This window comes from Enterobacter sp. TCD1-1, from assembly GCF_020567405.1.
Lineage (GTDB): Bacteria > Pseudomonadota > Gammaproteobacteria > Enterobacterales > Enterobacteriaceae > Enterobacter > Enterobacter quasiroggenkampii.
In genome coordinates this window covers 460,116-575,163 of sequence record NZ_JAJCXF010000001.1, presented here as the reverse complement: position 1 = coordinate 575,163, position 115,048 = coordinate 460,116, and the positions used below count along the sequence as shown (strand labels likewise).

The following is a 115,048-nucleotide window of genomic DNA, read 5'->3' as shown; positions in this document are numbered from 1 at the left end:
GTCGTCGCCCCCGGGCCGGAGACAAAGCTGGCGATAACCAGATCGTCGAGCGACAGGGTAAACGCCAGCAGCCAGCCGGAGATCACCGCCGGCATAATCATCGGCAGGGTGATGATGAAAAAGACCTTCAGCGGCGTCGCGCCGAGATCCATCGCCGCCTCTTCAATGGACCGATCCAGCTCGCGCAGGCGCGAGGCGATCACCACCGCGACATAGGCGGTACAGAAGGTGACGTGCGCCAGCCAGATGGTGAGCATCCCGCGGTCCGCCGGCCAGCCGATGGCGTGCGCCAGGGCCACGAACAGCAGCAGCAGCGCGAGACCGGTGATCACGTCTGGCATAACCAGCGGAGCGGTGATCATAAAGGCGAAGCCGTTTGAACCGCGAAAACGCCCGAAGCGTACCATCACCAGCGCGGCGATCGTGCCCAGCACGGACGCCATGGTCGCCGCCAGCGCCGCAATGGTCAGGCTCAGCCCCACCGCGCTCATCATCGCATCATCGTGGAACAGCTCGCTGTACCAGCGCGTCGACCAGCCTGCCCAGACCGTCACCAGTTTGGAACTGTTAAACGAGTAGATCACCAGCATCAGCATCGGCGCATACAGGAAGGTAAAGCCGATGACCAGGATCGCAATTCGCCACGGGGAGCGCACTACCGGTAAGTTGTTCATCCGTGATCTCCCATCTGTTTCTGCTGATGCTTGTGGAACCACATGATCGGCACGATCAGCAGCAGTAACATCACGATCGCCACCGCCGAGGCCACCGGCCAGTCGCGGTTATTGAAGAACTCCTGCCACAGCACGCGGCCAATCATGATGCTGTCAGGCCCGCCGAGCAGTTCCGGGATCACAAACTCCCCCACCGCCGGGATAAAGACCAGCATCGACCCGGCGATAATGCCGCCCTTGGTCAGGGGGACAATGACGCTGAAGAAGGTTTTTAACGGACGGGCACCGAGATCGAGCGACGCTTCTACCAGCGAGTAGTCGATACGGGTCAGCGCCGTGTAGATCGGCAGCACCATAAACGGCAGATAGGCGTACACAATGCCGATATAGACCGCGAGATTGGTGTGCAGAATCGTCAGCGGCTGATCGATAACCCCGAGCCACATCAGGAAGTTGTTCAGCACGCCGTTGTTTTTCAGGATCCCCATCCACGCGTAAACGCGGATCAGGAATGAGGTCCACGACGGTAAAATCACCAGCAGCAGCAGGATATTTCGCGTCGACGGCTTGCTGTGCGCCACCGCCCACGCCAGCGGGTAGCCCATCACCAGACAGCAGAGCGTCGAGATCGCCGCCACCTGCAGCGACTGCAGATAGGCTTCGAAATAGAGCGGATCGTCGGTGAGCTGCAGGAAGTTACCCAGGTTTAAGGTCAGCGTCAGCTGGCCGTCGGCCCAGTCCAGCAGGTTGGTGTAAGGCGGGATCGCCCGCGCCATTTCCGCCAGGCTTATCTTGAAAACAATCAGGAACGGCAGCAGGAACAGCAGGATCAGCCACACGTACGGCATGGCGATCACCAGCTTGCGGCCGTGCTTCATCTGCATGCGCGTCAGCCAGTGGGCAAAGCCGCCCGGCTTTTCGACGCGGGCTGGAGGTTCAAGTGTACTCATTGGCCGCTCCTTATACCGTCAGCACAACGCAACTGTCTGCATCCCAACACAGGCGCACTTCGTCGCCCCAGGTCGGCTGTCCCTTGCGATAGCGATGTTCGTTCTGTAACTGCGCGCTGAGCATCTGCCCGCTTTTCAGGCGCACGTGATAGATAGAGAGATCGCCCAGATAGGCAATGTGCACCACTTCCCCGACGGCAAAGTTATAGCCATCAGCAGGCGGATCCTCACAGAGCATGATCTTCTCCGGACGCAGCGCGACGTAGACCGGCACGTTATCCACCACCGAGTTATCCGGATCAACCTTAAGCGGATGCTGCAGCCCCGGCGATTCGATGACCAGACCGTCTTCCTGACGATCTTTCAGCAGCCCTTCGAAGACGTTAACCGAGCCGATGAACTCCGCGCTGTAGCGGGTGGTTGGATGCTCATAAATCTCTTCCGGCTCGCCGATCTGCACGAACTTCCCGCGGTTCATGATGGCGATACGTCCGGCCATGGTCATGGCCTCTTCCTGGTCGTGGGTCACCATCACGCAGGTCACCCCCACGCGCTCGAGGATATCGACCACTTCGAGCTGCATACGGTCGCGCAGCTTTTTATCCAGCGCGCCCATCGGTTCGTCGAGCAGCAGCAGTTTCGGGCGTTTTGCCAGGCTGCGGGCCAGGGCCACGCGCTGGCGCTGGCCGCCGGAGAGCTGGTGCGGCTTACGCTTCGCGAACTCCTGCATGTGCACCAGGCTCAGCATCTCGGCCACGCGCGCGGTAATTTCGGCCTTCGGCAGCTTGTCCTGCTTCAGGCCGAAGGCGATGTTCTGCTCCACCGTCATGTGCGGAAACAGCGCGTAGGACTGGAACATCATGTTGATCGGACGCTGATACGGCGGCACGCTGGAGAGATCCACGCCGTCGAGCACGATCTGCCCGGCGGTGGGCTGTTCAAAACCGGCCAGCATGCGCAGCAGGGTCGATTTACCGCAGCCAGAGGCCCCCAGAAGGGCAAAAATTTCGCCTTTATAGATCGTCAGGCTGACGTCGTCCACGGCATGCTGGCCATCAAAAGATTTGGTGAGGTTACGAATTTCAAGCAGCGGGGTCAGCGCTTTACGGACTTTCGCCTGCGGGCGGGGGATCGCGTCATTCACGGGGTGTTCTCCGGTAGAGATCAAAACTGGTGCAAACGCACCGTCAGGGTGCGCATCGCCGGGCGGCGCTAACGCTTGCCCGGCCTACGGGTTGTAGAGGCCCGGTAAGCGATAGCGCCACCGGGCAGCAATACCAAACGCCGTTATTTACCGCTTTTCACTTTGGTCCACGCGCGGGTACGCACGCGGTCAATTTTTGGATCCTGAACTTTCAGGGTGAAGAGCTTGGCGAACACATCCGCTGGCGGATAGATAGCCGGGTTATTACGGATTTCTTCGCTCACCAGCGGCACGGAGGCCTTGTTACCGTTCGCATAGTAAACGTGGTCGCTGATGTGGGCGATAACCTCAGGACGCATCAGGTAGTTGAGGAACTGATACGCTTCGTCTTTGTTTTTCGCGTCAGCCGGCATCGCGAAGACGTCAAAGAAGGCCAGCGCCCCCTCCTTCGGAATGAAGTAAGAGACGTTCACGCCGTTTTTCGCCTCTTTCGCGCGGTTAGCCGCCTGCCATACGTCCCCTGCCCAGCCAATCGCGACGCAGATGTCGCCGTTTGCCAGGTCGTTAATGTACTGAGACGAGTGGAAGTAACGAATGTTTGGACGCAGCTTCAGCAGCAGATCGGTCGCCGGGCCGGTGTAATCATCCGCCTTATTGCTGTTCGGGTCTTTACCCAGGTAGTTCAGCACGGTCGCGAAAATCTCTTCCGGCGCATCGAGGAAGGAGACGCCGCAGCTTTTCAGCTTCTCAAGGTTTTCCGGCTTCAGCACCACGTCCCAGCTGTCCAGCTTCACGTCCGGGCCCAGCGCCGCCTTCACTTTATCGACGTTAAAGCCGATACCGGTGGTCGCCCAGAGATACGGCATCGCGTATTTGTTGTCCGGGTCGTGTTTGGCCACCAGCTTCAGCACTTCCGGATCGAGATTTTTCCAGTTCGGTAACTTGTTCTTATCCAGCGGCTGGAAGACGCCTGCCGTCAGCTGGCGCTCGAGGAAGCTTGCGGAAGGCACCACGAGGTCAAACCCGGTGCTGCCCGCCATCAGTTTTCCTTCCAGCACTTCGTTGGAATCGAACACGTCGTAGACCACTTTAATGCCGGTCTCTTTTTCGAAATTTGCGACCGTGTCCGGCGCAATATAGTCAGACCAGTTATAAACGTGCAGCGTTTTTTGTTCCGCAGCGAGCGTGCCGGCAGAGACGGCCATCAGAGCACCCGCAACCAGACCCGATAACCATTTTTTATTCAAGGCGATCATAGTGTTATTCCTTCTGAAAGCTCGTTAACAAACGAACTAAAACTGTGCAATCTGGATATATGCAAAAATCATGCATAGTTTGTCGCTCTGCTCAAAATAAAAAGAAACCTCTTTACCCGGCAGCTTCCGCTCGCTTTTTGAAGCATCGCAAGAATAACTGTAGCCCGTGTCTCCGGCTATAGCCCAGACGAAAAAACGCCTTTTATCAATTTTTTATGCAGGTTAAGTCTACGTGATAAGCCGAAACGGCCTTCAGGGAGGTGAATAATTCTTTAAAGGAAGGTTAAAAGCAGCAGAAAAAATGGCCTTCTGCAGCCGCCATGGCAGCGACTGCGCAAAAGTCAGACAGGCTTAGTGAAGAAAATTGGGAGATGCATCATTATTCTCTGCATCATCTTCCGCGCTATACAGCAGATGATGTGCATTGGCTTCCATCATGACCATCGAAATTTGCTCTTCGCTCAGGCGCATAAACCAGGCGAACTGCTTGAACGATAGCCCTGCCCCGGAGAATAAAGACTGGCAAACGACCAGTTTTGGCAGATTATCATCCTGTATGTCGAGAAATGCCTTCACCGTCAAAGAACTGGCATTGATGGCCGACAGGTCGGAGGCCAGCGCCAGCAGCGCGGACGGCTTCACTTCGGCCAGCGCGGAGAAAAGGATCACATCGTTAATCAGATCGATTTTGGCATCGAAAATGCCGTCGAAATTCTGCATATGAGGCAGATGCAGCGCCTGGCAGGAATCGCATTCGAAGAACGTAATTCCGGCATCATCAAGCCATTGACGTAACGTATCCAGTGTAGGTACGACCTGTAAATCCATCGCGATGCAGCCTCTTTAATAAAAACTTCGCATAGGGTACTCAAAAAGCGCGCGGTAATCCATTTAACCACCCGTTTTCAGACAGTAGCCCGGCGTCGCATGACGCTCGATCCATATGATCATTTTACCCGCAATATCGACCCCTGTGGTTTTTTCCACGCCTTCCAGTCCGGGCGAGGCGTTCACCTCCATGACCAGCGGCCCGCGCGTCGCCCGCAGCAGGTCTACACCCGCCACGTCCAGCCCCAGGGTTTGCGCGGCTTTCACCGCAATCTCCCGCTCGCGGTCGCTGATATCGGCTACACGCGCGACGCCGCCGCGGTGAAGGTTAGAGCGGAAATCGCCCTCTTTGGCCTGACGCTCAATGGCTGCCACCACCTCGTTACCCACCACAAAGCAGCGGATGTCGCGCCCTTTGGCCTCTTCGATATATTCCTGCACCAGAATGTGGGCATTCAGCCCGCGGAAGGCGTCAATCACGCTCTCCGCTGCCTGACGCGTCTCCGCCAGCACCACGCCAATGCCCTGGGTGCCTTCCACCAGCTTGATCACCAAAGGGGCGCCGCCCACCATGTCGATCAGATCGCTGGTGTCGTCCGGTGAATGGGCAATCCCCGTGACGGGGAGATCGATCCCCTGACGGGCAAGGAGCTGCAGCGAGCGCAGCTTGTCGCGGGCGCGGGAAATGGCGACGGATTCGTTGAGCGGATAGCTGCCCAGCATCTCGAACTGGCGCAGCGCGGCGGTGCCGTAGTAGGTAATCTGGGAGCCGATTCGGGGGATGACCGCATCAAAATGCGGCAGCTTGCGGCCTTTGTAGTGAATCGACGAGGCGGCCGGGTCGATATTCATATAACAGGACATCGGGTCGAGGATCTCAACCTGATGCCCGCGTTTCGCCGCCGCTTCTCTCAGGCGCTTACATGAATAGAGCGTTCCATCCCGGGACAATATGGCAATTTTCACCCTGCACCTCTCTGAAGACATGGAAAAAGCCTGCGTATCATATACGCAGGCAGGCGCAGGATAAATGGACTATCGCGTCGCCCAGCCCTGTTTGTGCAGATAATCAAGAATAAACGGGCGATTTTCTTTAATGATGGTGCGACGAATATGGTCAGTCCAGGTATCGCGACGGTTATTGCTACCGCGCGTCAGGTAGTAGTTTGCCAGCTCTTCATCGTATTGATTCAGGACATCCTGATCGACCGGCTGATAGTGGTTTTCATGCACCAGCATCGCCGCAGGAATGCGCGGCTTCAGATCCGGGTTATCCGCAGGCCAGCCGAGGCACAGGCCAAACAGCGGCAGCACGTGTTTTGGCAGCTTCAGCAGCTCGGTCACGCTTTCGATGTTGTTACGCAGGCCGCCGATGTAGACACCGCCTAACCCCAGCGACTCCGCCGCCGTGAAGGCGTTTTGCGCCATCAGCGCGGTATCCACCACGCCCAGCAGCAACTGTTCGGCCAGCCCGAGCTCGGCCTCAGGGCAGATCTGCAGATGACGGTTGAAGTCGGCGCAGAACACCCAGAACTCCGCCGCCTGAGCCACATGCTTCTGCCCGCCGGTCAGCGTCACCAGCTGCTCGCGCATGGCCGGGTCGGTGATGCGGATAATGGAGCTGCACTGCAGGAAGCTGGAGCTGGAGGTCGCCCTGGCGCTGTCAATAATCGCGGCACGCTGCGCCTCGGTAATCGGCTCATCGGTGAAGTGGCGAATGGAACGGTGGGAACGGAGCAGGTCAATCGTGGGTGTCATCTTGTCTCTCTTTGTCTTGCTTAATACGTATTGGAGCCAGTATAGGCAATGATTTGCGCGATGTAATTGGCGAAACATAGCCTGACTGTATCAAAGCGACAGGCGAAACCTTCTTTAATGGCGGCAGGTTATCGGGCACTATATGTCTTATTCGCCGTCAGGCTTGTTTTTTGAGGAGAGAGAAATGTTTGCAGTAATTTTTGGTCGTCCAGGGTGCCCATACTGTGTACGCGCGAAAGAGCTGGCTGAGAAACTGACCGAAGAGCGCGATGACTTCAACTTCCGCTACGTGGATATCCACGCGGAAGGCATCACGAAGGCGGATCTCGAAAAAACCGTCGGCAAGCCGGTTGAAACCGTACCGCAGATCTTCCTCGATCAGAAACACATCGGCGGCTGCACTGACTTTGAAGCCTACGCCAAAGAGCATTTGGGCCTGTTTGCCGCCCAGTAATGTGAAGACGCCCTCACCGAGAGGGCGTTTTTATTTGTGGTGCCGTCGGTTATGAAGCAGACTGCGCACAAATAAGTAGCAGAGCGCGCCAAGGGCGCACCAGAATACAGCGCTCATCAACCATGCCAGCTCCTGCCAGAAACTCCGCGTTGAGATATAGAGCAAGCGCATCAGCAGCAAACAGAGCGGCGCGGCCAGCATGGCACCCAGCAGCGGCTTCACCACCTCCCCTTTACGGGAGAGAAAACTGGCAGCAGCCCCCGGCAGCGTAAAAAAGAGCAGCCCCAGCTCCGGATGACCCGATGCCCTGAATGCCCCTTTCACGTTAAAAGCAAGCGACATGCATACGACCGTGAACAGCAAAAAGCAGCTGATCACCCCCGCCCAGTTTCGTTTAATGTTCAAACTATCCTCCTGACTTATCTCTATCAAATACACTTTCGTCGGGTAGACGCCCAGTCAGATAAAGCAATGCGGCAATCCTTGCCAAAGTACGCACAGGGTGATGCGATAATCAGTAGCTGTCAGTAGCTAATACGATTAAACTACACGCCAGCTAATGTTTTAGGGAATAAAGCAGGAAACAGGGAGCGTTAACGCCTTTCCCTGACCCAGAAAACAGTAGCCCAAAAAGTCCTTTCATTCAACAACTTACTGGTAAACAAGAAGTTAGCCTCCGTGAATATAAACGTCGCAGACTTGTTAAATGGGAATTACATCCTGTTATTATTTGTGGTACTGGCGCTGGGCCTTTGCCTGGGTAAATTGCGCCTGGGTTCAGTTCAACTTGGTAATTCCATTGGCGTTTTAGTCGTCTCCTTATTATTAGGCCAGCAGCACTTCAGCATTAACACGGACGCGCTGAACTTAGGTTTTATGCTGTTTATTTTTTGTGTTGGCGTGGAAGCAGGACCGAACTTTTTTTCAATTTTCTTCCGCGACGGCAAAAATTATCTGATGCTGGCGCTGGTAATGGTCGGCAGCGCGCTGCTGATCGCCTTAGGGCTGGGTAAACTGTTTGGCTGGGATATCGGGTTAACGGCCGGTATGCTGGCGGGCTCCATGACGTCCACCCCCGTGCTCGTGGGTGCCGGTGATACCCTGCGCCATTCCGGCATGGCCGGCGCGCAGCTTTCTACCGCACTCGACCACCTGAGCCTCGGCTATGCCCTGACCTATCTGATTGGTCTGGTGAGCCTGATTGTCGGCGCACGCTACCTGCCAAAACTGCAGCACCAGGATCTGCAGACCAGCGCCCAGCAAATCGCCCGCGAGCGCGGTCTGGATACCGACTCCAAACGTAAAGTCTATCTCCCGGTGATCCGCGCCTATCGCGTCGGGCCAGAGCTGGTTGCCTGGGCTGACGGCAAAAATCTGCGTGAGCTGGGGATTTATCGCCAGACGGGCTGCTACATCGAACGCATCCGCCGCAACGGCATTCTGGCGAACCCGGACGGCGACGCGGTGCTGCAGATGGGCGATGACATCGCGCTGGTGGGTTACCCGGACGCCCACGCTCGTCTCGATCCGAGCTTCCGTAACGGCAAAGAGGTGTTCGACCGCGACCTGCTCGACATGCGCATCGTCACCGAAGAGATCGTGGTGAAAAACCATAACGCCGTGGGCCGCCGCCTGGCGCAGCTGAAGCTGACCGACCACGGCTGCTTCCTCAACCGCGTGATCCGCAGCCAGATTGAGATGCCTATCGACGACAACGTGGTGCTCAACAAAGGCGACGTGCTGCAGGTCAGCGGCGACGCGCGTCGCGTGAAAACCGTGGCCGACCGCATCGGCTTTATCTCCATTCACAGCCAGGTCACCGACCTGCTGGCCTTCTGCGCCTTCTTTATCGTTGGCTTGATGATCGGGATGATCACCTTCCAGTTCAGCAACTTCAGCTTCGGCATCGGTAATGCCGCCGGTCTGCTTTTCGCCGGGATCATGCTGGGCTTCCTGCGAGCGAACCACCCGACCTTCGGCTACATTCCGCAGGGCGCGCTGAACATGGTGAAAGAGTTCGGTCTGATGGTCTTTATGGCGGGCGTGGGCTTAAGCGCGGGCAGCGGGATTGGTCACAGCCTCGGCGCCGTCGGCTGGCAGATGTTGGTTTCCGGACTTATCGTCAGCCTGGTGCCGGTGGTGATCTGCTTCCTGTTCGGTGCCTACGTGCTGCGCATGAACCGCGCCCTGCTCTTCGGGGCGATGATGGGGGCGCGTACCTGTGCACCTGCTATGGAAATCATCAGCGACACCGCGCGCAGCAACATCCCGGCGCTGGGCTATGCGGGCACGTATGCTATCGCTAACGTGCTGCTGACGCTGGCGGGTACGCTGATTATCATCATCTGGCCGGGACTCGGATAACTCCTAAGAATGCGCGTGGCGGAAAATATTTTTGTTACGCGCAGAACTTTTTTATAAGGGGGCAGTCATAACTAGTGCCACTGCTTTTCTTTGATGTCCCCAATTTGTGGAGCCCATCAACCCCGCCGTTTTGGTTCAAGGTTGATGGGTTTTTTGTTGTCTGAAAACTACCACTCTGTAAATTAATGCTTTATGCCTCCAGGTTCCCCTGCATAGCGACATCGTCGCGGCAGAACTTTTATATAGCTGTAACAGATAATAAAAAACCAGCCAGCGGCGGGTCTGTATCAGTCAGCTAATTGTTCCTGCAATTCTTCCGGATTTTGGAACGCGCCACTCAGTATTGAACTCATCGATTCGCACTTAAAGCTCCCGATAAATCGTATTTTGATTAAAAAAAATCAGGTCATTATCCTAAAAATCCCGTGCTTTTCATAAACATGATCTGCTTTGAACTTCCATATTAGTTACAGGCATACGCTGGAGCGGATAGAAACACTATGGAGGGGACAGGAATGCAGTTTTCAAGTTCAGTAATAGCAATACCGGTCTTAGGGAATGCAGCAAAAGATCGCACAATTGAACTGAAGTGCGAGGTCAGTAAGCATGTACCATTCTGAAGAGATCATCCGCCAGCTTCAGAGCCAAAAGATACTGGCCATGAAGCTGGACCAGGCGGTACGCGCGGTAGGTGAAGAAGTAAAGAGCCAGTTGAATAATATAGGTGCCGGTGCCCAACGCCTGCTGTACTACACCTCCTGCTTTACTGATGAATATTACGATGTATGCACCCGACAAAACCTGGAGGACGCTCGCTTCCGAAAGGGCATATTCCATCTCGTTTCTCGCTGGAACATCGTCTTTGACCTAATCAACACATACGTTGAGGAGCTGGTTAAGAATTATTCCCCGGCAGAATTATCAGCGATACAGCATGCTCTAATGCGCGCTAACGTTTATATATCCACCAGCACGCTAACCTCATATTCATTCTCTGCAGGTGTCACATCGACTGTTTGCCTTTATGTAACCCTTCCACCTTCAGGGTTAAAGGTCGTTTCAGGATTAACGGGCGCGGCTATTGGCGGGCTGGGGATATATGGGATTGTGCAACAGGCCGCTGACAGCGCTCATCGCTTGCAAGTGATGCATCCTGCCTACTATCAAGCGTTGTACCTGCGAGAACTGGAAATGATGTATTTCCTGGTGGAACCTGCTTTTATGCGCGCGGGCGTGCTAACGCAGCAATGGACTGACAGTCAAAGCCCTTATGATGCTGCTGACACTATCCTGAAGCTCATGGGCAGGCACTAATGGGCTTTCTAAGACGCTGGCTCAAATCTCAGGCCCAGTTTTTCTTCTGGACTTATATACCCATCATCCTCGCGTTCATTTTTGGCTATGTCCTTGACGTTTACTTCCCTGAGGTTAGCCAGGGATTCATCCTCCTGTTTTACCTGGTCACACTGGGGCTGGTTTACTGGATATGGCATTGAGGACCATAAAAGCTTCACGTTTGCTAATAAGGAAATGACATGTCTACACCCGCACATCTCTGGCTTGAGGACGAGAACGGCTCGCCAATTGTTGGTAGCTGCATGATGCCCACCCGTCATGGTTCCATAGAACTGAAATCGTTCTCACATGGCGTAACCATTCCGGTTGACCCAAGTTGGGGCAAGCTCACCGGCACGCGCGTCCATCGCCCTATTACGATAATCAAAGAATTTGATCAGACTACCCCACTTCTTTACCGAGCCGTGTGCGAAGGGCGAGTGATGAAGAAGGGGATTATTAAGATGTACCGTATTCTGGAGTCTGGTATCGAGGCCGAATATTTCAATATCGTGATGGAAAACGTTAAGTTCACGACAGTGGCACCCTTCCTGACCCCTAACGGGATGAGCAGCACCCATCTTGAAACGCTCGAATTGCGTTATGAAGCCATCTCGTGGAAGTACACGGAGGGGAATATCATTTACCGTGACACCTGGAACGATCGCTGTTGCGCCTGAGCGCAGAAGAGTGTTGAAAGTGAGCAGATAAAAAGAGACCGTTCCAGGGGACGGTTTCTTTCTCATGACTGTCAGGATTGCTCCGGGCAAGCCATAAAGACTTTTTTGACCTTCTACAAGCCCTCCCTGAGTTTTTCTATCCTTGCTGCTTTTTCCTCTTCTCTCGCCAGCTATAAACATATATGATTTAATGAATATGACAAAAGACATTCAGGATGACCGAATGCTCCACCCACTCCACCTCTTCAAAACCCTCTCCGACGAAACGCGGCTCGCCATCGTCATGCTGCTCCGTGAGGCAGGAGAACTGTGCGTCTGCGATCTCTGCGCCGCGACCGCCGAATCTCAGCCGAAGGTCTCACGCCACATGGCCCTGCTCCGCGAGTCCGGGCTGGTGATCGACCGTCGCGAGGGTAAGTGGGTCCATTACCGTCTCTCTCCCAACATGCCTGCATGGGCGGCAGCCGTTATCGACACCAGCTGGAACTGCCTGCGGGAAGAGACGCGCATGAAGCTGAAAAACCGGCTTCCGGGTTCGTGCTAATCAAACACATTCACAAAAACAGATATAACGGAGTAAACAATGTTTCTGGCTGGGGCTATTTTTCTGTTTACGCTGGTATTGGTCATCTGGCAGCCCAAAGGACTGAGTATTGGCTGGAGCGCGACCATCGGCGCCGTGCTGGCGCTGGCCAGCGGCGTGATTCACATTAACGATATACCGGTAGTCTGGAATATCGTCTGGAACGCTACGGCAACGTTCATCGCCGTCATCATCATCAGCCTGCTGCTGGATGAGTCCGGCTTTTTCGAGTGGGCGGCGCTGCACGTCGCCCGCTGGGGGAACGGTCGCGGGCGATTGCTGTTTACCTGGATTATCCTTCTGGGCGCAGCCGTCGCGGCGCTGTTTGCCAATGACGGCGCAGCGCTGATCCTGACGCCTATCGTTATCGCCATGCTGCTGGCACTGGGGTTCAGCAAGCAGGCCACGCTGGCGTTTGTGATGGCGGCAGGTTTTATCGCCGATACCGCCAGCCTGCCGCTGATTGTGTCGAACCTGGTCAACATCGTCTCGGCAGACTTCTTCACGCTGGGGTTCAGTGAATATGCCTCGGTGATGATTCCCGTTGATGTCGCCGCGATTGCCGCAACGCTGGTCATGCTCCATCTGTTCTTCCGCAACGAAATCCCGCCGGAATATGACCTGGCGAAACTGCGTGAGCCTGCACGCGCGATAAACGATCTTCCAACGTTCAGAACCGGCTGGATCGTGCTGCTCCTTCTTCTCGTCGGTTTCTTTGTGCTGGAGCCGCTGGGTATTCCGGTCAGCGCCATTGCGACTGCGGGCGCGCTGGTTTTGTTTGCCGTTGCAAAACGCGGACATGCGATAAATACCGGAAAAGTGCTGCGCGGCGCACCGTGGCAGATCGTGATCTTCTCGTTGGGGATGTATCTGGTGGTGTATGGCCTGCGCAATGCCGGGCTGACGGACTCTCTCACAGGCGTACTGAATAGCCTGGCCGGGCACGGATTGTGGGCCACCACGCTGGGTACCGGGTTCATCACCGCGTTTCTGTCATCCATAATGAACAATATGCCCACGGTGCTGATTGGCGCGCTCTCAATTGAGGGCAGCACAGCAACGGGATTGATTAAGGAGGCGATGATTTACGCCAACGTGATTGGCTGCGATCTGGGCCCGAAAATCACGCCTATCGGCAGCCTCGCCACCCTGCTCTGGCTCCACGTGCTGGCGCAGAAAAACATGACGATCACCTGGGGTTACTATTTCCGGACGGGCATCATCATGACGCTGCCGGTCCTGTTTGTGACGCTCGCCGCGCTGGCGCTACGTCTCTCCTTCACACTGTAATGAGCCACTGATATGAGCCACATCACCATTTACCACAACCCCGCCTGCGGCACCTCGCGCAACACGCTGGAGATGATCCGCAACAGCGGCACGGAGCCAGAGATTATCCTCTATCTGGAAACCCCGCCGTCGCGCGATGCGCTGACCACCCTGATTGCCGATATGGGCATTTCGGTGCGGGATCTGCTGCGTAAAAACGTGGAGCCCTATGAACAGCTCGGCCTTGCCGACGATAGCTTCACCGACGACCAGCTAATCGAGTTTATGTTGCAATACCCGATTCTGATTAACCGTCCGATCGTGGTCACACCGCTGGGCACCCGCCTGTGCCGCCCGTCTGAAGTCGTCCTCGACATTCTGCCGGATGCGCAGAAAGGGGCATTTACGAAAGAAGATGGCGAAGCGGTGGTGGACGCCAGCGGGAAAAAAATCTCACAAAAGTAACCCATTGATAATGGCACGGTAAGATCTGCCAACCGCATACCCCGCCCAACGGCTGAGTTGCATCCGCCGAAACCCGGCACATACTGTTGAGGGTTAAGTCTGGTGAGGGTATGCAGGCATGGGTCTTAAAAACAAAACCGCCGTCATCTTCGGCGGCAGCGGCGCCATCGGCAGCGCTGCGGCACACGCTCTTGCGCGTGAAGGCGCGGAGGTGTATCTCGCCGCACGCACCCACGCCAGGCTGGAGCAGGCCGCCAGCAGCATTCGCGCCGCTGGCGGTTCTGCCAGCACGTTTGTTTTCGATGCGCTTGAGGAGTCCTCGCCGCTCCCCGACCTTGCCCGCATTGATATCGTCGTCAACGCCACGGGCTTTATGCACGATCAGGGCAAACGTCTTGAGGCATTAACGCTCGGCGAATTCCGTCAGGGCTTCGACCCTTTCCTGGCCGCGTACTTTAACATTGCGAAAGCCGTGTCATCCCGCATGGGCGGCGAGCATGGCGGGACCATAATTACCGTCGTCGCCCCCGCCGCAAACATGGCGATGGCGGGCCACCTCGGACATATCGTCGGCTGCGCGGGAACGGAAGCCTTTACCCGGGCGCTTGCGGCTGAGCTGGGGACTCAAAATATTCGTGTGCTGTGTCTGCGCTCGCACGCAATAGCCGACGCGGTGCAGGCGGGTTCGTATGTGGGGGCCATTTTCGCCGCCAAGGCGCAGGCGATGGGGATAACGGTCGGGCAGTTTCTCGGCGGCGCCGCGCAAAGCACCCTGACGCATCGCCTGCCGACGCTAGCGCAGGTAGCAGACACGATTGCGTTTCTGGCTTCAGATGCGGCCAGCGCCATCACGGGAACCACAGTCAATATGACCGCCGGTGCAACCTAGCTCTCGCCCGCAATCCTGCCCACCATGGCCCGGATCTCTTGGCGGGTTAAGGGCGTCCGGTCAGTGACGTAGTGCAGCGTCATCCCTTCGATAAACGCATCCAGCGCGCGGGTGGTAACCGGGTCGAACCACTGCTCCAGCGTGGTCTGGCTCATCTTCATCCAGTCCTGCATCACCGTTTTGAGCGCCGCGCTGCGGTGCATAAAGGCGTAAAGCTGATACATCAGCGCCATGTTGTGCGGCGTGGTCACCTGTGAGCTGTGGATCAGGGTAGTGATGGATTCGCACGCCATTTCCGGCCCGGTGACGCCCGCAAAGAAATCCCGGTACTGCTGCGACATCTGGCGGGTAAACCACGTGAAGGCCTCCTCCAGCAGCGGCTCCATACCGTCGAAATAGTAGGTCATCGACCCCAGCGGCACGCCCGCGCAGGTGGCGATTTTACGGTGCGTGACGGCGTGAATACCGTGTTCAGCAATGGTGTCGAGCGTCGCCTGCAGGATTTTCTCCCGGCGATGCGGATCGTTGGGTGGTCTGCTCATCAATTCCTCACCTGTGTTTGTGTACAAATGTACACAAACTTGCTAGTGTTGTCGCTATTGTTGTACTTCTGGTGCTACCCCAATGACGCTGACCTCTCCCCGTAAAGCCCTGCAGCTCCGCATGTGGGCGCTGTTTATGTTCTTCTTTATTCCCGGTCTGCTGATGGCCTCCTGGGCCACGCGCACCCCCGCCATTCGCGACATTTTGTCCGTTTCTACCGCGGAAATGGGCATCGTGCTGTTCGGCCTGTCGATAGGCTCCATGAGCGGCATCCTCTGCTCCGCATGGCTGGTGAAGCGCTTCGGTACGCGGGCGGTGATCCGCACCACCATGTGCTTCGCGGTGTTCGGGATGATGGTGCTGAGCGTGGCGCTGTGGTTTGCCTCACCGGTGCTGTTTGCGCTGGGGTTGACGGTGTTTGGCGGCAGCTTCGGCTCGGCGGAAGTGGCGATAAACGTTGAAGGGGCGGCGGTCGAGCGCGAGATGAACAAAACCGTGCTGCCGATGATGCACGGCTTTTATAGCCTCGGCACGCTGGCCGGTGCGGGCGTGGGGATGGCGCTGACGGCCTTCGGCATGACCGCGAATCTGCATATCCTGCTGGCGGCGCTGGTGTGCATTATTCCGATTCTGACCGGCATCCGGGCGATCCCGGACGGCACCGGCAAGAACGCCTCAGATGAACAGCATTCGGCCGAAAAAGGGCTGCCCTTCTACCGCGATTATCAGCTGATGCTGATTGGCGTGGTGGTGCTGGCGATGGCGTTCGCGGAAGGGTCCGCCAACGACTGGCTGCCGCTGCTGATGGTGGACGGTCACGGCTTTAGCCCGACCTCCGGCTCGCTGATCTACGCCGGGTTTACGCTGGGGATGACCGTCGGGCGCTTCACCGGCGGCTGGTTTATCGACCGCTACAGCCGCGTGGCGGTGGTGCGCGCCAGCGCCCTGCTCGGCGGGCTGGGTATCGCGATGATTATCTTTGTGGATGTGGACTGGATTGCCGGCGTCTCAGTGATCCTCTGGGGGCTGGGCGCGTCCCTCGGCTTCCCGCTGACCATCTCCGCCGCCAGCGACACCGGCCCGGATGCCCCGACGCGCGTCAGCGTGGTGGCGACTACCGGCTATCTCGCCTTCCTGGTCGGGCCGCCGCTGCTCGGCTTCCTCGGGGAGCACTACGGGCTGCGCAGCGCCATGCTGGTGGTATTAGGGTTGGTGATCGTCGCGGCGCTGGTGGCGCGCGCGGTGGCAAAGCCGGAAACGAAACACACGACACTGGAGAAGGGATATGAGCGTTAAACTGATCGCCGTCGACATGGATGGCACATTCCTGAGTGATGCCAAGACCTACAATCGCCCGCGCTTTCTGGCGCAGTACGCGCGCATGAAGGCGCAAGGCATTCGCTTCGTGGTCGCCAGCGGCAACCAGTACTACCAGCTGATCTCCTTTTTCCCGGAGATTGCGCATGAAATTTCATTCGTCGCCGAAAACGGCGGCTGGGTCGTGAGTGAGGGTGAAGACGTCTTCAACGGTGAACTGTCGAAAGCCCATTTCGACACGGTCGCGAACGTGTTAAACGACGTGCCAGGCATTGAGATCATCGCCTGCGGGAAGAGCAGCGCCTACACGCTCAAGTGCTATGACGAGGGCTTTAAGGCCATCGCGGCAAAGTACTATCACCGTCTGGAAATGGTCAGCGATTTCGACAACCTGAACGATATTTTCTTCAAGTTTGGGCTTAACGTGTCTGATGATGAAATTCCGCGTATTCAGGCGCTGCTGCATGAAAAACTCAGCGACATCATGGTGCCCGTCACCACCGGTCACGGCAGTATCGACCTGATTATCCCCGGCGTGCATAAAGCCAACGGCCTGCGGATCCTGCAACAGCGCTGGGGGATAGAGAACAGCGACGTGGTGGCCTTCGGCGATAGCGGCAACGACGTGGAGATGCTGCGCCAGTCCGGGTTCAGCTTTGCGATGGCGAATGCCAGACCGCATATCAAAGCGGCGGCGCGTTTTGAAGCGCCGCATAATAACGAGGAAGGCGTGCTGGATGTGATTGAGAAGGTGTTGAACGGGGAGGCACCGTTTAATTAACACCGTGCGGTCTGGTGCCCTCACCCTTTCCCTCGAGGGAGAGGGCTGGGGTGAGGGGGAACATACGGCTGTGGTGGTCATTCCGTTCACTTTACGTTCCTTGGTACTTTGTCACGACAACACCTGTGAACGTGCCAGGGTGGCTCAGTCGCCACCACCCTGGCGACCCGGGCTCCCGGCGGTAAATCGCCGCTTCGCGGTACCCTCAGCTTATTCCTTCAGGCTATCGGGTCGGGCATGAGCCTGCATCCCTGCAGGCCACGCCCTCTCGGCGCATCCCTGCGCCTCGCCCCGGCCTTACGGAAACGCTTCGGCGATTTACAGCCGGACCAGGGCGTCGCTGTAAGTCATTCATTTTCCTGAAACAACATTCGTCGCTTCATGTAAATAAATTACTGAGCCCCCAGAGAGAGAGGGAATAAACAGTTAAGGTTGCAGGGCGTTTCCGACGCGCTTGTCTTTCAGGAACACCACCATCAGGCCAACCCACAACACGCCGTTGGCGAGGTTAAACAGACTGAACAGCCCGTTACCGCCCATCGCGTAGGCATGCTTGCTCACCTCGATACCGACGGTAAAAATCAGCATCTGCAGCATCCCCATCGCCGCGGAGACCGTGCCTTTACTCATCTCGCTGGCAAACAGCGTCAGGCGCACCAGCCCGGCGTTCGCCACGCCAATCCCGAAGGCGTAAATGCTGAGTCCTGCCGTCATCCACAGATAAGCGTGTGATGACGCAACGGTCGCCACCGCCGCCAGAATCAGCCCGGCTGCAATCGGCCAGCCGCCCATGATAATCAGTGAACGCACGGTGCGGCGTGAGGTCAGACGCGCCAGCACCAGGTTACCGATAATCAGCGCGCCAAAGATCGGTACCTGCAACAGGCCATACTCGTAGCTGCTCAGCTTTTCACCGCTGATGATAATGACCGGTGACTGGGCAATCCACGCCAGCAGCGGCAGGCTAACGAACCCGGTCGCCAGCGCGCCCGCCACAAAGCGGCCATTCTTCAGCACTTCTTTGTAATCCCGCCCCAGCTCTTTCAGCGAGAGTTTCTCGCCGATGCGGGTGGCGGTTTCAGGCATTGCCCGGTGCAGACCAAAGAACGCGATGGCGGCGAGAACCGCAAAGAGCACAAACATCCCTTCCCACGGTGCCATATGCACCCATGCGGCGCCTACCAGCGGCCCGAGCAAGGGAGCGATCAGCGCCACGTTCGCCATCAGCGCGGTAATTTTGATACACACCGCCTCTTCAAACGACTCCTGAATGGCGGCATACCCCACGGCGCCGATAAAGCACAGGCTCACCCCCTGCAGGAAACGCAGCAGGGTAAATTGTTCAATGTTTTGCGCCAGCAGCGTGGCAAGGCAGGTGACGATAAACCACACCACGCCCGTCAGCATCACCGGACGACGGCCAATACGATCCGACAGCGGGCCTAACAGCCACTGCAAAAACATGCCGCCGGCCAGATAGGCGGTCATGGAGGTCGGTACCCACTCGATTCCGGCGTTGTACTGCGCCACCACGGCCAGCATCCCGGGCTGGATCATATCGTTACCGATATAGGTAGAAAATTCGTAGAGCACCAGACACAGAGGGAAAAGCAACGCCTGACGACCCAGACGTGAACCTGAAGAAGAACGGTTTAACATGCAATCTCTTTATAATGACAAAATCGCGACGAGTGTAATGAAATGCCGCAGCCCGAGATAGTGATTTATCGAGGATAAACAGAAATAAAGCACATATCGTCTTCGTTTAAGGTTTCCTTAATTTGACAGATTTATGATAGCCCCATTACTCGTCAACGACCCCAAATTATGGCACTCACCTCCAGCCGTTCAGAATTGTCTAAGTTACAGACAAATAAGACAAAACGCCTTTACCGCTTACCGGCCCGCTTTTATGGTTATCAGCTTTTCATACTGATAGCCCTTGCCGTGGTGTTTACGTGGCTATCGCGCAATGAAGCGCTCGACAGATGGGTAACCGGCTTCTGGTATGACGCGGCGACGCAGAGCTTCCCGCTGCAGAAAGACCACCTGCTGGATCTGCTCAACCATCGTCTGGCGAAGTACATCGCCATCGCCTTAGGCGCCGTGGCGCTGTTTTACGGCGCTTACAAGCGTAACGCAAGGCTGGTGACGGCGGCGCTGCTGATGGGCGTTGGCGCGCTGGTGGTGGGCCTGCTGAAAAGCATGAGCCATCACAGCTGCCCGTGGGACCTGGTGGAATATGGCGGTAAGGCTGTCTCTTATCCCCTGTTCAGCGCCGTTCCTGCTGACAGCGGTCCGGGGCGCTGTTTCCCCGGCGGTCATGCCTCCAGCGGCTTTATGGTGATGGGGCTGTTTTTTGCCTTCTGGCGCGAGCGTCCGCGTCTCGCCTGGAGCTTCGTTGCGCTGGGCGTGGTGTTAGGTCTGGTGATGGGTTATGGCCAGATCATGCGCGGGGCACATTTTTTCTCTCACAACCTGTGGGCTGGGTGGTGGGTCTGGTTTTCTCAGGTGGTGGTCTACGGCCTTGTTTCCACCCGGTTTGCTAAAGAGTGATAACGCTATGCTAGAGAATCTGAATTATCAGCTGTTCTATCTGATCAATGCCACCCCGGCCTCGCCCGAGTGGATGATCGACTTTGCCACCTTTCTGGCAAAAGATCTGATCAGCATCGTGCCCGCGCTGGCCGCCATCCTCTGGCTGTGGGGACCTCGTAGCCAGGTGAAAGCGCAGCGCCAGCTGGTGATCAAAGTGGCGATGGCGCTGGGCGTGAGCGTTCTGGTGAGCTTCGTACTGGGTCATGTGTTCCCGCACGCCCGCCCTTTTGTTGCCCACGTGGGCTATACCTTTCTGCACCATGCGCCGGATGACTCTTTCCCGAGCGATCACGGGACGGTGATCTTCACCTTTGCGCTGGCCTTCCTGTTCTGGCATCGCCTGTGGTCAGGTGCGGTGCTGATGGTGGTCGCGGTAGCCATCGCCTGGTCTCGCGTTTATCTGGGCGTCCACTGGCCGCTGGATATGGTGGGTGGCTTCCTGGTGGGGCTGATTGGCTGCGTGAGCGCGGCTATCCTGTGGAGCCTTATCGGTGAGGCGCTCTATAGCGGGCTCTCTACCCTCTATCGCGCCATTTTCGCTATCCCGATCCGCAAAGGCTGGATACGTGACTAACCCCGACCTGACAGGTTACACTTGAACCCCCGCCCTGCGGGGGTTCACTTTTTTATCCCGAGGAACTATGGAAACACGTCGCGATGACCGCATTGCTCAGCTGCTTCAGGCGCTGAAGCGCAGCGATAAGCTGCATCTTAAGGAAGCCGCCAACCTCCTCGGCGTCTCAGAGATGACCATTCGTCGGGATCTGAACAGCGAGAGCGCGCCCGTCGTGCTGCTGGGCGGATACATTGTGCTTGAGCCGCGCAGCGCCAGCCATTATCTGATCAGCGACCAGAAGACACGCCTGGTGGAGGAGAAACGCAAAGCCGCGCGGCTTGCGGCCTCACTGGTACAGCCGCACCAGACGCTGTTTTTTGACTGCGGTACCACCACGCCGTGGATTATCGAAGCCATCGACAGCAGCATCCCTTTCACTGCCGTGTGCTACTCCCTGAACACCTTTCTGGCGCTTCAGGAGAAACCCGAGTGCCGGGTGATCCTCTGCGGCGGTGAGTTTCACGCCAGCAACGCGATCTTTAAGCCGCTCAACCTGCAGGACACGCTCAGCAATCTCTGCCCGGATATCGCGTTTTATTCCGCCGCCGGCGTTAATGTGCGCCAGGGCGCGACCTGCTTTAATCTGGAAGAGCTTCCAGTAAAACACTGGGCATTAAGCGCCGCACAGTACCATGTGCTGGTGGTCGATCACAGTAAGTTTGGTAAGGTGCGTCCGGCAAGAATGGGCGAGCTGGCGCAGTTCGATGCCATTGTCAGCGATTGCCGCCCGGACGACGAGATTGTGACCCACGCGAAGGCGCAGCAGGTGAAGTTGATGTATTGAGGTTATGCCGGGTCGGCCTACAACGGCTCGAACGTAGGCCGGGTAAGCGCAGCGCCACCCGGCAAAAAACTTAGCTAAACCAGCTGCCAAACCACCCGTGGAATTTCATCATCACGAAATCCCACATCCGCCTGAAGAAGCCGCCCTCTTCCACCGCTTCCATCACAATCAGCGGACGCTGTTCAATCGATTTACCGTTAAGCTGGAAATCAATCGTCCCGACCACCTGGCCCTTTTTCAGCGGAGCCGTAAGCTGCGGGTCAGTCAGGGTGTAGCTGGCCTTCAGGTTTTTCAGCTGGCCGCGCGGAATGGTCACCGAGCCCGCCTCACCCGCGCCCAGGTTCACTTCGCTCTTGTCACCAAACCAGACGCGCTGGCTGACGAACGTGGCATCCGGCTTAATCGGCGTCACGGTTTCATAGAAGCGGAAGCCCCAGGTCAGCAGTTTTTCGGATTCATTAAAGCGAATGCGGTCGGTTTTGGTGCCTAGCACCACCGAAATCAGGCGCATGTCGCCCTGGGTCGCGGAAGCCACCAGGTTGTAGCCTGCCCCCGCCGTGGTGCCGGTTTTCATCCCGTCCACATTGACGTTGCTGCTCCACAGCAGGCGGTTGCGGTTCGGCTGGCGAATTTTGTTGAAGGTAAACTCTTTCTCTTTGTGGATGGCGTATTCATCCGGCACGTCGTGGATCAGCGCTTTCCCCAGCAGCGCCATGTCGCGCGCGGTACTGAACTGTCCCGGCGCATCCAGACCGTGAACCGTTTTAAAGGTCGTATTGGTCAGGCCCAGCTTTTGCGCGTAGCCATTCATCAAACCAATGAAAGAATCCTGGCTGCCGGCAACGTAATCGGCCAGCGCGATGCACGCATCATTTCCCGACTGAATAATCACCCCTTTATTCAGATCGGAAACGGAAACCTGATCCCCTGGCTTCAGGAACATCACGGAAGAACCCCGCAGCGCCGGGTTGCCGGTCGCCCACGCGTCCTTCCCGATGGTCACCATATCGTCCAGTTTGATCTTGCCCGCTTTCAGCGCCTGGCCCACCACATAGCTGGTCATGATTTTGGTCAGGCTTGCCGGATCGAGTTTCTCATCCGCATTCCCTTCCGCCAGCACTTTACCGCTGGCGTAGTCCATCAGGATCCAGGCGCGCGCATCCACTGGCGGCGCTTCGGGCGCAGCCTGTTCAGCTGCGTAGAGCGTTGGTGCAAACAGGAAAAGAAGCGCAGAGCCTGCCGCCAGGCTGCGCAGAGAAGTCATTTTACGCGTCATAAATGCCACCCGAGTGTCCATTCAAAAATTACGTCACATCACCGTGTCGCAAGAAGCGATGAGTAATAGCGCACTAAAACCGTTAAAGAAACCCAACGAGGGTAAAGTTATTAAAGTTTATGCAATAACATTCAGATACGCTTTGATTAAGACGATTTTTTTGTCTTCTGTTGCGTAATTGTTAGGTTTATCTCACCATGGCGAAAGGCTGACTCGGATTCACATCTCATCGGGAGTAAATATGATTACGCTGTGGGGCAGGAATAATTCGACCAACGTCAAGAAAGTGCTCTGGACGCTGGAAGAGCTGGATTTACCGTTCAATCAAATCATGGCTGGCATGGCGTTCGGCGTGAACAAAGAGGCCGACTATCTGGCCATGAACCCGAACGGCCTGGTGCCGCTGCTGCGCGATGATGAAACAGACGCGACGCTTTGGGAGTCCAACACCATTGTCCGTTACCTCGCCGCCCAGTACGGTCAGGGACGCCTGTGGGTTGAAAACCCGGCCCGGCGCGCCCAGGGCGAAAAGTGGATGGACTGGGCGAACCAGACGCTGTCCCCAACCCACCGCGTGATCCTGATGGGGCTTATCCGCACGCCGGAAGCCGAACGCGATTATCCCGCGATTCACGCCGCGCAGGATGCCTGCGAAAATCTGTTTGCGATGATGGATGACGAACTGGCGAAGCACGCCTGGTTCTCCGGCGAGGCGTTCGGCACAGGCGATATCGCCGTGGCACCCTTCGTCTGGAACCTGACCAATATGGGTCTGAAGTGGACGCCACGCCCTCACCTTGAGCGCTGGCTTAAACAGCTGAGCGATCGCCCTGCGTATCGTAACGTCGTGATGATCCCGGTCACCTGATTACGCGCCGGACGGGCTGACTTTCAACAGTTGCCCGTCCGTCTCGTCGGTCAGGACATACAGATACCCATCCGGCCCCACCCGCACGTCGCGAATACGCTGGTCCCGGTCGCCCAGAATGCGCCCGTCCTCCGTCACCTTGTTTCCCTCCACGCTCAGCACGATCACGTCCTTCTCCTTCAGCGCGCCGATAAACAGCTTGTTTTTCCACTGCGGGAAGACGTCGTTGTTGTAAAACGCCATGCCGCTCACCGCGGGTGAGACTTTCCAGACGAACAGCGGCTTCTCGGTGCCCTCAACATGCTCGCCTTTGGCTTCCGGGATTTTCAGGCCGCTGTAGTTAATGCCGTGCGTGGCCAGCGGCCAGCCGTAGTTCTTACCTTTCTCCGGAATGTTGATCTCATCCCCGCCGCGCGGGCCATGCTCGTTCAGCCACAGCGTGTCGCTCCAGGGGTTCATCGCCATCCCCTGCGGGTTGCGAATGCCGTAAGACCAGATTTCGGGTCGCGCACCGGGGGTATTCACAAAGGGGTTATCCGACGGGACTTTCCCGTCTTCGGTGAGGCGCACCACTTTGCCCTGCAATTTATCCAGATCCTGCGCCGTCGGACGCTGATTGTTTTCGCCGAGTCCAATAAAGAGAGAGCCTTTGCCGTCGAACACCAGCCGCCCGCCAAAATGGTTACCGGTTGAGAGTTTCGGCATCTGACGGAACGCAACCTGGAATCCCTCGATGCGGGAATAGTCGTCGCTCAGGCGGCCATAGCCCACCGCCGTTCCGGCTTTGCCGTCATGTCCGGCCTCGGCGTAGCTCAGCCAGACGCGGCGCGACTTCTCAAAATCCGGCGCCAATACCACATCCAGCAATCCTCCCTGACCGTTTGCCCAGACCTTCGGTACGCCGACAATCGGATCGGAGAGCCCTTTTCCGGCCTGCCAGCGTTTGAGCTGACCGCCCTTCAGGGTCACCAGCAGCCCGTCATTATCCGGCAGGAACGCCAGGGACCAGGGGTGATCGAGTCTGTTTTGCAGCACCTCGACCTTCACTGCCTCTGGCGCAGCAAGAAGTGAAAACGAAATAAATAACGCAGGCAGGGAAATCAGCGAGGATCGAGGCATAACGCGCTCCTTTATCGGCATATGGCATAAAGATTAGCCACTGCGTCCGGGCGCGTTATCACTTTTACAAAAGCTTAAGCTGAAGGGGGAGTTGCCTCCCCCGGGATCAGTGTTGTTCGAGCTGTTTGTGCTCGTTCAGACACATGATGCATAGAGAGAGCGTTGTCAGGCAGTTTTCAAGCTTCTCCGCGTTTACGGCGATAAAGTTCGGGCAGTCGTGGCGTCCGTTCATCAGACACACCCCTGCAATGGAGAGCACTTCGGCGGCACGGCGCAGCGCGATCTCTTCACTTTCGCCGCCGTTCGCCTTCAGGGTCGGTGCTTTTTCACGCATGAAATTACACAGTTCAAACAGGTTATCACGCAGATGTTCGCTTTCGCTGACTGACATATACCCTTTTGCCTTCCTCAACTGCAGGTACGCGGCCAGGTCGATTCGGGCGTTGATCAGCTTGTTCAGCAGATCGCGTTTTAGTCTGTCAACGGTCATGCTCTTTCCTCCTCTGTCAGCCATGGTGCATAGTCAGGATAAGTACATTTTTTGTACAGTTTAATGCCTGGGATCAATTTTTATTAACTGATTAACATTATTTACAATGTTACAACCTCGGCCCGACGCATCCGCCTTGCAAAGAGTGTATAAATCCCCCGCGATACGCTGTAAAATCCCGCCCTGATAACTCCATAATTGATGAATTTTTAACCTATGAGCAATGTTACGCACCAGCCGAAAATCGGCTTCGTCTCCCTGGGCTGCCCGAAAAACCTGGTGGATTCAGAACGCATCCTGACCGAACTGCGCACCGAGGGCTATGACGTGGTGCCAAGCTACGACAACGCCGATATGGTGATTGTTAACACCTGCGGGTTTATCGACAGCGCGGTCCAGGAGTCACTGGAAGCCATCGGTGAAGCGCTGACCGAAAACGGCAAAGTGATCGTGACCGGCTGTCTGGGCGCGAAAGAAGACCAGATCCGCGAAGTGCACCCGAAGGTGCTGGAGATCACCGGCCCGCACAGCTACGAGCAGGTGCTGCAACATGTTCATCACTACGTGCCAAAACCCAAACACAACCCGTTCCTGAGCCTGGTGCCAGAACAGGGCGTGAAGCTGACGCCGCGCCACTACGCATACCTGAAGATTTCCGAAGGCTGTAACCATCGCTGTACCTTCTGCATCATCCCGTCCATGCGTGGCGATCTGGTGAGCCGTCCAATCGGCGAAGTGCTGGCAGAAGCTAAGCGCTTGGCTGACGCGGGCGTGAAGGAGCTGCTGGTCATCTCCCAGGACACTTCAGCTTATGGCGTGGACGTTAAGCACCGCTCCGGTTTCCACAACGGCGAGCCGGTGAAAACCAGCATGGTCGGCCTGTGCGAGCAGCTGTCTAAACTCGGTATCTGGACGCGTCTGCACTACGTTTACCCATACCCGCACGTTGACGACGTCATCCCGCTGATGGCGGAAGGCAAGATTCTGCCTTACCTGGACATCCCGCTGCAGCACGCGAGCCCGCGTATCCTGAAGCTGATGAAGCGCCCTGGCTCCGTTGACCGCCAGCTGGCACGCATCAAGCAGTGGCGTGAGATCTGCCCGGACCTGACCCTGCGCTCCACCTTTATCGTCGGCTTCCCGGGTGAAACCGAAGAAGACTTCCAGATGCTGCTCGACTTCCTGAAAGAAGCGCGTCTGGACCGCGTAGGCTGCTTCAAGTACAGCCCGGTGGAAGGCGCAACCGCCAACGAGCTGGCGGACCAGGTGCCGGAAGAGGTGAAAGAGGAGCGCTGGAACCGCTTCATGCAGTTGCAGCAGCAGATCTCTGCCGAGCGTCTGCAGGAGAAAGTGGGTCGCGAGATCATGGTTATCATCGACGAGGTTGACGAAGAAGGCGCGATTGGCCGCAGCATGGCGGACGCCCCTGAAATCGACGGTGCGGTGTACCTGAATGGCGAAACCAACGTTAAGCCAGGTGATATTATTCGCGTGAAGGTTGAAAACGCCGACGAGTATGACCTGTGGGGTAGCCGGGTTTAATCGCCCCACTCCGCTTTTGTAGGCCGGGTAAGGCGTAGCCGCCCCCCGGCACATTTCACTGCACTACCCCTTTATCCTCGGATCCAGCGCGTCGCGCAGCCCATCACCTAACAGGTTAAACGCCAGCACGGTCAGGAAAATCGCCAGGCTCGGGAAAATCGCCACGTGCGGCGCAATCACCATATCGGCCCTCGCCTCGTTCAGCATCGCGCCCCACTCCGGCGTCGGAGGCTGTGCCCCTAGCCCCAGAAACGACAGGCTGGCCGCCGAGATAATCGACACGCCGATACGCATGGTGAAATAGACCACGATGGACGACACCGTCCCCGGCAGAATATGGCTGAAGAGGATGGTCGCATCGCTGGCCCCCATACTGCGGGCCGACTCGATAAAGGTCTGCTGTTTTAACACCAGCGTGTTGCCGCGCACCAGGCGGGCAAAGGCCGGAATCGAAAACACCGCGACCGCGATGATGACGTTGGCCATGCCGCTGCCCATGATCGCCACCACGGCAATCGCCAGCAGAATGCCGGGGAAGGCAAACAGCACGTCGCAGATGCGCATGATGATGCGGTCCCACCAGCCTTCGTAATACCCGGCAACCAGCCCCAGCACGATCCCGATGGCCGCGCCGATCAGCACCGCGAACACCCCGGCGGCGAGCGAGATCTGCGCCCCTACCAGTACCCGGCTAAAGATATCCCGCCCGAGGGAATCCACGCCGAACCAGTGGAGCATCGAGGGCCCGTCGTTCAGGCGGTCGTAGTCAAAATAATTTTCCGCATCAAACGGCGCCACCCACGGCGCCACGATCGCCACCACAATCAGCAGCAGCACGAACAGCCCCGCCGTCATCGCGACCGGCTGACGGCGGAAACGCCGCCAGAATTCAGACCACGGGGTGCGGATGTGGTCCGGTTTGAGCCCCGGCATGGCGTTTAAAACAGCCTGACGTCGCCAGTTCAACAATCGCATCTTACTTATACCTGATGGCCGGGTTAATGGCGGCGTAGAGCACGTCCACCACTAAGTTGATAAGAATAAACTCCAGCGAGAAAAGCAGCACTTCCGCCTGGATCACCGGGTAGTCGCGCATCTCGACGGAATCGACCAGCAGACGTCCCAGCCCCGGCCAGTTGAAGACCTTTTCCACCACGATAGAGCCGCCCAGCAGGAAGCCAAACTGAAGCCCCATCATCGTCACCACCGGGATCATCGCATTGCGGAACCCGTGCTTGAGGATGACCCACTTCTCGCTGACCCCTTTCGCCCGCGCGGTGCGAATATAATCTTCGCTCAGCACGTCAACGAACGAGGCGCGGGTAAAGCGGGCCATCACCGCCGACACGGCAGCTCCCAGCGTCATCGAGGGCAGAATGTAATGCTTCCAGGTATCGGCCCCGACGGTGGGCAGCCAGCCCAGCTCAACGGAGAAGATCTGCATCAGCAGCATCCCCAGCGCGAACGCCGGGAAGGAGATGCCGGTCACCGCCAGCGCCATGCCGAGCTTGTCCGGCCAGCGGTTACGCCAGACGGACGCCACAATCCCGGCGCCAAGTCCGAACACCACGGCCCAGCTCATGCTGGCTATCGTTAACCAGAACGTGGGCATAAAGCGGGTGGCGATCTCCTCCGACACCGGACGACGCGAGACCATCGAGATGCCAAAGTCACCCTGCAGAACGTTGCCAATATAGTGCAGAAACTGCATATAAAGCGGCTGGTCAAGACCCAGCTGTTTACGCACCAGCTCAATGACCGTTGCATCCGCTTCGGGCCCGGCAACCAGACGCGCCGGATCGCCCGGCAGCATATGGACAAACAAAAACACCAGCACTGCCACAATCAGCAGCGTCGGGATAAGCCCCAGCAGGCGTTTACAAACATAGTTCAGCATGGGCGTTATTTTAAATCCGCATCGTCAAAGCTAAAGCCCGTATCCGGCATGATGTAGAACCCGGTCAACGCTTTGTTATGGGCTGACACGAGTTTTTCCACCACCAGCGGCACCCACGGCGACTCTTTCCAGATGATGTCCTGCGCGTCCTTGTAGAGACGTGCTTTCTCCTCCGGTTTGGTGGTTTTCAGCGCGTCAGCAAGGTCTTTGTCCACCTGCGGGTTGCTGTAGAACGCGGTATTGAACAGGGTTGGCGGCCAGTTCTGCGAGGCAAACAGCGGCGACAGCGCCCAGTCGGCTTCACCGGTCGAGGCCGACCAGCCGGTGTAGAACATTCGCACGCCGCTCTCTTTCTGCCCTTTCCCCTCAACCTCGGCCGCACGCTGTCCGGCATCCATGGCGGTCACCTGCGCCTTGATACCCACCTGCGCCAGCTGCTGCTGGGTGAACTGCAGCACCTTCTGCGCGGTACTGTGGTTATGCGACGACCACAGCGTGGTGCTGAACCCGTTCGGGAAGCCCGCCTCTTTCAGCAGCTCGCGCGCTTTGGCCGGATCGTACGGCCACGGCTGATAGCTTTGCGCATACGCGATAGCCGGCGGCAGCACGCCGGTGGCCGGGGTGGCATAGCCCGCAAAAGCGACCTTCACCAGCGCCTGACGGTTAATGGCATAGTTAATGGCTTCGCGCACCTTCGGGTTATCGAACGGCTTTTGCGTGACGTTCATGCTGATGTAGCGCTGCATGATCGACGGGCTGGCGACCAGCTCCAGCTTGCTGTTTTTCTCCAGAATGGCGGCCTGCTCATACGGCACAGGGAAGGCAAACTGCGCCTCGCCGGTTTGCAGCATCGCCGCACGGGTGTTGTTGTCCACCACCGGGCGCCAGGTGATGGTGTCCAGCTTCGGCAGCCCTTTTTGCCAGTATCCCGCGTATTTCTTCACCTTCACGAAATCGGTCTGATTCCAGGTGACAAGCTCATACGGGCCGGTGCCGACCGGGTGGAAGCCGATCTCCTTGCCGTATTTCTTCAGCGCGGCAGGGGAAATCATCGCCGTCGCCGGATGCGCCAGAATATTGATAAACGCTGAGAACGGCTCTTTCAGGGTGATTTTTACCGTCGCCGGGTCGATCACCTCGGTTTTGGCGATGTTTTTATAGAGGTTATAACGCTTAAGGCTGTTTTCAGGATTGCTGGCGCGATCGAGGTTTACCTTCACCGCGTCCGCATTAAAGTCGGTGCCGTCCTGGAACTTCACCCCGGTTTTGAGCTTAATGGTGTACACCAGCCCGTCATCCGAAACGGTGTACCCCTCCGCCAGCACGTTTTTGAGCTTCATCTCTTTATCCAGGCCAAACAGGCCCTGGTAGAACGATTTCGCCACCGCCTGGGAGAGCGTGTCGTTAGCGTCATACGGATCCAGCGTGGTGAAGTTAGAGCCGACGGCGACCACCACATCTTTGGCAGCGAACGCGGGGGCAGCGGCCAGGGCTGCCGTCACGCTCGCGGCTAACAACCATCTACGCGCTACAAATGTAACCATTGTGTTCTCCTGCCTGTTGAAAGTTATAACCGCGAAAAAGCATTGTCCTGACGCGGGGGAGCCACGAAATGACCCGGCCCGACCTCACGCAACGCCACGCGCTCTACGGCCTCGCCGCGTTTACGAATATTGCTCGGCATTTCATCCTGCAGCAGCACGCGCTGGCCGTGACGATGCGCCGGGTCGGCGACCGGGACCGCCGCGATGAGCTTGCGGGTATACGGGTGCTGGGGGTTCTCGAACACCGCTCTTCGCGGACCGATTTCCACAATTTGCCCCATAAACATCACCGCCACGCGATGGCTGATGCGCTCAACCACCGCCATGTCGTGCGAGATAAACAGGAAGGCGATCCCCATATCCCGCTGTAAATCCAGCAGCAGATTGATGATTTGCGCCCGGATAGAGACATCCAGCGCCGAGACGGATTCATCCGCAATCACCACTTTCGGGTTCAGCGCCAGCGCGCGGGCGATGCAGATACGCTGCCGCTGCCCGCCGGAAAACTCGTGCGGATAACGCCAGGCGTGTTCCGGCTTCAGGCCAACGCGCTCCAGCAGCCAGGCCACGCGACGCTGCGCCGCCTCGCCGTCGAGCAGGTTATGCACCCGCAGCGGCTCCATGATCGAATACCCCACCGTATGGCGCGGATCGAGGGAGGCATACGGATCCTGGAAAATAAACTGAATATCCCGCCGCACCGCCTGCAGCCTGCTGTCCGGAAGGGTATCAATGCGCTCGCCGTTAAAGGTAATGCTGCCCTCCTGGGATGCCACCAGACGGAGCAACGCGCGCCCGGTCGTGGATTTACCGCAGCCGGACTCCCCCACCAGCGCCAGCGTTTCGCCCGGCCAGAGATCGAAGCTGACGTTTTCCACCGCGTGCACTTCGCGCTTCACCCGGTTCAGTACACCGCTGCGCAGCGGAAACCGGGTGACCAGATTGCGCACTTCCAGAATGGGCTTGCCCGGCACCACGGTGTCCTGCTCGCGTTCCTCCTCCTGCGGCTCAGACGCCGCCAGGGAAATCAGCGGAAAACGACGCGGCAGATCGCTGCCGTTCATCGCCCCAAGACGCGGGACCGCCGCCAGCAGCGCTTTGGTGTAGGGATGCGCGGGCGCGTGAAAAATCTGCTCGACCGTGCCGGTTTCGACCGCGCTGCCCTTGTGCATCACCAGTACCCGATCGGCGATATCGGCGACCACGCCCATATCGTGGGTGATAAAGATCACCCCCATCTCCATCTCCTGCTGCAGCACGTTGATGAGCTGCAGGATCTGCGCCTGAATCGTCACGTCCAGCGCCGTCGTCGGCTCATCGGCAATCAGCACCGCCGGACGGCACGAGAGCGCCATGGCGATCATCACCCGCTGGCGCATGCCGCCGGAAAGCTGATGCGGGTAGCGGCCCAGAATGGCCTGCGCCTCCGGAATGCGTACCAGCTCCAGCATGCGTCTCGCTTCCCTGAGCGCCTCATCGCCGCTCAGCCCCTGATGCAGGCGGATGGACTCGGCAATTTGTTCCCCGACCGGGAACACCGGGTTCAGGGAGGTCATCGGTTCCTGGAAGATCATCGCAATATCCGCCCCGCGCACGCCCTGCATCTGCGCGCCGCTCAGCTCGTTTAAATCAATGACCTGGCGGTTACGGCGGCGCAGCAGCATTTTCTCGCTGCTGATTTGACCGCCCGTCTGTTCCAGCAGGCGCATCAGCGCCAGCGCGGTGACCGATTTCCCGGAGCCGGACTCGCCAACAATCGCCAGCGTCTCGCCGCGCCTGAGCGTGAACGATAAATTCTGTACTGCGGGGATGAACTGCCGCTCTTCCTGAAACGCAATATTCAGCTGATGGACAGCCAGCACTTCGCGGTTGTCCAGCTCTTCACTGTGCGGCACGCGCTGCCCCCTTATTCACGATAAATCCCCGTGCTCGGCTCATCGCCGGCATAGCCCCAGGCGCGGTACATGCCTTCGCTGTTGAACGGCAGGGCCACGTTGCCCTCACGATCCACCGCAATGAGTCCGCCGATGCCGCCCAGGGCAGGTAATTTTTCCATCACCACACGCTCGCAGGCCTCGCTCAGGCTTAAGCCGCCGTAATCCATCAGCGCGGTAATGTCATAGGCCGCGAGAGCGCGGATAAACACTTCTCCGGTGCCGGTACACGACACCGCCGCCGTCGCGTTATTGGCATAGCAACCCGCGCCGGGCAGCGGGCTGTCGCCCACGCGTCCGGGCAGCTTGTTGGTCATCCCGCCCGTGGAGGTTGCCGCCGCGAGGTTGCCGGCTTTATCCAGCGCCACCGCGCCCACCGTGCCCATTTTGCTGCGCTCATCCAGCGGCGCAGTATGGTCAAGCTGTGTCATGCCCGCCGAACGGGCGTCCAGCAGCTGCTGATAGCGGGCTTCCGTGGAAAACAGGTCGGGCGATACCGGCTCCATTCCGTGTTCGAAGGCAAACCTCTCCGCCCCCGCGCCCGTCAGCAGCACGTGCGGGCTCTCTTCCATCACCAGACGCGCGGCCAGCACCGGGTTACGCAGGTGGCTGACGCCTGCCACGGCCCCCGCTTTCAGGGTAATACCGTCCATCACGCAGGCATCCAGCTCGTGCGTTTCATCCCGGGTAAAGACCGAACCGATCCCCGCATTAAATAACGGGCACTCTTCCAGCAGACGCACCGCCTCGGTGACCACATCCAGCGCGCTCTCGCCCGCTTCCAGCATTTTCTGGCCCGTTTCGACAATGGCGTACAGCGCGTCGATGTAGCGTTTTTCCTGCTCAGGAGTGAGCTGTGCACGGGTGATTGCCCCGGCCCCGCCATGAATTGCGATTACCGCCTTAACCATTCGCATCACCCGTTAGCCTGTTTTGCGGCTTTTTCTATAAATATCATTATCGTCGACGAAACTTCAGATGATTTTTGAATATAGAAAGACGTAACAGTGATGTAAAGCGTGCACCCTTCGGTCATACAGTTAGCCGCACTTTTCTGCCATAATGGACGCTTTCGTTGTTACTCCGCAGGAGCCCACCATGGATTTTACCGCCGGACTGATGCCGCTTGAGACGGCACTCACGCAGATGCTTGACCGAGTTTCCCCGCTGCATGACGTTGAGACGCTGCCCCTCGTGCGCTGTTTTGGCCGTATTGCCGCGCGCGATATCGTCTCTCCGCTTAACGTGCCGGGGTTTGATAACTCCGCGATGGACGGTTACGCGGTACGCCTGGCGGATCTCCAGACGGGTAACGCCCTGCCGGTGGCGGGTAAAGCCTTTGCGGGTCAGCCGTTTAGCGGCGAATGGCCTGCGGGCACCTGCGTGCGCATCATGACCGGCGCACCGGTTCCGCCAGGCTGCGACGCCGTGGTGATGCAAGAAGAGACCGAACAGACCGACGACGGCGTGCGTTTTACCGCAAGCGTCAAAGCGGGCCAGAACATCCGCCGTACCGGCGAGGACATTACCCTCGGCGCGACGGTCTTTGCCGCCGGGCAAAAGCTGACGGTGGCGGAGTTGCCGGTGCTGGCGTCGCTCGGCGTTGCTGAAATCGACGTAATCCGTAAAGTGCGCGTCGCCGTTTTCTCCACCGGCGACGAGCTGCAGCTTCCGGGCCAGCCGCTGCAGGACGGCCAGATTTACGACACCAACCGCCTGGCGGTACACCTGATGCTGGAGCAGCTGGGCTGCGAGGTGATTAACCTCGGCATCATTCCTGACGATCCGGAAAAACTGCGCGCGGCGTTTATCGAGGCGGATAAATCCGCCGACGTGGTCATCAGCTCCGGCGGCGTCTCCGTGGGCGAAGCGGATTACACCAAAACCCTTCTTGAAGAGCTGGGTGAAATCGCCTTCTGGAAGCTGGCGATCAAGCCGGGCAAGCCGTTCGCATTTGGCAAGCTTTCACACAGCTGGTTCTGCGGCCTGCCGGGTAACCCGGTCTCGGCGGCACTCACCTTCTACCAGCTGGCGATCCCGCTGCTGGCGAAGCTTTCCGGCAACAAGGCCAGCCCGCTGCCGGAACGCGTGCGCGTGCGTGCCGCCACGCGGCTGAAAAAATCACCGGGCCGTCTCGATTTCCAGCGCGGTATTCTGACCCGCAGCGCGGACGGCGAGCTCGAAGTACGCACCACCGGACATCAGGGCTCGCACATTTTCAGCTCCTTCAGTCTGGGCAACTGCTTCATCGTGCTGGAGCGCGAGCGCGGCAACGTGGAAGCCGGCGAATGGGTTGAGGTCGAGCGCTTTAACCACCTGTTCGGAGGCTGACATGACGGTGGAGCTGAGCGACCAGGAGATGATGCGCTACAATCGCCAGATTGTGCTGCGCGGGTTTGACTTCGAGGGTCAGGAAGCGCTCAAGGCGGCCAGCGTGCTGGTCGTCGGGCTGGGCGGGCTGGGCTGCGCCGCCGCGCAGTACCTTGCCGCGGCGGGCGTGGGAAGCATGACGCTGCTGGATTTCGATACCGTGTCGGTCTCCAACCTGCAGCGCCAGACGCTGCACAGCAACGCGACGGTGGGCCAGCCGAAAGTGGAATCCGCCAGGGCTGCGCTGGCGCGCATCAACCCCCACGTTCAGTTCACGCTGATTGACGCAATGCTGGATGACGACGCGCTCTCCGCGCAGATTGCCCGGCACGACCTGGTGCTGGACTGCACTGATAACGTCACCGTCCGTAATCAGCTCAACGCGGGCTGTTTTGCTCACAAAACCCCGCTGGTCTCCGGCGCGGCGATCCGTATGGAGGGGCAAATCAGCGTCTTCACGTACGCCGAGGGTGAACCCTGCTACCGCTGCCTGAGCCGTCTGTTTGGCGAGAATGCGCTGACCTGCGTTGAGGCGGGCGTGATGGCGCCGCTCGTCGGCGTGATTGGCTCATTGCAGGCAATGGAAGCGATCAAAGTGCTGGCGCATTACGGCACGCCCGCCGCGGGGAAAATCGTGATGTATGACGCGATGACCTGCCAGTTCCGCGAGATGAAGCTGATGCGTAACCCGGGGTGTGAGGTGTGTAGCCAGTAAAAAAGTCGGGTGGCGGCTTCGCCTTACCCGACCTACAACGGCGCGAACGCAGGCCGAATAAGCGTCAGCGCCACCCGGCAACCGCGATACGAACGTAGGCCGGGTAAGCGCCAGCGCCACCCGGCAACCGCGTCAGATGGACGTCCGTCCAAACGCCCCCTGCCAGTCCTGCTCAAACTTCACAATCGCTGCGTCTACCGCCGGAGAGGTAATAAACTGCTGCGCCACGTCCAGCGGCAGCGTGATGGACTCGCACCCTGCCAGCAGGCAGTCCAGCGCCTGACGCGGGGTTTTAAAGCTCGCGGCCAGCACTTTTGACTGCGGGGCATGCAGCGTCAGCAGCTGCTGTAATTCCACCACGGTCTGGATCCCGTCCCCGCCCTGCGCGTCCACGCGGTTAACGTAAGGCGCCACATACTCCGCCCCCGCCAGCGCGGACAGCATCCCCTGCGCGGCACCGTATACCGCCGTACCCAGCGTCGGGATCCCTTCCGCTTTGAGCATCTTGATCGCCGCCAGCCCTTCTGCGGTCACCGGCACTTTCACCACCAGATCGTTAATGATGGCGCGCAGCTTACGCGCGTCTTCCACCATCCCTTCGGCGGTGGTCGCCATCACCTGCGCAAACAGACGGCCTTTACCGCCCAGCGCGTCGTGCAGCGCGGGCAGCAGTTCGTCGAGCGGCGTTTTACCGGCCGCAACGATGCTTGGGTTGGTGGTCACGCCCGCCAGCGGGAAGATACGCGCCAGCTTTTTGACTGCCGCAACGTCAGATGTGTCGAGATAAAGTTCCATGATGTCACCCTCAAAATTAGCCTGCACTTACCCTATCACGACAAAACCTGCTCAAGAGTTGACCTGCATCAAGATAACTTTCATTCGAAAGTAATTTAATCTTCGTATGCAAGATGAGAGGCGAAAACATGATCTTCAATATTCAGCGTTACTCTACCCACGATGGCCCCGGTATCCGTACCGTGGTGTTCCTGAAAGGCTGCTCGCTGGGCTGTCGCTGGTGCCAGAACCCGGAAAGCCGCTCCCGCACGCGGGACGTACTGTTTGATGCGCGTCTGTGCCTGGACGGCTGCGACCTGTGTCAGCAGGCGGCACCGGGCTGTATCGAACGTGCGCTGAACGGGATGGTCATTCATCGTGAGAAATTAAGTGAAGAGACGCTCAGTGCCCTCACCGACTGCTGCCCGACGCAGGCGCTGACCGTCTGCGGTGAAGAACGGCAGGTCGAGGAGATCATGGCGACCGTACTGCGCGACAAAGCCTTCTACGACCGCAGCGGCGGCGGGATCACCCTCTCCGGCGGCGAACCGTTTATGAACCCGGAGCTGGCGCAGGCCCTGTTTCAAGCCAGCCATGACCAGGGGATCCACACCGCCGTCGAAACCTGCCTTCATGTGCCGTGGCACTATATCGAGCCGTCATTACCCTACGTCGATCTGTTCCTCGCCGACCTGAAGCACGTCGACGGTGACGTGTTCAAGCAGTGGACGGACGGTTCGGCTAAGCGCATCCTGGACAACCTGAAACGCCTGGCCGCCGCCGGGAAAACGATCACCATCCGCGTGCCGCTGATCCAGGGCTTTAACGCGGATGAAGCGTCCATCACCGCCATTACCAACTTCGCTGCCGACGAACTCGGCGTCGACGATATTCATTTTCTGCCGTATCACACGCTGGGCATGAACAAATACACCCTGCTCGGCCAACCCTACTCTGCCCCTGACAAACCGCTGGATAACCCTGCCCTGCTGGACTTCGCGCAGCAGTACGCCTGCCAGAAAGGGTTAACCGCGACCTTACGAGGATAAACTTATGACAACCCTGAATCTCAACACCCTCAGCGAGCGCATTAAGGCGCACAAAACGGCGCTGGTGCATATCGTTAAGCCGCCGGTCTGTACCGAGCGCGCCCAGCATTACACCGAAATGTACCAGCAGCACATGGACAAGCCGATCCCGGTCCGTCGCGCCCTGGCGCTGGCGCATCACCTTGCCGAGCGTACCATCTGGATCAAACACGACGAGCTGATTATCGGTAACCAGGCCAGCGAAGTGCGCGCCGCGCCGATCTTCCCGGAATACACCGTCTCCTGGATTGAGAAAGAGATTGACGACCTGGCGGATCGCCCGGGCGCGGGCTTTGCGGTGAGCGAAGAGAACAAGCGCGTGCTGCATGAGATCTGCCCGTGGTGGCGCGGCCAGACGGTGCAGGACCGCTGCTACGGCATGTTCACCGACGAGCAGAAAGGCCTGCTGGAAACCGGCATCATCAAAGCCGAAGGTAACATGACCTCCGGCGACGCGCACCTGGCGGTGAACTTCCCGCTGGTGCTGGAGAAAGGTCTCGACGGCCTGCGCGCCAAAGTGGCCGAGCGCCGCTCGCGCATCAACCTGACGGTGCTGGAAGACCTGCACGGCGATCAGTTCCTGAAGGCAATTGATATCGTGCTGGAAGCGGTGAGCCTGCACATCAAACGCTTCGCCGATCTGGCGCGCGAGATGGCCTCCACCGAAACCCGCGAAAGCCGCCGCGATGAGCTGCTGGCGATGGCAGAAAACTGCGACGTGATTGCTCACGAGCCGCCAAAAACCTTCTGGCAGGCGCTGCAGCTGTGCTACTTCATTCAGCTGATCCTGCAGATTGAGTCCAACGGCCACTCCGTCTCCTTCGCGCGTATGGACCAGTATCTCTATCCGTACTACCGCCGGGACGTGGAGCTGAACCAGAGCCTGGATCGCGAACACGCCATTGAGCTGCTGCACAGCTGCTGGCTGAAATTGCTTGAAGTTAATAAGATCCGCTCCGGCTCGCACTCCAAAGCCTCCGCCGGCAGCCCGCTGTACCAGAACGTCACCATCGGCGGCCAGAAGCTGGTCAACGGTGAGCCGATGGACGCGGTGAACCCGCTCTCCTACGCGATTCTGGAATCCTGCGGCCGTCTGCGCTCCACCCAGCCGAACCTGAGCGTGCGTTATCACGCGGGCATGAGCAACGACTTCCTCGACGCCTGCGTGCAGGTGATCCGCTGCGGCTTCGGGATGCCTGCCTTTAACAACGACGAAATCGTGATCCCGGAATTCATCAAGCTCGGCGTTGAACGAGACGACGCCTACGACTACGCGGCGATTGGCTGTATCGAAACCGCGGTGGGCGGCAAGTGGGGCTATCGCTGCACCGGCATGAGCTTTATCAACTTTGCCCGCGTGATGCTGGCCGCGCTGGAAGGTGGCCGCGATGCCACCAGCGGCAAGGTATTCCTGCCACAGGAGAAAGCGCTCTCTGCCGGTAACTTCGACAATTTCGACGAGGTGATGGCGGCCTGGGATAGCCAGATCCGCTACTACACCCGCAAATCCATCGAAATTGAGTACGTGGTGGACACCATGCTGGAAGAGAACGTCCACGATATTCTCTGCTCGGCGCTGGTGGACGACTGCATCGAGCGCGCGAAAAGCATCAAGCAGGGCGGCGCGAAGTATGACTGGGTGTCCGGCCTGCAGGTGGGGATCGCCAATCTCGGCAACAGCCTGGCGGCGGTGAAGAAGCTGGTGTTCGAACAGGGCGCCATCGGCCAGCAGCAGCTGGCGGCAGCGCTGGCGGATGACTTCGACGGGCTGACCCACGAGCAGCTGCGTCAGCGCCTGATCAACGGCGCACCGAAGTACGGCAACGACGACGACAGCGTGGATATGCTGCTGACCCGCGCCTATCAGACCTACATTGAAGAGCTGAAGCAGTACCACAACCCACGCCACGGCCGCGGCCCGATTGGCGGTAACTACTACGCGGGCACCTCTTCCATCTCCGCGAACGTGCCGTTTGGCGCGGCGACGATGGCGACACCGGACGGACGTAAGGCGCACACGCCGCTGGCGGAAGGGGCAAGCCCGGCTTCCGGTACCGACCACCTGGGTCCAACGGCGGTCATCGGTTCCGTGGGTAAACTGCCTACCGAGGCGATTCTCGGCGGCGTGCTGCTGAACCAGAAGCTGAACCCGTCAACGCTGGAAAACGACAGCGATCGCCAGAAGCTGATGGTGCTGCTGCGCACCTTCTTCGAGGTGCATAAGGGCTGGCATATTCAGTACAACATTGTCTCCCGCGACACGCTGCTGGAGGCGAAGAAACACCCTGACCAGTATCGTGACCTCGTGGTGCGCGTCGCAGGTTACTCGGCGTTCTTCACCGCCCTGTCGCCGGATGCGCAGGACGATATTATCGCCCGTACTGAACATACGCTGTAAGAAAAACGCCCGGTGGCGCTGCGCTTACCGGGCCTACAGAGTCTCCCCGTAGGCCGGGTAAGGCGAAGCCGCCACCCGGCTTTCTGACTTTCATTCGAAATTAAATTTGTGCTCCCCGTCACCTTGTTATTAGAATGTTTCAAAACGCAGTGACCCAGGAGCACAGTATGACCGTTAAAGTTATCGTCACCGATATGGACGGAACTTTTCTTGATGATGCCAAGCAGTACGATCGTGACCGCTTCCAGGCACAGTTTGAACAGCTTAAAGCCCGCGACATTGAATTCGTTGTCGCCAGCGGCAACCAGTATTACCAGCTCATCTCTTTCTTTCCGGAGCTCAAAGATCGGATCTCCTTCGTGGCGGAAAACGGCGCGCTGGTGTTCGATCGCGGGGAGCAGATTTTTCACGGCGAGCTGACCCGCCATGAATCGCAGATCGTGATTGGCGAACTGCTGAAAGATAAAGGGCTGAACTTCGTGGCCTGCGGGCTGGAGAGCGCATACGTCAGCGATAAAGCCCCGGATGCGTTCGTGGCGCTGATGTCAAAGCACTACCACCGCTTAAAGCGCATTAGCGATTACCGTGAAATTGACGACGTGCTGTTTAAGTTCTCCCTGAACCTGCCGGACAGCGATATCCCCAATCTGGTGGATAAGCTGCACGTCTCGCTGGACGGCATCATGAAGCCGGTCACCAGCGGCTTTGGCTTTGTCGATTTGATTATCCCCGGGCTGCACAAAGCTAACGGCATCAGCCGTCTGCTGAAGCGCTGGAAAATCTCCCCGCAGGCGTGCGTGGCCATTGGCGACAGCGGCAACGATGCCGAGATGCTGAAGCTGGTGAAATATTCCTTTGCGATGGGCAACGCGGCGGAAAGCATCAAAGAAATCAGCCGCTACAGTACTGACGACAACAACCATCAGGGCGCGCTGAACGTCATTCAGGCCGTGCTCGACAACCATTCCCCGTTCGACGCCTGATCCTTTCTTCGCCGGAGCCTGGCTCCGGCCTCTCACTCTTTTTCCGTCCTGTGGCGCACATCAAGTTTTTAAACTTGCATTAACTTAATTTTAACTTAAAGTATCACTTGTAGATATTTTTACTTTCGAATGAAAGATGCGAGGCAGTTATGACCTTTACCAGTGAAACCTTACCGGCGGATCACAAAGCGGCAATCCGTCAGTTGAAACGTGAGTTACGCGCGCAGATCGGTGACGTGCAGGCGGTGTTCAACAAGCTCAGCGACAGCATTGCCACCCGCGTGGCGGAAATTAACGCGCTTAAAAATAAAGGTGAATCCGTCTGGCCGGTGATCCCGTTTGCCGATGTGAAAAACGGCACGATTACCGACGCGCAGCGCGACGCCGTTAAACGCCGCGGCTGCGCGGTGATTAAAGGTCACTTCCCGCGCGAGCAGGCGCTGGCGTGGGATCAGTCGATGCTCGACTACCTCGATCTGAACAAGTTTGACGAGGTGTACAAAGGGCCAGGCGATAACTTCTTCGGCACCCTGACCGCTTCCCGTCCGGAAATTTACCCGATCTACTGGTCGCAGGCGCAGATGCAGGCGCGCCAGAGCGAAGAGATGGCGCAGGTGCAGTCGTTCCTGAACCGTTTATGGACGTTCGAGAGCAACGGCAAGCAGTGGTTTGACCCGGACGTGAGCGTGATTTATCCGGATCGTATCCGCCGCCGTCCGCCGGGAACCACCTCGAAAGGGCTCGGCGCGCATACCGACTCCGGTGCGCTGGAGCGCTGGCTGCTGCCGGCCTATCAGCAGGTCTTTGCCCGCGTGTTTGACGGCAACGTCGAGAAATACGATCCGTGGAACGCCGCGCACCGTACCGAAGTGGAAGAGTATACCGTCGATAACACCACCAAATGCTCGGTGTTCCGCACCTTCCAGGGCTGGACCGCGCTGTCGGACATGATCCCTGGCCAGGGGCTGCTGCACGTGGTGCCGATCCCGGAAGCGATGGCGTACATTCTGCTGCGTCCGCTGCTGGACGACGTGCCGGAAGACGAGCTGTGCGGCGTGGCGCCGGGGCGCGTGCTGCCGGTTTCCGAGAAGTGGCACCCGCTGCTCATCGAGGCGCTGACCAGCATTCCGGCGCTCGAAGCGGGCGATTCCGTGTGGTGGCATTGCGATGTGATCCACTCCGTCGCGCCGGTGGACAATCAGCAGGGCTGGGGCAACGTGATGTATATCCCCGCCGCACCGATGTGCGAGAAAAACCTCGCCTACGCGAAGAAGGTCAAGGAAGCGCTGGAGACCGGCGCATCGCCGGGGGATTTCCCACGCGAAGATTATGAAAAGAGCTGGCAGGACCGCTTTACCGTGAACGATCTCAACATCCACGGCAAGCGCGCGCTGGGCATGGTCTAACTGTCGTACAGCCCTTCCCGCTCGACGGCGGTGCGTCGTTTTCCCTGACGTATCCGCCGTACCGATTCTCGTACGGTCAGGGTGCCGTTAAGCAGTAACGTCCCCACCGGCGCGTCCGGGCGCATCAGCCGCTGCTGGAGTATGTGTACCGCTTCCGTCCCCAGCTCGTCGCGGGGAACATGCACGGCCGTCAGCGGCACATCCTGGATCGCCGCCAGGTTAAACCCGTCAATGCTCATCACCGAGACGTCCTGCGGCACGCGCAATCCGTGGTTTTGTAATGCGCTAATGGTGCCCGCCGCCATAAAGTCGCCGCCGACCAGAAACGCGGTTGGCAAATCCTTGCCCTGCATTTCGCTGAGCCAGGCGCTGACCACCTGTTCCGTTTCGCGCGCGCTGAAGCTGGGCACCACCAGCAGATCGCGCCTGTCGTTGAACGCCAGGTTGTGAGACTGCCACGCGTCACGGATCCCTGACAGACGCAGCTCCATGGTGTAGCGACGCAGGCACAGCACGTTCATCACCTCACGGTGCCCCATCTCGAACAGGTATTCCGCCGCCCGCTCGCCAATGGCGCGGTGATCCGGCGCAACGGCAGGCAGACGCATGTGCCGGTCGCGGCAGTTAATCAACATGCAGGGCTTACCCACGTCCACCGCCAGATCGTGGATATGCGGGTCGTCGATACCGAGAAGAATGGCGGCCTGGGTGTCCGACTCGTTCATCCGCGCCAGAAACAGCTGGGCGTCGCTGTCGTTCTCTTCCAGCGCGCAGTAGCGCAGGCGCACATCGTGGGATGCCAGGCCTTTACTCACGCTCTGGATCACGCGGTAGTAAAAGATGTCGGACCGCTCGTCGAAGGCGCGCTGAGGAGCAAAAACCACCAGGCTATTGAGCAGCAGCCGTCCCGCCGCCATGCCCTCCATCACGCCCAGCTCCCGCGCGCACGCCAGCACCTTTGCGCGCGCTTTTTCACTGGTATTCGCTTTCCCCGCCAGCACGCGCGACACGGTGCTGATCGAGAGCTGTGTGCGGGCAGCGATTTCGGTGATTTTTAGCCTTTTGTCCATTTTGTGATCTGGCTCCATTTGCGAAATGAAAAAATTTTCATAGCGTGTTTATCAGGCAATAACTGACATCAATACCATCTTGCCAGAGTGTTTACGTCAGTTATGAGAAATTTTGCACAAAATAGACTATTGCCCGCTCATTTTCTCCCTTAAGGTGAACCTGTCACACAACTTCCATACTAGTTGTATACCAACTTAAGCAGTTTAAACGGATAGAAATCAAAGGCATAAAAATTTGTGTGACACCTGAACCTCCGTCCCCTTACCGTCCGTCTTGTGGAGAGTAAAATGAGTCAGGACATCAATAACACCGTTGCGACAAGCAAAACCCGTCGCGTCATCAAGAACCTGCGCTGGTACGTGCTGGTACTGTTCTTACTTGGCGTCACCGTTAACTACATCACCCGAAACTCGCTCGGGATCCTCGCCCCGGAACTGAAAGAGAGCCTCGGGATCACCACCGAGCAATACTCCTGGATCGTCGGTGCGTTCCAGATCGCCTACACCATTTTCCAGCCCCTGTGCGGCTGGCTGATTGACGTCATTGGCCTGAAGATTGGTTTTATGGTCTGCGCCGGGATCTGGGCGCTGATGTGTATTTTCCACGCGGGCGCCGGAAGCTGGCTGCACCTGGCGATTCTGCGCTTCTTTATGGGAGCTTCCGAAGCCGCCGCTACCCCGGCGAACGCCAAAACCATTGGTGAATGGTTCCCGAAATCAGAGCGTCCCGTTGCTGCCGGCTGGGCGGGCGTAGGCTTCTCTATCGGCGCGATGCTGGCTCCGCCTATCATTTACTTCGCTCACGCCTCGTTCGGCTGGCAGGGGGCGTTCATGTTTACCGGCGTGCTGGCGCTGCTGTGGGTGATCCTGTGGTGGGCGTTCTACCATAACCCGGAGCAGCACCCGAACCTGAGCAAGGACGAGCTGGCGTTTATCAAGCAGGATAACGAACCGCCTGCCGTCAAACTGCCCTTCCTGACCGCGCTGAAAACCGTCTCGAAGAACAAACGCTTCTACGGTATCGCCATCCCGGCCTTTATGGCGGAACCGGCCTGGGCGGTGCTGAGCTTCTGGGTGCCGCTGTACCTTGCCAAAGAGCACGGCATGGATCTGAAGCAGATTGCGATGTTTGCCTGGCTGCCGTTCCTCGCCGCTGACCTCGGCAGCGTGGCGAGCGGTTACCTGACGCGTCTGTACACCCGTCTGTTCGGCTGCTCCCGCGTGAACTCTGTCGTCGCCAGCTCCGTGACGGGCGCGTTCCTGATGATCTCGCTGGCCATCGTGGCCATTACCCGCGACCCATACATCACCATCGTGCTGATCTCCATCGGCGGCTTCGGGCACCAGATCATCTCCTGCATGCTCAGCGCCCTGGTCGTGGAGTCGTTCGACAAAGGCCAGATGGCGACCGTCAACGGCATGCGCGGCTCGGCGGCGTGGATCGCCAGCTTCCTGTTCTCGCTGTTAATCGGTGTGACCGCCGACAAAATCGGCTTTAACCCGCTCTTTATCGCCATGGGCTTCTTTGACCTGATTGGCGCTCTCTTCCTGGTAGCATTTATTGCTGAACGTCGCGCCAAGCGCGCCTGATAGTGGATGTATTGCATATGAAAACCCTGAAAAACTGGACCGTTGATACGCAGTCGGCAAACCATCTGGAACTGCTGGTCGATAACCAGCACCGCCTGTGCCTGTATGTGCTGGAAGAGAATCTGTTCCGCGTGCTGATCAAACGCAAAGGCGAGCTGGCGCTGGACCGCACCTGGAGCATCGCCCCGGAACAAGACGTGCCGTGGGAAGGTCGCCGTCGTGACGATGTCAGCGGCTTCACCTGCCCGGCCTGGACGCTGACGCAGCAGGACGACACGTTAACCGTGGCAACCGAACAGCTGCGCGTCACCGTGCACCAGCCGCTGTGGCTGGAGTGGCACTACCGCAATGAGGCGGGCGAGTGGCAGCCGCTGGTCAATGACCGTCCCACCAGCGCCTACCTGCTGAACGCCCACGGCGACGGCGTGGCGCACTACCTGAGCCGCCGCAAGGACGAGCGTTTCTACGGCCTGGGTGAGAAAGCGGGCGATCTGCAGCGCAACGGTAAACGCTACGAGATGCGCAACCTCGACGCCATGGGCTACAACGCCGCCAGCACCGACCCGCTATACAAGCACATTCCGTTCACCCTTACCCGCCGCGACGACGTGAGCTACGGCCTGTTCTACGACAACCTGAGCAGCTGCTGGCTGGATCTGGGTAACGAAATCGACAACTACCACACCGCCTATCGCCGCTGGCAGGCGGAAGCGGGCGATATCGACTACTACATCTTTACCGGCAGGCGCGTGCTGGACGTCACCAAAGCCTTCGTGCGCCTCACAGGTAAGACGCTGTTCGGACCGAAATGGAGCCTGGGCTACAGCGGCTCGACCATGCACTACACCGACGCGCCGGACGCGCAGAATCAGCTGATGAACTTCATCCGCCTGTGCGAAGAACACGCCATTCCGTGCGACTCGTTCCAGCTTTCGTCTGGCTATACCTCCATCAACGGCAAGCGCTACGTCTTCAACTGGAACTATGACAAGGTGCCGCAGCCGAAGGTGATGAGCCAGGCATTCCACGACGCGGGATTGAAGTTGGCCGCAAACATCAAGCCGTGCCTGCTGCAGGATCATCCGCGCTACAGCGAAGTGGCGGAGAGCGGCCTGTTTATTCGCGATTCAGAAACCGATGCACCCGAACGCTCCAGCTTCTGGGATGACGAAGGCTCGCACCTCGACTTTACCAACCCGCAGACGGTGCAGTGGTGGCAGAACGGCGTCACCACGCAGCTGCTGGAGATGGGCATCGACTCCACCTGGAACGACAACAACGAATATGAAGTGTGGGACGGGGAAGCCCGCTGCTTTGGCTTCGGCAAGGAGATCGCCATCAAGCATATTCGCCCGGTCATGCCGCTGCTGATGATGCGCGCCTCGCTGGAAGCGCAGCAGCGCTTTGCGCCGGAAAAACGCCCGTATCTCATCTCCCGCTCCGGCTGCGCCGGGATGCAGCGCTACGTTCAGACCTGGAGCGGTGACAACCGCACCAACTGGGACACGCTGCGCTATAACATCCGCATGGGGCTGGGCATGAGCCTGTCCGGGCTGTTCAACGTCGGGCACGACGTCGGCGGGTTCTCCGGCGACAAGCCGGACGCCGAGCTGTTCGTGCGCTGGGTGCAGAACGGCGTGATGCACCCGCGCTTTACCATTCATTCGTGGAACGATGACCACACGGTGAACGAGCCGTGGATGTATCCGGGCGTCACGCCTGCCATTCGCGGCGCAATTGAGCTGCGCTACCGCCTGCTGCCGTATCTTTACACCCTGCTCTGGCAGGCGCACGCCGACGACGAGCCGATGCTGCGCCCGACCTTCCTCGACCACGAGCACGATGCGCAGACCTTCGAAGAGTGCGACGACTTCCTGCTGGGCCGCGATCTGCTGGTCGCCAGCGTCGTCGAAGCCGGGCAGCGCGAGCGCCGCGTCTGGCTGCCGGATAACGAAACGGGCTGGTATGATTTTTACACCCACGCGTGGTATGCAGGCGGGCAATCCATCGTCCTCGATGCGCCGCTGGAAAAACTGCCGCTGCTGGTGCGCGCCGGAGCCGGTCTGCCGCTGAGCGAGCGCATCACGCATGTGAGTGCCGAAAAAGATACGACCCGCGAGCTGAAGCTGTTCCCGGTGAAAGGCGTCGGCACGACTTCCGGGCTGCTGTTTGAAGACGACGGTGAAAGCTGGGGCTATCAGAACGGCAATGCGCTGTGGGTGGAATGGGAAATGGTGTGCGATGGCGCAACCATCAACCTGAAGGTGAACGCGCGGGGGGATTATCGTCCGGCGTGGAAAGCGCTGAAGGTGTCATTACCGGCGGGGGAAAAACGTACGCTGCGGGTGAACGGTGTTGAAGGGAGTGAGTGGGTGCTCTGAACATTGCCGGGTGGCGGCTTCGCCTTACCCGGCCTACAAAGTCACCCGTAGGCCCGGTAAGCGAAGCGCCACCGGGCTTTTTTTTAGCCGTCGATACCTTTGCTGCGCAGGTAATCTTCGTAGTTACCGGTGAAGTCCACCACGCGCTCTGGCGTAATTTCGATCACGCGGGTCGCCAGCGAGCTGACGAACTCACGGTCATGAGAGACGAAGATCAGGGTGCCCTGATACATCTCCAGCGCCATGTTCAGGGATTCGATCGATTCCATGTCCAGGTGGTTAGTCGGTTCGTCCATCACCAGGATATTTGGTTTTTCCATCATCAGCTTGCCGAACAGCATGCGGCCCTTCTCGCCACCGGAGAGCACTTTAGCAGGCTTTTTGATGTCGTCCTGGCTGAACAGCAGACGACCCAGAATACTGCGCACCGCCTGCTCGTCGTCGCCTTCCTGCTTCCACTGGCTCATCCAGTCAAAGACGGTCAGGTCATTTTCGAACTCGTACTCATGGTCCTGCGCGTAGTAACCAATTTGCGCGTTTTCGGACCATTTCACGGTGCCGTTGTCCGGCTGCAGTTCGCCGACCAGGGTTTTCAGCATGGTAGATTTACCCACGCCGTTGGCGCCCAGAATGGCAATCTTCTCGCCCACTTCCAGCAGCAGGTTGAAGTTTTTAAACAGCGGGCCTTCATCGAAGCCTTTGGTAAGGGCTTCCACTTCCAGCGCGTTACGGAACAGCTTCTTGTCCTGCTCGAAGCGGATGAACGGGTTCTGACGGCTGGAGGCTTTAACCTCTTCCAGCTTGATTTTATCAATCTGACGCGCACGCGAGGTTGCCTGACGGGATTTAGAGGCGTTAGCGCTGAAGCGGCTGACGAAGGACTGCAGGTCGGCAATCTGCGCTTTTTTCTTGGCGTTGTCCGCCAGCAGACGCTCGCGCGCCTGGGTGGCTGCCGTCATGTACTCGTCATAGTTGCCCGGATAGACGCGTAGCTCGCCGTAGTCCAGATCCGCCATGTGCGTACAGACCATGTTCAGGAAGTGACGGTCGTGCGAAATGATGATCATGGTGCTGTCGCGATCGTTAAGCGTCTGCTCCAGCCAGCGGATGGTGTCGATGTCCAGGTTGTTCGTCGGTTCGTCGAGCAGCAGGATGTCCGGGTTAGAGAACAGCGCCTGAGCCAGCAGCACACGCAGCTTCCAGCCTGGCGCAACTTCGCTCATCGGGCCGTAATGCTGTTCAACCGGAATACCCACGCCCAGCAGCAGCTCGCCCGCGCGCGCTTCCGCAGAGTAACCGTCCATCTCGCCGTACTGCGTTTCCAGCTCGGCCACTTTATAGCCGTCTTCTTCGCTCATCTCGGCCAGCGCATAGATGCGATCGCGCTCCTGCTTCACTTCCCACAGCTCCGCGTGCCCCATGATCACGGTGTCGAGCACGGTGAACTCTTCGAAGGCGAACTGATCCTGACGCAGCTTACCGATGCGTTCGTTCGGATCGAGCGACACGTTGCCGAGGGTCGGCTCCAGATCGCCGCCGAGGATCTTCATAAAGGTGGATTTACCGCTACCGTTGGCACCAATCAGGCCGTAACGGTTGCCGCCGCCAAATTTGACGGAAATGTTTTCGAACAGCGGCTTACTGCCAAACTGCATAGTGACGTTGCTGGTAACTAACACGGGGAGATTCCTGCGAAAAGTGTGATAAACACGGCATTATGCCACAATTCCGAATTGAGATCCCGCGTTGCAACCATCCACTAAACTTTAACAAAATCGAAAAAAATGTGATTTCGTACACATCTGAATTCCCAGTGAGCGGGAATGCACATATAATGCGCTCCCATCACAGATTCAGACTTATCAACTCATCGCCAGAATGGCTTAGATACCTCGCACAACATGAACATGAAATTAACAGCGCTTTTTGCGGCGGCGTTAGCCGTAGTAGGTTTTTGTAAGACCGCGTCTGCGGTGACGTATCCCCTGCCGACCGACGGAAGCCGTCTGGTGGGTCAAAACCAGGTGGTGACGGTTCCTGAAGGTAACTCTCAGCCGCTGGAGTATTTCGCGGCGCAGTACCAGCTGGGTCTGTCTAACATGCTGGAAGCGAACCCGGGCGTTGACCCGTACCTGCCGAAAGCAGGTACCGTGCTGAATATCCCTCAGCAGCTGATCCTGCCGGATACCGTTCATGAAGGTATCGTAATTAACAGCGCCGAAATGCGTCTGTATTACTACCCGAAAGGCACCAATACCGTGATCGTGCTGCCAATCGGTATCGGCCAGCTGGGTAAAGACACCCCGCTGAACTGGACCACCAAAGTTGAACGTAAGAAAGCGGGCCCAACCTGGACGCCAACCGCCAAAATGCACGCGGAATACATCGCTGCGGGCGAACCGCTGCCAGCCGTTGTGCCAGCAGGCCCGGATAACCCGATGGGTCTGTATGCCCTGTACATTGGCCGTCTGTATGCGATTCACGGCACCAACGCCAACTTCGGTATCGGCCTGCGCGTGAGCCACGGCTGCGTGCGTCTGCGTAATGACGACATCAAGTTCCTGTTCGAAAACGTGCCGGTCGGTACGCGCGTGCAGTTCATCAACGAACCGGTGAAAGCGACGTCTGAGCCAGACGGCAGCCGCTACATCGAAGTGCACAACCCGCTGTCCACCAGCGAAGACCAGATCAACAACAACGAAGTCGTTCCTGTTACGCTGAACAGCGCGGTACAGGCGGTAACGTCTCAGCCAGACGTTGAAACAGCGATTGTTGACCAGGCCGTTCAGAACCGTTCCGGTATGCCGGTACGTCTGAACTAATCACGTCACGCGCATTAAAAAAGCGGGCTTCGAGGCCCGCTTTTTTTTACCCGTTATTCACGATCACAATCCCGCCGTGGTCGTACCGATAGTGACAGTGGGCATACTCCAGCGGCGTGCCATCTTCCAGATAAATGACCTGCTCCACCTCCAGTACCGGATCGGTTTCCTCGCAGACCAGATGCTCTCTGTCCAGCGCGCTGGGCTTAAGCGCCCGCACCACCCGATACGAGCCCATAATTTTCAGCCCCAGGGTCTCCTGAACGTACTGAAACACCGAACCTTCAAGATGGTTTTTCGTCAGGCCCGGCACCAGATTCATCGGCATCACCGTGGAATCCAGCGACATCGGTTCGCCGTTCAGCAAACGCAGGCGAATGAAGTCGTAGATCGGCGCATCGGCGTTAATCATCAGCGACGCCTGCTCTTTTTCGTTCGGGAAGCGCAGTTCGAAATGCACCACCTGGCTCGTAACCTTACCCAGATGCGCCCAGGTTTTGGTCGCGCCAAAGTAGTCGCTGCCGGAGAGATCCCACTGCGAAAGCTGGAGGAAATTTTTGCGAATGAACGTCCCCTGGCCCTGGCGGGTGTAGACCAGCCCTTCGACGATCAGCTGACGCATCGCCTGCTGGATGGTCATCCGGCTGGTGCTGAACTCCGCCGCCAGCGCAAACTGGTCCGGGAGCGGTTCATGGGCGGCGTACTGCTGGCTGATAATGCGTTTCTTGATTTCCCGCGCTATGGTGATGTACTTCGCCGCCATCGTCCTTCCTTTCTGTTAGTTTTCTATCCCGCTGTTTTTCAAGGCCACTCGCTCGGCAATTTTGAGGAAAGGCAGGTAGAAGAATACACCAAATACGATGATTGCCAACTGCACCACCACCGCCCGCCAGTCTCCCGCCGTGGCCAGCCAGGCGCTGAGAATCGGCGGCGTGGTCCACGGGATCATCACCACGCAGCGCGACATGAATCCCAGCGTGGTACAGAGCCAGGCGAAGTAAATGCCTATCGCGGGCAGCAGCACGAATGGGATCATCAGCGGCAGGTTAAACACGATCGGCAGGCCAAAAATCACCGGCTCGTTGATATTAAACAGGCCCGGCGCCAGCGAGAGACGCGCCACCTGCTTCGCCGACTGTTGTCGGGAGAAGATAAAAATGGCGATCAGCAGCGAGATCGTGCTGCCGGTGCCGCCCACCATGCCGAACGTCGGCACGAAGATATTGTTGATGATGTGCGGAATGGGCTGACCGTTGGCGAAGGCCAGCATGTTTTCGTTGGTATTGATCAGCAGGAACGGCTCCAGCACCACGCTGTTGACCACCGACTGATGAATACCGAGCGTGAACAGGAAGTTGCCGAAGCTGTAGATGAAAATCGTCCCCGGCAGGCTGGTGTTGATCAGCCGCAGCGGCTGCTGGATGAAGGTCGTAATGAGATGGATCAGGTCCGTATGCAGCACGTTTGCCAGTATCGCCGCGAGCACTGCGAACAGGGAAAGCGTGAGAATGGTTGGGATCAGCGCGGTAAAGGATTTGCTCACCGCCGGGGGGACGTTTTCCCCGAGCGAAATGTGCAGCGCCTTCAACCGCGAGATGGCGATAAACACTTCCGTTGAGAGCAGCCCAATCAGCACCCCGGCGAAAATCCCGGTGGAGCCGATATTGGCGAAGGTCAGCACCTGCGTCACGCTGACCGCAGCGTCGCTGCCGACGGGCGTAATCTGTAAGCGCATCGGCATCATAATGATAAAACTGCTGACGGCGATAACCACTGCCGAGACCGGGTTGTCGAAATCTTTGTTGCGCGCCAGCGACCAGGCAATCATCGGGGCCAGCAGCAGCGCGGCGATGTTCAGCGTGCCGTTGATAATCGCCTCGCCCCACACCTGAAAATGCGCCAGCGTATCGCCCTTAAACATCCACGGAAACACCACGTTGTTCACCAGCACCGCCAGACCGGCGAGGATGAAAATGGGCATTACCGTAGCGAAGGCGTCGCGCAGGGAGCGCAGGTGCACCTGGTTTGCCAGGCGCGCCGAGAACTCGACAAACTTATCGACAAAGGACTGCATGTGCGGTGTGATTTTTGTTTCAGACATAGCGGCGTGTTCCCATCAATCAGTCACAAAAACGGCCCGGCAGCGTACGGCTTACATCTCGCGTCCGTTGGTATGGATAACCTGTTTTAACCACGCGTAGCTCTTCTTCGGCACGCGCCTGAGGTCTTTCAGGTCGTGGTTTTCCCGGTTGACATAGACCACGCCGTAGCGCTTACGCATGTCGCCCTGGGAGCTGAGAATGTCGATTAACCCCCAGCCGAGGTAGCCAATGACCTCTGCCCCGTCCTCGAACATCGCCGCTTTCATCGCCTCGATGTGCGCCCGGTGGTAGTCGATGCGGTAGGTGTCCTCAATCGGGTTCACCCCGTCCCAGGACTCAATTACCCCAATGCCGTTTTCAATCGGGAACACCGGCAGGCGCCAGTCGTTGTAATAGCGGGTAATGATGGTGCGAAAACCGAGCGGGTCGATCTGCCAGTTCCACTCGGTGGCTCTCAGGTAGGGGTTATTTTTCTCGCCGTGCAGCAGATAATAGTTGACCGGCGTGCCTTCCGGGATCGCATCGCTGTCCAGCGTTTTGCTGGCGTAGTAGCTGAAGGCCATATAGTCGTTTTGGGTGCGCGCCAGCAGCGCGAGATCGTCTGCGCGGTAGATATCGCCAAAGCCCTCCTGCTCCACCACCGCCATCACCGCCGGGCTGTAGCCCTGCCCGGCAAAGACGCGCAGCAAATTCTGGTTGAGGAATTCGTCATACTGCTGGGCGCAGAAGATATCGCGCGGTTTGCAGGTGGCCGGGTAGATCAGCTGGTGCGCCAGCATGCCGCCCATCAGCTGGCCCGGTTTCGTCTGGTGCAGGTATTCGGTCAGCGCCATGTGCGCCACCATCGTATGGTGCTGGAGCAGGTACAGCTCGCGCAGGGTTTTCTCGCCTTTCATATAGCCGGAAATGCGGAAGGCTTCCGGCATATGGAAAATATTCTGCTCGTTGAAGGTCAGCCAGTACTTCACGCGGTCGCCAAAGCAGTCGATCATCTTTTTGCCATAGCGGATAAAGGCGTCCATCACGCGGCGATCGATAAAGCCGTTGTACTCCTGCGCCAGCGCGAGCGGCATGTCGAAATGGTACAGGCAGATCATCGGCTCGATGCCGCGGGCGATCAGATCGTCAATAAAGCGGTCGTAAAATGCGATGCCTTCGTCGTTAAACGGGCCGTCGCCCTGCGGGCAGACGCGGCTCCAGGAGATCTGGAAGCGGTAGCAGTTCATGCCCAGATCCTGCATCAGGTCGAAATCTTCCCGGTAGCGGTGGTAGGAGTCGGTCGCCACTTTCCAGTCGGAGACGTTCTCCCCGGCTTCACGAATGTCATACACCGACATCCCCTTCCCGCCTTCGTTCCAGGCCCCTTCCGTCTGCATGCTGGAGACCGAGTTGCCCCATAAAAAGTTGGCCGGCAGCTGATTGTTCATGTTCTCTCCCTATATGACTAGTCATTTAAAATTTCATGACTAGTCATATAGGCGAAGATGTAAAAACGATCAAAGAGGAGGATCGTTTTTTGTGAGGCATGTTGGAAAGAAGAAGCCGGGCAGGAAAATGGATCGCGCAAATCCTTTTCCTGAGGCCGGAGCGTTAGCCTATGCAAAATCACATTTCCCAATCGTGCCACTGGCTGGCCTCATAAAATCATTATTAACTTAATGAGCATGAACCCAGGCCCTGGCCGGAAAATAAAAATCTCAACTTTATCAAATGGAAAATGACGCACATGAAGATATCTACTAGCCGTATCGCATTCGCTCTTAGCTTAGCGTTGTCATGCTCAATGACTCACGCGGCAACGGTGTATACGGGTGATAAGGTGCAGGGAGTACCTGTTATCTCGACTCTGGATGTAGCTGACCTGACAGCAGGACAACATCGCTTCATGTTCGAGGGGGTTGAGACAGGAACGGGACAGCGCTGGTATGTCCCCATCATGGTGGCAAAAGGAAAAACGGACGGGAAGAAAGTTCTGCTGCAGGCGGGCGTCCACGGGGATGAGCTAAATGGGGTTCGCATCGTCCAAAAAGTAATGGAACAACTGGACCCCGCCAAAATGAAAGGAAGCGTTATTGGTATTATTGGCCCAAACCGTTCTGGTCTTGAAAGGGTTTCCCGGACATGGTCTGTTTCAACCGATGGTGGTGAGACGATCGACTACAACCGCGTACATCCAGGAAAAGAAACGGGTAACTCTGCTGAGCGTCAGGCATGGATGATGTGGAATAAGGTTTACAAGGGAAATGTAGACCTGGCGATTGACTATCACACCCAGTCTACCGGAACGGCTTATCCGCTGTTCATTTATGCCGACTACCGCAATGCGGATGCCCGGACGATTGCAGAACTTTTTCCGGCCGATCAAATTAAGAAAGATCCCGGCGAAGCCGGCTCAATGGAGACAACCTTTATTCAAAATGGTATCCCGGCGATAACGGCCGAGACGGGAGAACCGAGGATTTACCAGCAGGATATGATTGCCCGGGGCTTAGAGGGTGCCCTCAATGTACTGATCCACTACAAGGTTATTGAAGGCAAAATCGGCGCAACCGCCAGCAGCAATAAAACGTATATTGGTAATGCTATCAGTTCAATACGTGCAACCACAGGTGGGTTTGCGGAAGTTTTCGTTAAACCCGGCGACACGGTAAAAGCAGGACAAGAGGTCGCCCTGCAGCGAAATGCGTTCGGTGATGTTGTCGCGAAGTATTCAGCAGAACGGGACGGCAAAGTACTGTCAATTGGAACAGATGTAGTTAGAGAACCCCGAGCCCTGCTGGTAAGAGTCCTTGAGCAAAATCCAGCGGCAACCTGCAAAGACGGTTGCTGATTGCCGCCACGGCCCATCGTTAAATCGGCAAAAGCATGCTTAATGAAATAAACAGCTTTTGCCGACTGCTGCAACGAGGGGCAAACAAATTAAAAAATTACCTGATGCGGAATGTTACTGCTGCGCGAGCTGATTACGGCGATACTCACCCTGCCGCTCCAGCATCCAGCCAGGATATTCCCGCGGCAGCGCGCTCACCGCATCCAGCTGTTTAAGCTCGTCTTCGCTGAGACGGATCCCGGTGGCGGCAATGTTGTCGTCCAGCTGTTCAACGCGTTTCGCGCCAATGATGACGCTGGTCACCGCTTTCTGGTGCAGCAACCACGCCAGCGCGATTTGCGCGACGGAGACACCCTTGCTTTCGGCGATAGTGCGCATCACGTCCACGCAGTCGAAGGCGCGATCTTTGTTCACCGGCGGGAAATCAAACTCCAGACGACGACCACCGGCTTCGCTCTGCCCGTCGCGGCCATATTTTCCGCTCAGCAGGCCGCCCGCCAGCGGGCTCCAGACCATCAGCCCGACGCCTTCGCTCTGCATCATCGGCACCAGCTCGCGCTCAAGATCGCGTCCGGCGATGGTGTAATACGCCTGGAGGGATGCGAAACGCGCCAGCCCGAGACGCTCGGAAATGCCCAGCGCTTTGGCAATCTGCCACGCCGCCCAGTTCGAGACGCCGATATAGCGCACGTGGCCGTGCTGCACCAGGTTATCCAGCGCATACAGCGTCTCTTCAATCGGCGTGGCCGGGTCGAAGCCGTGCAGCTGATAGAGATCGATATGATCGAGCTGCAGGCGGCGCAGGCTCTCCTTCACGCTGCTGATGATGTGATAGCGCGAGCTGCCGCGCGAGTTCACCCCTGCCGTTCCGGTTTCGCCGAACACTTTGGTCGCGACGACCACGTTCTCGCGGGGGATTTTCAGGTTTTTCAGCGCCTGGCCGGTGATCTCCTCCGAACGCCCTTCCGAGTAAACGTCCGCGGTATCGATAAAGTTGATCCCGGCATCCAGCGCGCGGCCCAGCAGCTGTTCTGCTTCGCTTTGCTGGAGCTGACCAATCTTGCCCCACATGCCGCCTTCACCGCCGAAGGTCATGGTGCCGAGGCACAGTTCAGAAACGAACAGACCGGTGTTGCCCAGTTTTTGATAACGCATAAGATAATCCTCGCATGTCGTTTAAGGGGTACCCGATAGTTATACCCGCCCCTCAGCCATCGCGAATGTGGCGTTCCTGTCCGTTTCTTGCCCAATCCTCTGAAAATTTATCCGCGCGGGGCGTCGCCAAAGACGCTGTAGTCCGGTAATTGCACCTGCTGATACGGCTCCCAGCCGCCGCCGAGCGCCTTGTAGAGCGCCACCAGATCGAGCGCGCTTTGCACCTGCGCCTGCGCGCGCTGCTGCTCGGCCTGGGCCAGCTGCCGCTGGGCGTCCAGCACGTCAATGAAGCTGGCGATCCCCTGACGATAGCTGTCGCTCGCCAGGTCAAAGGCGTTTTGCAGGGCGTCGATCGTTTTTGCGAGACCCGCTTCACGCTGCTGGTCTGTGCGATAGCTCACCAGCGCATTTTCGACATCGCCAAGCGCGGTGAGCACCGTCTGACGATAGTCCAGCACCGCCGCCCCCTGCTGCGCGCGCGCCACCTTCACGCTGGAGACCAGCCGACCGCCCTGGAAGATGGGAATGGAGACCTGCGGGCCAAAGCTGTAGAAGTGGCTGCTCCAGTCGGTCAGCCAGTTGGTTTCGCTGTTGCGCAGGCCAAACTGCCCGGAGAGGGTAAAGCTCGGGAACAACTCCGCCACCGAGACGCCGATTTGCGCCGTGGCGGCATGAAGATTCGCCTCCGCTTCACGCACGTCCGGACGGCGGCGTGCCAGCGTCGACGGAATGCCGGTCTGCACGATATCCGGCAGCGCGGGCATCGGCTGCACGCTTTGTAATTCCGCATCGAGCGCCCCCGGCGGCTTGCCCAGGAGGATTGCCAGGCCATTCATCGCCTGACGCGCCTGCGCCTGGTACTGCGGCAGCTGCGCCTCCAGGTTACCCAGCTGTGCACGCGCATTCTCCACGTCCATCTGCGGCGACAGCCCGCCGCGCTGGCGGCTCTCGGTCAGATCCAGCGTCTGCTGCGCGCTTTTAATCTGGGTGTTCAGCGTGGCGATAACGCTCTGCGCCCCGCGCAGCTGGAGCCACGCGCGCGCCACTTCCGCCTCCAGCGACACCAGCGCGTCGTTACGCTGCTCGATAGCCGCTTTCTGCTGCGCTTCGGCGGCTTCCACCTGTCGACGCACCTTACCCCACAGGTCAATTTCCCACTGGGCGTCGAAGCTGCCCTGGTAGAGGTTGATCGGCTGCGTTAGCGGTCCCAGCGCGCCCTTGAGAGCGGGATCGATGCTATCCACCTGGTCATACACGCCGTGGGATTTCAGCTCCCCTTCCAGCCCGAGCTGCTGGCGCGTCGCCTGCAGATTGCCGTTCACCGACGGATAAAATGCCCCGCCCGCCTGGTTAATCTGTTCGCGCGCGCCGGCGATGCGCAGCACCGTCTGCTGCAGCGTCAGGTTCCCGGCGATGGCGCGTTCCACCAGGCTGTCGAGCTGTGACGAGCCGAAGGTCTTCCACCAGCGCGGGTTGGTCGCGGCGGAGGTCGTCTGCGATTTTACCGCGCTGTCGCCCTTATCGTTCCAGTGCGTAACGGCAGGCGGCGCGGGCGGCTGATAGTCCGGCCCGACGGCGCAACCTGCCAGCAGCATCATTATCATCAGGGGGTGTAAACGTCTGTGTATCATCAATGTGCTCCTGCACTCCCCTCGCTCTTAACCGGCGAGAGCAACAAACAAAACGGAATCAATAGCAAGGCCACGGCGCTCAGGATGGTGAAGACGTCGATGTAGGCCAAAAAGCGCGACTGCTCGATCATGGTCTGATACAGGCGTCCGGTGGCGATGCCGGTGGGGTCTCCCACCTGGGTCGTGAAGTTCTGGATCGCCTGGGCGCTTTCGCGTATCGCCTGCTGGAACTGCTCGTTAAACGGCGAGGCGTGGTACGCCAGATGCGCGCTGTGCGCCTGGGATCGTTCGGTGATGGCCGCCGTCGACAGCGAGATCCCGACCGAGCCCGCGACGTTACGGAACATGGTGAACAGCGCAGCCGCATCGGCATTCAGCCGTCTTGGAATCGAAATAAAGGCAATGGTGGTCAGGGGCACAAACAGGAACCCCAGCCCCAGCGACTGGGCGCTGCGGAACAGCACCAGCGTCTCGAAGTCGATATCCGGGGTCAGCGTGCGCGACCAGAAGAACGACACCGCCAGACAGGTAAAGCCAAAGGCAATAATCCAGCGCGTCTGTACCACCGGCATCAGCTTCAGCACCAGCGGAATGGTCAGCACAATCAGCACCGCCCCGGGCGACAGCACCAGCCCTGACCAGGTGGCGGTATAGCCCAGGTCCTGCTGCGCCAGCTGCGGGATCACCACGGAACTGCCGTACAAAATCATCGCCATCCCCGCCATCAGCAGGCTGGAGATGGCAAAGTTGCGGTCCTTCATGCAGTGCAGATCCACCACCGGTTTTCTGGCATACACCAGCCAGTAAATGGCACCGATAATGCCGATAAGCGTTAACACCGCGAAGGTACGAATAAAGTTCGAGTAGAACCAGTCCTCATCTTCCCCCCGGTCAAGCATCACCTGCAGGCAGCCCAGCCCCAGGGCAATCAGGCCGATCCCCGTCCAGTCGATAGTCAGCTTCTCTTTTGACTTGCTCTCCCACGGCGGATCTTCCAGCAACTGGTAGATCGCCAGCACCGTGACAATCCCCACCGGGATGTTGATAAAGAACACCCAGCGCCAGGAGTAGTTGTCGGTGATCCAGCCCCCCAGCGTCGGGCCGAGGACCGGTGCAACAATAATCGCGATGGACGAGAGCCCAAAGGCTTTGCCCCTGTCCTCCGGCTTGAAGTAGTCGAGCAGTACCGACTGCTGCGTGGGCTGTAGTCCGCCGCCAAAAAAGCCCTGCATCACGCGGAACAGGATGATCTGCCACAGCTCGGTGGCGATGCCGCAGAGGAACGAGCAGACGGTGAACATGACGATGCAGATCAGGAAGAACTGCTTGCGGCCGAAGACGCGGCTCAGAAACGCCGAGATGGGCAGCACGATGCCGTTCGCGACCAGGTAGCTGGTTAACACCCAGGTGGATTCGTCGTAACTGGACGAGAGCGAGCCTGCCACGTGAGGCAGCGCCACGTTGACGATAGTGGTGTCCAGAATTTCCATAAACACCGCCAGGGTGACGACAATCGCCACCGCCCACGGGTTGCTGGCGGGCTTCCAGCTGTCGTGGCTGTGATCCGTCATTCCACCGTCACCTTCGGCGCAACCGACAGCCCCAGCGGCAGCGGTTTGTTCGGATCGAGCCCCTTATCAATCACGATTTTGACCGGCACGCGCTGCACAATTTTGACAAAGTTACCGGTGGCATTTTCTGCCGGGAAGGCGGAGAAGCGCGAGCCGCTGCCCTGCTGGATACTGTCAACATGGCCCTCAAGCGCCATATCCGGCCACGCGTCGACGGACACGGTGACCTTATCGCCGGGCTTCATGCGCTCAAGCTGGGACTCTTTGAAGTTCGCCACCACCCACACGTTCGGCGAAACCAGGGAGAACAGCGCCGTACCCGCCTGCACCAGCGTGCCGGGCTGCACGTTGCGTTTGGTGACAAACCCGTCGAACGGGGCGCGGACTTCGGTGTAAGAGAGGTTCAGATTGGCCGTTTCCAGCTGCGCTTTCGCCTGATCGACCTGACGCTCGCGCGCTTCAACGTTGGTTTCCTGCTGGCGGATTTGCAGCTGGACCTGCTCTGCCACCTCCAGCTGCGCCTGGGCGCTGGCCAGCCCCGCCTGCGCGCTGCGCAGCTGAGCGTTCGCGGAATCAATGCTTTGCTGGGTAGTTGCCCGCGGGTCGACGCCGCGCTGGCGACGGTACTCCGCCTGCGCGTTCGCCAGATCGGCCTGCGCTTTCAGCACCTGCGCTTTGGCTTCGTCACGCTGGGCGGGATACTGCACTTTTGAGAGCGCCAGCTGCGCCTGAGCCTGATGCAGCTGCGCGATGGCCAGCCCAAGCTGGGCCTGAGCCTGATCGCGCTGCGCGGTGGTATCACGCGGATCGATGACCACCAGCAGATCGCCCTTTTTCACGCGCTGGTTATCGCGCACCCGCAGCTCGGTGACGTAGCCTGCCGTTTTCGGGGCAATCGTCACCACGTCGCCGTCGGTAAAGGCGTCGTCAGTCGTCTCTTCGTTACGGGTTAAAAACCACCAGACCAGCGCCACGACAACCATCACCACCACGACAATGCCGAGGATAATTAACGGTTTTTTGCCCGGGCGCTTACGCTCATTATTATTTTTGTCCTGCTCGTCAGCAGGCTTATTTTGATCTTCAGCCATAGTTCAGCAACGGTCCTGTCAGTGAGCGGCATCACACTATGCCGTTCACTAAAGCTAGGACGTTGCTATACGTTTGCCAGGAAAAACTGACAAATTGCGCACTATATGAGAAGGAATATTCCGAAACCGATTGCCGCGGCCCAAACCAGCATCGGTATCGACCAGAGATGGAAGCGCCACCAGATACGACGGTCGTTGGCCATGCGCAGGGCAATCAGGTTGGCCAGCGAGCCGGGCAACAGCCCAAACCCGCCGATATTCACCGCCCAGGCCAGCAGCGTGTCCGGCGGAACATAGTTGAGCAGCAGAATGGTGGACGGCACGTTGCTGATAAACTGCGACAGGCCAATCGCCGTCAGCCACAGTCCCGGCTGAGACAGCGTGCTGACGCTGTGCAGCACGTTCTGCAGCACCGGAAGCTGGATGAGAAGATGCACATCAATAAACATCACCATAAAGACCAGCAGCAGGGTCCAGTCCACGCTGACCAGCACGCGCCGCGCCAGGACGACAAAGCCTGCGGCGACCAGCAGGACACCCGCCAGCTCATACTTCAGCTCCAGCGCGAACAGAAAGACGATGTATAACCCGAGACAGCTCCAGACCAGACGCGGCTGCCACTGCGGGCCCGTGGTGCCGCTGTGGTATTGCAGTTTTTTATCCGGAAACGCAAACCAGCACACCGCCATCAGCGACAGCATCATCACCAGCGCCAGCGGCGCCATCTGCCAGGTAAAGGCGGCGAACGACAGCCCGGAACGTCCCCAGAGGAGGATATTTTGCGGGTTGCCGATAGGCGTTAACAGAGAACCGGCGTTAACGGCGAGCGCTTCAAAGATGATCAGCCGGCTGACCGGTATCTCGCAAAGCTTACGCAGAGTGAGCGTGAGGGGCACGATGATAAACAGCGCCACGTCGTTGGTCAGAAACGTCGACAGCACCGCGGCGGAGAACACCATAAACAGGGACAGCCTGCGCTCGGTGGCAAAGCGGCGCACCATTTTACGGCCCAGCACGTCAAAATAGCCGCTCAGCTCGACCCCTTTGGTGAGCATCATCAGGCCGCTCAGGGTAATGATGGTGCGCCAGTCAATGGCAGCGGGCCAGGCCTGCGGCGCAAACGGCACAAAGAGGCTTAACCCTGCGCCAATGAGTAATAAGAGATGGAAGAAACGATCGCGTGCCAGGGCCTGCAGTCCAGGGATTTTCATTCAGCGGAGGGACCATATTTAAGCGTAAACTCACGAAACTTCACCAGCGTCTCTTCGCTGACGTGGTGTTCCATTCCTTCCGCATCCCGGCGGGCAATCTCCGGGCTGACGCCCAGCACCAGTAAAAAATTCTCGACAAGCTGGTGGCGCTCGCGGCTCTCCTGCGCGAGTTTCTCCCCTTCTGGTGTCAGAAAGACCCCGCGCCAGGGGATCATTTCGATTAGGCCCACGGAGGCGAGACGTTTTAACATTTTTGCGACAGTTGGCTGCGATACCCCCAGCCTGGCGGCCATATCGACCTGACGCGCTTCCCCGACCTCACGAATCAGATCGGAAATGAGTTCAACATAATCATCAATCAGTTCACGCCGGTGCGCTTCACGGACCTGGCGAAAACCTTCGACATGCTCTTCAACATTCACCAGTTGCGTCGTTTTTTTAATGGTTGGCTTACCTGCGCGACGGTTCATTGTACTTCCTCAGTGGGGTGACGCTTCCAGCGCCCGGTATCGAGAGCGCACATTGTAAACCATCCCTCCACAAGCACAAAAAATTAACGAAATAGCCATAGCTATACAATATAGCCTGTGCTATATCTGTATGTAATGCAGTCACCCTTCACGGATCGAAGGGATCAAAAATCAGGAGGTCTTATGAACGAATTCAAGAGGTGCATGACCGTGTTTACCCACTCACCCTTTAAAGTGCGCTTAATGCTGCTGAACATGCTGTGCGATATGTTTAACGGCAAACCGCATCAGGATGACAAACCTTCCCACTAAGCGGCGTCGCGGTACGCCGCTTCATTTCCCCGTCACATTTTCGCTATAAACTGGCTTCCAGCCGCCCTATTCCCGATCTTTTTTACGGATTTGCAATCCCCTTCGCAAAACATCTGCTTAGCAAGTGTTGATATTATTTAGCGCTCGCACTATCTTCTTGCAGCCCTGCACAATTTGCGGCTCGCTGAAGCGGACCCTCATTCCCTCTCCACGCACTGTCAGGCAGGTTATGACCCTTGACGCCAGGGTGAGCACATGGCGTTTTCATCCATGATAGTGACCTATGAATTTAACCCTGATAGATACCGTTGTGACCCGCAGCCGGGCCTTAAGCCCGTGGACGGGGTTTTACTTTTTGCAGTCATTACTGATTAACTTTGCGCTCGGTTATCCCTTTAGTCTGCTCTACGCGGTGGCCTTCACCTGCATTCTGCATGTGCTGTGGCGAGCCGCGCCGCGCGCGCAAAAAGCATTAATCGGCATCTGTTCGCTGGTTGCGGCACTCTATTTTCCGTTTGGTCAGGCGTACGGCTCGCCAAACTTTAATACCCTGCTGGCGCTGCATTCGACCAATATGGAAGAGTCGACGGAGATCCTGACGATCTTCCCGTGGTACAGCTACGTGGTCGGGCTCTTTATCTTCGCGTTGGGCGTTATCGCCATCCGTCGTCAGCCGGGCGAGAAAAAATCCTGGGGTAAGATCGACATACTCTGTCTGGTATTCAGCGTTGCCGTGGCGTTTGTCGCCCCCATCCAGAATATTCCCTGGGACGGTAAGCTAAGACTTATTAACATCGGCTATCCGGTTTTCCGCTTCGTGAAAGACGTCGTTGTAAATAATAAAGAGGTTCTCGACGAACAGGCCCGCATGGCTGAGCTTTCCAATATGAAAGACACCTGGAACGTGCTGGCCGTTAAGCCGAAATATCACACCTATGTGGTGGTGATTGGCGAAAGCGCGCGTCGCGATGCAATGGGGGCGTTTGGCGGCCACTGGGATAACACCCCGTTTGCCAGTTCGGTCAAAGGCACCCTGTTTACCGATTATGTCGCGGCCAGTGGCTCAACGCAGAAATCGCTCGGCCTGACCCTTAATCGGGTGGTGGATGGCAAACCGCAGTATCAGGATAATTTCGTCACCCTGGCAAACCGCGCAGGTTTTCAGACGTGGTGGTTCTCGAATCAGGGGCAAATTGGCGAATACGATACGGCGATTGCCAGCATCGCCAAACGGGCTGACGAAGTGCAGTTCCTGAAAAATGGCGACTTTGAAGCCGACAAAAATACCAAAGACGAAGCGCTGCTGAAAATGACGGCGCAGGTCTTCGCGACCCCGCGCACCCAGCCTCAGCTGATCGTCCTGCACCTGATGGGATCGCACCCGCAGGCCTGCGATCGGACCGGCGGAAAATACGCGGAGTTCGTGCAGTCCAAAGAGACCTCCTGCTATCTCTACACCATGACGCAAACCGACGACCTGCTGAGCAAGCTCTACGATCAGCTGCGCAATACGGGCGACAGCTTCTCCCTGGTCTATTTCTCGGATCACGGGCTGGCGTTTAAGGAGCGCGGGAAAGAGGTGCAGTACCTGGCGCACGATGACAAGTTCCAGCAGAACTTCCAGGTGCCGTTTATGGTGCTGTCGAGTGACGATAAAACGCATCGCGTCATTAAAGCGCGTCGTTCAGCGAATGATTTCCTGCAGTTTTTCTCGCAGTGGACGGGGATTACCGCCGGGCAGATAAAAAACGCTTACCCGTTTGTCTCTAACAAGAAAGCTCCCCAAGTGTACGTTACCAACTTCAAGTTACAGAAAGTTGACTACAACCATCTGGGTACGGATATTTTTGATATTAAGAGTAAGTAGCGGTCTGATGCCCTCACCCTGGTCCTCTCCTACAGGGCTGAGGCCTGCACGGACGACTCCCTCTCACTTGAGGGAGAGGGATGGGATGAGGGGGAACATACGGCTCTGGTGGTCATTCCGTTCACTTTATGTTCCTTGCTACTCTGTAACGACATCACCGGTGAACGTGCCAGGGTGGCTCAGTCGCCACCACCCTGGCGACCCGGGCTCCCGGCGGTAAATCGCCGCTTCGCGGTACCCTCAGCTTATTCCTTCAGGCTATCGGGTCGGGCATGAGCCTGCATCCCTGCAGGCCACGCCCTCTCGGCGCATCCCTGCGCCTCGCCCCGGCCTTACGGAAACGCTTCGGCGATTTACAGCCGGACCATAGCATCGCTGAAGGTTAATCATTTCACTTCAAAACCTGAATCGCTTCTGGTTTAAAGTTACCAGGGACCTTTCCCCACAGCGGGAGGGAACAAAATAAAAAAAAATCCGCCACAGTGGGCGGATTTTTTATTTAATCACCGAAGTGATTAGAAGCGGTAACCTACGCCCGCGATCCAGGTGCCAACGTCAACGTTGCGGATACGGCTCTGCTCATAGGAGAAGTCCAGAGCAACGTCCTGGATTGGGTTGAACTGCAGGCCTGCGCCATAGGAGAAGCCGTAGTCGCTGTTGCTTGCAGTGCGGTTCAGACCTTCGTTTTCAGTCTGCTGGAATTTACCGTAGCCAACACCTACAACACCGTAGATGCTTGCCCAGTCGTTCAGACGGTAAGCTGGGCCCGCGGTGATACCGTAGTACTGGCCTTTGTTGTATGCGCCGTTTTCAGAACGATCTTTCTCGGTGTAGGTGAAAGAACCGATCACGCCCAGTGGGTTGTTATCCTGCTCGTAACGATACTTCAGGTTGAAACCGTTAGCTTTGTTCATCACGCCCTGATAGTCGCTCTGAGCGTAACCACCAGTAACAGTAGAAGTAGCAGCTACAGCGGTACCTGCGGAAACAGCCAGTACAGCGGCCAGTGCTGAAAGACATGCAATTTTTTTCATAACCACCTCAAATGTGATCCAAGTAAGTCCGTAAGTTTTAAATATATCAAAAAAATTTGCGAAACTCTTTGTGATTCGTGATGTCTAATGAAACCTTTCCTGTAACAGAACGTTTCCAGCATCAGCTATCTCTTTCAAATCACATGCAATTTTCACTACTAAATGCGCATAGTGCGCGTCTGCGCAGTTACATTCATCCAGATTATTCCTAATCTGACAGGCGATAAATCCACCAGCGCTTAACCATTTTACGGATTTCACCTGCTTTTTTTTCAACAGTACCTCAACCGTAGCCGCATATTTCCTTTACACTGCAACCTTTACCTCATTTGACATAAGCTGACAGGAGAAAGGATGCCTGGGTTATCCCGCACGTCGTCGGTCTGGTTGCCGGTAGCCGTCATACTCATTGCCATGTTGTCCATTCAAAGCGGCGCCTCGCTGGCAAAATCGCTTTTTCCGCTGGTTGGCGCGCCCGGGGTGACCGCCCTGCGTATTGTGCTGGGCACGGCAATACTGGTGGTCATTTTTAAACCGTGGCGTCTGCGCTTCAAAAAGGAGCAGCGTTTACCGCTGCTGTTTTATGGACTCTCCCTGGGGGCAATGAACTACCTGTTCTACCTCTCCATCCAGACGATACCGCTGGGTATTGCCGTCGCGCTGGAGTTTACCGGCCCGCTGGCGGTGGCGCTGTTCTCCTCCCGACGTCCGGTCGATTTTATCTGGGTCGTGTTGGCCGTACTGGGCTTATGGTTCCTGCTGCCGCTGGGCCAGAGCGTTTCTGAGATTGACCTGACGGGCGCAGCGCTGGCGCTGGGCGCAGGTGCCTGCTGGGCTGTCTATATCCTCACCGGCCAGCGCGCTGGGGAAGAGCACGGTCCGGCGACCGTCGCGTTGGGTTCCCTGATTGCGGCCATCGTGTTTGTGCCCATCGGCATGGCGCAGGCGACAGAGTCTATCTGGCAATGGTCCGTCATGCCCATCGGTCTGGCGGTCGCGATTCTCTCTACCGCACTCCCCTATTCTCTGGAGATGATTGCGCTGACGCGTCTGCCGACACGCATATTTGGCACCCTGATGAGTATGGAGCCTGCGCTTGCCGCGATTTCCGGGATGGTGTTTCTCGGCGAAACCCTGACATTGACCCAAACGCTGGCGCTCTGCTCGATTATCGCGGCATCAATGGGCTCGACGCTTACCATGCGTCCGGAGCCAAAAGTTGAGAAAGTGGATATCAACTAAGGCCATATATTCTGCATGGCTTCCACGCCATGCAGAATAAAGGCCAGAAACACAGGCGTTATAATTTCTTACACACTCACGCCTGCCAGCAAAATATTCCTCTGCGTTAACTTCCCCATTCAGCAATTAAGATTGATCTGTATCAATTTATAAATTATCAAATACTTTCAATAAATTAAATTCTCAACCCCCTTCTCGCTATTAAACCGATAGGCACAGCCAAACCGCAGAGAAAAAATCCGGTGCTATACTTAGTTCCGTAATTACCTGGGACATAAACATCAAGAGGATATGAGATTATGAGTACCGCTAAACTGGTGAAAACGAAAGCGTCTAATCTGCTTTATACCCGTAACGATGTATCGGACAGCGACAAAAAAGCGACCATTGAGTTGCTGAATCGCCAGGTGATCCAGTTCATCGATCTTTCGCTGATCACCAAACAGGCCCACTGGAATATGCGCGGTGCAAACTTTATTGCCGTTCATGAAATGCTGGATGGCTTCCGCACAGCATTGGTTACCCACCTCGATACGATGGCTGAACGTGCCGTTCAGTTAGGCGGCGTGGCGCTGGGCACCACGCAGGTGATCAACAGCAAAACCCCGCTGAAAAGCTATCCGCTGGATATCCATACCGTTCAGGATCACCTGAAAGAGCTGGCGGACCGCTATGCGATTGTGGCGAACGATGTGCGCAAAGCGATTAGCGAAGCGAAAGACGAAGATACCGCAGACATCTTCACCGCTGCCTCCCGCGATCTGGATCAGTTCCTGTGGTTCATCGAATCTAACATCGAATAATTCATACGAATTTTCTATCAAACCCTCGCCCTTCGGTGAGGGTTTTGCACATCTATGGTGCACGTTTTTTGCCTGAGAACGTGCAAAAGTGAAGAAATTGTAATAATCACCTCACACAACCGTTAACGGAAGATTGTTTTTTCGTCAGAATTTACGCTAAATATCTCCCCGTCAGTTGAGCCAAACGAAGCGCACCAAAACAGTGCTCCACTTTGGTGCAATAAGACCTCATTGCCCTATTTATTGTGCAATGCATGACATCATCCCCTTTGCAAAACAATAACTTGTAAAGTTGGCACGATTTTTTCATTGTGCCACCTGTTCTCGCAGGGGATCGCCCCGTGGATATAAAAGGAAATGCTATGAAGTCTGTATTAAAAGTTTCACTGGCTGCACTTACCCTGGCTTTTGCGGTGTCCTCTCAGGCTGCCGACAAACTGGTTGTGGCGACCGACACGGCGTTCGTTCCGTTTGAATTCAAACAGGGTGATAAATACGTTGGTTTCGATGTGGATCTGTGGGCCGCCGTCGCAAAAGAACTCAAACTGGATTACACCCTGAAGCCGATGGACTTCAGCGGCATCATCCCGGCACTGCAAACCAAGAACGTTGATCTGGCGCTGGCGGGTATCACCATTACCGACGAACGTAAAAAAGCGATCGACTTCTCTGATGGCTACTACAAAAGCGGCCTGCTGGTGATGGTCAAAGCCGATAATAACGACGTAAAAAGCGTGAAAGATCTCGACGGCAAAGTGGTGGCAGTGAAGAGCGGCACCGGTTCGGTTGATTACGCGAAAGCCAATATCAAAACCAAAGACCTGCGTCAGTTCCCGAACATCGACAACGCGTACATGGAACTCGGCACCAACCGTGCTGACGCTGTTCTGCACGACACGCCGAACATCCTGTACTTCATCAAAACAGCCGGTAACGGCAAGTTCAAAGCCGTTGGCGAGTCTCTGGAAGCCCAGCAGTACGGTATCGCGTTCCCGAAAGGCAGCGACGACCTGCGCACGAAAGTTAACGGCGCGCTGAAAACGCTGAAAGAGAACGGCACCTATAACGAAATCTACAAAAAATGGTTCGGTACCGAGCCTAAATAATTTCACCTGAATTCAGGTTTGTAACGCCCGGTGGCGCTGCCGCTTACCGGGCCTACGTTTTTCGTTTTTCACCACGGTATACAGGAATACATCATGCAGTTTGACTGGAGCGCCATCTGGCCTGCCATTCCACTCTTGCTTGAAGGCGCTAAAATGACTCTGTGGATTTCGGTCCTGGGTCTGGTTGGCGGGTTGATTATCGGTCTTGTCGCCGGTTTCGCCCGTACCTACGGTGGCTGGATTGCAAACCACATCGCACTGGTTTTCATCGAAGTGATCCGCGGCACCCCTATTGTCGTGCAGGTCATGTTCATTTACTTCGCCCTGCCTATGGCGTTCACTGACCTGCGCATCGACCCGTTCAGCGCAGCCGTCGTCACCATTATGATCAACTCAGGCGCCTACATTGCGGAAATCACCCGCGGTGCGGTGCTGTCGATTCATAAAGGTTTCAGTGAAGCCGGTCTGGCATTAGGCCTTTCACGTCGCGAAACGATCCGCCACGTTATTCTGCCGCTGGCGCTGCGTCGCATGCTGCCACCGCTGGGTAACCAGTGGATCATCAGCATTAAAGATACGTCGCTGTTCATTGTTATCGGCGTGGCCGAACTGACCCGTCAGGGACAGGAGATCATTGCTGGCAACTTCCGCGCGCTGGAAATCTGGAGTGCGGTGGCCGTGGTCTACCTGATCATTACTCTGGTTCTGAGCTTCGTTCTGCGTCGTCTTGAAAGAAGGATGAAAATCCTGTGATTGAATTTAAAAACGTTTCCAAGCACTTTGGCCCAACCCAGGTGCTGCACAATATCGATCTGAACATCCAGCAGGGTGAAGTGGTGGTCATTATCGGGCCATCCGGCTCCGGTAAGTCGACCCTGCTGCGCTGCATCAACAAGCTGGAAGAGATCACCAGCGGCGATCTGATCGTCGACGGTCTGAAGGTGAATGACCCGAAAGTGGATGACCGTCTGATTCGTCAGGAAGCGGGCATGGTGTTCCAGCAGTTCTACCTGTTCCCGCACCTGACGGCGCTGGAGAACGTGATGTTTGGCCCCCTGCGCGTGCGCGGCGCCAACAAAGCGGCGGCAGAAGCGCTGGCCAAAGATCTGCTGGCGAAAGTCGGCCTGGCTGAACGCGCGCACCACTACCCTTCCGAGCTGTCCGGTGGTCAACAGCAGCGCGTGGCAATTGCCCGCGCGCTGGCGGTCAAACCGAAACTGATGCTGTTTGATGAGCCTACGTCCGCACTCGACCCGGAGCTGCGCCACGAGGTGCTGAAGGTCATGCAGGATCTGGCGGAAGAAGGGATGACGATGGTTATCGTGACCCACGAAATCGGCTTCGCTGAGAAAGTGGCGTCCCGCCTGATCTTTATTGATAAAGGCCGTATCGCGGAAGACGGTAACCCGCAGGAATTGATAGCGAACCCGCCGAGCCCGCGTCTGCAGGAGTTCCTGCAGCACGTCTCCTGATCCCTCGCTTGACGCTAAAGCCGGGCTTGCCCGGCTTTTTTACGCCAGATTGTTCCCAAAAATCCCCCTCCGCGTCCCGACTTCTATACTTATCATTTTGTTCGACATTTTCACCGGAGGACGCCGTGCCGTGGATCCTGTTGCTGTTGATTAGCCTGTTTAGTGCGCCATCGTTCGCCGTCGCGATCCCCGGCGTGACCACCGGAACAACCGCCAGTCAGCAAAGTACGCCCCCTCCTGAACCCGATGTCGAACAGAAAAAAGCCGCCTACAGAGCCCTCGCCGACGTCCTTGAGAACGACACCTCCCGGCAGGAACTCATCAGCCAGCTGCGGAAAGTGGCCGCCACGCCGCCACAGGAGCCGGTGCCTGTCATCACCCCTCCTCAGGTGGAGGAACAAAAAACGGTGCTGGAAAACGTCACCGACGTGAGCCGACACTATGGGGAAGCGCTCTCCTCGCGCTTTGCTCAGCTCTACCGCAACCTGATTGGCTCACCGCATAAGCCGTTTAACCCACAAACGTTTACCGCCGCCGCCACGCAGTTCCTGATGCTGGCTGGTGCAGTCTTCCTTTTTTACTGGCTGGTGCGCCTGTGCGCGTGGCCGCTGTACCGCAAAATGGGGCAATGGGGACGCAGAAAGAATCAGCAGAAAAGCAGCTGGCTGCACCTGCCGTTGATGATAGCCTCAGCGTTTATCATTGATTTACTGCTGCTGGCGCTGACGCTGTTCTTAGGCCAGATGCTGGCCGACAGGCTGAACGCGGGCAACAAAACCATCGCCTTCCAGCAGTCGCTTTTCCTGAATGCCTTTGCCCTGATTGAGTTCTTCAAGGCGCTGCTGCGATTACTCTTTTGTCCCCACGTACCGGCGCTGCGTCCTTTCGCCATCCGGGATGAAACGGCGAAGTACTGGGCGCTGCGTCTGAGCGTGCTCAGCGGGCTGATTGGCTACGGCCTGCTGGTTGCCGTGCCGATCATCTCCAACCAGGTGAACGTCCAGTTTGGCGCGCTGGCAAACGTCATTATCATGATCTGCATTACCGTCTGGTCGCTGTATCTGATCTTTCACAATAAAAAAACCATTACCCAAAGCCTGCTGAATCTGGCCGATCGCTCCCTCTCGTTCTTTAGCCTGTTTATCCGCGCTTTCGCCCTGGTGTGGCACTGGCTGGCAAGCGCCTACTTCATCGTATTGTGCTTCTTCTCGCTGTTCGACCCGGGCAATAGCCTGAAATTCATGATGGGGGCGACGTTCAAAAGCCTGGCCATTATCGGCATCGCGGCGTTTGTCTCGGGGCTGCTGTCGCGCTGGATTTCGAAAACCATCACCCTGTCGCCGCAGGTACAGCGTAATTACCCGGAACTGCAAAAACGGGTAAACGGCTGGATGTCGGTATCGCTGAAGGTGGCGCGCATCCTCACCGTCTGCGTGGCGATTATGCTGCTCCTGAATGCGTGGAGCCTGTTTGATTTCTGGAACTGGCTGCACAACGGTGCGGGTGAGAAAACGGTCGACATCCTGATTCGCATCGCGTTGATTTTGTTCTTCTCTGCCGTCGGCTGGACGCTGCTGGCGAGCCTTATCGAGAACCGTCTGGTATCGGATATTCATGGCCGTCCCCTGCCCAGCGCGCGGGCAAGAACGCTGTTAACCCTGTTCCGCAACGCGCTGGCGGTCATTATCAGTACCATCACCATTATGATTGTGCTGTCGGAAATCGGAGTGAATATCGCCCCGCTGCTGGCCGGTGCCGGTGCCCTGGGGCTGGCGATCTCCTTCGGGTCGCAAACGCTGGTGAAGGATATTATTACCGGCATCTTTATCCAGTTTGAGAACGGGATGAACACGGGCGATCTGGTGACTATTGGGCCGTTAACCGGCACCGTTGAGAGGATGTCGATTCGCTCGGTGGGCGTGCGCCAGGACACCGGGGCGTACCACATCATTCCCTGGTCCTCGATAACCACCTTCGCCAACTTTGTGCGCGGCATTGGTTCCGTGGTGGCAAACTACGATGTGGATCGTCATGAGGATGCCGATAAAGCGAAGCAGGCGCTGCGCGATGCGGTAGAAGAGCTGATGCAGATGGAGGATATTCGCGGACTGGTGATTGGCGAGCCGTCATTTGCCGGCATTGTCGGGCTGACGAACACGGCCTTTACCCTGCGCGTGTCGTTCACCACCCAGCCGCTGAAGCAGTGGACGGTGCGCTTTGCGCTCGACAGCATGGTGAAAAAACACTTCGATCTGGCGAACGTGCGGATGCCGGTCCAGACCTATCAGGTACTGCCGCCGCCCGCAGCGCCGCTCCCACCGCAGGAGCCAACGCTGTAGCCTCGTTGCCGGGTGGCGGCTTCGCCTTACCCGGCCTACGACGGCGTGCTATTTGCGACGTTTGTTATTGTCCATAAACGTCCAGGCAATAAAGCGGCTTTGCTTCTGGCCCTGCGCCATCTCTTTTTTCACCACTTTTACGGCACCCGCTTCGGTGAGCGCGCGGTAGAGTGGCGGCAGGTTATCTCCGCGGGAAACCAGCGTCGTGAACCACTTCACCTGACGACCAAACTGTTTGCTTTCCGCAATCATGCGCAGGATAAACGCCACTTCGCCGCCTTCACACCATAATTCCTGCTGCTGACCGCCGAAGTTCAGCGCGGCATCTTCCGCCTGACCCAGGTTACGGCGCTTGCGCTCGCTGCCTGCACGCGCCGCGGCCGCCGAATCATGGAACGGCGGGTTGCACATCGTGGCGTCATAGCTTTCATTTTTGTGAATGATACCGTTGAAGATCGACGCCGCCTCTTTCTGACGACGCAGACGAATGGCGCGGCTTAACCCAGGGTTCGCGCTGATAATCGCCTGGGCGCTGGCAAAGGCCTCGGCACCGATTTCGCTTCCGGTAAAGCGCCAGTGGTATTCATGCGCGCCGATCAGCGGGTAAATCAGATTCGCCCCGGTGCCAATATCCAGAATGGTGGCCTGCTCTGGAACAACGCCCTCATTACCTTCGGCAAGAAGGTCGGCAAGGTGATGCACGTAATCCGCGCGGCCCGGCACAGGTGGACAGAGAAAGCCTTCGGGAATATCCCAGTTCGCCACACCGTAATAGTGTGCAAGCAGCGCTTTGTTCAACATTTTAACCGCCTGGGGGTCAGCAAAGTTGACCGAAGGTTCACCCGCGGGGGTCTGGACAATGTAGTCCTGCAGCGGCGGGCAGCTCAGGCATAACGCATTCATGTCGTAGCGGCTGCGGTGGCGATTTCGTGGGTGCAATCCCGGCTTTTGGGAAGTCATGGCGTTCTCCTTTAAACAGCGGCGTAAGATACCCTTTGCTGGCCCAACGGTAAATCTTTCTCTGCATCGATTAAAAATTCGACATAAATCAAACACCTTTATGTCTATGATCTGTCAGCGAAATGTCAACAGATATTGTTCAAAAAATAAGCAGATCATCATCAAATATTTGCGCTAAGTCACACTCCTCCGGCTTCTAAACTTAAGGGGAATCACCTGTTGTTTCCTCATGAGGATGTGATTATGAAAAAGTATCTGACCCTTGCTGTTATCGCTGCCGCCCTGGCGACTGCGTCATTCTCTGCGATGGCCGTTCAGTCGCTGACCCCGAGTACCGACACCAGCCAGCTTCGGCCTGCGGGCACCGTCTCGGTAAGCCGTGCCAGCAACCTTGACGATCTCCAGTCTAAACTTGCCGAAAAAGCCCGTCAGGAAGGTGCAAAAGGCTTCGTGGTGAATTCCGCTGGCGGCGATAACCATATGTACGGCACAGCGACCATTTATAAATAATCAGCTTTTTTCCCCAGACTGCATCTGTCCACCGGATGCAGTTCTCTTCCCCCTCGCCTTGACTGTTCGTTTTTTAACCCCATATTAAAAGCAGGGCTGAACCAATATCAGGAGGACATAATGGCTTCCGGCTGGGCAAATGATGATGCCGTTAACGACCAGATCAACAGTACAATTGAAGATGCGGTAGCGCGTGCCCGCGGTGAAATTCCGCGCGGCGAAAGCTTAACTGAATGCGAAGAGTGTGGAGACCCTATTCCCGAGGCGCGCCGAAAAGCCATCCCCGGCGTAAGGCTTTGCATCACCTGCCAGCAGCATAAAGATTCGAAAAATTCATCACATTCGGGATATAATCGCAGGGGTTCGAAAGACAGCCAGTTACGTTGACTTTCCTTTACCTAAGTTAACCGCACAGGCCCTTACCTTTACGCTCACGATTTTTAGCGAACCGCGTAGCAAAATGTGCCCTTCATCTTTCTTCTGTAAAGCGCATCAACAAGAAGTGTAAATCGCCAGTTTGAATTTATTAATATTCAATAAGTTATTTGTCATTCAATTTTTTTGAGCAACCACGTCAATTCTCTTCGATTTTATCCCTCGAAAAAAACCGTGATACTTATCACATCGACGGAACATCGTCCCCTTAACAGAAACACCTGCGAGAGATTAATTATGAAAACCATCAAATATGCTGTAGCTGCTGTTGCCCTGTCCGCTCTGTCCTTCGGTGCTTTCGCCGTAGAGCCAGTCTCTTCAACTCAGGCACAGAACATGAATAAAGTCGGTGTGGTAAGCGCTGATGGCGCGACCACGCTGGACGGTCTGGAAGCCAAACTGGCTGAGAAAGCGGCTGCTGCCGGTGCAAGCGGATACACCATTACCTCCGCTAACGGCAATAACAAGCTGAGCGGTACCGCGGTTATCTACAAATAATCGCCTGAACGAATGCTGTCCCCTCGCCAAACCCTCTGGTGAGCTGCTCCAACCCTCATTGACCCTGTTGTTTGTTACCCTTGCTTGCCCGTCCGCCACTGGACGGGCTTTTTTTTAGTTAAAAAGACTGCGCCACGCGCGCCAGACCGTCCTCTATCGAGTCCACCTCACCCGTCGCCAGCAGACAGCAGGCCATCTGCTGCGTAATGGCGTGCGGAACAGGGACCTGGCCCGCCAGACACTGGGTGATCCAGTGGGCGGTGGTGTGCGGATCTTTGGCTTCGGGCAACGCCACATCACGATTATCCGTCCCGCGCTCCAGAATGACGCGCGCGCCGGTAGAATCAATGTGCACAATCTGCGGGCAGCGCTGCGGGTTGGCATACACCTCCCCTTCGGTGCCGTGCATCAGTAAAGCGCGCCCGCCAACCTCTTCAAAGAACTTGCCGACTCGCGTCACGTACTCCGGATGAGAGACGCTGGAAAGCCGCAGCGCGGCATCTTCGCCAAACGGCGTTGCCAGTTTGGCCAGCGTGTGGGCGCTGTTACGCACCCCCATACGCCAGCGCATATCCAGCTGCTTTTCCAGCGGCGGGCAGAACGCACCAACCGGAATATAGACCGGCTGATGCCCGTCAAGCTTCGCCTGCGCCTGACCCGCATGAAGGGTCGGCTTGATGTCCAGCAGCTCAAAGATGGTTTGCGTCAACACGCGCGTGGGATCTTCACTTACGCCGTGAACGACAACCGGGAATCCAAGCTTGTGCAGTAAAATCGCCAGCAGCGGCGTCAGGTTTGCCTGTTTACGCGCCCCGTTATAGCTGGGGATGACAATCGGCATCGGCTTTGCGACTGGCGGCGTTAAGCGCATCGTTTGCGCCTGCATCGCCTCGTAAAAACCGCGCATCTCCGCTTCGCCTTCCCCTTTAATACGCAGCGCAATCAGGATGCCGCCCATCTCCAGATCTGGCACATCGCCATTCAGCATGTGCGTATACAGTGCTTTAGCCGTTTCGTAATCCAGGTCGCGCGCATGATTTTTGCCCCGCCCTACCTCTTTGATAATTTTGCGATAATCCACGTCTTTTCTCCTGACTACGTCATCTTGTGAACACTATAGTCCTGAAGAAGCGCTGGCCGATAGTTTTTTATGAAGACAATCAACCCGCTGATTTTTTAGCAGTTAACGAAAGACAAGCTTTATTTCAATTATTTGTGATTTCTATAGAAGATTCTAAAGCATATCTTTTTTGATTAAATAGTCGCCGAAACACTATTGAGGGTCACGGTGAAAACGTCCAGGCAACGTTTTTACCCGAAACACACCAGGATTGACTATGAACAAGGTTGCTTTAGGTTTATTTATCGCTGCAACGATAGGGTGTTCTGCATCCGCCTTTGCGGCAACAAACGGTGAAGGGCAGATTAACTTTACCGGCGAAATTATTGATTCTGCCTGTCAGGTAGTAAATGGATTAAGCGATCCACTCAACGTCCAGTTAGGCAAAGTTTCTAAAACGGTATTCACCGGTGCAGGCTCCACCAGCACACCAACAAAATTTGATATTCAGTTAAAAGATTGTCCGGAGACGGTCACCTCTGCAGCAATTAATTTTGGCGGTACGCCAGATGCGAATAACAGCACCACGCTGGCGTTAACGGCAGATGCGAATGCCGCAACCGGCGTCGCCATTCAATTGCTTGACTCATCTGAACAACCCGTCAGCTTATATACGCCTTCCCGCGCGTATCCACTCAACGCAGGAAGTACGGTTAACGATCTGGAATTTGCAGCGCGATATATTCAGACGCAGGCTGCCGTTACGGCTGGCCCTGCTAACTCCGTATCGACCTTCACCGTTATTTATAACTGATATTTTCAATCTGAAGATATTAGCTTTGTGTCAAAGCTAATATCTTTTCTTTATGTTGAGAAATATTTATGCGCCATGGTTATTTACTGAGCACTCTGTTACTGGTAGCCGCGACCGCTCATGCGGGGGTCATTATTAATGGCACCCGCCTGGTCTACCGGGGAGATAAAAAGGAGTCATCTCTTGGTATTTCAAATCCAGATACAACGGATTATCTGGTGCAGTCCTGGGTTGATGCCGACAGTAAAAATCATGCCGCTGCGCCATTCCTGATTACACCGCCCCTGTTTCGTCTTGATGCGAAAGAGGATAACGTACTGCGCGTCGTTCGCACCGGCGGGAATTTACCGGAAGATCGCGAATCGCTGTACTGGTTAAATATTAAAGCGATTCCCTCATCGAAGCACGTTGAGGGGGTGAATACGCTGCAAATTGCGATTAATACGCGCATCAAATTGCTTTACCGCCCATCGTCCGTTAAGGGCAAGCCGGAAGAGATGGCGGATAAGCTGGAATGGCATCGTGAAGGCAACGATCTGGTCGTTAATAATCCGACCCCCTTCTATATGAATTTCCAGAGCGTGACGTTGAATGGTCATAAAATCACGAAAGCTACCTGGGCCGTGCCTGAAACCGGAACGCACATTACCCTGCCAGCCAATACGGGTGGCGATACTGTGACGTATTCCATTATTACGGATTACGGCAGCATCAGCAAAACCTGGACAAAATCCGTTCATTAATTTCATGTCTGATAACGCATTAAAATAATCATGTACAGCCATAAAAAGCCGTTCACCTGCCAATTATTCACGCTGCTGACCCTGCTATGTGGTCTGGCAGCCGTGTGTTTTGCGCAGTTCGCATGGGCTGATGATTATTTTAACCCGGCACTGCTGGATATTGACAACCCTCAGCAGACCAAAACGGATCTCTCCGTATATGAAAAAGGGCCTGGACAGGCGCCGGGGAAATACCAGGTCGCGATCTATATTGATAATAATAAAATCGACACCCGTGACGTGACGTTTACATTGCAGCAGGATGGCCGGGGCAACAGTTCACTTCAGCCTTGTTTTAGCCTCGAAGAGTTAAAAAGTCTGGGCATCAAAACCCAAAAATACCCGCAGTTAATGGCAAAGGGTTCGTGTGCCGACTTAAGCGCCATCCCTTCGGCATCGGCCTCGTTCCACGTTCGGAATCAACAGCTGCTCCTGAGCATACCGCAAACGGCACTGGGCCAGGTGCCACGCGGCTATATCGATCCCAAAGAGTTTGATGAAGGGATCACCGCAGGCTTATTAAACTACAGCGCCAACGCCAGCCAGAGCCACGCTCGCCAGCAGGGCGAAGAGGATAACAGCAGCCAGTACGTCAATTTGCGCCCGGGCTTTAATGTCGGGGCCTGGCGCGTACGCAACTATTCCACCTGGAATCGCAGCACGACGGGCAAGGAAGAACAGCAGAAGTTCTCCTCCGTCTATACCTATGCCCAGCGCGATATCGTGTCGATGAAAAGCGATCTCACCGTCGGGCAGAGCTCTTCGCCTGCCGATGTGTTCGACAGCGTGCCCTATACCGGGGTACAGATTAACTCCGACAGCGACATGCTGCCGGACAGCGAAAAAGGCTATGCGCCGATTATTCGCGGAACGGCGCACAGTAACGCGCTGGTGATGGTTCGCCAGAACGGCTATGTCATTTACCAGAACACCGTCGCCCCCGGCGCGTTTGAAATTAACGATCTCTACCCTACCACCCTACCGGCAGCAGCGGCGATCTGCAGGTGACCGTAAAAGAGACCGACGGAAGCGAAAGCCACTTTGTGGTGCCCTACGCGTCGGTGCCGGTATTGCAGCGTGAAAAAAACCTGCGCTACAGCGTAACCGCAGGCCGCTACCGCTCGTATGACAGCGACGTCGAGAAAACGCCGTTTGCCCAGGGGAGCGTAATTTACGGCTTACCTTACGGATTCACCGCCTACGGCGGCGTGCAGCAGAGCAGCCATTATCAGTCTCAGGCGGTGGGCGTCGGTAAAAACATGGGAGATTTAGGCGCCTTCTCGCTCGACGTCACCCGCGCAAAAGCGCTGCTGAAAAAACAGCAGTCCAGCAAAGGGCAGTCTGCGCGCCTCCGCTACAGCAAAGATTTTGCGGGATCGGGGACGAATTTTTCCGTGGCGGGCTATCGCTACAACAGCAAAGGGTTCTACACGCTGGAAGACACCATGGAATCCTATACCCGCTCGGATGACTGGTCGGCACCGCAGCAGCGCCGCGAGCGTGAAGAAGCCACCATCGACCAAACCCTGCCCGAAGGCTGGGGCTCAATGACGCTGAGCCTGGTCAAAGAGACCTACTGGAGCCAGAGCCAGAACATGACCTCAATGAGCGTCAGCTACAACAACAGCTGGCACGGCGTGAGCTACAGCCTGAGCTACAGCATGAACAAGAATACCGACGCCAGCGATGAAAACGGCAATTCCGTCTCCAACGACAACCAGTTTTCACTGAGCGTCTCCGTGCCGCTCGATCGCTGGATGCATAACACCTGGGCAACCTACAACCTGAACAATACCAAAGACGGCACGACGCAGAACATTGGCCTTAACGGCACGGCGCTGGCCGAAGATAACCTGAACTGGAACATCCAGGAGGGGCTTAGCCGCACCGGTAGCGGAAACTCGACCAGCATGAACGCTGACTACAAAGGCACCTACGGCGAGCTCAGCGGCGGCGTGAGTCAGGACAACTATCAGCAAAGCGTAAACGTCGGCGTGCAGGGCGGCGTTATCGCCCACGCCAACGGCATAACGCTGAGCCAGCCGCTCGGCGAAACGATTGCACTGGTCAAAGCGCCGGGCACCCACGGTACGCACATTGCCAACCAGACCGGCGTTGAAACCGACTTCCGCGGCTATACCGTGGTGCCGTTCGTCACGGCCTACCGCCATAACACGATTGCCCTGGACACCGAAACGCTGCCGGACGACGCCGACGTTACCCACGCCGCGCAGGTTGTTACCCCGACCCGCGGCGCGGTGGTGCGCGCCAGCTTTAACACCCGCGTGGGGAACCGGGTATTGATGGTGCTCACGCAAAACGGGAAACCGCTGCCCTTTGGCGCAACGGTGACCACCGACGATAAAGACAGCGAATTTATCGTGGGCAGCGGCGGCCAGACCTACCTTTCCGGCATGCCACTGCGCGGCACGCTCTCGGTTTCGTGGGGTGAAGGTGCCGGCGAACATTGCGTCGCTGAATACGCCCTCACGGATGAGAAAGACAAAAACAGCATCATTAACGCTGCCGCGCAGTGTCATTGATTCACCGTAAAGGTTGACCTTATGCAGATCGTAAAACAACTGGTGTTCTTATTCGTGCTCGGCCTGTCGGCGCTATTCATGCCCCATGCAAAGGCCGAATGTACGACGCCCGATATGCCAAAGTTGCTAAACGTGGCAACCATATCGGTACCCAGCACGTTGCCCGTGGGCGAAAGTATTCCCGGAACGGAACAAACCGTTCACGTTGCGGGAAGCTGCGACCACGCCTATGAAGCCGGTCAGGAAATTGTCTCCTGCTACTACGGCACCGGCACCGAAATTCCGGGCCTCGCCGGCGTGTACGGTACCGGCGTGGAGGGGATTGGCATTGCGCTGGTCAACGACAAAGGCCAGCGGATAACGGGCGCGGGTGGGGTCTATTGCGATTCGCGCAGTACACCCATTGGCTACATCTCAAATGATGATGCGCGAAACTTCAGCTTCGATGTCACCCTTGAACTGATAAAAACCAGCAATGCAGTAAGCTCGGGTACGCTTTCAATTGACCAGACGAAGTTTGGGATTGGCGTTTATGGCATGGACGGGATTGGTTCTCCGAACACCGTATCTTACGCTGGCGACGTCAATATTCAGGAGGTGACCTGTTCGGTTTCCCCTAAAAACCTCACCGTTGTACTAGGCGATTTTCCGGTCAGCGATTTTATCGGCATCGGCACGCTCTCCATGCCGGCGCAGGAGTTTAACGTAACGGTCAACTGTAACGCCACGGTGCAGCCTGAAGTGAAAATCACCAGCGCTAACGGCTATGAGACCGGCTACGCTGGAGTGATCAAACTCACTCAGCAGCCCGGAATGGCCACCGGGGTCGGGGTGCGAATGTTGTTCGACAACGATATCGCCACCTTCGATCAATACGTCACGACCTCCAGCGAGGCCGTTGCCAACCAGACGCTGGATATCCCTTTCCAGGTGCGCTACCAGCAAATCAGCGACGAGGTCACGCCCGGCCCGGCGAACACCGTTGCCACCATTACTCTGGCCTATAAGTGACGATGATGAAAAAAATTCTGCTTTTCATTGGGATGGCCCTGATGACGCAGGCCTGGGCGGATGATATCCAGGTTCAGATGGTCGGGAATATCTATGCCAATACCTGCGTGATCGACAGCGCCAGCAAAAACTTAACCGTCGACCTCGGCCAGACAGCGTCCGGCAATTTTAAAGACGTGGGGGATACGGGCGAATGGAAAGAATTTTCGCTGAACGTCTCGCATTGTCCCAAAACGCTGACGCTGGCAACGGCCTTTTTCTATGGCCAGGCAGACAGCCTGCACCCGACAAAATTTGCCAACATCGGCAGCGCAAAAGGGCTGGCGCTTGAGCTGGCGGACCGGCAGGACAATATCCTCATCGCCCCGCAGGCGAGCTTTAACGCGCTGATTAATCAAAACGATCACACGGCCACCTTCCCTCTCGCCGCACGCTACTACGCCACCTCCATGCCGGTGAGCGCGGGGACGTTCAGCAGCGTGGTGCAGGTGACCTTCACTTACCAGTAGGACCGCGCCCCTTAGCACGGATGCTTTTCCTGCGCCCGGCGGTCAGTGTTGCCGGGCGTTTTTTTACCTCGGGCACCTCTGGCTGTTCAATCGGAAAGATCGGCAGCGCGTTTAACAAACGTTGGCCGTAATTTTTGGTCAGCAGACGTTTGTCATAAATCACCACCTCCCCCCAGCAGCCGTGGCTACGGATCAGACGCCCGACCTGCTGAATGAGATTAAACGACGCCGCAGGTAAGCTTTGCACCTCAAAGGGATAGCGATTGAGGCTTTTCAACCACTCGCCTTCGGTGATGACGACCGGGCTGTCGATGGGCGGGAAGGCAATTTTATGAATATGCACCTGCGTCAGGTAATCGCCCTTCAAATCCAGACCTTCCGCGAAGGACTGTAATCCCACCAGCACACTGCGCTCGCCGTTATCGATACGTTTGCGGTGCGTTTCCACCAGCCGGTAGCGCGGCTGATCGCCCTGGACCAGCAGTAATAAACGCAGATCGGTGACGTGCTCCAGGAAGCGCTGCATCGCGCGCCCGCTGGCAAACAGCACCAGCATGCCGGGGTATTTTCTGCTCTCAACCTGCTCGCGGAAGTAGGCCGCCATTTCAGCAATGTGCTGCTCTTCGTTGTCGATCAGCGGCTCATACTTCATGCGCGGGATCACCAGCTTCCCCTGCTCGCAGTGGTTAAACGGCGAGTCCAGCGCGACAAAACGATCGCCCGCTTTCTCTTTCAGGCCGCTCATCTCCTGCAGCCGCGAGAAGCTGTTCAGGGAGCGCAGCGTGGCGGAGGTCACGACCACGTGCGGCACGCTGCGCCAGATGAGTTTTTCCAGCTGATCGGCCACGCGGATGCCCACGCAGTGGAAAAACAGGTGGACCTGGCCGTCGCGCACTTCACGCGTGGCCCATTTGGTGACCGGCGCGCCCGACGCCTGCGCCATCGAGGCCAGCCGCCAGAGCTTGCTCTGGGCTTCGAACATGCCGAGCGCACGGTTCATTTGCAGCAGAATGCGGTGCAGGCGAACAACGTCATGGGTGCCGGTTTTCTCGCTGAGATCGTTTAAGAACATCTCCGCCAGCCCGCGCAGCTTTTCCAGATGCTTCGCCAGCTGCTGGCAAATCTCCATCACCTCCTCCGGCAGTTCGCCCATCGCAAAGCGGTGTTCCGCCTCCTGGGCTGCGGGAAGATAAAGATTCAGGATGTTGTTCAGAGACGAGATAAGGCTGTAAACCTCTTCGCAGTGGTCGCTCAGACGCTCCGGCACCGCCAGCGGCGGCGTGGTTTTCGGCCGGAACTGCTCCATGCAGGTGGCCACCAGTTTGCAGAAGAGATCCAGCTGCAGGCGGAACCAGGGCGCGGTAATTTCTGCGCTCATCTCCAGCGCGTCGCGCGCCACGTCGGGCAGATGGTGGCCTTCGTCGAGCACCAGCAGCAGGTTTTTCGGCTCCGGCAGCACCGCTTCGCTCTCCAGCGCAGCCATCACCAGCGCGTGGTTAGCCACCACTACTTCGGCTTCCTGAATTTCGCGCCGCGCGACGAAGAACGGGCATTCGCGGTAGTAGTGACAGTTGCGGTTCAGACAGCTGGCCTTGTCGGTGCTGAGCCTGCGCCACAGATCGTCGCTGATGGCTTTATCGGTGTGATCGCGCAGGCCGTCCCATTTATAACCATCAAGATCGCCTTTCAGCGTTGCGCAGAGCTCCTGCTCGGCTTTGTTGTTGGGCGTGAGATCGTCGTCGAGGAACGCCAGCAGATCCTGTTGCGACGCCTCGCTGCTGGCAAGCCCTGCCAGGTTACGCGGGCAGACGTAGCGACCGCGGCCAAAGGCGGCCGTAAACCGCAGGTCGGGGATGATTTTGCGCAGCAGCGGCAAATCTTTGCTGAAGATCTGGTCCTGCAAGGCCACGTTGGCGGTGCTGACCACCAGCGTTTTGTCCTCCTCCCGCGCGATGGCGATGCCGGGAATGAGATACGACAGGGTTTTCCCGACGCCGGTCGGGGCTTCAATCGCCAGATGTCGCCCGTCGTCCCCGGCGAGCGTTTTTGCCACGTCGGCAATCATCTGCCGCTGCGGCGCTCGGGGGATAAAATCGGGGATCTGCTGCTGTAGCGCCTTATACCAGGCGCCTATTTGCGCTTTCAGCGCCGCGGTTAAAGCCATTGGAAAACCTGAAACACTGTATAAACAGCCACTATTGTGGCACTTTCTCTTCGCTGCCGCAAAAAGAAAAGCCCGGCTTTACGACCGGGCTTCCAGATTACTGCGGGTTAGCAGGCTTGCGCGGGCGGCGTCGGCGCTGCCCTTCGCCTGCCGGCTTGCCTTCGCCGCTGCGCCACGGATTGTCACCGGCCGGTTTGCTGTCGTTGCCACGACGCGGCGGTTTGCCCGCTGTCTTCAGCGCGCTACCTTCGGCACGACGCGGCTGCTGGCCGCGACCACCGCCGCCCTGACCGCGACCGCCCTGACGACCGTTCTGAATCGGCTCGGCTTTGATCGACGGATCCACTTCATAACCCGGGGTTTCGATGCGCGGGATCTCTTTCTTCAGCAGGCGTTCGATGTCGCGCAGGAGCTTGTGTTCGTCCACGCACACCAGAGAGAGCGCTTCACCGGTGGCCGCCGCACGACCGGTACGGCCGATACGGTGCACGTAGTCTTCCGGCACGTTTGGCAGCTCGTAGTTCACCACGTGCGGCAGCTCTTCAATGTCGAGGCCACGGGCGGCGATGTCGGTCGCCACCAGCACGCGGATGTCGCCAGACTTGAAGTCCGCCAGCGCACGGGTACGCGCCCCCTGGCTCTTGTTGCCGTGGATCGCCGCGCTGCGGATGCCGTCTTTGTTCAGCTGTTCCGCCAGGTGGTTCGCGCCGTGCTTGGTGCGGGTAAAGACCAGCACCTGCTGCCAGTTACCCTGACCGATCATCTGGGAGAGCAGTTCCCGCTTGCGCTTTTTATCCACAAAGTGAACGTGCTGCGTCACCTGCTCAGAGGCGGTGTTGCGGCGCGCCACTTCCACTTCCAGCGGGTTATGCAGCAGCTTTTCCGCCAGCGCCTTGATCTCGTCGGAGAAGGTCGCGGAGAAGAGCAGGTTCTGACGACGCGGCGGCAGCTTGGCCAGCACGCGGCGAATATCGTGAATAAAGCCCATGTCGAGCATGCGGTCGGCTTCGTCCAGCACCAGAATTTCGATGTTATCCAGCTTCACCGCGTTCTGGTGTTCCAGATCCAGCAGACGGCCCGGCGTTGCCACCAGCACGTCCACGCCGCCGCGCAGCTTCATCATCTGCGGGTTGATGCTGACACCGCCGAACACCACCAGCGAGCGAATGTTGAGATAGCGGCTATAGTCACGCACGTTCTCGCCAATCTGCGCGGCCAGTTCGCGGGTTGGGGTGAGGATCAGCGCACGAACCGGACGACGGCCTTTGGCGTGCGGCTGGTTTTTTACCAGCAGCTCTAACAGCGGCAGCGTAAAGCCCGCGGTTTTACCGGTGCCGGTCTGGGCGCTGGCCATCAGGTCACGGCCCTGAAGAACGGCAGGAATTGCCTGCTGCTGGATTGGGGTTGGCTCAACGTAGCCCTGCTCTGCGATCGCGCGCAGAATTTCCGGGTTCAGGCCAAGGGAATCAAAAGACATAAAAACTCCGAACCGCCCCGACCATCACAGGTGTAGTTTTCAGGGAGATATAACAATTAGGAGGACAAAAACCACAATGTCGCGAAGGGGCGGAGTGTAGCAGCTTTTGTGACGTGGCGCATAAAATATCCCTCCGCGTTCCCTCGACGTAAGCGTGAATCAGGCATAATCTTAATCAATCGATTGATTAATTTTTAATGCCGCCATGAATACAACACCCACAACAACCAAAGGTGAACAGGCCAAAAACCAGCTTATTGCCGCCGCGCTGGCGCAGTTTGGTGAGTACGGGCTGCATGCGACCACGCGCGATATCGCCGCGCTGGCCGGGCAAAACATTGCGGCGATTACCTACTATTTTGGCTCAAAAGAGGATTTATATCTCGCCTGCGCCGAGTGGATTGCCGATTTTATCGGCACGCAGTTTCACCCGCACGTCGAGGAGGCCACCGCGCTGCTCAGCCAGCCGTCCCCCGATCGCGAGGCTATCCGCCAGCTGATCCTCAATGCCTGCCACAACATGATCCGCGTGCTGACCCACGACGACACGCTCAACCTGAGCAAGTTTATCTCCCGCGAGCAGCTCTCCCCCACTGCCGCCTATCAGCGGGTACACGATCGGGTCATTGCCCCGATGCATACCCACCTGACCCGGCTGATCGCCGCCTATACCGGGCGGGATGCCAACGATACCGCGACAATTTTGCATACCCACGCCCTGCTGGGTGAAATCCTTGCCTTCCGTCTGGGCCGGGAAACCATCCTGTTACGCACCGGCTGGACACAATTTGATGAGGATAAAGCCGCGCAGATCGGTGAGGTGATCGCCTGTCATCTCGATCTGATCCTGCAAGGCTTAACGCAAAGGAGCCTGAAGTCATGAAAAAACCTGTCGCCATCATTCTGGTGGTTGTTGTTTTGCTTGCCGCGGGCGTCGGTGGATGGCTGTGGTACCAGAGCCATCAGGATAAAGGCCTGACGCTGTACGGTAACGTGGATATTCGCACGGTGAACATGAGCTTCCGCGTCGGCGGCCGTCTCGCCTCGCTGAGCGTTGACGAAGGCGATGCCATTAAAACCGGGCAGACGCTGGGGATGCTGGACAAAGCGCCCTATGAAAATGCGCTGCTGCAGGCCAAAGCGGGCGTCTCCGTTGCGCAGGCACAGTATGACCTGATGCTGGCCGGCTATCGCGACGAAGAGATCGCTCAGGCCGCTGCGGCCGTCAAACAGGCGCAGGCGGCCTATGACTACGCGCAGAACTTCTACGCTCGCCAGCAGGGGCTGTGGAAAAGCCGTACCATTTCCGCGAATGACCTGGAAAATGCGCGTTCCTCCCGCGACCAGGCGCAGGCAACGCTGAAATCCGCGCAGGATAAGTTAAGCCAGTACCACACCGGTAACCGCCCGCAGGATATCGCCCAGGCGAAAGCCAGCCTTGAACAGGCTCAGGCGCAACTGGCCCAGGCGGAGCTGGATCTGCACGACACCACGCTCATCGCACCGTCTGACGGCACGCTGATGACCCGCGCCGTGGAGCCGGGCAGCATGCTCAGCGCGGGCAGCACCGTGTTAACCCTCTCCCTGACCCGCCCGGTCTGGGTACGTGCCTACATTGATGAGCCTAATCTCGGCCAGATGCAGCCGGGCCGCGAGCTGCTGCTCTATACCGACGGTCGCCCGGACAAGCCGTATCACGGCAAGGTGGGCTTTGTCTCCCCTACCGCCGAATTCACGCCGAAAACAGTAGAAACGCCGGACCTGCGTACCGACCTGGTGTATCGCCTGCGCATCATCGTGACTGATGCGGATGACGCCCTGCGCCAGGGCATGCCCGTCACCGTAAAAGTGAACAGCGGGGAACGACATGAATGATGCGGTTATCCAGCTCAACAATCTGGTCAAACGCTTCGCAGGGATGGACAAACCGGCGGTCGCGCCGCTGAACTGCACCATCCAGAAAGGCTATGTCACCGGCCTGGTCGGCCCGGACGGTGCGGGAAAGACCACGCTGATGCGCATGCTGGCGGGGCTGCTGAAGCCGGATGAAGGATCGGCCAGCGTGCTGGGCCTTGACCCGATAAAAGATGACGGCGCGCTCCACGCCATGCTCGGCTATATGCCGCAGAAGTTTGGCCTGTATGAAGACCTGACGGTGATGGAAAACCTGAACCTGTACGCCGACCTGCGCAGCGTCACCGGCGAAGCCCGACAGAAGACCTTCGCCCGCCTGCTGGAATTTACCTCCCTTGGCCCGTTCACCGACCGGCTGGCGGGCAAGCTTTCCGGTGGGATGAAGCAGAAGCTGGGTCTGGCCTGCACGCTGGTGGGCGAGCCAAAAGTGCTGCTGCTGGACGAGCCCGGCGTGGGCGTCGACCCGATATCGCGCCGCGAGCTGTGGCAGATGGTACACGAGCTGGCGGGCGACGGGATGCTGATCCTCTGGAGCACCTCCTACCTCGATGAAGCGGAACAGTGCCGGGACGTGCTGCTGATGAACGAAGGCGAACTGCTTTATCAGGGCGAGCCGACGACGCTGACGCAGAGCATGGCCGGGCGCAGCTTCCTGCTGCACAGCCCGCAGGCGTCCAACCGCTCGCTGCTGCAGCGGGTGCTCAAGCTGCCGCAGGTCAGCGACGGAATGATTCAGGGCCGCTCGGTGCGGGTGATCCTCAAAAAAGAGGCCACCGTCGACGATATTCGCCATGCCCCCGGCATGCCTGAGATCGACATGGAAGAGACGGCGCCGCGTTTCGAAGATGCGTTTATCGACCTGCTGGGCGGCGCGGGAACATCAGAGTCGCCGCTTGGCGCAATCCTGCACACGGTGGACGGCACGCCGGGCGAAACGGTGATCGAAGCCAAATCCCTCACCAAAAAGTTCGGGGATTTCGCCGCCACCGATAACGTCAATTTCGCGGTAAAACGCGGCGAGATTTTTGGCCTGCTTGGACCGAACGGCGCGGGAAAATCGACCACCTTTAAGATGATGTGTGGCCTGCTGGTGCCGACGTCCGGCAAAGCGCTGGTGCTGGATATGGATCTGAAGGTCAGCTCCGGCAAGGCGCGCCAGCATCTGGGCTATATGGCGCAGAAGTTCTCGCTGTATGGCAACCTGACGGTCGAGCAGAATCTGCGCTTTTTCTCTGGCGTGTATGGCCTGCGCGGACGGACGCAGAACGAGAAGATCCGCCGCATGAGCGACGCCTTCGGGTTAACGACGATTGCTTCTCACGCCACCGACGAACTGCCGCTCGGCTTTAAGCAGCGGCTGGCGCTGGCCTGCTCGCTGATGCACGAGCCGGATATTCTGTTTCTGGATGAGCCGACCTCCGGCGTTGATCCCCTCACCCGCCGCGAGTTCTGGCTGCATATCAACAGCATGGTGGAAAAAGGGGTGACCGTGATGGTGACCACCCACTTCATGGACGAGGCGGAGTACTGCGACCGCATCGGGCTGGTGTATCGCGGCAAGCTGATTGCTCACGGTACACCGGACGACCTGAAAAACCAGGCCGCCGACGATGAGGTCCCGGACCCGACCATGGAGCAGGCGTTTATCACCCTCATCCACGACTGGGATAAGGAGAATGCCCATGCGCAGTAACGCCATTTCCTGGCGCCGGGTGCGCGCGTTGTGCATAAAAGAGACGCGGCAGATCGTGCGTGACCCCAGCAGCTGGCTGATTGCGGTGGTGATCCCCCTGCTGCTGCTGTTTATCTTTGGCTACGGCATTAACCTGGACTCCAGCAAGCTGCGGGTCGGGATTTTGCTGGAGCAGCAGAGCGAGGAGGCGCTGGACTTCACCCACGCCATGACCGGCTCGTCCTACATTGACGCCACCATCAGCGACAATCGTCAGGAACTGATCCAGAAGATGCAGGCCGGGAAAATTCGCGGTCTGATCGTCATTCCGGTGGATTTTGCCGCCAATATGGCGCGGGCGAATACCGATGCGCCGATCCAGGTAATCACCGACGGCAGCGAGCCGAACACCGCGAACTTCGTGCAGGGCTACGCGGAGGGGATCTGGCAGCTCTGGCAGATGCAGCGGGCGGAAGATCGGGGTGAAGAATTTAAACCGCTCATCGACGTGCAGACGCGCTACTGGTTTAACCCCGCCGCCATCAGCCAGCACTTTATTATTCCGGGCGCGGTGACGATTATCATGACGGTCATTGGCGCGATTCTGACCTCGCTGGTGATCGCCCGCGAGTGGGAGCGCGGCACCATGGAGGCGCTGCTTTCAACCGAAGTGACGCGCGTCGAGCTGCTGCTGTGCAAGCTTATTCCCTACTACTTCCTCGGCATGCTGGCGATGCTGCTCTGCATGCTGGTGTCCGTCTTTATCCTCGGCGTGCCGTATCGCGGCTCGCTGGTGGTGCTGTTCTTTATCACCAGCCTGTTTTTACTCAGCACGCTGGGGATGGGGCTGCTCATCTCCACCATCACCCGCAACCAGTTTAACGCGGCCCAGGTGGCCCTCAACGCCGCCTTTTTGCCGTCGATTATGCTGTCCGGCTTTATCTTCCAGATAGACAGCATGCCTGCCGTGATCCGCGCCGTGACTTACGTGATTCCGGCGCGCTACTTTGTGAGCACGCTGCAGAGCCTGTTCCTGGCAGGGAATATTCCGGTGGTGCTGATCGTCAACACGCTGTTTTTACTGGCGTCTGCGGCGATGTTTATCGGGTTGACGTGGATGAAAACCAAACGGCGGTTAGATTAAGGAGCGCGCATGTTTCACCGTTTATGGACGTTAATACGCAAAGAGCTGCAATCCCTGCTGCGCGAGCCGCAAACCCGCGCCATTCTGGTGTTGCCGGTGCTGATCCAGGTTTTACTGTTCCCGTTTGCCGCCACGCTGGAGGTGACCAACGCCACCATCGCCATTTACAACGAAGACAACGGCAAACACGCCGTTGAGCTGACGCAGCGTTTTGCCCGCGCGAAAGCCTTTACCCACATCCTGCTGCTGAAAAGCCCGCAGGAGATCCAGCCTACCATCGACACGCAAAAAGCGCTGCTGCTGGTGCGGTTCCCGGCGGATTTTTCCCGCAATCTGGATACCTTCCAGACCGCGCCGCTGCAGCTGATCCTCGACGGACGCAACTCCAACAGCGCCCAGATCGCGGCCAACTATCTGCAGCAGGTCGTGAAGGATTACCAGCAGGAGCTGATGGACGGCAAACCGAAGCCCAACAACAGCGAACTGGTGGTGCGCAACTGGTATAACCCGAATCTGGACTACAAGTGGTTTGTGGTGCCGTCGCTGATCGCCATGATCACCACCATCGGGGTGATGATCGTCACCTCCCTCTCCGTCGCCCGCGAGCGCGAACAGGGCACGCTGGATCAGCTGCTGGTCTCCCCGCTCGCCACCTGGCAAATTTTCGTCGGCAAAGCGGTACCGGCGCTGATTGTCGCGACCTTCCAGGCCACCATCGTGCTGGGGGTGGGAATTTGGGCCTACCAGATCCCGTTCGCCGGATCGCTGGCGCTGTTTTACTTCACGATGGTGATTTACGGGCTGTCGCTGGTGGGGTTTGGGCTGCTGATTTCCGCACTCTGCTCGACGCAGCAGCAGGCGTTTATTGGGGTATTCGTCTTTATGATGCCCGCGATCCTGCTCTCGGGGTACGTCTCGCCAGTTGAGAATATGCCGGTGTGGCTCCAGGATCTGACGTGGATAAACCCGATTCGCCACTTTACGGATATTACCAAGCAGATCTATCTGAAGGATGCGAGTCTGGATATTGTCTGGGGAAGTTTGTGGCCGCTACTGGTCATCGCGGCCACGACGGGCTCAGTGGCCTATGCGATGTTTAGACGCAACATCGCGTAGCTTTTTCTCTTTGGTCAGCAACGAGACCACCGCAGGCCCTGCGAGGATAGCCAGACCCGCCAGGGCCAGCAGCAGGTTGTTTTGCAGGACGCGTGACAGCAGCCACAGGACAATCATCGCTGCACCAAAGTACCAGGTGGTGGTGAGCTCTTCGAGCAGATCACCCACCTCACGCCAGCGCGCTTCATGGTGGCGCTGTAAGAACAGCATCGACAGCACGGTGACGCCGTAAAGGACGCATAGCCCCAGGCCAACACGCACCAGCGTGCCGCTCATCCAGCCCATCACCAGTACGGCCACGACCAGTAAATGCAACATTATCTGCCAGCAACTCAGGCCAGTTGCGACACGAACACGTTGTTGCCACTTCATGGCTTCTCTCCTGAAGGATTTTTCTCTGCTTAATCAGACTACCGCACTTTACGGAAAATTCCGTAACGCCGCATCTTTTTGTGACGCCGACTACACTTTATTTTCATTGGGATAGTCACTCAGGAAGGAGCTTATGACGAAAAAAATGCAGCATTTCTCGCTTAAAGTGCTGACGATAAACATTCATAAAGGCTTCACAGCATTTAACCGCCGCTTCATTTTACCGGAGCTGCGCGACGCGGTGCGCACCGTCAGCGCGGATATTGTCTGCCTGCAGGAGGTGATGGGCGCACACGAAGTGCATCCGCTTCACTTTGAGAACTGGCCCGACACGCCGCACTATGAATTTCTGGCCGACACCATGTGGAGTGATTATGCCTACGGCCGCAACGCGGTCTATCCGGAAGGGCATCACGGCAACGCGGTGCTGTCCCGCTACCCCATTGAACATTACGAGAACCGCGACGTTTCCGTCGGGGAGAGCGAAAAACGCGGCCTGCTTTACTGCCGCATTACCCCGCCCGACCTTGAGCTGCCCATCCACGTCGGCTGCGTTCACCTGGGCCTGCGCGAAGCCCATCGTCAGGCGCAGCTGAAAATGTTGGCCGAATGGGCCAACGCGCTGCCTGACGGTGAACCTGTTGTCGTGGCAGGCGATTTCAACGACTGGCGCCAGCGGGCAAACCACCCCCTGAAGGTGGAGGCCGGACTGGAGGAAATTTTCACCCGGGCGAACGGCAGGCCTGCGCGCACGTTTCCGGTCCGTTTCCCGCTGCTGCGGCTTGACCGCATCTACGTAAAAAATGCCCATGCCAGCAGCCCGACCGCCCTGGCGCTCCTTAACTGGCGGCATCTTTCCGACCATGCCCCGCTCAGCGCGGAGATCCACCTATGAAATGTTCCTGGCAGGAAGGCAACCGGATCACGCTGCTGGTCAACGGGGACGAGTATTACCCGGCCGTGTTTAAGGCGATTGATCACGCCCAGCAAAAGGTGATCCTCGAAACTTTCATCTGGTTCGAAGACAACGTCGGCAAGCAGCTGCACAGCGTGCTGCTGCGCGCCGCACAGCGTGGCGTCAAAATTGAAGTGCTGCTGGATGGCTACGGCTCGCCGGACCTTAGCGATGCGTTCGTCAATGAACTGACCGCCGCGGGCGTGGTGTTCCGCTACTACGATCCCGGCCCTCGCCTGTTCGGCATGCGTACCAACCTTTTCCGCCGGATGCACCGCAAAATTGTGGTGGTGGATGAGACGGTGGCGTTTGTCGGCGGCATTAACTACTCCGCTGAGCATATGTCCGACTACGGCCCGGAAGCGAAGCAGGATTACGCCATTCGCATTGAAGGCCCGGTGGTGCAGGACATCTTGCTGTTTGAGCTGGAAAACCTGCCGGGGAAAGAGGCCGTTCGCCGCTGGTGGCGACGCCGTCATCGCCCGGAAGAGAACCGGAAGCCCGGCGAAGCGCAGGCGCTTTTCGTCTGGCGCGACAACGGCGAACACCGGGACGACATTGAACGTCACTACCTTAAGATGCTCGCCAACGCCAAGCGCGAAGTGATCATCGCCAACGCCTACTTCTTCCCGGGCTATCGCCTGCTGCATGCCATGCGCAATGCTGCCCGTCGCGGCGTGCGCGTGAAGCTGATCGTGCAGGGCGAGCCGGATATGCCGATCGTCAAAGTCGGGGCGCGGCTGCTGTACAACTACCTGGTGAAGGGCGGCGTCCAGATCTACGAATACCGCCGTCGGCCGCTGCACGGCAAAGTCGCGCTGATGGACGATCACTGGGCCACCGTGGGCTCCAGCAACCTCGATCCGCTGAGCCTGTCGCTTAACCTTGAAGCCAACTTGATCATTCACGACCGCCAGTTTAACCAGACCCTGCGGGATAACCTGCAGGCGTTGATCGTTAACGACTGCGTGCGCGTGGATGAGTCCATGGTTCCCAAACGCACCTGGTGGAACCTGGGCATCAGCGTGGTGGTGTTCCACTTTCTGCGGCATTTCCCGGCGATGGTCGGCTGGCTGCCAGCGCATACGCCGAAGCTGGCGCAGGTGGACCCGCCGGTACAACCCGAAATGGAAACCCAGGACCGCATAGAAGCGGAAGACGGAGGCAAACCCTGATGTCGAAATCGCATCCACGCTGGCGTCTAGCAAAAAAGATCCTCACCTGGGTATTCTTTATTGCCGTCGCGGTGTTGCTGGTAGTCTACGCGCAGAAAGTGGACTGGGAAGAGGTGTGGAAAGTCATCCGCAACTATAACCGGATGGTGCTGCTGGGCGCGACGGGGCTGGTTATCGTAAGCTACCTGATGTACGGCTGCTATGATCTGCTGGGTCGGGCCTACTGCGGCCACAAGCTTGCCAAACGTCAGGTAATGCTGGTGTCGTTTATCTGCTACGCCTTTAACCTGACGCTGAGCACCTGGGTCGGGGGGATTGGCATGCGCTATCGCCTCTACTCGCGGCTCGGCCTGCCGGGCGGGACCATCACGCGCATTTTTTCCCTGAGCATTACCACCAACTGGCTGGGCTATATTCTGCTCGGCGGGGTGATCTTCACCATCGGCGTGGTGCAGTTGCCCGCGCACTGGTATATCGATGAGGCCACGCTGCGGATTCTGGGCATCGTACTGCTGCTGATTATCGCCGTTTATCTGTGGGCCTGCGCATTTGCCAGACGCCGTCATATGACCATTAAAGGGCAAAAGCTGGTCCTGCCCTCGTGGAAGTTTGCGGTGCTGCAGATGGCGGTTTCCAGCGCCAACTGGATGGCGATGGGAGCCATCATCTGGCTGCTGATCGGCGAGGAGGTAAACTACTTCTTCGTGCTGGGCGTGCTGCTGGTGAGCAGTATTGCCGGGGTGATTGTGCATATTCCGGCGGGGATCGGCGTGCTGGAGGCGGTGTTTATTGCACTGCTGGCCGGGGAGCATGTTTCTCAGGGAACGATTATCGCCGCCCTGCTGGCGTACCGCATGCTGTATTACTTCCTGCCGCTGGCGCTGGCCACGATCTGCTATCTGGTGCTGGAAAGTCGGGCGAAAAAGCTGCGGGCGAAGAATGAGAGGATGCTAGCGAAGTGAATAAGTCGGGTGGCGGCTTCGCCTTACCCGACCTACGGTTCGCGCTTCGTAGGCCGGGTAAGGCGAAACCGCCACCCGGCAAAGCAATCTTAACGACGGTTGCCAAGAATTCGCAGCAGCATCAGGAACAGGTTGATGAAGTCCAGATAGAGCGTCAGCGCGCCCAGAATCGAGTATTTGCGCAGGTTTGAACTGTCGCGCACGTCGATCTGCTCGCCGATGTTTTTCAGCTTCTGCGTGTCATAAGCCGTCAACCCGACGAAGAGCACCACCCCAATATAGGTCACGGCCCACATCAGCGCTTCGCTCTTCAGCCACAGGTTCACCAGTGACGCCAGCACGATCCCGATCAGCCCCATAAACAGCATGCTGCCGAAACCGCTCAGATCGCGCTTCGTGGTGTAACCGTACAGGCTCATCGCACCAAACATCCCGCCGGTGACCACGAAGGTGCTGGCGATGGATGAGTAGGTGTAAACGATAAAGATGCTGGAAAGCGTCAGCCCCGTTAGCGCCGAATAGAGCATAAACAGGGTCGTTGCCATGCCGGCACTCAGCTTGTGCACCAGACCCGAAAGCACAAACACCAGCGCCAGCTGCGCGATAATCAGCCCAAAGAAGGTGATTTTGCTGGAGAAGATAAACATCATCAGCTCCGGCGTGTTCGCCGCATACCACGCGATAAACGCGGTAAGCAGCAGGCCAACCGTCATCCAGCCGTACACCTGAGCCATATACGTCTGCAGGCCGCTACGGGTCTGCTGTACTATTGAATCGGAACGCGGAAATCGGTCCATGATTCACTCCTGATTAAGATTAAGTAGACACACTCGTTAAGAGTAACACATCCACGTAAACCGACTACCAACGGCTGGCAGCCTGTTTATCGCTGTCGCGAGATTCTACCCAGCGATCGCCTTCCGGCGTGGCTTCGCGCTTCCAGAACGGGGCTTTGGTTTTGAGGTAATCCATAATGAACTCCCCTGCCGCAAACGCGCTGCCGCGGTGCGCGCTGGTCACCCCGACAAAGACAATCTCCTCGCCAGGCCACATCTCACCGATGCGGTGAATCACCGTGACGCGCCCGAGCGGCCAGCGGCCCCGCGCCTCGTCGACAATCTCCGCCAGCGATTTCTCGGTCATCCCCGGATAGTGCTCCAGCGTCAGCGCCTTCACGCTGTCACCAAGGTTATGATTACGCACTTTACCGGTGAAGGTCACGACCGCGCCGTCTTCATCGCGTTCCGCCAGCCAGCTGTATTCGGTCCCCACGTTAAATCGCTCGGGGCTTACCAGAATTCGGGTTTCAGCCATCTTAGCCCCCTGTGACTGGCGGGAAGAAGGCCACTTCATCCCCGGCCTTCAGCGGATGGGTAAGCTCCACCAGCGTCTGGTTAACGGCGGCCAGCAGCTTGCCTTCATCCAGCGCCAGCGCCCAGCGGTCGCTCTGTGCCGCCAGATGCGCGCGCAGGGCCGCAACGTTTTCAAAAGAGGCATCCAGCGTCAGGCTGTCGGTATTGACCAGCTCGCGCACCTGCGCAAAAAAGAGCACCTTAATCATGGCTGTCCACCTTAAAATCACCGGATTTGCCGCCGCTTTTTGCTAGCAGGCGAACCGGGCCAATCACCATGTCTTTCTGCACCGCTTTGCACATGTCGTAGATGGTCAGCGCGGCAACGGAGGCCGCCGTCAGCGCCTCCATCTCCACGCCGGTTTTGCCGGTTAAGCGGCACAGCGATTCAATCCGCACGCGATTGTGCTCCGGCTGGGCCTGCAGGTTCACCTCCACCTTGCTCAGCATCAGCGGATGGCACAGCGGGATGAGATCCCAGGTGCGCTTGGCGGCCTGAATACCCGCGATGCGCGCGGTCGCAAAGACATCACCCTTGTGATGGCTGCCGTCGATAATCATCGCCAGCGTTTCCGGCAGCATGGTGACGAACGCTTCGGCGCGCGCCTCGCGCACCGTTTCCGCTTTGGCGGAGACGTCAACCATATGTGCTTCGCCAGCGGCGTTAATGTGGGTCAGTTGTGACATAGCTTATTTCTTTAAATGGGGATGGAAATTACACGGACGGGTACGGGCATCCAGCTGCGGAGCGATGATGTTTTCCCACGCGGTGCGGCAGGCTTTCGTCGAGCCCGGCATGGCGAAAATCAGGGTTTTGTTCGCCACCCCGGCAACGGCGCGCGACTGCAGCGTGGAGGTGCCAATCTCTTCAAAGGAGAGCATGCGGAACACCTCGCCGAAGCCTTCCACCTCGCGGTCGAACAGCGGGAGCAGCGCTTCAGGCGCCTGATCGCCCGCGGTAAAGCCGGTGCCGCCGGTGATCAGCACCACCTGCACCTCATCACTGGCGATCCACTGCGAGACCTGCGCGCGAATGGCGTAGCGGTTCTCCTTCACGATCGCTTTATCAACAATGTTATGCCCCGCGTCATGGGCCGCCTCGCGCAGCCAGTGGCCGGAGGTATCATCCTCTTCGCCACGGCGGTCGGAAACGGTAAGGATCGCAATGCGTGTCGGGATAAATTCTGCGCTGACCTGACTCATCTTCTGATTCCTTCTTAAGACTGGTTACCCGCCGATGTAAGACAGGTTCTGAGTAATGCCGGTATTGCCCTGATGCAGGAAGTGGGTCTGTTTTTTATGCGTCAGTGCTTCAGAAATGCGCGCTTCAAGCGCGTCCTGCTGCGCATCGTCTTCCAGCAGATCGCGAAGGTCCACGCCGCCGTCGCCGAACAGGCAGAGATGGAGTTTGCCCACGGAAGAGACGCGCAGGCGGTTGCAGCTGGCGCAGAAGTCTTTCTCGTAAGGCATGATAAGCCCGATCTCGCCTTCATAATCAGGATGACAGAAGACCTGCGCCGGACCGTCGCTGCGCTGGCGGATCTGGTGGATCCAGCCGCGCCTGAGCAGTTCGTCGCGCAGCACCATGCCGGAGATGTGATGGCGGCGAAACAGCTCACTGCCCTCGCCGGTTTCCATCAGCTCAATAAAACGCAGCTGAATGGGGCGGGATTTGATCCACGCCAGGAAGGTATCAAGCTGGTGATGGTTTACATCACGCATCAGCACCGTGTTGACTTTGACTTTTTCGAAGCCGGCCGCAAATGCCGCATCGATACCGTCCATGACCTGCTGGAATTTATCCTGGCCGGTAATGGCGTGAAACTGGCGGGCGTCCAGACTGTCCACGCTGACGTTAATAGCGGTTAAGCCCGCATCGCGCCAGGTGGCTACGTCGCGCGCCATACGGTAACCGTTGGTGGTCACCGCAATCTGGCGGATACGTTCGTTTTCACGCACGGCGGCAATGATGTCGGGGAAATCGCGGCGCAGCGAGGGTTCACCGCCGGTAAGGCGCACTTTTTCGGTGCCGAGCTCAGAGAAGGCGCGCGTGACGCGGCGCACTTCATCCACGGAGAGAAAGCCGTTATTGGTGACGCTGCCCGGTTTGTAGCCGTCGGGCAGGCAGTAGGTGCAACGGAAATTGCACACATCGGTAATCGACAGACGTAAGTAATAAAACTTACGCGCGAAAGCATCAGTAAGTTGTGAAGCCATGTACACCTTTCCAGATACGGGAGGCACAGTCATTTCTTTCTGTACCCTGGTGGCAAATTCGCCACGGCCAGAGCGCCATATCTTTCGACACAGGCACAAGGGCTAGAGTGTATGTTTTCAATGTTGAAAACGTGGTTAGGGCGATAGTAGCGCGGAAATTCGGACAGCGCCATTGTCGCTTTTCGCTATATAATTAAGTATATAGCGAATCATTCGTCCATTTTCGCTACAGAATACCTAAAAATCGCATTTTCACATTGATATACGTCATTTTGCATCGGGTGAGGCATCGTCTTTTAGGGGTAGTTAGGTTACTGTTACGCGATCGAACGTGATAAGGAATACGTATGCGCAATCGCACTTTTGCGGATCTTGACCGGGTGGTCGCTCTTGGCGGAGGCCACGGCCTGGGCCGCGTCATGTCCTCGCTGTCGTCACTCGGCTCAAGGCTGACAGGGATAGTGACCACCACCGACAACGGCGGCTCAACCGGGCGGATCAGACGTGCCGAAGGCGGCATTGCCTGGGGCGATATGCGCAACTGCCTGAACCAGTTAATTACCGAGCCGAGCGTCGCGTCGGCGATGTTTGAGTACCGTTTTGGCGGCAATGGCGAACTTTCCGGACATAACCTCGGAAATCTGATGTTAAAGGCGCTGGATCACCTGAGCGTAAGGCCTCTCGAAGCCATCAATCTGATCCGTAATCTGCTCAAAGTGGACGCATTTCTGATCCCCATGTCTGAACAACCGGTTGACTTGATGGCCATCGACGCCGAAGGGCATGAAGTTTACGGCGAGGTGAATATTGACCAGCTTCTGCTGCCGCCCAAAGAGCTGATGACTTACCCGAGCGTGCCGGCGACGCGTGAAGCCGTAGAAGCAATTGGCGACGCGGATTTAATTCTGATCGGCCCGGGCAGCTTTTACACCAGCCTGATGCCGATCCTGCTGGTGAAGGAGCTGGCGCAGGCGCTGCGCCGCACCCCGGCGCCAATGGTTTACATTGGTAACCTCGGGCGTGAACTGAGTCCGGCAGCCGCAAGCCTGTCGCTGTCGGATAAACTCAATTTGATGGAGCATTACGTCGGTAAGAAGATCATTGACGGCGTGGTGGTGGGGCCGAAGGTGGATGTATCCGGTATCGGCGATCGCCTGGTGGTGCAGGAGCCGCTGGAGGCCTCAGACATCAAGTATCGCCACGACCGCCATCTGCTGCGCGAGGCGCTGGAGAAGGCAATTCAGGCGCTGGGTTAGATTCGTTTTGTGCGGCCTGATGCCCTCACCCCGGCCCTCTCCCACGGAGCTGAGGAACCCCCTGTAATTTCTCTACACGAAGCGATGAATGTTGCTTCAGAAAAATGAACGGCTTGCAGCGACGCCCTGGTCCGGCTGTAAATCGCTGAGGCGTTTCCTGCAGGCCGGGGCGAGGCGCAGGGATGCGCCGAGAGGGCGGGCTTTACATGGACGTTGCCTCCGCCCGTACCCGACAAGCCGGAAGGAATAAGCCGAGGGCACCGCGAAGCGGCGATTTACCGCCGGGAGCCCGGGTCGCCAGGGCGGCGGCGACTGAGCCGCCCTGGCACGTTCACCGGTATAGGAATCACAGAGTAGCAAGGAACATAAAGTGAACGGAATGACCACCGCTGCCGTATGTTCCCCTCACCCTAACCCTCTCCCCAAAGGGGCGAGGGGATTGTTCAGTGCCCGCAATAATTTGTGGGGATTCCTCAACCCACGGGGAGAGGGAGAAAACAACGCTTTACTCACGATGCCGCGATAAACAGATCCCGCAGCTGATGAAGCTGGTCGCGGATCTGCGCCGCCTCTTCGAACTCCAGATTCTGCGCGTGCTGCATCATCTGTCCTTCCAGCTCGTGGATTTTCTGCTGAAGCGCTTTTGGCGTCAGCACGACGGTATCTTCTTCCACCACTGAACGCGCCTTGCCGCGGCCTTTCGCTTTGGTTTTGGCGATGTTCTGACCCAGCGCCAGAATATCCACCACCTTCTTGTTCAGCCCCTGCGGGGTAATGCCGTGTTCTTCATTGTAGCGCTGCTGTTTCTCACGGCGGCGCTCCGTCTCACCAATCGCTTTCGCCATCGACGGGGTAATTTTGTCACCGTACAGAATCGCTTTCCCGTTGACGTTACGCGCGGCGCGGCCAATGGTCTGGATCAGCGAACGCTCGGAACGCAGGAAGCCCTCTTTGTCCGCATCCAGAATCGCCACCAGCGAGACCTCCGGCATATCGAGACCTTCTCGCAGCAGGTTAATCCCTACCAGCACGTCAAACTCACCCAGACGCAGGTCGCGGATAATCTCCATGCGCTCCACGGTATCGATATCCGAGTGCAGATAACGCACCTTCTCGCCGTGCTCTTCAAGATACTCGGTCAGGTCTTCCGCCATACGCTTGGTGAGCGTGGTCACCAGCACGCGCTCGTTGATGGCGGAACGGGCGCGGATCTCAGAGAGCAGGTCGTCCACCTGCGTGGCCACCGGACGCACCTCGATAACCGGATCCAGCAGCCCGGTCGGACGCACCACCTGGTCAACCACTTCATCGCCCGATTTTTCCAGCTCATAGTTGCCCGGCGTGGCCGAGACGTAGATGGTTTGCGGCGCCAGCGCCTCAAACTCTTCAAACTTCATCGGACGGTTATCCAGCGCTGACGGCAGGCGGAATCCGTACTCCACCAGCGTCTCCTTACGCGCCCGGTCGCCACGGTACATCCCGCCGATCTGCGGGATCGTGACGTGGGATTCGTCGATCACCAGCAAACCGTCGGCCGGAAGGTAATCAAACAGCGTCGGCGGCGGCTCGCCCGGCCCGCGCCCGGAGAGGAAGCGAGAGTAGTTTTCGATGCCGGAGCAGTAGCCCAGCTCGTTCATCATCTCCAGGTCGAACTGGGTACGCTGACTCAGGCGCTGCTCTTCCAGCAGCTTATTGTTCGCCAGCAGCACCTTACGGCGCTCGGCCAGCTCCACTTTGATCTCTTCCATCGCCTGCACGATACGCTCGCGCGGCGTCACGTAGTGCGTTTTCGGGTAGATGGTGAAGCGCTGGATCACCGACTCAACGTGTCCAGTCAGCGGGTCGAAGAGCGACAGGCGTTCAACCTCTTCGTCAAACAGCTCGACGCGCAGCGCCATATCGTCCGATTCTGCCGGGAAGATGTCGATCACTTCACCGCGCACGCGGAAGGTGCCGCGCTGGAAGGCCTGGTCGTTGCGGGTGTACTGCAGCTCCGCCAGGCGACGCAAAATCGCGCGCTGGTCAATGATCATCCCCTGCGTCAGGTGCAACATCATCTTGAGATAGAGATCCGGATCGCCCAGACCGTAGATCGCGGAAACCGAGGCAACGACGATCACATCGCGACGCTCCAGAAGCGCCTTCGTGGCCGACAGTCGCATCTGCTCGATGTGTTCGTTCACCGAGGCATCTTTCTCAATGAAGGTGTCAGAACTCGGCACATAGGCTTCAGGCTGGTAGTAATCGTAGTAGGAGACGAAATACTCTACCGCGTTTTCCGGGAAGAACTCTTTCATCTCGCCGTATAGCTGCGCCGCCAGGGTTTTATTGGGTGCCAGCACCATCGTTGGGCGCTGGAGATCCGCAATCACGTTGGCAATGGTAAATGTTTTACCCGAGCCGGTGACCCCCAGCAGCGTCTGGTGCGCCAGCCCATCCTCCAGTCCTTCTTCCAGACGACGGATCGCCTCAGGCTGATCGCCAGATGGACGGAAAGCAGAATTCAATTTGAACGGTTTACTCATGGGCGACAACCTGATGACGTTATAAGCGGCAGGTGAGTAATTTTACTCCTTGTTGCCAGGAATGCCAGTAAAAAACACTGGATGAAAAACCAGTAGCATGTCAGGATATTTAGAGTAGCGCCTGAATGATTAGCGCGATAGCGACCAAAATTTGGACTGTGACAACATAAAACACCAGTCAGGTCAGGTTATCCCCAGAACTTTTTCTTTTTTAACATTTGTCAAGCCAGGTAATGATAGTTTTGTGGCAACCGGTGACACTTTCATGACGGGAATTGCTTTTATCTAAGCAATTAAAAACTAAACGATATTTTCTAAAGCCGCGTTTCGCGTCAATTTGGGCGTAAGCCGCGTCTTCTCTCGCTTATCGCGTGTTTTCTAACTCTAATGCACATGGTTATCCACAGGAATAGTGGATAACTGCTTCCAGCCCATACAGACTGGCGCTCCGCAAATTCCCGGATTTTCCCACGAGACGGCGGCAAAAAATTTTTATAGCTATTTTTTGCTGATTAACAGTTGCGTCATTCATAACCAACCGATGCGATCTTGCTCACATTTTCACCCTTTCGGGCTCTGCACCACAACTCACCACCGCCAGCACCGTCGATGTGCAAGCCCGGTTTTTATCCGCCGCGCTTCTGTGACTTATTCCTAAAAAAGTCGCTTTTTTAACCACTTTCCGCTTTATGGCAGGGGTTTTGCAGATTCATCCACGAGCCACACCTACACACATTTTTAAGGAGAGAAAGATGTTGAGTCTGCGTGCAGTGAATCAGTTTTACGGAAGTCAACATACGCTATGGAATGTGGATTTAGATTTTCCGCAAGGGATGTGTACAGGCGTCGTTGGCCTGCCGGGGATGGGGAAAACCACCCTCATGAATTGCATCGCCGGGAAAGTGCCCGTCGAAAGCGGCAGCATCATCTGGTATGAGGCGGGCGCGCCGCCGCGTGATTTGCTCCACCCGCCGTCAGAACAGCGTTCCGGGCCGGGGATTGGCTATGTCTCGCAGGACAGGCGGATCTTCTCTCAGCTAACGATTGAGGAGAACCTGCATATCGCCATGCGGGCGACGGGGAAACCTAATCCGGAGGCGAAAAATGACGTTTACGACCTGTTTCCGGCGCTCTATGGGGTGCGGCAAACCCGCGCCAACACGCTCTCTCCGGACGACCAGTATCAGCTGGCGCTGGCTAATGCGCTGGTAAACCGCCCTCACCTGCTGATCCTGGATGAACCCCTGCACGGCGCGGGGCACAGCGTTGCCCAGAAGCTGGTACAGCTGCTGGGGCGATTAAACCGGGAACTGGGAATGACGGTGCTGTTAGCGGAGCAGCAGCTGTCGTTTATCCGTCGGGTGGCGGACCGTTTCTGTATGCTCTATCGCGGGCGTAACGTGGCGCAGGGCCACGTTAACGAACTGGATGATGAGCTTATCGCTCACTGGATGTCGCGGGAAGCAAAACGCTGAGATCGAGATAACGTCCTGTTTCGGCATTTTCCGCGCCGTCAGCAAGCCAGGGGATCTCCCCGAGGCACGGCGCGGGCAGGACGCGCCTGAGCGTCGCCAGATACTCCAGGTGTCGTTTACCCGGCGCAACCACGTCGTTGGCTATCCAGCCCGCCAGACGCAGCCCGGCCTGCTGTACGGCCTGCGCGGTCAACATGGCGTGATTGATGCAGCCCAGCTTGACGCCGACGACAAGAATGACCGGAAGCTGCTCGGCCTGCACCCAGTCAGCAAACGTCTGCGTGTCCGAAAGCGGCGTAAACCAGCCGCCAGCCCCTTCCACCAGCACCCAGTCGGCCTGATTTTCCAGCGTCCGCAGTCCGGCAGACAGCACGGCGAAATCAATCGGACGACCTTCATCGGCGCTGATAATGTGCGGCGAGGTCGGCTCGGCAAAGGTGTACGGATTCACCGCGGAATAGGCGAGTTCACGCGTGCTGTGACGCTGGAGCGCCAGCGCGTCGGTGTTGCGTAACCCTTCCGCCGTCATCTCGCTGCCGGACGCCACGGGCTTATACCCGGCGGTGTTTTTCCCGAGCAGCCGTGCCGCCTGCAGCAGCGCCGAGCTGGCCACCGTTTTGCCCACTTCTGTGTCCGTGCCGGTGACAAAATAACGTTCAGTCACGTTCGATAATCCCATGAAAAAGTTGATAGGAGAGCGGGAATTGACCCCGCTGCTGCGGCCAGGCCAGCTCAAGGCGCTGCAGCTGACCGCGGGTGAGCGGTTTTTTCTCGCGTCCGGTATGCAGGTGCGTGGCGCCTATGCCCTTCAGCGAACGCATGGCGCTGAACGCATCGCTAAAATTGAGCGTGATGGTCTGCACCACGCTGCGAGCGCGCCAGCCTTCCAGCGCCTGCATCACCTGCTCATGCGATAAAAACCGGTTAGCGTGCGGCTGTTCATCGACTGCCTGCCAGGCCTGATTCAGCTCCGGCAGCGAACTTTCCAGCAAGGTGGTAAACGCCACCTTCCCGCCCGGTCGCGCCACGCGATAAAGCTCGCGCAAGGCCTGCGGCAGGCTGCTGCACCACTGAACCGCCAGATGGCTCCAGACCAGATCAAACTGCGCGTCCGCCAGCGGGATCGCCTCGATATCGGCCAGCAGATAACGATCTGCAGCCTGCCGCTGGCGCGCCTCTTCCAGCATCTGTGCTGAGAGATCGATAGCCGTCACCTGGCTTCCCACCCCGCGCCAGTAGCGGCTGTTGCTGCCGGGACCACAGCCGGCGTCCAGCACCTGGGGAAAACGGTTCTCGCCAAGCACGGCCAGAAGCCCCTGCGCGCTCAGACGCTGCAGCTCATCATGCTGCGAATAGCTCTGCGCGGCGCGGCCAAATGCGGCAGCGATGGCCTGCTTATTCACCGGCATCATGGAGCGCCTCCAGCAACGTCTCAATATCCTGTCGTTCATGCGCCGCCGTCAGGGTTAAGCGCAGCCGTGCCGTGCCCGGTGGTACTGTTGGCGGGCGAATGGCAGTCACCCACATGCCGCGCTGGCGCAGCGCCTGTGCCAGGGCCAGCGCGCGGGCATTTTCACCGACAATCACCGGCTGGATAGCGCTCTGCGAATCGGTGCTGCGGAAGGGCAACGCCGCGAGTCCCTGACGGAAGCGGGCGATATGCTCTGCCAGCCGCTGGCGACGCTCATCCCCTTCCGCGCTGCGTATCACCGCCAGCGACGCTGACAGCGCCACGGCCTGCGCCGGAGGCATGCTGGTGCTGTAAATCAGGTGTCGGGCAAACTGCAGCAGATAGTCGGCGACGGATTCGCTGCACAGCACGGCGGCACCGCTAACGCCAAAGCCTTTGCCGAAGGTGACAATCAGCAGTTCCGGCTTCACGTTTTGCTGATACGCGCTCCCGCGCCCTTCGTCGCCCATCACGCCAATGCCGTGCGCATCATCGACCAGCAGCCAGGCATGCTGCCGCTTTGCGGCCTCGTGCAGCGCGGCAAGCGGCGCGCTGTCGCCGTCCATGCTGAACACCCCTTCCGTGACCGCCAGCTGTTGTCCTTCGCAGGGTTTATCCAGCAGCGCAGCGAGCTGTCCCGCATCGTTATGGGCAAAACGCCGCAGCTGCGCCGGGCTTAAATTTGCCGCCTCCAGCAGGGAGGCGTGGCTCAGGCGGTCGGCGACAATGCGGTCCGCCTTCCCCATCAGGGCCGTGATGACCGCCTGGTTGGCGGCAAAGCCGGAGATAAACAGCAGCGCGCGCGGGTAGCCGAGCCAGTCAGCCAGTTCCTCTTCCAGCGCCTGATGCGCCGTGGTGTATCCACTGACGTGTCCCGATCCGCCGCTGCCCACGCCAAACCGCTCCGCGCCCTGCTGCCAGGCGCGGATAATGGCCGGATGCTGGCTCAGCCCGAGATAGTCGTTGCTGGAGAAATTGCAGAACCGCTGGCCTTCACGGGTAAGAAAACGACCCGCGCCGTTTTCCACCACCCTGCGAACGCGAAATGCCTCTGCCGCCCGACGGTCGTCGAGCGCAGAGTTGATACGTGCCTGCCAGGTCATACGGCTGCCGCGTTGTAGAACTGGTCGGTGTCGGCGTTGAAAATCTGCTGCTCCAGCTGCTGCTGTTGCTCGTTATCGCCCGTCAGCACCTCGGTCTGATGCGGGTTCAGCCCCAGCTTGCGGAACAGCTGAACGTCTTTGTCCTCTTCCGGGTTCGGCGTGGTCAGCAGCTTGCAGCCGTAGAAGATGGAGTTGGCGCCGGCCATAAAGCACATCGCCTGGGTCTGCTCGTTCATCTGCTCGCGGCCCGCTGAGAGGCGAACGTAAGACGTTGGCATCATGATGCGCGCCACCGCGATGGTGCGGATAAAATCAAACGCATCCACGTCCTCGTTATCCGCCAGCGGCGTGCCCTTGACCTTCACCAGCATGTTGATCGGCACGCTTTCCGGCGGGGTCGGCAGGTTCGCCAGCTGCAGCAGCAGGCCCGCGCGGTCTTTCACCGTTTCGCCTAGGCCCACGATGCCGCCGGAGCAGACCTTGATCCCCGCATCACGCACTTTATCCAGCGTATCCAGACGCTCCTGGTAGGTACGCGTGGTGATGATATTGCCGTAAAATTCCGGCGAGGTGTCGAGGTTGTGGTTGTAGTAATCCAGCCCCGCGGCCGAGAGGCGCTGCGCCTGCTCTTCGTTGAGCGTACCGAGGGTCATGCAGGCTTCGAGGCCCATCTCCTTCACGCCCTTCACCATCTGCTCCAGATACGGCATGTCGCGATCGTGCGGGTTCTTCCACGCCGCGCCCATGCAGAAGCGGGTTGAGCCAGCGTTTTTCGCCTTGCGCGCGGAGTCGAGGACCTGCTCCACTTCCATCAGGCGCTCTGACTCCAGACCGGTTTTGTAGCGCGCACTCTGCGGGCAATATTTGCAGTCTTCAGGGCAGGCGCCGGTCTTGATCGACAGCAGCGTGCTGACCTGAACATGGCGGGGATCGAAGTGCTGGCGATGCACCTGTTGGGCTTCGAACATCAGCTCAAGGAAAGGTTTGTTGAATAATTCAGTAACTTGCGACATCGTCCAGCGTGCGTGGTGAGCCATCGGGCTTCTCCAAAGGGTTTTGTTAATTTTCGGTTCGGTTTATACTCGTAAACCTAAAACTTTTCAAAATGGTTTACAAGTCGATTATGACCCAGGACGATCTCGCCTTCGACAAGCAGCATATCTGGCACCCTTACACCTCCACGACCCGCCCCCTTCCCGTTTATCCGGTGGCCTCCGCCCACGGCTGCGAGCTGCACCTCGCCAGCGGCGAGCGGCTCGTTGACGGGATGTCCTCCTGGTGGGCGGCGATTCACGGGTACAACCACCCGCGCCTAAATGCGGCGATGAAGGCCCAGATTGACCAGATGTCGCACGTGATGTTTGGCGGGATCACCCATCAGCCCGCGGTGGATTTATGCCGCCGTCTGGTGGCGATGACGCCTGCATCGCTGGAGTGCGTCTTCCTGGCGGATTCCGGCTCCGTGGCGGTGGAAGTGGCGATGAAAATGGCGCTGCAGTACTGGCACGCTAAAGGCGAAACGCGCCAGCGTTTCCTCACCTTCCGCAACGGCTATCACGGGGATACCTTCGGAGCGATGTCGGTGTGCGATCCGGATAACTCCATGCACAGCCTGTGGAAGGGGTATCTGCCGGAAAACCTGTTCGCCCCTGCGCCGCAGAGCCGCTTCGACGGCGAGTGGAACGAGATGGACATGGTCGGCTTCGCGCGGCTGATGGCGGCACATCGTCACGAAATTGCTGCCGTCATTCTTGAACCGATCGTGCAGGGCGCGGGCGGAATGCGGATGTACCATCCGGAATGGCTGAGGCGTATTCGCAGGATGTGCGACCGCGAGGGCATTCTGCTGATTGCCGATGAGATCGCCACCGGCTTTGGCCGCACCGGCAAGCTGTTTGCCTGCGAACATGCGGGTATCGCCCCGGATATTCTGTGCCTCGGCAAAGCGCTGACGGGCGGCACCATGACGCTCTCCGCCACGCTCACGACCCGCCAGGTGGCCGACACCATCAGCGACGGTGAAGCCGGCTGCTTTATGCACGGCCCGACGTTTATGGGTAACCCGCTGGCCTGCGCCGTGGCGAGTGAAAGCCTTGCGATTCTGGAGAGCGGCGAGTGGCAGACGCAGGTTGCGGCGATAGAAGCGCAGCTGAAAGCGGAGCTGAGCGCCGCCTCGGGGGCGAATTTCGTGGCGGACGTGCGCGTGCTGGGCGCCATCGGGGTGATTGAAACCACCCATCCGGTGAATATGGCGGCGCTGCAGCGCTTCTTTGTGGACCAGGGCGTGTGGGTCCGGCCTTTCGGCAAGCTTATCTATCTGATGCCGCCGTACAGCATTACGCCGGAGCAACTGCGTAAATTAACTGATGCGGTCGTAACAGCCGTTAACATTCCCGCGCATTTCACGATTTAACCCTATGCATTACACTTGCTGAACGAGCGATCAACGAGGGTAAACCGTATGAAAATCATCAGTAAAGATCTGCGCGACGGTGAAAAACTGCCGGAACGTCACGTTTTTAACGGCATGGGGTATCAGGGAGACAATATCTCCCCGCACCTGGCGTGGGACGAGGTTCCGGCAGGCACCAAAAGCTTTGTCGTGACCTGCTACGACCCGGATGCGCCAACTGGCTCAGGCTGGTGGCACTGGATTGTGGCGAACCTGCCTGCCGACACGCGCGTACTACCTCAGGGTTCCGGTTCAGACCTGGTTGCCCTGCCTGAAGGTGCCATTCAGACGCGTACTGACTTCGGTAAAGCGGGCTACGGCGGCGCGGCCCCGCCTAAAGGGGAAACCCACCGCTATATCTTCACGGTGCACGCGCTGGATGTGGAGAAGATTGACGTCGATGAAGGCGCGAGCGGCGCAATGGTCGGGTTTAACGTGCATTTCCATACGCTTGGCAGCGCGTCGATTACGGCGATGTATTCGTAAAAAAAGCCGGGTGGCGGCTACGCCTTACCCGGCCTGGATTTCGCACTCGTAGGCCCGGTAAGCGCAGCGCCACCGGGCAAAAAAATCACAGCACTGAAGGCAGCAGTCCTACCAGCCGCCCTTCTTCCAGAAGCTGCATCGCCTTATCAATATCCGGGGCAAAGAAGCGGTCGTCATCGTAATGGGTGACGTGCTCGCGCAGTACCTGACGCGCCTGCTCCAGCAGCGGGCTGGATTTGAGCCCCTCACGCAGATCGATACCCTGACTCGCCGCCAGCCATTCCACCGCCAGCACACCGCGGGTGTTGGAGGCCATTTCCCAGAGACGGCGCCCGGCAGCCGGTGCCATCGAAACGTGATCTTCCTGATTCGCCGAGGTTGGCAGGCTGTCCACGCTGTGCGGATGCGACAGCGCCTTGTTCTCGCTTGCCAGCGCTGCGGCCGTCACCTGAGCAATCATAAAGCCTGAATTGACCCCGCCGTTACGCACCAGGAACGGTGGCAGCTGGGACATGTGTTTATCCATCATCAGCGCGATGCGGCGCTCGGACAACGCGCCGACTTCGGCAATCGCCAGGGCGATATTATCCGCCGCCATTGCCACAGGCTCGGCGTGGAAGTTACCGCCGGAGACCACCTCGTTTTCCTGAGCGAACACCAGCGGGTTATCGGACACCGCGTTGGCCTCCACCAGCAGCACCTCCGCCGCCTGGCGCAGCTGCGTCAGGCACGCGCCCATCACCTGCGGCTGGCAGCGCAGGGAATACGGATCCTGCACCTTCTCACAGTTGTGGTGTGACTCCGCGATCTCGCTGGTGTCGGTAAGCACGTGACGGTACATCGCGGCAGCATCAATCTGCCCACGCTGACCGCGCACCTCGTGGATGCGGGCATCGAACGGGCGACGCGAGCCCAGCACGGCTTCGGTAGTCAGCGCACCGCACACCACCGCCGAGGCAAACAGATCTTCCGCTTCAAACAGGCCGCGCAGCGCGAAGGCGGTCGACGCCTGGGTGCCGTTCAGCAGCGCCAGCCCCTCTTTCGCCGCCAGCGTGATCGGCGTTAAGCCGGCTTTTTTCAGCGCCTCTTTCGCCGGAAGCCACTCGCCCTGCCAGCGCGCTTTGCCTTCACCCAGCAGCAGCAGCGACATGTGCGCCAGCGGCGCGAGATCGCCGGAGGCCCCGACGGAACCCTTCGCCGGGATCCACGGATAGACCTCCGCATTAACCAGCGCCATCAGCGCCTGGATCACGCTCAGGCGGATGCCGGAGAAACCGCGCGCCAGGCTGTTGATTTTGAGCACCATCATCAGACGGACAATCTCATCGTCAAGCGGCTGGCCGACGCCCGCCGCGTGCGACAGCACCAGAGAACGCTGCAGGTTTTCCAGATCGTGCGTCGCGATGCGGGTCTGCGCCAGCAGCCCAAAGCCGGTATTAATCCCGTAAGCCGTGCGCCCTTCGGCAACGATGGCTTCAACGCAGGCCACGCTGTCGTTAATGGCGGCGTGAGCGCTTTCATCCAGCGAAAGGGTGACCGGCTGACGCCAGACGTTACGCAGCTGTTTGAGCGTCAGTGAGCCGGGAGTGAGGGTTAATGCGTTCATTCATGCTTTCCTTGTGTGGCAGGGATCATCGGCAGGTTAAGGCCCTGCTCTTTGGCACAGTCAATGGCAATCTCGTAACCCGCATCCGCGTGACGCATCACGCCGGTGGCCGGGTCGTTGTGGAGCACGCGAGCGATACGCGCGGCGGCTTCATCCGTTCCGTCACAGACAATAACCATCCCGGAATGCTGGGAGAAGCCCATCCCCACGCCGCCGCCGTGGTGCAGCGACACCCAGGTCGCGCCGCTGGCGGTATTCAGCAGGGCATTCAGCAACGGCCAGTCGGACACCGCATCCGAGCCGTCGCGCATGGCTTCCGTTTCTCGGTTCGGGCTGGCAACGGAGCCGGAGTCCAGGTGGTCGCGGCCAATCACAATCGGCGCGGAGACTTCACCGCTGCGCACCATTTCGTTAAAGGCGAGGCCGAGTTTTTGACGCCACTCCAGCCCTACCCAGCAGATACGCGCTGGCAGACCCTGGAAGTTAATGCGCTCGCGGGCCATGTCCAGCCAGTGGTGCAGGTGTTCGTCATCGGCGACGATCTCCTTCACTTTGGCGTCGGTTTTGTAGATATCTTCCGGGTCACCGGACAGGGCAACCCAGCGGAACGGACCGATGCCGCGGCAGAACAGCGGGCGGATATAGGCCGGAACGAAGCCGGGGAAATCGAAGGCGTTATTCACGCCCATCTCTTTCGCCATCTGGCGAATGTTGTTGCCGTAATCAAAGGTCGGAATACCCATCTGGCTGAAGGCCAGCATCGCGGAGACGTGCTCGGCCATGGAGCGTTTCGCGGCAAGCACCGTACCTTCCGGGTCGGTCTCCGCTTTTTGCTGATATTCTTCCCACGACCAGCCTTTTGGCAGGTAGCCGTGCAGCGGGTCATGGGCGCTGGTCTGGTCGGTGACCAGATCCGGGCGCACGCCGCGGGCAACGAGTTCAGGGAGAATGTCTGCCGCGTTGCCGCACAGGGCAATCGACACCGCTTTGCCTTCGGACGTGTATTTTTTGATGCGCGCCAGCGCATCGTCCAGGCTGGTCGCCTGTTCATCGACGTAGCGGGTACGCAGACGGAAATCAATGCGGCTCTGCTGGCACTCAATGTTCAGAGAGCACGCGCCGGCCAGCGTGGCGGCCAGCGGCTGCGCGCCTCCCATGCCGCCCAGACCGGCGGTCAATACCCAGCGGCCTTTCAGCGAGCCGTTGTAGTGCTGGCGACCGGCTTCCACGAAGGTTTCGTAGGTGCCCTGCACGATCCCCTGGCTGCCGATGTAGATCCAGCTCCCGGCGGTCATCTGGCCATACATCGCCAGCCCTTTCGCGTCCAGTTCGTTGAAGTGTTCCCACGTTGCCCAGTGCGGCACGAGGTTAGAGTTGGCGATCAGCACGCGCGGGGCGTTTTTGTGCGTTTTAAACACGCCCACCGGCTTGCCGGACTGCACCAGCAGGGTTTCGTCGTGTTCGAGTTCGGTCAGGGATTTTACAATTGCGTCATAGCATTCCCAGTTGCGCGCGGCGCGGCCTATGCCGCCGTAAACCACCAGCTCGTGGGGGTTCTCCGCTACCTCAGGATCAAGGTTGTTCATCAACATGCGCAGCGGGGCTTCGGTGAGCCAGCTTTTGGCGGTAAGGGTGGTGCCGCGCGCGGCGCGGACGTCCTGCTGGCGGTATTTACCTGACGACATTGTGTGCTCCTATACGGGACAGATGATGCATTTAGATATACTTGTATAGACAAGCACACACAAGGTCGGATTTAACAAAAAAGATACAATTTTGTTATATTGCGTTAGCGATCACGCTTATAAAACTTATGACATAAAGTGGCCCTGCAGCCGGTAACGGTTACCCGGGAAAAGCAGCCGGGCATGCGACACAATGTGCGACGAGGACCAGGTTCGACGACGGATCAGCAGGCACGGGTCGTGCTCTTTAATGCGCAGCCGCTCGCACTCCTGCGGCGTGGCGCGCACGGCTTCCACAATGTGCTCCCCTTCCGTCAGCGGTGCGACAAGCGACAGATAGGCATGCGGCGTGGTGTGGGTGTAATCCTGGTTCAGATAGTCCGGTATCCGTTCGGCGTTAACGCAGCGATCTTCAATCTGCACCGGAATGTCGTTTTCGAAATGCACCATCACGGAGTGGAAGATGCGGCTGCCTTCTTTGACGTTCAGCTCTACCGCCTGCTCGGCGCTGGCCTGGGTCTCTTCGAGCACCAGCACCTCACAGCGGTGCTGATGATTACGCGCGGCAATTTCGTCCGCAATACTGCGGATTTCAAACAGGGCGGATTGCCCTTTCGGTTCCGCCACAAACGTCCCGACGCCCTGCAGGCGCACCAGAAGCCCTTCGTCGGTCAGCTCGCGCAGCGCCCGGTTTACGGTCATCCGGCTAAAGCCAAACTGCGCCACCAGATCGGCCTCCGAGGGAATGCGGTCGTGCGGCCGCCAGACGCCGGTGGCGATTTTTTCGCTGATCGCCTGCTTCACCTTTTCGTAGAAAGGTGCGGGAGAGCTCGACTGCGGCAGGGGTGAGCGTGAAAACATCGTGACTCCTTGAATAGTGTTATGCCCACCAGTGAGCAATTTGCCAGGCCAGGCGGGCGGCGAGCTTAGCGCCCTGCCCGTCCCGATCGTACTGTGGGTTAAACTCTACCAGATCGGCGGCCTGGAGCTTACCGCTACGGCAGATATGTTCGATGACGGGGAGGAGATCCAGTGCCGGTATGCCTAACGCAGCCGGAGCGGAAACGGCAGGCATCTCGCTGGCGGGCAGGACGTCCAGATCGATTGTCAGGTAGACGCGATCGGCCTGCGCCAGCACACTTTCCAGCGCAGACAGTGCATCGCGCCTGAAATGGAGATCTTCCACCAGCGTGACGTTCAGGCGTTCGGCCTCATCCCACAGCGCCTGCGTGTTGGCCGCCCGGCTCACGCCAAAGCAGGCGTACTGAAATGCCCGCCCACGCTCATCGCAGTAATGCGCCAACTGGCGAAACGGCGTGCCGGACGTCGCCCGGTCGGCCTTGCGCAGATCGAGATGGGCATCAAGGTTGATGATGACAACCCGCTCATTCGGGAAGGCGTCCAGCACGCCGCGACCGTGCGCCCACGCGGTTTCGTGTCCGCCGCCAAAGACCAGCGTGCGCATCCCGGAGCGCTGACAGGCTGTCACGGCATCGCTTAACGTCTGCTGTGCCGCCTCAAGCTCATCACCTTCAACGTAAACCGAGCCCATATCCGCCAGCCGATCGTGTCCCCGATGGCTTGCCATATTCGCCAGCGCCTTTCGCAGCATATCTGGCGCCTGCACGGCGCCGGGCCTGCCCTGATTGCGTTTTACCCCTGCATCACATTCAAAACCTATCAGCGCAATGCCGGATGATAGCGGCGTGAACGCTCCCTGCTGCCGTATCGTCTGGAAAATGCGCGTTGCGTTGCTTGCCTCGGCGCTGTCGTCGCGCCCCTGCCAGACCGTTTCGGCTACGGGCCGCCATAACCTCATACTGCCTCCCCACGGAAAATACGTTGATACAGCGGATTGCGTCCCGGCTCGTAGACCATCTCTACCGGATGGTGTGCATCCCAGACGATGAAATCAGCGACAAACCCGGCCCGCAGCTGTCCGTGGGTTTCACCGCGGCCCAGCGCCTGCGCGGCATGCCGCGTGACGCCAGCCCAGGCCTCTTCAGGCGTCAGGCCAAACTGGACGCAGGCCATGTTCATCGCCAGGTGCAGGCTCGCAAACGGGCTGGTACCGGGGTTATAGTCGGTGGCGACCGCCATCGGCACACCCTGTTTTCTGAGCTGTTCCACCGGCGGACGCTGGCGCTCCTGCAGAAAATAGAACGCGCCCGGCAACAGGACCGCAACCGTGCCGCTTTGCGCCATCGCCTGAACGCCTGCGTCGTCAAGATATTCGATATGATCGGCGGAGAGTCCCTTATACCGGCTGACCAGCGCCGCACCGCCCTGATTCGACAGCTGCTCGACATGCCCTTTCACCGGGATACCGAGCGCGGTCGCCGCCTTAAAGAGGCGCTCGGTTTGCGACGGGGTAAAGCCGACGTTTTCGCAGAACACGTCTACTGATTCGTATAACTCTTTTTGCCACAGCGTGGGCAATATCTGCTCACAGACCAGCGTGAGGTACGCATCCGGATCCTGTCGGTATTCTGGCGGAACCGCATGAGCCGCCAGCAGCGTTGGGCTGATATCAACCGGATTATTGAGGCTCAGCTGGCGCGCGACCTGCAGCATTTTCTCTTCGGCCTCGGCGTTGAGACCGTATCCGGATTTGATTTCAACCGTGGTGACACCTTCATTCATCAGACGCTGAAGTCGCTGCTGCGCCAGCTTAAGCAGGGTTTCGGGTGAGCTGCTGCGCGTCGCCGTCACGGTAGCGTTAATCCCGCCCCCCTGGGCGCTGATGGTTTGATAAGAGACACCGTTCAGACGCTGCTCCCACTCCGCCGCGCGATCGCCGCCAAACACCAGGTGGGTATGGCAGTCAATCAGGCCCGGCGTGACCAGACGTCCCTGAAGATCGACACAGTGACGGTGTCCGGCCGGAATGTCAGATTCAGGGATCACGGCCAGAAGGGTGTGGCCGCGTACGACCAGGGCATGTTGCTCTTTCAGTCCATAGGGCGCACAGACGTCCGGCGCCATCGTAGCCAGTCGCGCATTTCGCCATATCACATCGTCGGGATGAATCTGCTGCATAGGCATTCCACTTGTCATAGGTTGTATAGACATTTATTTTCATCTGTTGTCTGCTGTCAACCGACTTTGCGGAAAATGTTATTTATTTGTGATCACTTACCCGCCGCCCCTGGGCTAAAAATGCAACTTTTACCCTTTTTATCTTCCCGTTTCGCTCAACTTAGTATAAAAAAGCAGGCTATTTCGTCTATCCCGTAAAGACTTGCATACCCAGGAGCTTCACCTTGAACATTTCCAGGATTTCCCGTCTGGCGTTAGCACTCGCCTTTGGCGTGACATTATCCGCATGCAGTTCAACCCCACCGGATCAGCGGCCTTCTGAGCAGGTCGCGCCCGGTACGGCCTCCCGCCCGATTTTGTCCGCTGATGAAGCGAAGAACTTCGACCGTGCGCACTACTTCTCGTCGATGGATCCTAACGCTGCGCCGTGGACCCCGTCCTCGATTAACCTGCCGAAACAGCCTGACTTCGTGGTTGGCCCGGCGGGAGCGCAGGGTGTAACGCATACCTCGATTCAGGCTGCGGTAGATGCTGCCAT

105 protein-coding genes, 1 pseudogene and 1 riboswitch (2 of these 107 only partly in view) are annotated in these 115,048 nt (G+C 57.9%); of the genes and pseudogenes, 54 read left to right on the top strand and 52 right to left on the bottom strand.

What is annotated here, in order from left to right; translation table 11 throughout:
- The 7 genes from potI to nfsA form a co-directional block, all read right to left on the bottom strand.
- On the bottom strand, positions 1–674 hold the 5' portion of the coding sequence (gene potI / locus LJA86_RS02780; protein ID WP_008503447.1) for a putrescine ABC transporter permease PotI. It extends 172 nt beyond the left edge of the window; the window shows 674 of its 846 coding nt (coding positions 1–674); its start codon is at positions 672–674; its stop codon lies beyond the left edge, outside the window.
- Positions 671–1,624 carry a putrescine ABC transporter permease PotH gene (potH, locus tag LJA86_RS02775; RefSeq protein ID WP_024907854.1) on the bottom strand — a complete coding sequence of 318 codons (954 nt, stop codon included), beginning with the start codon at positions 1,622–1,624 and terminating at the stop codon, positions 671–673. The genes potI and potH overlap by 4 nt, the downstream gene beginning before the upstream one ends.
- 10 nt (positions 1,625–1,634) lie before the next feature.
- A complete protein-coding gene (gene potG / locus LJA86_RS02770; RefSeq protein ID WP_021240929.1) occupies positions 1,635–2,768 on the bottom strand; it encodes a putrescine ABC transporter ATP-binding subunit PotG in 1,134 nt (377 codons plus the stop codon).
- A 143-nt stretch (positions 2,769–2,911) separates the two neighbouring features.
- A complete protein-coding gene (gene potF, locus LJA86_RS02765; RefSeq protein WP_229225595.1) occupies positions 2,912–4,024 on the bottom strand; it encodes a spermidine/putrescine ABC transporter substrate-binding protein PotF in 1,113 nt (370 codons plus the stop codon).
- Between the two features lie 351 nt (positions 4,025–4,375).
- Complete coding sequence (locus LJA86_RS02760) at positions 4,376–4,852, bottom strand: YbjN domain-containing protein (protein ID WP_003858385.1); 477 nt, start codon at positions 4,850–4,852, stop codon at positions 4,376–4,378.
- A gap of 63 nt (positions 4,853–4,915) precedes the next feature.
- Positions 4,916–5,818: a 30S ribosomal protein S6--L-glutamate ligase gene (gene rimK / locus LJA86_RS02755; protein ID WP_223540195.1), complete on the bottom strand. Its 903-nt coding sequence runs from the start codon at positions 5,816–5,818 to the stop codon at positions 4,916–4,918.
- Positions 5,819–5,887: 69 nt separating this feature from the next.
- The gene (gene nfsA, locus LJA86_RS02750; protein WP_045908437.1) at positions 5,888–6,610 is read right to left on the bottom strand and encodes a nitroreductase NfsA; all 723 of its coding nucleotides are present in this window, start codon (positions 6,608–6,610) and stop codon (positions 5,888–5,890) included.
- A 184-nt stretch (positions 6,611–6,794) separates the two neighbouring features.
- Between nfsA and LJA86_RS02745 the strand changes: the two genes are divergently transcribed.
- The gene (locus LJA86_RS02745; RefSeq protein WP_006809455.1) at positions 6,795–7,064 is read left to right on the top strand and encodes a GrxA family glutaredoxin; all 270 of its coding nucleotides are present in this window, start codon (positions 6,795–6,797) and stop codon (positions 7,062–7,064) included.
- A gap of 30 nt (positions 7,065–7,094) precedes the next feature.
- Here the strand turns inward: LJA86_RS02745 and LJA86_RS02740 are convergent, their stop codons facing one another.
- Positions 7,095–7,469, bottom strand: a complete 375-nt coding sequence (locus tag LJA86_RS02740; protein WP_048222222.1) for an inner membrane protein YbjM — start codon at positions 7,467–7,469, stop codon at positions 7,095–7,097.
- Positions 7,470–7,742: 273 nt separating this feature from the next.
- Between LJA86_RS02740 and LJA86_RS02735 the strand changes: the two genes are divergently transcribed.
- The 7 genes from LJA86_RS02735 to LJA86_RS02705 all read left to right on the top strand — a co-directional run bounded on the left by LJA86_RS02735 (position 7,743) and on the right by LJA86_RS02705 (position 14,649).
- A complete protein-coding gene (locus LJA86_RS02735; RefSeq protein ID WP_014169303.1) occupies positions 7,743–9,428 on the top strand; it encodes an aspartate:alanine antiporter in 1,686 nt (561 codons plus the stop codon).
- 606 nt (positions 9,429–10,034) lie between these two features.
- Positions 10,035–10,742 (top strand): hypothetical protein, encoded by a 708-nt coding sequence (locus LJA86_RS02730; protein WP_229225593.1) that lies wholly within the window; start codon positions 10,035–10,037, stop codon positions 10,740–10,742.
- Between the two features lie 221 nt (positions 10,743–10,963).
- Entirely contained in the window at positions 10,964–11,443 is a 480-nt protein-coding gene (locus tag LJA86_RS02725) for an Hcp family type VI secretion system effector (protein WP_021240935.1), read from the top strand.
- A gap of 223 nt (positions 11,444–11,666) precedes the next feature.
- Positions 11,667–11,987, top strand: a complete 321-nt coding sequence (locus tag LJA86_RS02720; RefSeq protein ID WP_008503437.1) for a metalloregulator ArsR/SmtB family transcription factor — start codon at positions 11,667–11,669, stop codon at positions 11,985–11,987.
- Between the two features lie 39 nt (positions 11,988–12,026).
- Complete coding sequence (locus tag LJA86_RS02715; protein ID WP_229225592.1) at positions 12,027–13,316, top strand: arsenic transporter; 1,290 nt, start codon at positions 12,027–12,029, stop codon at positions 13,314–13,316.
- Positions 13,317–13,328: 12 nt separating this feature from the next.
- On the top strand, positions 13,329–13,760 hold the full coding sequence (gene arsC, locus LJA86_RS02710; protein ID WP_229225589.1) for a glutaredoxin-dependent arsenate reductase: 432 nt from the start codon (positions 13,329–13,331) through the stop codon (positions 13,758–13,760).
- A 118-nt stretch (positions 13,761–13,878) separates the two neighbouring features.
- Positions 13,879–14,649 carry an SDR family NAD(P)-dependent oxidoreductase gene (locus tag LJA86_RS02705; protein WP_229225588.1) on the top strand — a complete coding sequence of 257 codons (771 nt, stop codon included), beginning with the start codon at positions 13,879–13,881 and terminating at the stop codon, positions 14,647–14,649.
- Here LJA86_RS02705 and LJA86_RS02700 read toward each other — a convergent pair.
- Complete coding sequence (locus LJA86_RS02700) at positions 14,646–15,191, bottom strand: TetR/AcrR family transcriptional regulator (RefSeq protein ID WP_229225587.1); 546 nt, start codon at positions 15,189–15,191, stop codon at positions 14,646–14,648. The two genes, LJA86_RS02705 and LJA86_RS02700, sit on opposite strands and share 4 nt — an antisense overlap.
- Positions 15,192–15,273: 82 nt before the next feature.
- Here LJA86_RS02700 and LJA86_RS02695 point away from each other — a divergent pair, with 82 nt between their 5' ends.
- Together LJA86_RS02695 and LJA86_RS02690 are read left to right on the top strand one after the other, a co-directional pair.
- A complete protein-coding gene (locus LJA86_RS02695) occupies positions 15,274–16,488 on the top strand; it encodes an MFS transporter (protein ID WP_048222198.1) in 1,215 nt (404 codons plus the stop codon).
- Entirely contained in the window at positions 16,478–17,290 is an 813-nt protein-coding gene (locus LJA86_RS02690; RefSeq protein ID WP_229225585.1) for a Cof-type HAD-IIB family hydrolase, read from the top strand. The genes LJA86_RS02695 and LJA86_RS02690 overlap by 11 nt, the downstream gene beginning before the upstream one ends.
- Positions 17,291–17,716: 426 nt before the next feature.
- Here LJA86_RS02690 and LJA86_RS02685 read toward each other — a convergent pair whose 3' ends face one another.
- Positions 17,717–18,949 carry an MFS transporter gene (locus LJA86_RS02685; protein ID WP_021240942.1) on the bottom strand — a complete coding sequence of 411 codons (1,233 nt, stop codon included), beginning with the start codon at positions 18,947–18,949 and terminating at the stop codon, positions 17,717–17,719.
- A 168-nt stretch (positions 18,950–19,117) separates the two neighbouring features.
- Here LJA86_RS02685 and LJA86_RS02680 point away from each other — a divergent pair, with 168 nt between their 5' ends.
- From LJA86_RS02680 to deoR, 3 genes are all read left to right on the top strand, one after another.
- The gene (locus tag LJA86_RS02680) at positions 19,118–19,846 is read left to right on the top strand and encodes a phosphatase PAP2 family protein (protein ID WP_045908450.1); all 729 of its coding nucleotides are present in this window, start codon (positions 19,118–19,120) and stop codon (positions 19,844–19,846) included.
- A 7-nt stretch (positions 19,847–19,853) separates the two neighbouring features.
- A complete protein-coding gene (gene ybjG, locus LJA86_RS02675) occupies positions 19,854–20,462 on the top strand; it encodes an undecaprenyl-diphosphate phosphatase (RefSeq protein ID WP_069719551.1) in 609 nt (202 codons plus the stop codon).
- Positions 20,463–20,529: 67 nt separating this feature from the next.
- Positions 20,530–21,288 carry a DNA-binding transcriptional repressor DeoR gene (deoR, locus tag LJA86_RS02670; RefSeq protein WP_229225583.1) on the top strand — a complete coding sequence of 253 codons (759 nt, stop codon included), beginning with the start codon at positions 20,530–20,532 and terminating at the stop codon, positions 21,286–21,288.
- Between the two features lie 70 nt (positions 21,289–21,358).
- On the opposite strand, the gene dacC is transcribed toward deoR, so the two are convergent.
- Positions 21,359–22,564, bottom strand: a complete 1,206-nt coding sequence (gene dacC, locus LJA86_RS02665) for a serine-type D-Ala-D-Ala carboxypeptidase (protein ID WP_229225577.1) — start codon at positions 22,562–22,564, stop codon at positions 21,359–21,361.
- A 241-nt stretch (positions 22,565–22,805) separates the two neighbouring features.
- Between dacC and LJA86_RS02660 the strand changes: the two genes are divergently transcribed.
- Positions 22,806–23,432, top strand: a complete 627-nt coding sequence (locus LJA86_RS02660; RefSeq protein WP_023326978.1) for a glutathione S-transferase family protein — start codon at positions 22,806–22,808, stop codon at positions 23,430–23,432.
- On the opposite strand, the gene LJA86_RS02655 is transcribed toward LJA86_RS02660, so the two are convergent.
- Together LJA86_RS02655 and bssR are read right to left on the bottom strand one after the other, a co-directional pair.
- The gene (locus LJA86_RS02655) at positions 23,433–24,551 is read right to left on the bottom strand and encodes a PQQ-dependent sugar dehydrogenase (protein ID WP_229225576.1); all 1,119 of its coding nucleotides are present in this window, start codon (positions 24,549–24,551) and stop codon (positions 23,433–23,435) included.
- A gap of 106 nt (positions 24,552–24,657) precedes the next feature.
- Entirely contained in the window at positions 24,658–25,041 is a 384-nt protein-coding gene (bssR, locus tag LJA86_RS02650; protein WP_024908680.1) for a biofilm formation regulator BssR, read from the bottom strand.
- A gap of 216 nt (positions 25,042–25,257) precedes the next feature.
- Between bssR and rimO the strand changes: the two genes are divergently transcribed.
- Positions 25,258–26,583: a 30S ribosomal protein S12 methylthiotransferase RimO gene (rimO, locus tag LJA86_RS02645; protein ID WP_008501203.1), complete on the top strand. Its 1,326-nt coding sequence runs from the start codon at positions 25,258–25,260 to the stop codon at positions 26,581–26,583.
- Between the two features lie 63 nt (positions 26,584–26,646).
- Here the strand turns inward: rimO and gsiD are convergent, their stop codons facing one another.
- From gsiD to iaaA, 5 genes are read right to left on the bottom strand one after another with little or no spacing between them, the layout of a single operon-like run.
- The gene (gsiD, locus tag LJA86_RS02640; protein ID WP_021240948.1) at positions 26,647–27,558 is read right to left on the bottom strand and encodes a glutathione ABC transporter permease GsiD; all 912 of its coding nucleotides are present in this window, start codon (positions 27,556–27,558) and stop codon (positions 26,647–26,649) included.
- A 1-nt stretch (position 27,559) separates the two neighbouring features.
- Positions 27,560–28,480: a glutathione ABC transporter permease GsiC gene (gene gsiC, locus LJA86_RS02635; RefSeq protein WP_008501201.1), complete on the bottom strand. Its 921-nt coding sequence runs from the start codon at positions 28,478–28,480 to the stop codon at positions 27,560–27,562.
- A gap of 5 nt (positions 28,481–28,485) precedes the next feature.
- Positions 28,486–30,024 (bottom strand): glutathione ABC transporter substrate-binding protein GsiB, encoded by a 1,539-nt coding sequence (gene gsiB / locus LJA86_RS02630; RefSeq protein ID WP_229225573.1) that lies wholly within the window; start codon positions 30,022–30,024, stop codon positions 28,486–28,488.
- Positions 30,025–30,047: 23 nt separating this feature from the next.
- The gene (gsiA, locus tag LJA86_RS02625; protein WP_048027063.1) at positions 30,048–31,919 is read right to left on the bottom strand and encodes a glutathione ABC transporter ATP-binding protein GsiA; all 1,872 of its coding nucleotides are present in this window, start codon (positions 31,917–31,919) and stop codon (positions 30,048–30,050) included.
- Positions 31,920–31,930: 11 nt separating this feature from the next.
- Positions 31,931–32,869 carry a beta-aspartyl-peptidase gene (gene iaaA / locus LJA86_RS02620; RefSeq protein WP_045909425.1) on the bottom strand — a complete coding sequence of 313 codons (939 nt, stop codon included), beginning with the start codon at positions 32,867–32,869 and terminating at the stop codon, positions 31,931–31,933.
- Between the two features lie 187 nt (positions 32,870–33,056).
- Here iaaA and moeA point away from each other — a divergent pair, with 187 nt between their 5' ends.
- A complete protein-coding gene (gene moeA / locus LJA86_RS02615; protein WP_229225572.1) occupies positions 33,057–34,289 on the top strand; it encodes a molybdopterin molybdotransferase MoeA in 1,233 nt (410 codons plus the stop codon).
- A 1-nt stretch (position 34,290) separates the two neighbouring features.
- Positions 34,291–35,043 carry a molybdopterin-synthase adenylyltransferase MoeB gene (moeB, locus tag LJA86_RS02610; protein WP_229225567.1) on the top strand — a complete coding sequence of 251 codons (753 nt, stop codon included), beginning with the start codon at positions 34,291–34,293 and terminating at the stop codon, positions 35,041–35,043.
- A 132-nt stretch (positions 35,044–35,175) separates the two neighbouring features.
- Here moeB and fsa read toward each other — a convergent pair whose 3' ends face one another.
- Positions 35,176–35,838 carry a fructose-6-phosphate aldolase gene (gene fsa, locus LJA86_RS02605; RefSeq protein WP_023326972.1) on the bottom strand — a complete coding sequence of 221 codons (663 nt, stop codon included), beginning with the start codon at positions 35,836–35,838 and terminating at the stop codon, positions 35,176–35,178.
- A gap of 128 nt (positions 35,839–35,966) precedes the next feature.
- On the opposite strand from fsa, the gene LJA86_RS02600 reads away from it, so the two are divergent.
- From LJA86_RS02600 to LJA86_RS02585, 4 genes are all read left to right on the top strand, one after another.
- A complete protein-coding gene (locus LJA86_RS02600; protein WP_229225566.1) occupies positions 35,967–36,866 on the top strand; it encodes a glycyl-radical enzyme activating protein in 900 nt (299 codons plus the stop codon).
- Between the two features lie 4 nt (positions 36,867–36,870).
- Complete coding sequence (locus LJA86_RS02595; protein ID WP_229225564.1) at positions 36,871–39,303, top strand: formate C-acetyltransferase/glycerol dehydratase family glycyl radical enzyme; 2,433 nt, start codon at positions 36,871–36,873, stop codon at positions 39,301–39,303.
- Between the two features lie 167 nt (positions 39,304–39,470).
- Positions 39,471–40,286 carry a Cof-type HAD-IIB family hydrolase gene (locus tag LJA86_RS02590; RefSeq protein WP_069719559.1) on the top strand — a complete coding sequence of 272 codons (816 nt, stop codon included), beginning with the start codon at positions 39,471–39,473 and terminating at the stop codon, positions 40,284–40,286.
- A 149-nt stretch (positions 40,287–40,435) separates the two neighbouring features.
- On the top strand, positions 40,436–41,692 hold the full coding sequence (locus LJA86_RS02585) for a DUF1479 domain-containing protein (RefSeq protein ID WP_229225563.1): 1,257 nt from the start codon (positions 40,436–40,438) through the stop codon (positions 41,690–41,692).
- On the opposite strand, the gene LJA86_RS02580 is transcribed toward LJA86_RS02585, so the two are convergent.
- Positions 41,689–42,762 (bottom strand): LacI family DNA-binding transcriptional regulator, encoded by a 1,074-nt coding sequence (locus tag LJA86_RS02580; protein WP_229225561.1) that lies wholly within the window; start codon positions 42,760–42,762, stop codon positions 41,689–41,691. The two genes, LJA86_RS02585 and LJA86_RS02580, sit on opposite strands and share 4 nt — an antisense overlap.
- Before the next feature lie 288 nt (positions 42,763–43,050).
- Between LJA86_RS02580 and LJA86_RS02575 the strand changes: the two genes are divergently transcribed.
- Both LJA86_RS02575 and LJA86_RS02570 read left to right on the top strand, forming a co-directional pair.
- Positions 43,051–44,352 carry an MFS transporter gene (locus LJA86_RS02575; protein ID WP_045909413.1) on the top strand — a complete coding sequence of 434 codons (1,302 nt, stop codon included), beginning with the start codon at positions 43,051–43,053 and terminating at the stop codon, positions 44,350–44,352.
- Between the two features lie 17 nt (positions 44,353–44,369).
- Positions 44,370–46,733 (top strand): TIM-barrel domain-containing protein, encoded by a 2,364-nt coding sequence (locus LJA86_RS02570; RefSeq protein WP_229225559.1) that lies wholly within the window; start codon positions 44,370–44,372, stop codon positions 46,731–46,733.
- An 83-nt stretch (positions 46,734–46,816) separates the two neighbouring features.
- Here the strand turns inward: LJA86_RS02570 and LJA86_RS02565 are convergent, their stop codons facing one another.
- Entirely contained in the window at positions 46,817–48,412 is a 1,596-nt protein-coding gene (locus LJA86_RS02565; protein ID WP_032656351.1) for an ABC-F family ATPase, read from the bottom strand.
- Positions 48,413–48,634: 222 nt separating this feature from the next.
- Here LJA86_RS02565 and ldtB point away from each other — a divergent pair, with 222 nt between their 5' ends.
- Entirely contained in the window at positions 48,635–49,555 is a 921-nt protein-coding gene (ldtB, locus tag LJA86_RS02560; protein WP_032649383.1) for a L,D-transpeptidase, read from the top strand.
- A 46-nt stretch (positions 49,556–49,601) separates the two neighbouring features.
- Here the strand turns inward: ldtB and LJA86_RS02555 are convergent, their stop codons facing one another.
- From LJA86_RS02555 to LJA86_RS02545, 3 genes are read right to left on the bottom strand one after another with little or no spacing between them, the layout of a single operon-like run.
- A complete protein-coding gene (locus LJA86_RS02555) occupies positions 49,602–50,318 on the bottom strand; it encodes a GntR family transcriptional regulator (RefSeq protein WP_229225557.1) in 717 nt (238 codons plus the stop codon).
- A gap of 15 nt (positions 50,319–50,333) precedes the next feature.
- Positions 50,334–51,656 carry a PTS sugar transporter subunit IIC gene (locus LJA86_RS02550; RefSeq protein WP_196346025.1) on the bottom strand — a complete coding sequence of 441 codons (1,323 nt, stop codon included), beginning with the start codon at positions 51,654–51,656 and terminating at the stop codon, positions 50,334–50,336.
- A 51-nt stretch (positions 51,657–51,707) separates the two neighbouring features.
- Positions 51,708–53,084: a glycoside hydrolase family 1 protein gene (locus tag LJA86_RS02545; protein WP_229225555.1), complete on the bottom strand. Its 1,377-nt coding sequence runs from the start codon at positions 53,082–53,084 to the stop codon at positions 51,708–51,710.
- A 299-nt stretch (positions 53,085–53,383) separates the two neighbouring features.
- Between LJA86_RS02545 and LJA86_RS02540 the strand changes: the two genes are divergently transcribed.
- The gene (locus LJA86_RS02540; protein ID WP_229225553.1) at positions 53,384–54,487 is read left to right on the top strand and encodes a succinylglutamate desuccinylase/aspartoacylase family protein; all 1,104 of its coding nucleotides are present in this window, start codon (positions 53,384–53,386) and stop codon (positions 54,485–54,487) included.
- A 114-nt stretch (positions 54,488–54,601) separates the two neighbouring features.
- Here the strand turns inward: LJA86_RS02540 and LJA86_RS02535 are convergent, their stop codons facing one another.
- The 6 genes from LJA86_RS02535 to mntR form a co-directional block, all read right to left on the bottom strand.
- Positions 54,602–55,642: an aldo/keto reductase gene (locus LJA86_RS02535; RefSeq protein WP_229225552.1), complete on the bottom strand. Its 1,041-nt coding sequence runs from the start codon at positions 55,640–55,642 to the stop codon at positions 54,602–54,604.
- A 107-nt stretch (positions 55,643–55,749) separates the two neighbouring features.
- A complete protein-coding gene (locus LJA86_RS02530; RefSeq protein ID WP_069719563.1) occupies positions 55,750–57,273 on the bottom strand; it encodes an efflux transporter outer membrane subunit in 1,524 nt (507 codons plus the stop codon).
- Positions 57,273–58,844 (bottom strand): DHA2 family efflux MFS transporter permease subunit, encoded by a 1,572-nt coding sequence (locus LJA86_RS02525; protein ID WP_048027030.1) that lies wholly within the window; start codon positions 58,842–58,844, stop codon positions 57,273–57,275. The genes LJA86_RS02530 and LJA86_RS02525 overlap by 1 nt, the downstream gene beginning before the upstream one ends.
- Entirely contained in the window at positions 58,841–59,935 is a 1,095-nt protein-coding gene (locus LJA86_RS02520; RefSeq protein ID WP_048222160.1) for an HlyD family secretion protein, read from the bottom strand. Before LJA86_RS02520 ends, LJA86_RS02525 begins: the two co-directional genes overlap by 4 nt.
- Positions 59,936–60,036: 101 nt before the next feature.
- Entirely contained in the window at positions 60,037–61,146 is a 1,110-nt protein-coding gene (locus tag LJA86_RS02515; protein ID WP_032674423.1) for an anion transporter, read from the bottom strand.
- Positions 61,143–61,616 carry a manganese-binding transcriptional regulator MntR gene (mntR, locus tag LJA86_RS02510; RefSeq protein ID WP_008501176.1) on the bottom strand — a complete coding sequence of 158 codons (474 nt, stop codon included), beginning with the start codon at positions 61,614–61,616 and terminating at the stop codon, positions 61,143–61,145. The genes LJA86_RS02515 and mntR overlap by 4 nt, the downstream gene beginning before the upstream one ends.
- A 183-nt stretch (positions 61,617–61,799) precedes the next feature.
- On the opposite strand from mntR, the gene mntS reads away from it, so the two are divergent.
- The gene (gene mntS, locus LJA86_RS02505) at positions 61,800–61,928 is read left to right on the top strand and encodes a manganase accumulation protein MntS (protein ID WP_008501175.1); all 129 of its coding nucleotides are present in this window, start codon (positions 61,800–61,802) and stop codon (positions 61,926–61,928) included.
- 283 nt (positions 61,929–62,211) lie between these two features.
- Positions 62,212–63,795, top strand: coding sequence for a phosphoethanolamine transferase (locus LJA86_RS02500; protein ID WP_063621229.1), 1,584 nt, complete (start codon positions 62,212–62,214; stop codon positions 63,793–63,795).
- A 515-nt stretch (positions 63,796–64,310) separates the two neighbouring features.
- Here the strand turns inward: LJA86_RS02500 and ompX are convergent.
- A complete protein-coding gene (ompX, locus tag LJA86_RS02495; RefSeq protein WP_008501173.1) occupies positions 64,311–64,829 on the bottom strand; it encodes an outer membrane protein OmpX in 519 nt (172 codons plus the stop codon).
- 354 nt (positions 64,830–65,183) lie between these two features.
- On the opposite strand from ompX, the gene rhtA reads away from it, so the two are divergent.
- From rhtA to ybiO, 6 genes are all read left to right on the top strand, one after another.
- On the top strand, positions 65,184–66,071 hold the full coding sequence (gene rhtA, locus LJA86_RS02490; RefSeq protein WP_008501172.1) for a threonine/homoserine exporter RhtA: 888 nt from the start codon (positions 65,184–65,186) through the stop codon (positions 66,069–66,071).
- Positions 66,072–66,370: 299 nt separating this feature from the next.
- The gene (gene dps, locus LJA86_RS02485; RefSeq protein ID WP_008501171.1) at positions 66,371–66,874 is read left to right on the top strand and encodes a DNA starvation/stationary phase protection protein Dps; all 504 of its coding nucleotides are present in this window, start codon (positions 66,371–66,373) and stop codon (positions 66,872–66,874) included.
- 362 nt (positions 66,875–67,236) lie between these two features.
- Positions 67,237–67,980, top strand: coding sequence for a glutamine ABC transporter substrate-binding protein GlnH (gene glnH / locus LJA86_RS02480; protein ID WP_023310880.1), 744 nt, complete (start codon positions 67,237–67,239; stop codon positions 67,978–67,980).
- Positions 67,981–68,073: 93 nt separating this feature from the next.
- A complete protein-coding gene (gene glnP, locus LJA86_RS02475; RefSeq protein WP_003858462.1) occupies positions 68,074–68,733 on the top strand; it encodes a glutamine ABC transporter permease GlnP in 660 nt (219 codons plus the stop codon).
- Positions 68,730–69,452 (top strand): glutamine ABC transporter ATP-binding protein GlnQ, encoded by a 723-nt coding sequence (glnQ, locus tag LJA86_RS02470; RefSeq protein ID WP_023292945.1) that lies wholly within the window; start codon positions 68,730–68,732, stop codon positions 69,450–69,452. The genes glnP and glnQ overlap by 4 nt, the downstream gene beginning before the upstream one ends.
- A 125-nt stretch (positions 69,453–69,577) precedes the next feature.
- On the top strand, positions 69,578–71,791 hold the full coding sequence (ybiO, locus tag LJA86_RS02465) for a mechanosensitive channel protein (RefSeq protein WP_229225551.1): 2,214 nt from the start codon (positions 69,578–69,580) through the stop codon (positions 71,789–71,791).
- Between the two features lie 48 nt (positions 71,792–71,839).
- Here the strand turns inward: ybiO and rlmF are convergent, their stop codons facing one another.
- Positions 71,840–72,751 carry a 23S rRNA (adenine(1618)-N(6))-methyltransferase RlmF gene (rlmF, locus tag LJA86_RS02460; RefSeq protein ID WP_045909507.1) on the bottom strand — a complete coding sequence of 304 codons (912 nt, stop codon included), beginning with the start codon at positions 72,749–72,751 and terminating at the stop codon, positions 71,840–71,842.
- A 243-nt stretch (positions 72,752–72,994) separates the two neighbouring features.
- Here rlmF and mcbA point away from each other — a divergent pair, with 243 nt between their 5' ends.
- The 3 genes from mcbA (at position 72,995) to ybiJ (ending at position 74,194) form a co-directional block, all read left to right on the top strand.
- Positions 72,995–73,261, top strand: coding sequence for a DUF1471 family periplasmic protein McbA (gene mcbA, locus LJA86_RS02455; RefSeq protein ID WP_045909506.1), 267 nt, complete (start codon positions 72,995–72,997; stop codon positions 73,259–73,261).
- 120 nt (positions 73,262–73,381) lie between these two features.
- Positions 73,382–73,648, top strand: a complete 267-nt coding sequence (locus LJA86_RS02450) for a DksA/TraR family C4-type zinc finger protein (RefSeq protein ID WP_048027017.1) — start codon at positions 73,382–73,384, stop codon at positions 73,646–73,648.
- A 285-nt stretch (positions 73,649–73,933) separates the two neighbouring features.
- Complete coding sequence (gene ybiJ, locus LJA86_RS02445) at positions 73,934–74,194, top strand: DUF1471 family protein YbiJ (protein WP_023310874.1); 261 nt, start codon at positions 73,934–73,936, stop codon at positions 74,192–74,194.
- A 118-nt stretch (positions 74,195–74,312) separates the two neighbouring features.
- Here ybiJ and ybiB read toward each other — a convergent pair whose 3' ends face one another.
- Positions 74,313–75,275 (bottom strand): DNA-binding protein YbiB, encoded by a 963-nt coding sequence (gene ybiB, locus LJA86_RS02440; RefSeq protein ID WP_069719568.1) that lies wholly within the window; start codon positions 75,273–75,275, stop codon positions 74,313–74,315.
- A 256-nt stretch (positions 75,276–75,531) separates the two neighbouring features.
- Between ybiB and LJA86_RS02435 the strand changes: the two genes are divergently transcribed.
- The 5 genes and pseudogenes from LJA86_RS02435 to LJA86_RS02415 all read left to right on the top strand — a co-directional run bounded on the left by LJA86_RS02435 (position 75,532) and on the right by LJA86_RS02415 (position 80,913).
- Positions 75,532–76,068: a fimbrial protein gene (locus tag LJA86_RS02435; protein WP_045909503.1), complete on the top strand. Its 537-nt coding sequence runs from the start codon at positions 75,532–75,534 to the stop codon at positions 76,066–76,068.
- Between the two features lie 68 nt (positions 76,069–76,136).
- The gene (locus tag LJA86_RS02430; protein WP_069719569.1) at positions 76,137–76,811 is read left to right on the top strand and encodes a molecular chaperone; all 675 of its coding nucleotides are present in this window, start codon (positions 76,137–76,139) and stop codon (positions 76,809–76,811) included.
- A gap of 30 nt (positions 76,812–76,841) precedes the next feature.
- Positions 76,842–79,393: pseudogene (locus LJA86_RS02425) on the top strand (fimbria/pilus outer membrane usher protein).
- Positions 79,394–79,414: 21 nt separating this feature from the next.
- Positions 79,415–80,404 (top strand): fimbrial protein, encoded by a 990-nt coding sequence (locus tag LJA86_RS02420; RefSeq protein WP_045909501.1) that lies wholly within the window; start codon positions 79,415–79,417, stop codon positions 80,402–80,404.
- Between the two features lie 5 nt (positions 80,405–80,409).
- Positions 80,410–80,913 (top strand): fimbrial protein, encoded by a 504-nt coding sequence (locus LJA86_RS02415; protein ID WP_229226243.1) that lies wholly within the window; start codon positions 80,410–80,412, stop codon positions 80,911–80,913.
- On the opposite strand, the gene dinG is transcribed toward LJA86_RS02415, so the two are convergent.
- Complete coding sequence (gene dinG / locus LJA86_RS02410) at positions 80,900–83,077, bottom strand: ATP-dependent DNA helicase DinG (RefSeq protein WP_021240984.1); 2,178 nt, start codon at positions 83,075–83,077, stop codon at positions 80,900–80,902. The genes LJA86_RS02415 and dinG overlap by 14 nt on opposite strands.
- Positions 83,078–83,174: 97 nt before the next feature.
- A complete protein-coding gene (rhlE, locus tag LJA86_RS02405; protein ID WP_229225542.1) occupies positions 83,175–84,554 on the bottom strand; it encodes an ATP-dependent RNA helicase RhlE in 1,380 nt (459 codons plus the stop codon).
- A gap of 205 nt (positions 84,555–84,759) precedes the next feature.
- On the opposite strand from rhlE, the gene cecR reads away from it, so the two are divergent.
- Genes cecR through LJA86_RS02380 form a run of 5 tightly spaced genes read left to right on the top strand, consistent with a single transcriptional unit; the run spans position 84,760 to position 90,400 of the window.
- Entirely contained in the window at positions 84,760–85,437 is a 678-nt protein-coding gene (cecR, locus tag LJA86_RS02400; RefSeq protein ID WP_045909498.1) for a transcriptional regulator CecR, read from the top strand.
- Entirely contained in the window at positions 85,434–86,429 is a 996-nt protein-coding gene (hlyD, locus tag LJA86_RS02395; protein WP_048027006.1) for a secretion protein HlyD, read from the top strand. Before cecR ends, hlyD begins: the two co-directional genes overlap by 4 nt.
- Positions 86,422–88,161 carry an ATP-binding cassette domain-containing protein gene (locus LJA86_RS02390; RefSeq protein ID WP_229225541.1) on the top strand — a complete coding sequence of 580 codons (1,740 nt, stop codon included), beginning with the start codon at positions 86,422–86,424 and terminating at the stop codon, positions 88,159–88,161. The genes hlyD and LJA86_RS02390 overlap by 8 nt, the downstream gene beginning before the upstream one ends.
- Positions 88,151–89,284 (top strand): ABC transporter permease, encoded by a 1,134-nt coding sequence (locus tag LJA86_RS02385; protein ID WP_229225535.1) that lies wholly within the window; start codon positions 88,151–88,153, stop codon positions 89,282–89,284. The genes LJA86_RS02390 and LJA86_RS02385 overlap by 11 nt, the downstream gene beginning before the upstream one ends.
- Before the next feature lie 9 nt (positions 89,285–89,293).
- On the top strand, positions 89,294–90,400 hold the full coding sequence (locus LJA86_RS02380; RefSeq protein ID WP_045909494.1) for an ABC transporter permease: 1,107 nt from the start codon (positions 89,294–89,296) through the stop codon (positions 90,398–90,400).
- On the opposite strand, the gene LJA86_RS02375 is transcribed toward LJA86_RS02380, so the two are convergent.
- Positions 90,362–90,772: a YbhQ family protein gene (locus LJA86_RS02375; RefSeq protein WP_229225533.1), complete on the bottom strand. Its 411-nt coding sequence runs from the start codon at positions 90,770–90,772 to the stop codon at positions 90,362–90,364. The two genes, LJA86_RS02380 and LJA86_RS02375, sit on opposite strands and share 39 nt — an antisense overlap.
- Positions 90,773–90,905: 133 nt before the next feature.
- On the opposite strand from LJA86_RS02375, the gene LJA86_RS02370 reads away from it, so the two are divergent.
- Genes LJA86_RS02370 through LJA86_RS02360 form a run of 3 tightly spaced genes read left to right on the top strand, consistent with a single transcriptional unit; the run spans position 90,906 to position 93,864 of the window.
- The gene (locus LJA86_RS02370) at positions 90,906–91,667 is read left to right on the top strand and encodes an endonuclease/exonuclease/phosphatase family protein (RefSeq protein WP_048222143.1); all 762 of its coding nucleotides are present in this window, start codon (positions 90,906–90,908) and stop codon (positions 91,665–91,667) included.
- Positions 91,664–92,902 (top strand): cardiolipin synthase ClsB, encoded by a 1,239-nt coding sequence (gene clsB / locus LJA86_RS02365; protein ID WP_045909491.1) that lies wholly within the window; start codon positions 91,664–91,666, stop codon positions 92,900–92,902. Before LJA86_RS02370 ends, clsB begins: the two co-directional genes overlap by 4 nt.
- Complete coding sequence (locus LJA86_RS02360) at positions 92,902–93,864, top strand: lysylphosphatidylglycerol synthase domain-containing protein (protein WP_229225527.1); 963 nt, start codon at positions 92,902–92,904, stop codon at positions 93,862–93,864. The genes clsB and LJA86_RS02360 overlap by 1 nt, the downstream gene beginning before the upstream one ends.
- Positions 93,865–93,953: 89 nt before the next feature.
- On the opposite strand, the gene LJA86_RS02355 is transcribed toward LJA86_RS02360, so the two are convergent.
- From LJA86_RS02355 to moaA, 6 genes are all read right to left on the bottom strand, one after another.
- A complete protein-coding gene (locus LJA86_RS02355) occupies positions 93,954–94,661 on the bottom strand; it encodes a Bax inhibitor-1 family protein (protein WP_069719576.1) in 708 nt (235 codons plus the stop codon).
- A 64-nt stretch (positions 94,662–94,725) separates the two neighbouring features.
- A complete protein-coding gene (gene moaE / locus LJA86_RS02350) occupies positions 94,726–95,178 on the bottom strand; it encodes a molybdopterin synthase catalytic subunit MoaE (RefSeq protein ID WP_229225526.1) in 453 nt (150 codons plus the stop codon).
- A gap of 1 nt (position 95,179) precedes the next feature.
- Positions 95,180–95,425: a molybdopterin synthase sulfur carrier subunit gene (gene moaD / locus LJA86_RS02345; RefSeq protein WP_008501143.1), complete on the bottom strand. Its 246-nt coding sequence runs from the start codon at positions 95,423–95,425 to the stop codon at positions 95,180–95,182.
- Positions 95,418–95,903, bottom strand: coding sequence for a cyclic pyranopterin monophosphate synthase MoaC (gene moaC, locus LJA86_RS02340; protein ID WP_008501142.1), 486 nt, complete (start codon positions 95,901–95,903; stop codon positions 95,418–95,420). The genes moaD and moaC overlap by 8 nt, the downstream gene beginning before the upstream one ends.
- 3 nt (positions 95,904–95,906) lie before the next feature.
- Positions 95,907–96,419: a molybdenum cofactor biosynthesis protein B gene (gene moaB / locus LJA86_RS02335; protein WP_045403780.1), complete on the bottom strand. Its 513-nt coding sequence runs from the start codon at positions 96,417–96,419 to the stop codon at positions 95,907–95,909.
- A 24-nt stretch (positions 96,420–96,443) separates the two neighbouring features.
- A complete protein-coding gene (moaA, locus tag LJA86_RS02330; protein WP_048222132.1) occupies positions 96,444–97,433 on the bottom strand; it encodes a GTP 3',8-cyclase MoaA in 990 nt (329 codons plus the stop codon).
- Positions 97,421–97,555, bottom strand: a riboswitch (molybdenum cofactor riboswitch). It overlaps the preceding gene by 13 nt.
- A gap of 225 nt (positions 97,556–97,780) precedes the next feature.
- On the opposite strand from moaA, the gene yvcK reads away from it, so the two are divergent.
- Positions 97,781–98,689, top strand: a complete 909-nt coding sequence (yvcK, locus tag LJA86_RS02325) for a uridine diphosphate-N-acetylglucosamine-binding protein YvcK (protein ID WP_045909485.1) — start codon at positions 97,781–97,783, stop codon at positions 98,687–98,689.
- A gap of 509 nt (positions 98,690–99,198) precedes the next feature.
- Here the strand turns inward: yvcK and uvrB are convergent.
- Positions 99,199–101,214 (bottom strand): excinuclease ABC subunit UvrB, encoded by a 2,016-nt coding sequence (gene uvrB / locus LJA86_RS02320; RefSeq protein WP_045909484.1) that lies wholly within the window; start codon positions 101,212–101,214, stop codon positions 99,199–99,201.
- Positions 101,215–101,966: 752 nt separating this feature from the next.
- Here uvrB and LJA86_RS02315 point away from each other — a divergent pair.
- A complete protein-coding gene (locus tag LJA86_RS02315; RefSeq protein ID WP_104949075.1) occupies positions 101,967–102,689 on the top strand; it encodes an ABC transporter ATP-binding protein in 723 nt (240 codons plus the stop codon).
- On the opposite strand, the gene bioD is transcribed toward LJA86_RS02315, so the two are convergent.
- The 4 genes from bioD to bioB are packed head-to-tail and all read right to left on the bottom strand — an operon-like array spanning position 102,652 to position 106,279.
- A complete protein-coding gene (gene bioD / locus LJA86_RS02310) occupies positions 102,652–103,353 on the bottom strand; it encodes a dethiobiotin synthase (protein WP_229225524.1) in 702 nt (233 codons plus the stop codon). The two genes, LJA86_RS02315 and bioD, sit on opposite strands and share 38 nt — an antisense overlap.
- Positions 103,346–104,101, bottom strand: a complete 756-nt coding sequence (bioC, locus tag LJA86_RS02305) for a malonyl-ACP O-methyltransferase BioC (RefSeq protein ID WP_229225522.1) — start codon at positions 104,099–104,101, stop codon at positions 103,346–103,348. The genes bioD and bioC overlap by 8 nt, the downstream gene beginning before the upstream one ends.
- Positions 104,085–105,242, bottom strand: coding sequence for an 8-amino-7-oxononanoate synthase (gene bioF / locus LJA86_RS02300; protein ID WP_229225520.1), 1,158 nt, complete (start codon positions 105,240–105,242; stop codon positions 104,085–104,087). Before bioF ends, bioC begins: the two co-directional genes overlap by 17 nt.
- Complete coding sequence (bioB, locus tag LJA86_RS02295; RefSeq protein ID WP_008501133.1) at positions 105,239–106,279, bottom strand: biotin synthase BioB; 1,041 nt, start codon at positions 106,277–106,279, stop codon at positions 105,239–105,241. The genes bioF and bioB overlap by 4 nt, the downstream gene beginning before the upstream one ends.
- 86 nt (positions 106,280–106,365) lie before the next feature.
- On the opposite strand from bioB, the gene bioA reads away from it, so the two are divergent.
- Both bioA and LJA86_RS02285 read left to right on the top strand, forming a co-directional pair.
- The gene (gene bioA, locus LJA86_RS02290) at positions 106,366–107,655 is read left to right on the top strand and encodes an adenosylmethionine--8-amino-7-oxononanoate transaminase (RefSeq protein WP_420707800.1); all 1,290 of its coding nucleotides are present in this window, start codon (positions 106,366–106,368) and stop codon (positions 107,653–107,655) included.
- A gap of 48 nt (positions 107,656–107,703) precedes the next feature.
- Positions 107,704–108,180, top strand: coding sequence for a kinase inhibitor (locus tag LJA86_RS02285; protein WP_121425413.1), 477 nt, complete (start codon positions 107,704–107,706; stop codon positions 108,178–108,180).
- Positions 108,181–108,265: 85 nt separating this feature from the next.
- On the opposite strand, the gene hutH is transcribed toward LJA86_RS02285, so the two are convergent.
- The 5 genes from hutH to hutI form a co-directional block, all read right to left on the bottom strand.
- Entirely contained in the window at positions 108,266–109,786 is a 1,521-nt protein-coding gene (hutH, locus tag LJA86_RS02280) for a histidine ammonia-lyase (protein WP_023326936.1), read from the bottom strand.
- Positions 109,783–111,471, bottom strand: a complete 1,689-nt coding sequence (gene hutU, locus LJA86_RS02275) for a urocanate hydratase (RefSeq protein ID WP_229225517.1) — start codon at positions 111,469–111,471, stop codon at positions 109,783–109,785. The genes hutH and hutU overlap by 4 nt, the downstream gene beginning before the upstream one ends.
- Before the next feature lie 126 nt (positions 111,472–111,597).
- On the bottom strand, positions 111,598–112,332 hold the full coding sequence (locus LJA86_RS02270; protein ID WP_045909476.1) for a histidine utilization repressor: 735 nt from the start codon (positions 112,330–112,332) through the stop codon (positions 111,598–111,600).
- A 19-nt stretch (positions 112,333–112,351) separates the two neighbouring features.
- Positions 112,352–113,290, bottom strand: coding sequence for a formimidoylglutamase (gene hutG / locus LJA86_RS02265; protein WP_229225516.1), 939 nt, complete (start codon positions 113,288–113,290; stop codon positions 112,352–112,354).
- The gene (gene hutI, locus LJA86_RS02260; protein ID WP_048026987.1) at positions 113,287–114,510 is read right to left on the bottom strand and encodes an imidazolonepropionase; all 1,224 of its coding nucleotides are present in this window, start codon (positions 114,508–114,510) and stop codon (positions 113,287–113,289) included. Before hutI ends, hutG begins: the two co-directional genes overlap by 4 nt.
- A 224-nt stretch (positions 114,511–114,734) precedes the next feature.
- On the opposite strand from hutI, the gene LJA86_RS02255 reads away from it, so the two are divergent.
- A protein-coding gene (locus LJA86_RS02255) for a putative acyl-CoA thioester hydrolase (protein WP_045909473.1) crosses the window boundary here: on the top strand, positions 114,735–115,048 show its start. Its footprint extends 970 nt past the window's final position; only the first 314 of its 1,284 coding nucleotides appear in the window; it begins with the start codon at positions 114,735–114,737; the stop codon falls past the right edge of the window.

Bases quoted from the DNA above. Each gene is read 5' to 3' on its own strand.
- LJA86_RS02760 (WP_003858385.1), bottom strand. From the start codon at position 4,852: ATGGATTTACAGGTCGTACCTACACTGGATACGTTACGTCAATGGCTT.
- LJA86_RS02700 (WP_229225587.1), bottom strand. From the start codon at position 15,191: ATGAGCAGACCACCCAACGATCCGCATCGCCGGGAGAAAATCCTGCAG.
- deoR (WP_229225583.1), top strand. From the start codon at position 20,530: ATGGAAACACGTCGCGATGACCGCATTGCTCAGCTGCTTCAGGCGCTG.
- LJA86_RS02585 (WP_229225563.1), top strand. From the start codon at position 40,436: ATGACCTTTACCAGTGAAACCTTACCGGCGGATCACAAAGCGGCAATC.
- LJA86_RS02695 (WP_048222198.1), top strand. From the start codon at position 15,274: ATGACGCTGACCTCTCCCCGTAAAGCCCTGCAGCTCCGCATGTGGGCG.
- LJA86_RS02420 (WP_045909501.1), top strand. From the start codon at position 79,415: ATGCAGATCGTAAAACAACTGGTGTTCTTATTCGTGCTCGGCCTGTCG.
- rhlE (WP_229225542.1), bottom strand. From the start codon at position 84,554: ATGTCTTTTGATTCCCTTGGCCTGAACCCGGAAATTCTGCGCGCGATC.
- ybjG (WP_069719551.1), top strand. From the start codon at position 19,854: ATGCTAGAGAATCTGAATTATCAGCTGTTCTATCTGATCAATGCCACC.
- LJA86_RS02450 (WP_048027017.1), top strand. From the start codon at position 73,382: ATGGCTTCCGGCTGGGCAAATGATGATGCCGTTAACGACCAGATCAAC.
- hutH (WP_023326936.1), bottom strand. From the start codon at position 109,786: ATGAACGCATTAACCCTCACTCCCGGCTCACTGACGCTCAAACAGCTG.
- cecR (WP_045909498.1), top strand. From the start codon at position 84,760: ATGAATACAACACCCACAACAACCAAAGGTGAACAGGCCAAAAACCAG.
- LJA86_RS02690 (WP_229225585.1), top strand. From the start codon at position 16,478: ATGAGCGTTAAACTGATCGCCGTCGACATGGATGGCACATTCCTGAGT.
- fsa (WP_023326972.1), bottom strand. From the start codon at position 35,838: ATGGAACTTTATCTCGACACATCTGACGTTGCGGCAGTCAAAAAGCTG.
- arsC (WP_229225589.1), top strand. From the start codon at position 13,329: ATGAGCCACATCACCATTTACCACAACCCCGCCTGCGGCACCTCGCGC.
- LJA86_RS02720 (WP_008503437.1), top strand. From the start codon at position 11,667: ATGCTCCACCCACTCCACCTCTTCAAAACCCTCTCCGACGAAACGCGG.
- gsiB (WP_229225573.1), bottom strand. From the start codon at position 30,024: ATGGTTACATTTGTAGCGCGTAGATGGTTGTTAGCCGCGAGCGTGACG.
- dinG (WP_021240984.1), bottom strand. From the start codon at position 83,077: ATGGCTTTAACCGCGGCGCTGAAAGCGCAAATAGGCGCCTGGTATAAG.
- glnH (WP_023310880.1), top strand. From the start codon at position 67,237: ATGAAGTCTGTATTAAAAGTTTCACTGGCTGCACTTACCCTGGCTTTT.
- LJA86_RS02515 (WP_032674423.1), bottom strand. From the start codon at position 61,146: ATGAAAATCCCTGGACTGCAGGCCCTGGCACGCGATCGTTTCTTCCAT.
- LJA86_RS02270 (WP_045909476.1), bottom strand. From the start codon at position 112,332: ATGTTTTCACGCTCACCCCTGCCGCAGTCGAGCTCTCCCGCACCTTTC.
- LJA86_RS02535 (WP_229225552.1), bottom strand. From the start codon at position 55,642: ATGCGTTATCAAAAACTGGGCAACACCGGTCTGTTCGTTTCTGAACTG.
- rlmF (WP_045909507.1), bottom strand. From the start codon at position 72,751: ATGACTTCCCAAAAGCCGGGATTGCACCCACGAAATCGCCACCGCAGC.
- LJA86_RS02540 (WP_229225553.1), top strand. From the start codon at position 53,384: ATGAAGATATCTACTAGCCGTATCGCATTCGCTCTTAGCTTAGCGTTG.
- LJA86_RS02500 (WP_063621229.1), top strand. From the start codon at position 62,212: ATGAATTTAACCCTGATAGATACCGTTGTGACCCGCAGCCGGGCCTTA.
- LJA86_RS02680 (WP_045908450.1), top strand. From the start codon at position 19,118: ATGGCACTCACCTCCAGCCGTTCAGAATTGTCTAAGTTACAGACAAAT.
- LJA86_RS02380 (WP_045909494.1), top strand. From the start codon at position 89,294: ATGTTTCACCGTTTATGGACGTTAATACGCAAAGAGCTGCAATCCCTG.
- LJA86_RS02520 (WP_048222160.1), bottom strand. From the start codon at position 59,935: ATGGCTGAAGATCAAAATAAGCCTGCTGACGAGCAGGACAAAAATAAT.
- LJA86_RS02725 (WP_021240935.1), top strand. From the start codon at position 10,964: ATGTCTACACCCGCACATCTCTGGCTTGAGGACGAGAACGGCTCGCCA.
- moaD (WP_008501143.1), bottom strand. From the start codon at position 95,425: ATGATTAAGGTGCTCTTTTTTGCGCAGGTGCGCGAGCTGGTCAATACC.
- uvrB (WP_045909484.1), bottom strand. From the start codon at position 101,214: ATGAGTAAACCGTTCAAATTGAATTCTGCTTTCCGTCCATCTGGCGAT.
- bioF (WP_229225520.1), bottom strand. From the start codon at position 105,242: ATGACCTGGCAGGCACGTATCAACTCTGCGCTCGACGACCGTCGGGCG.
- LJA86_RS02390 (WP_229225541.1), top strand. From the start codon at position 86,422: ATGAATGATGCGGTTATCCAGCTCAACAATCTGGTCAAACGCTTCGCA.
- moaA (WP_048222132.1), bottom strand. From the start codon at position 97,433: ATGGCTTCACAACTTACTGATGCTTTCGCGCGTAAGTTTTATTACTTA.
- rhtA (WP_008501172.1), top strand. From the start codon at position 65,184: ATGCCTGGGTTATCCCGCACGTCGTCGGTCTGGTTGCCGGTAGCCGTC.
- mntR (WP_008501176.1), bottom strand. From the start codon at position 61,616: ATGAACCGTCGCGCAGGTAAGCCAACCATTAAAAAAACGACGCAACTG.
- moaE (WP_229225526.1), bottom strand. From the start codon at position 95,178: ATGGCTGAAACCCGAATTCTGGTAAGCCCCGAGCGATTTAACGTGGGG.
- LJA86_RS02715 (WP_229225592.1), top strand. From the start codon at position 12,027: ATGTTTCTGGCTGGGGCTATTTTTCTGTTTACGCTGGTATTGGTCATC.
- ompX (WP_008501173.1), bottom strand. From the start codon at position 64,829: ATGAAAAAAATTGCATGTCTTTCAGCACTGGCCGCTGTACTGGCTGTT.
- moeB (WP_229225567.1), top strand. From the start codon at position 34,291: ATGACGGTGGAGCTGAGCGACCAGGAGATGATGCGCTACAATCGCCAG.
- bioB (WP_008501133.1), bottom strand. From the start codon at position 106,279: ATGGCTCACCACGCACGCTGGACGATGTCGCAAGTTACTGAATTATTC.
- hutU (WP_229225517.1), bottom strand. From the start codon at position 111,471: ATGTCGTCAGGTAAATACCGCCAGCAGGACGTCCGCGCCGCGCGCGGC.
- LJA86_RS02315 (WP_104949075.1), top strand. From the start codon at position 101,967: ATGTTGAGTCTGCGTGCAGTGAATCAGTTTTACGGAAGTCAACATACG.
- potF (WP_229225595.1), bottom strand. From the start codon at position 4,024: ATGATCGCCTTGAATAAAAAATGGTTATCGGGTCTGGTTGCGGGTGCT.
- LJA86_RS02525 (WP_048027030.1), bottom strand. From the start codon at position 58,844: ATGACGGATCACAGCCACGACAGCTGGAAGCCCGCCAGCAACCCGTGG.
- bssR (WP_024908680.1), bottom strand. From the start codon at position 25,041: ATGACCGTTGACAGACTAAAACGCGATCTGCTGAACAAGCTGATCAAC.
- LJA86_RS02375 (WP_229225533.1), bottom strand. From the start codon at position 90,772: ATGAAGTGGCAACAACGTGTTCGTGTCGCAACTGGCCTGAGTTGCTGG.
- yvcK (WP_045909485.1), top strand. From the start codon at position 97,781: ATGCGCAATCGCACTTTTGCGGATCTTGACCGGGTGGTCGCTCTTGGC.
- gsiD (WP_021240948.1), bottom strand. From the start codon at position 27,558: ATGCGATTGTTGAACTGGCGACGTCAGGCTGTTTTAAACGCCATGCCG.
- LJA86_RS02545 (WP_229225555.1), bottom strand. From the start codon at position 53,084: ATGAACAATCAGCTGCCGGCCAACTTTTTATGGGGCAACTCGGTCTCC.
- hutI (WP_048026987.1), bottom strand. From the start codon at position 114,510: ATGCAGCAGATTCATCCCGACGATGTGATATGGCGAAATGCGCGACTG.
- LJA86_RS02660 (WP_023326978.1), top strand. From the start codon at position 22,806: ATGATTACGCTGTGGGGCAGGAATAATTCGACCAACGTCAAGAAAGTG.
- mcbA (WP_045909506.1), top strand. From the start codon at position 72,995: ATGAAAAAGTATCTGACCCTTGCTGTTATCGCTGCCGCCCTGGCGACT.
- hlyD (WP_048027006.1), top strand. From the start codon at position 85,434: ATGAAAAAACCTGTCGCCATCATTCTGGTGGTTGTTGTTTTGCTTGCC.
- LJA86_RS02550 (WP_196346025.1), bottom strand. From the start codon at position 51,656: ATGTCTGAAACAAAAATCACACCGCACATGCAGTCCTTTGTCGATAAG.
- nfsA (WP_045908437.1), bottom strand. From the start codon at position 6,610: ATGACACCCACGATTGACCTGCTCCGTTCCCACCGTTCCATTCGCCAC.
- LJA86_RS02580 (WP_229225561.1), bottom strand. From the start codon at position 42,762: ATGGACAAAAGGCTAAAAATCACCGAAATCGCTGCCCGCACACAGCTC.
- iaaA (WP_045909425.1), bottom strand. From the start codon at position 32,869: ATGGTTAAGGCGGTAATCGCAATTCATGGCGGGGCCGGGGCAATCACC.
- moaC (WP_008501142.1), bottom strand. From the start codon at position 95,903: ATGTCACAACTGACCCACATTAACGCCGCTGGCGAAGCACATATGGTT.
- LJA86_RS02360 (WP_229225527.1), top strand. From the start codon at position 92,902: ATGTCGAAATCGCATCCACGCTGGCGTCTAGCAAAAAAGATCCTCACC.
- LJA86_RS02590 (WP_069719559.1), top strand. From the start codon at position 39,471: ATGACCGTTAAAGTTATCGTCACCGATATGGACGGAACTTTTCTTGAT.
- bioC (WP_229225522.1), bottom strand. From the start codon at position 104,101: ATGATGCCGGTGAATAAGCAGGCCATCGCTGCCGCATTTGGCCGCGCC.
- LJA86_RS02570 (WP_229225559.1), top strand. From the start codon at position 44,370: ATGAAAACCCTGAAAAACTGGACCGTTGATACGCAGTCGGCAAACCAT.
- ldtB (WP_032649383.1), top strand. From the start codon at position 48,635: ATGAACATGAAATTAACAGCGCTTTTTGCGGCGGCGTTAGCCGTAGTA.
- LJA86_RS02370 (WP_048222143.1), top strand. From the start codon at position 90,906: ATGACGAAAAAAATGCAGCATTTCTCGCTTAAAGTGCTGACGATAAAC.
- LJA86_RS02555 (WP_229225557.1), bottom strand. From the start codon at position 50,318: ATGGCGGCGAAGTACATCACCATAGCGCGGGAAATCAAGAAACGCATT.
- glnP (WP_003858462.1), top strand. From the start codon at position 68,074: ATGCAGTTTGACTGGAGCGCCATCTGGCCTGCCATTCCACTCTTGCTT.
- ybiJ (WP_023310874.1), top strand. From the start codon at position 73,934: ATGAAAACCATCAAATATGCTGTAGCTGCTGTTGCCCTGTCCGCTCTG.
- LJA86_RS02730 (WP_229225593.1), top strand. From the start codon at position 10,035: ATGTACCATTCTGAAGAGATCATCCGCCAGCTTCAGAGCCAAAAGATA.
- LJA86_RS02285 (WP_121425413.1), top strand. From the start codon at position 107,704: ATGAAAATCATCAGTAAAGATCTGCGCGACGGTGAAAAACTGCCGGAA.
- dps (WP_008501171.1), top strand. From the start codon at position 66,371: ATGAGTACCGCTAAACTGGTGAAAACGAAAGCGTCTAATCTGCTTTAT.
- rimO (WP_008501203.1), top strand. From the start codon at position 25,258: ATGAGCAATGTTACGCACCAGCCGAAAATCGGCTTCGTCTCCCTGGGC.
- LJA86_RS02430 (WP_069719569.1), top strand. From the start codon at position 76,137: ATGCGCCATGGTTATTTACTGAGCACTCTGTTACTGGTAGCCGCGACC.
- LJA86_RS02355 (WP_069719576.1), bottom strand. From the start codon at position 94,661: ATGGACCGATTTCCGCGTTCCGATTCAATAGTACAGCAGACCCGTAGC.
- moaB (WP_045403780.1), bottom strand. From the start codon at position 96,419: ATGAGTCAGGTCAGCGCAGAATTTATCCCGACACGCATTGCGATCCTT.
- LJA86_RS02685 (WP_021240942.1), bottom strand. From the start codon at position 18,949: ATGTTAAACCGTTCTTCTTCAGGTTCACGTCTGGGTCGTCAGGCGTTG.
- hutG (WP_229225516.1), bottom strand. From the start codon at position 113,290: ATGAGGTTATGGCGGCCCGTAGCCGAAACGGTCTGGCAGGGGCGCGAC.
- gsiC (WP_008501201.1), bottom strand. From the start codon at position 28,480: ATGCTGAACTATGTTTGTAAACGCCTGCTGGGGCTTATCCCGACGCTG.
- dacC (WP_229225577.1), bottom strand. From the start codon at position 22,564: ATGACGCGTAAAATGACTTCTCTGCGCAGCCTGGCGGCAGGCTCTGCG.
- LJA86_RS02655 (WP_229225576.1), bottom strand. From the start codon at position 24,551: ATGCCTCGATCCTCGCTGATTTCCCTGCCTGCGTTATTTATTTCGTTT.
- LJA86_RS02600 (WP_229225566.1), top strand. From the start codon at position 35,967: ATGATCTTCAATATTCAGCGTTACTCTACCCACGATGGCCCCGGTATC.
- LJA86_RS02705 (WP_229225588.1), top strand. From the start codon at position 13,879: ATGGGTCTTAAAAACAAAACCGCCGTCATCTTCGGCGGCAGCGGCGCC.
- potH (WP_024907854.1), bottom strand. From the start codon at position 1,624: ATGAGTACACTTGAACCTCCAGCCCGCGTCGAAAAGCCGGGCGGCTTT.
- LJA86_RS02575 (WP_045909413.1), top strand. From the start codon at position 43,051: ATGAGTCAGGACATCAATAACACCGTTGCGACAAGCAAAACCCGTCGC.
- LJA86_RS02385 (WP_229225535.1), top strand. From the start codon at position 88,151: ATGCGCAGTAACGCCATTTCCTGGCGCCGGGTGCGCGCGTTGTGCATA.
- clsB (WP_045909491.1), top strand. From the start codon at position 91,664: ATGAAATGTTCCTGGCAGGAAGGCAACCGGATCACGCTGCTGGTCAAC.
- LJA86_RS02530 (WP_069719563.1), bottom strand. From the start codon at position 57,273: ATGATACACAGACGTTTACACCCCCTGATGATAATGATGCTGCTGGCA.
- bioA (WP_420707800.1), top strand. From the start codon at position 106,366: ATGACCCAGGACGATCTCGCCTTCGACAAGCAGCATATCTGGCACCCT.
- LJA86_RS02435 (WP_045909503.1), top strand. From the start codon at position 75,532: ATGAACAAGGTTGCTTTAGGTTTATTTATCGCTGCAACGATAGGGTGT.
- moeA (WP_229225572.1), top strand. From the start codon at position 33,057: ATGGATTTTACCGCCGGACTGATGCCGCTTGAGACGGCACTCACGCAG.
- LJA86_RS02595 (WP_229225564.1), top strand. From the start codon at position 36,871: ATGACAACCCTGAATCTCAACACCCTCAGCGAGCGCATTAAGGCGCAC.
- LJA86_RS02745 (WP_006809455.1), top strand. From the start codon at position 6,795: ATGTTTGCAGTAATTTTTGGTCGTCCAGGGTGCCCATACTGTGTACGC.
- mntS (WP_008501175.1), top strand. From the start codon at position 61,800: ATGAACGAATTCAAGAGGTGCATGACCGTGTTTACCCACTCACCCTTT.
- LJA86_RS02415 (WP_229226243.1), top strand. From the start codon at position 80,410: ATGAAAAAAATTCTGCTTTTCATTGGGATGGCCCTGATGACGCAGGCC.